The organism is Enterococcus sp. ARL09-542, assembly GCF_005234805.1.
Classification (GTDB): Bacteria; Bacillota; Bacilli; order Lactobacillales; family Enterococcaceae; genus Enterococcus_D; species Enterococcus_D gallinarum.
The window spans coordinates 1-115,343 of the sequence record NZ_QPQX01000010.1 but is presented as its reverse complement, the minus strand read 5'-3'; the positions used below and the strand labels follow the sequence as shown (position 1 = coordinate 115,343).

Below are 115,343 nucleotides of genomic sequence, written 5' to 3'. Positions count from 1 at the left end.
TCTCTTGCTTCTATACTTAACTTCAAACTAAAAATGACTGTCTATTGCTAAGAAAGAGAAATATCCGAACTATGCCGATTCCAAAACGCCGTGCTCCACGGCGAAAGCCTACTACATGGTAGGAGTAATCGGATATAGTTCGGATATTTTTTGAAATACTTATCGTTACGTCACAAATTCTTTTGACAACTTGCTCATCCTGTTTAGTTACGTCGACCGCCACGGCCGCCGCGTTTACCTTCCGTATTACGTCGTAATGAAGATAAACGATCATCACTATCTTTTAGAAAAGAACTCATCAATGAATCGAAGTCTTGTTTATTTACGTTCGTCGGTTGATTGCGTGAAAAAGATTTCTTCGGACTTGACCGATTGAATTCTTTTTTAGGAAAATCACGTTTTTCTTCCGGCTTTGCTTCTGCTTTACGGATCGATAGCCCGATTTTTCCATCATTGCCGATTGCCGTCACAACAACGGTTACTTCATCGCCAATAGACAACACGTCATGAATGTCTTTCACAAACCCATTTGATACTTCGCTGATATGTACCAAACCAGTTTTTCCCTCACCAAGATCAATGAACGCACCAAAATTTGTAATACCAGACACTTTGCCCTTTAGTTTCGCTCCAACTTCGATTGACATATAAAAAATGTTCCTCCTAATTTTTACCCATTTAATCATTTCAACTACTGCGATGAGTAGGTATGACCTTGTTTATTCCGAATCACTTGTCTTTGTATCACTAGCATTTGCCTCATCACCGCTTGTTTCTGTTTTTGAATCAGAAGCATCCGGCAAGACAGGGTAGATCTTTTCATTTTTCTTTGAATAAAAGAATCTACTGCGAGCTAATTTTGCAACGTATTCGTCATCTTGCAACAGTGCTACATCTCGCTTAAGTTGTGTCACTTTTTTGTCCGCTGCTTCTTGTTTTGCTACTGTTTCTGCTTTATACTCTTGTAATTTTTGCAGACGCATTTGATCATTGAACATTTGAATACCTACGATTGCAAAAATCACTAGCGCTGCAACAAAAACAGCTACAAGTCGACGTCGACGAAAGACCACTTGTCGTCGTTCTTTTTCGAACTTGGCAAATTGCTCTTTGGCATACTCGGTCTGCAATAGTTCTATTTGTTTGTTTGGCTCTTTATCCATGCTGACCTCGCTCCTGTCACTGTGATTGTTTTTTCCATTATACCAACATCCACAAAAGTTGTCTAACTGAAAATGGGACAAAAATCAAGCATTTTCTGAGATACGTTCTTCTTTGAGGATCTCGTACATTTTAGCTGCATCTTCTTTTTTAGTTGATTCGTGTAATTCTTGTACTTTTATTTCTAATACTTTATTTCCAAACTGAATACGCACCGTATCGCCGACTTTGATATCACTGCTGGATTTTGCCAATTTGCCATTGATTTGGATACGCCCTTTATCTGCTACTTCTTTTGCAACAGATCTACGTTTGATAATCCGGGATATTTTTAAAAATTTATCTAATCTCATTTTTTCCACCTCTTAATTTCAACAATTTTTTTCCAAACGGAACGAGCAGCCATTCTCGAATCGTTAATAATTTAACTTTGAGAGCCATTATAATGAAAACTGTCCCGCCAAAAAAGACCCCTCCAAGGCAAAAAATCAGCGCTTGCAGTCTTTTCGTCACTGGACCTCCACTCAACAGAGTGATCACACCATAATATAAAAACAGTGCGCAAGCCATGATCCCTAAACAAAGCAGGAGTTTTTTGCCATACCCTTGCTCTATCCAAAAGCTGTTCAATGCTTTTTTCTCAGAAAACACAAAATAGATTAAAGTACCGATCAAACCTAAAAGGGTACTCAAACTCGCACCAGTTGTTCCTAAAAGATAGGTCAAGGGCCACGTCAGCAAACCTTTAAGCAAAAGGCCGCATCCTGCTGCATAAATCCCTACACGGAATTGGTTCCGGCTTTGTTGGATGCTTTGATACGCTTGGATTGCAGCCATCAAAGCGACCGCAAAAACAAATAAGACCAACGCACTGTTGCCGGCACCATCTTTAAAAAGAGCGAAGTTGATATAAGGAAGCAGGATAGCCAAGCCAACTGCAGAAGCACTGGCAATCCCTAAAGTCAACCGCAAGTACATCTTAGCTGATTTTTCAAACAAGTGCTGATTTTTGACTGTCAGATATTTCGTCAATGTTGGCAAGAAAGTCGAACTTAGAGCCATCGCTACCACGAGACCTAACTGAACCAATGGCTGTCCTCGGTCATAGATCCCTTTTGCAATGCGGGCACTTTGTTCCGTCAAACCGCTGGCTTCAAGTGAGTTCGTCATCAAAAAGGAATCTGCCAACTGAAACAAAATCAAAAAACCGCTGTAAATGGTCAACAGTCCCCCTTCAATCAAAAAACGGCGACGCAAGGAAGGAGCATGTGCGGTAGGCATAGTTTTTGTGGGGATCGCTAACGACCGACCGGTGATTTTCCGACTATAATAGCTTAAAATCCCCCACGCCGCAAGTCCGCCAATCAATGCGCCGGACATTGCCAAAGTCCCAGTCTGATAAACATCCCATGAGAAGAGATGAAAAAAACTGGCCGCTACTAAAATCACTCCGACTCGAAGGAGCTGTTCTACTACTTGGGAAACTGCCGTCGGTACCATCTGTAAATTTCCTTGGAAACTCCCACGATAAAAAGTCAGGGGTGGTACAAAGAGGAATGTAAAGGATACCACGCGGATCAAAGATGCCAGTCCTGCGTCTCCCATGACCCGAGCGATAACATCGGCAAAGAAAAACGTCGTTGCCCATAGTCCAATCGCTGTCCAAAAAACATACGGATAGATGACTTGGATCTGGGCACGCTGCTTCTGAGGATCAGGTTGTTCGGCGATCACGCGCGAAATAAATTGCGGCAACCCAGATAAAGCCAATGTCATAGCTAATCCATAGATTGGATAGACTTGCTGATAGACGTAAAACCCTTCGTCACCAACTAAGTTTTGGAAAGGGACGCGGTAAACCGCACTTAACACTTTGGCAATGAAAGAAGCAATCGTTAAAATAAATGCTCCTTCCATCGTCCGTTTTAATTGTGACTTTGGCATCTTCTCCGCCCCTTTATAACTAATTTTCTTGTAACACGTATTTTTGTTCCCGTAGCGCTTTGACATAATCTTGAATCTCTAACAGCCAAGTGCTTTCTTTCATCACAGCAGGAATCTGAAGTTTGATCGTCATCTGCTCGTGATCGACACCCATCGTCGCTTTAAGCTTGGTCGCTTTCAACGCTTCAAACAGCTGTTCGACAGAATAGTTTTTGGTGCCAACTTTACTTAACGTTAGGATCACTGTTTGCTGCTGTTTACGGATCGTATCTAACAATGCCCGATCCCCATTCATTTTGATTTCTCCGACAGTTAATAGGTGAGCCACTTCGACCGGATATTCTCCAAAGCGATCAAGCAGATCATCCTGCAACTCATCCACCGCTTCTTGAGAATCCAATTCACGGATGCGTTTATAAATTTCAATTTTTTGCCGTTCATCTTCTATATAAGAAGTTGGCAGATAAGCATCGATGCCAAGATCGATCTCAACCGTTGTTTTCTCCGCTTGTGTATTTTTCCCTTGTTTACGCGCTACGGATTCTGACAGCATTTGAGAGTACATATCAAACCCAACAGCATCAATAAATCCGTGCTGTTGCGCCCCCAAGAGATTTCCTGCACCTCGAATCGAAAGATCACGCATCGCGATTTTAAATCCGGAACCTAATTCCGTAAAGTCTTTGATTGCCTGGAGCCGCTTTTCACTGACTTCGTTCAAAATTTTTTGCTGTTCGTACATAAAATAAGCATACGCAACACGATTGCTTCGACCGACACGACCTCGCAATTGATAAAGAGTAGACAAGCCCATGTAATCCGCATTTTCTACAAATAATGTATTGGCGTTCGGAATGTCGACCCCAGTTTCGATGATCGTGGTTGTCACCAACACATCGTATTGTCCTTCGATAAAATCAAACAATGTGTTTTCTAGCTGGATTTCTGTCATCTGCCCATGGGCATACCCAATACGCGCATCTGGAACTAACGCTTGGAGCTCTTCGACTTTACGTTCAATCGTATCTACTCGATTATAGAGATAAAAAACTTGTCCTCCCCGTGCCATCTCCCGCAAAATAGCTTCTCGAACTGCACCTGGATTCATTTCCATCACATAAGTTTGAATAGGATAGCGATTTTCCGGTGGCGTTTCAATCACAGAAAGATCCCGCACCCCCAACATGGACATATGCAGTGTCCGGGGAATCGGGGTAGCCGTCAATGTAAGAACATCGACTTGCGAGCGTAATTGTTTCAAGCGCTCTTTGTGTTTGACGCCAAAACGCTGTTCCTCATCGATCACCAATAATCCCAGATCTGCAAACTCTACATCTTTAGACAGCAGGCGATGCGTGCCAACTAAAATATCAATTTGGCCCTTTTTCACTTGCTCGATCGTTTCCGTTTGCTGTTTCTTCGTTCGAAAACGGCTTAACAAACCGACATTGACTGGAAACCCTTCAAAGCGATCCAGCATTGTTTCATAATGCTGTTGTGCTAAAATCGTTGTCGGCACCAGAAAGGCTACTTGCTTACTCTCTTTGATGGCCTTGAAAGCCGCCCGCAATGCCACTTCTGTCTTCCCAAAGCCAACGTCTCCGACTAATAAGCGATCCATTGGTTTTTCTTTTTCCATATCACGTTTGATCTCCGCAGTGCTGCGTAATTGATCATCTGTCTCAGAGTAAGGAAAGGCATCTTCAAATTCTTTTTGATAGCCATCATCAGGCTGAAACGCGTAACCTTTCTCCGATTCGCGTTTTGCGTATAAAAGAATGAGATCATCTGCAATGTCCTCGATTTTTGCTGAAACTTTTCGTTTCGTTTTCGCCCACTCACTGCCGCCTAATTTATTGATCTTTGGCGTTTTAGATTCAGAGGCAACATATTTTTGAATCAGATTCAACTGGGTAACTGGAATAAACAGCTTATCATCATTTTGGTAGAGGATGGTCATATAGTCTTGGTGTACACCATCTACTTCCAGCGTTTCCATACCAATGTATTTACCAATCCCGTGATTCGCATGGACGACATAGTCGCCGGCTTTTAATTCATTGTAACTCTTCAATCGCTCCGCATTGGTCACATTTTGACGCCGCGTACGTTTCTTGTTGATTTTTTGGAAGATTTCCTTTTCTGTGACAATGACCAACTTATCTTGGGGCATTTCAAACCCGCTTTGCAGTGTTTCTACAACGATTTGCGTTCGACCTGTAAAAAGTCGATCTGCTGTGGTTTGTACTGCGTAAATGGAGTGATCACGAAAATCTTGTTCCAATTTTTTTGCTCGTTCTGAATCACTTACTAAAAAGACAACCGTTTGTTGTTGTTTCTCCCAGCGATCTACTTCAACTTTCAGCAAACCCATTTGGCTGAAAAATTGTTGCATTGGTCGATATTGAAAATTGTGGATCGCTTGAAAACGAAGATTTCCCATCCCCTTTTGAAAAAGCGAGAAGAAACTTGTAGAAAATTGTTCTTTTTGAATCAGCTGCTGGACATCTTGCCCGAAAGATTGCTCAGAAAAAACGCGAAGTTCTGCAATTTTTTGTGTATGCCACTCAGCTTCTTCTCGTTCAATCTCGCGGTTTGTCTCCATAATACGAGCATAATCATCGATCATCAGCAGTGCATCTTTTGAAAAATAATCCAAAATGCTCGTCGGTTGCTGATACAAAAGATCCGCATAATAACGAGCATTCTCGTCAGGTATGCCACTTTGCCAAGCCGATGCTAATTGACCAAAATAATCTTCTAAAAAGTTTTTATCTGTGGTCTCTTTCACTACAGCGAGCCGTTTCTTCAGCAACTCTTGCAGAACTTTTTGTCCATGAGCTAAATCAGCTGGCGAAAACACTAATTCTGTTGTGGGAACAATCGTTACTTCTGACAACGTTTCTACTGAACGCTGTGTTTCCACGTCAAAAGAGCGCATCGAGTCGATCTCCACATCGAAAAGCTCGATCCGCACCGGATATTCAGCTTTCAAAGGATAAATATCCAAAATGCTTCCACGAATACTAAATTCACCAGGTTTGCCAATCATTGATTGCCGCTCATACCCCATCAATACCAATTGCTGCGGCAACTGATCTAAATTGATCTCATCCCCCACATGCCAAGAAAATTGGTAGTTCAGCCAAGTATCTTTAGCAGGCAGATATTTCCGCAATGCAGCGATCGGCATGACGTAAATTCCTTTTTTCCCGGTAGCGACAGCATTCAATGCTGTCACTCGCTCCGCTCGAGCTTCTGGTGAAGCAAACGCCATTTCGGCCGACAACACTTCATCCACCGGAAAGACATACACGTCGTCAATAATATTCCGCAAATCTTCGGCAACTTGATTGGTATAATAAAGATTTGGTGTAACAACAATGACTTGCCGATCAAATTTCTGATAAGCTCCGGCAAAAGCTAATGTTTTTGCGGAACCTGCTAAGCCAGTCAATAGCTGTCGAGATGCGTGATCCGTTAATTGTTGGTGCCAGGCAGCGACTTGCGGCACCTTATTTATTAGTTCAATCAGATCCATACAGGTCCTCCTTAATTAAATCGATTCATTGTGGCAAGAAAATCACCGGTGGTCAAGTAATCGATACTTGCTGCTGCTGCTTTATCCAAGCTTTGCAGAATCATCGGCTGGTCTTCTTTAGCAAAAGGACTTAGAACGTGATCGACCACTGTCCGGCCTGGCTGTGGTCGATCGATCCCTACTTTGATGCGATCAAATACAGATGTACCAAGATGGGAAATCAAGCTTTTCATCCCGTTATGCCCCCCCGCACTGCCTTTTTGCCGCAAACGAATTTTGCCTAACGCTAAATCAAGATCATCATAGATAACCACGATCTCTTCAGGATAAACTCCATAATAAGTCATTAAAGGCCCTACTGCCCGGCCCGATTCATTCATGAAAGTCTGAGGTTTGACCAACATGATTTTTTCACCGTTCATAAAAAATTCAGCAATTTCTGCTTCAAAAGCTGATGATTTAAAAGTAGCTTGGTATTTCTCCGCTAACGCATCGACTACCATAAACCCAACATTGTGTTTTGTTTTTTCGTATTTTTTGCCTGGATTTCCCAGACCTATAATCATTTTCATTTTTTGATCCGCTCCATTTTTTCAAAAAAATTACCACCACAAAATACTGGGCACGACAATTCTGCCCAGTAAAAACGTTCACTACGATTATAACACATAACGGACTGTTACCGTGTCTTTCCTTTGCTCAGAATTTCTCTTTCTTAAAAAAATCATTAGAAACCCTGATTTATCCTAATTCCTACAGGATAACAAAGAAAGCATTTACAAATGAAACAGCAAAATTATCTGTAACATTGTTGAGCAAATCACATGACAAAATCGCTTGAAAGTGTTAGGATGTTACCTAGTAAAACAAATATGCGGAAGGAATGATACACAAATGACTGCTAAGACAAATAAAAAAGATCACCAAAAGATAATCCTTGTTGGAGACGGTGCGGTTGGTTCCAGTTATGCATTTGCGTTAGTCACTCAAAATATTGCTCAAGAAGTAGGGATCATTGATATAAATACAGCAAAAACAGAAGGAGATGCTATCGACTTATCTCATGCGTTAGCATTTACCTCACCCAAAAAAATCTATGCTGCCACTTATGCAGATGCACATGACGCCGATGTCGTGGTGATCACAGCTGGTGCGCCACAAAAACCTGGCGAAACTCGCTTGGATCTAGTCCACAAAAACTTAAAAATCAATCGTGAAGTAGTTACACAAATCGTTGATTCAGGATTTAACGGTATCTTCCTTGTCGCTGCAAATCCAGTAGATATTCTTACCTACTCAACATGGAAATTCTCAGGTTTTCCAAAAGAGCGCGTAATCGGTTCAGGAACTTCACTAGATTCTGCTCGTTTCCGTCAAGCATTAGCTGAGTTGATCGATGTTGATGCACGTAATGTCCATGCTTATATTTTAGGGGAACATGGCGATTCAGAATTCCCAGTTTGGTCTCATGCAAATGTTGCCGGATTGCAAATTTATGAATGGGTCAAAAACAACCCCGATATTGATGAAGAAGCAATGGTTAACTTGTTCTTCAGTGTTCGTGATGCAGCTTACACAATCATTGAGAAAAAAGGTGCTACTTTCTATGGTATCGCTGTTGCCTTGGCTCGTATTACTCGTGCCATTTTGGATGATGAAAATGCAGTACTGCCGCTTTCTGTCTTTATGAATGGCGAATACGGCTTAAAAGATATTTATATCGGTGCCCCTGCTATCATTAATGCCCAAGGAATCCAAAAAGTAATCGAAATTCCATTGACGGATGGAGAACAAGATCGAATGACTGCTTCTGCAAAACAATTGAAAGACATTCTAGATGAAGCTTTTGCGAAACTAGATGCGGAAGACAATCAATAAAACGATTGCTATAAGCCACTTACAAGAGTCTGTAACATAAGACCGAACAAGAAAGAGATCCTTTGAATCAAGATGCTTCGTGTACTTTGATCCAAAGAATATTGCGTAAAGCTGCTGTGCTTTTATCACACAGCAGCTTTCGTTGAATCACTTCTTGGTTGCTGTCCTATGAGCAGACTCTTTTTATAATTTAAGAATTCTCTATTTTTTCATGGAACTTTCACTTAATCAATTCGCTTTTCTTGTAGAATATGGTATGATTTAGCCGATCTATCATTTTTAAATCATCATAAAAGGAGCCTTTAAATGACACGATCCAACAAACACACACATACTCAGAGTAAGACGAAAAAGATCGTTCTGATCGCTATCGCTGCCGTTCTAGTCGTGATTGCGGGCGGATACGCTTATCGAAGTACATATTATCAAGACCGTTTCTTGCCAAATACCTCGATCGATGATATTGACATCAGCAATAAAACGGTCGCTGAAGCCAATGATTTGTTGCATGACCGTTACAGCAAACAGTCTTTTACAATCAAAGAAGGCAATACGGATTGGAAAACCATCAATTTGGCTCAATTTGGTTTGCAAACGGATTTTACAAAAGAATTGGAAGATTTGAAAGATGAACAAAACCAGTGGACATGGGGAATGGCCTATGTATCTGCTGCAGAAGATAAAAAACTAGGTACCGTTTCTGTTGATCAACAAAAGTTGACAAGTGAAACAGCCACAATCAAAGAGGCTTTAGAAACCTTAAATGAAGGTCGGACCGCTTCTAAAGATGCCACATTGAAAAAAGGAGATGATGGCTTCTCGATTGAGCCAGAAGTTGTTGGTGATGCCATTGACGTCGAACAAACTGTCACGGATTTACAAAAAGCAATTACTAGCGGCGAAAGTGAATTGGATTTGACTGCGTATCAAAAGAAACCTAGCGTTACTTCTGATGACAAAGAACTAGCAAAAGAAATGGAATCATTGAATAAAATTGCTCAAGTAAATGCTAATTATTCCATCAATGGCTCAACTTTCCAGATTCCGACCGCAACAATCATGGATTGGCTCTCTTATAAAGATGGAAAAACCACGATTGATGAAGAAAAAGTACGGAATTATGTAGCAGATTTAGGGAACCAATACAACACAAGCACCAATGCTTCTACGTTCAAAAGCACGAAACAAGGCGAGGTATCCGTACCAGCTGGGACACTAAGTTGGACGATCCAAACTGATTCTGAAACAAGTGCATTGATCGAAGCCTTAAAGACTGGAGAAGACTTTACTCGTTCTCCAGTGGTCTTGGGTAGTGCAGATCCAAGTGGTCCACTGTTTGGAAACACTTATATCGAAGTTGATTTAAAAAATCAACATATGTGGTATTACAAAGACGGTGCAGTCGCTCTTGAAACAGACATCATTTCTGGAAAACCTAAATCACCCACTCCTACAGGTGTATTTTACGTTTGGAACAAAGAGCGGAATGCTACATTGACCGGCGAAGATTATTCTTCTCCTGTTGACTACTGGATGCCTATTGATTGGACCGGCGTTGGGATTCATGATTCAGATTGGCAACCAGAATATGGTGGTGATTTATGGAAGACCCGCGGGTCTCACGGATGTGTCAATACTCCGCCAGGTGTGATGAAAGAATTATTTGGTATGGTAGAAGTAGGAACGCCTGTTATCGTTATTTAATCTATATAATCCAAAAAGGACGGAGAATTATTTCTCCGTCCTTTTTTATACCCGATTCTGGTTTCTGATCGTAATCGTCAGTACAAAAAGTAATATGCCCGATACGACCCAAATCGTTCGGTGAAAAAGAAACATACCTAATAAACTGCTGCTGACTGCCCCGAAGAAAAATCCTCCGATGATCATCGCGATATACTTGATCTTATAATCTACAGTAGCATCTTTTTTGAAGAAACGCTGATAAAGATAATCCGCCATTGAACGCAAATTTCCGGTCGTCATCGTCGTTGCATAGGGCATTCCAGCTAATCTGCGATAAGAAGCATATTGGATGGCTGCAAAAAAAGAAAGTCCAGAATCCACAAAGACATTTGGCAATGTCTGAGCAAAAAATCCTAAAAGAAAAATACCGAGTGCTTCAAAGAAGAGGGCTACATTTTGCCAAACAATTCTACCACCTGTTGGGAAACGATGCTGCAAGCCATTAGTCACTATGATCCCTATCAAAAACAGCAAAATTGGCGGTAAATATCTGGCAGCCTGTCCAAACTCTCCAGATGCCAAATTGATTCCTAACAAAATGACATTTCCTGATTGCATACTGGCAAACACTTCTCCATGAAAGAGATAAGTATATGCGTCTAAGAATCCCCCTGCCATTGCTAAGGCAACTCCTACTGGTAGACTTTCATGCACCACGATATCCGGTTGTCGTCTATTCGGATCATTTATTTTACTGCTGTGATCTGCTTGCATCTTTTCCGCCTCTATCTTTACTTTACTATTTCTAGCTGATTGATTGCATTTTAGTTATGGTTGCTGTTAAAAAATAATCTTATTTTCTTTTCTTGCCTCGCTTTTGCCAACTAAGAATCCCCCAACTAAGTAAGACAGCTGTCAGTGCTCCAGCTGAATCGAGCATGACATCTTGGAACAAAGGTGTACGGCCACCGGTCAACATTTGATGGTACTCATCCATCCCTGCATACCCTGTTGCTGCCAACCAGCCAAAGAAAGCTGACAGCCAATAGGGAATTTTTCGATAGCTCAATGATAGAAATAAGCTACCTCCTAATACAAAGTAAGTAAAGAAATGAGCCCCTTTACGAATAAAAAATTCCACAAAAGAAAAATAACCTTTTTCGGCAATACTGATTTCAGATCCTGCATAAGAGAAAGCGAATTTGCTCAACCATTCTTTCAATGGCTCTTCTTTTAACAGGCGAGAAAGCAAACCGACTTGTGATTGTTGTTCATAAGTTTGTGACGAACTAATAAATAAAATCACCATCACAGCTACCGCAATCGTGAAATAAAAATTTGGTTCTTTCCACATTTTTTTCATCATCTCAGCCCCTCATTTTCTAATCTTACCATTTTCAGTATTCTCTGCAACTACTTTTCGAAGGGTGTGCTATACTTATTACCATCTGATAAACGAAAGGAGCAACACCCAAGATGACTTATTCTCTCAACTGGGACCTTGATTCGATTTTTTCAGGCGGCAGCACGTCTACCCAACTGCAAGAACGAATGTCCCAACTAGATGCACAAATCAAAACTTATCGCACAAAAGTAGATGCGTGGCAACCCGACAATGCCTCTCAACCAGAGGAATTAGCTGAATTATTATCATTGTCCGAAACAATCAGTAAAGGATTTTCTCAGTGCAGCAGCTTTATCAATGCATTGCTATCTGCCAACGTTAATGACAATCAGGCAAAATTACTTTCGGGCGATCTCTATGCCAAATTACCAATGCTACAAGCAGCCGAAACAGTTTTTTCGAAAAAATTGACAGAAATTTCTGATGAAGACTGGGAGACACTATTGAAAGAAGAACCCTTTGCGACTATCGCCTTTCGTTTGAGCGAAATTCGTCGCGACGGCAAGGAGCTTTTGTCGGAAGCAGAAGAAACGATTATTAACACACTTTCTTTAGACGGACTAAATGCTTGGAGTCAGCATTATGATACGATTGTTGCTTCGATTGCGATTCCATTTACCCGGTCGGATGGAACAACGATTACTCTTTCAGCTGGTCAAGCTTTCAACAAAATGATGGGTGACCCAGATCCTGAAGTTCGTGCTCAACTATTTGCGGAGTGGGAAAAAGCTTGGGGAGAAAAAGAAGATTTATTTGCCGATACATTGAATCATCTGGATGGATTCCGTCTCTCCAATTACAAACTGCACGGTGTAGATGACTATCTGAAGGAGCCTCTCGAGTATAATCGACTGCAAAAAGCGACATTAGACGCAATGTGGGGAACGATCCAGAAGAACAAACAACCGATCGTGGACTTTTTGACACGAAAAGCCCAATTATTCGGAAAAGAAAAAATGGAGTGGCAGGATCAAGATGCTCCGATCATTTTAGGTGAAATGAAGGAACGTACCTATACATTCGATGAAGCAGCTGCTTTCATTTTAGAAAACTTTAAAAAATTCAGTCCCAAAATGGCTGATTTTGCGCAAGAAGCCTTTGAAAAAAGTTGGATCGAAGCAGAAGATCGTCCTGGCAAACGTCCTGGCGGTTATTGTACAAGTCTGCCTGAAACAAGAGAATCACGTATTTTCATGACTTATAGTAATTCCGTCAATGAGGTAGCCACTTTGGCGCATGAGTTAGGTCATGCTTTCCATAGTAGTGTTCTTTGGGACTTGCCGCAGCTTAATCAGGATTATGCGATGAATGTGGCTGAAACTGCAAGTACCTTTGCCGAACTAATCGTTGCTGATGCAACATTGAAAGAAGCAAAAACAAAAGAAGAAAAAATCAATTTGTTAGATGCCAAAATGCAAAATGCCATTGCCATGTTCATGAATATCCATGCCCGCTTTATTTTTGAAAACAGTTTTTACCAAGCACGGCAAAAAGGGCTGGTTTCTGCTGAACAAATCACAGAAATGATGGTGGCTGCACAAAAAGAAAGTTACGCCGATGGATTAGCTAGCTATCACCCACATTTCTGGGCGGCAAAACTACATTTCTTTATTGATGATGTTCCTTTCTATAACTTTCCTTACACATTTGGCTATCTTTTCAGCATGGGAATCTATGCTTATGCCAACCAAAAAGGGACGAGTTTTGAAGAAGAATATATTGCTTTGTTACAAGACACAGCTTCTATGCCGACGGAAGAATTGGCCCAAAAACATTTAGGCGTTGATCTGACAAAACCTGATTTCTGGCAAGCCGGAATCGATCGGGTCTTACAAGATATCGATACCTTCATGGAGTTGACAGAAGAATATTTATAACAAAAAACAAGCGCAGAAATCTGCGCTTGTTTTTTGTTACTATCAACTATTTAATAGTGTTAATCCGATAGTTAAATACCCCGCATAGAGACACCAAATCAGATAAGGTACAAAAAGATAGGTGGATCTTTTATCGATTCGGGCAAATAAAAACATACAGACGATGACTGTCAAAACCAATAAGACGATAACCACTGTTCCTACCCAATAAAGATTCCAGCCAAAAAAGACAATACTCCACAAAAAGTTCAACACTTGCTGGATACCAAAGAAGATATAGGCTTGTTTCTTAAATGCTGGATTTACTTTCGCAATGATGAGTAAAAACAAAGCTGTTCCCATAAAGGCATATAAAATCGTCCAAACGATACCAATAATCCCTCCTGGAGGTGCCAAAAACGGTTTGTCCATTTGGGCATACGTCGCAGCAATATCACCCGCGAACAAGCTGGAAATAATCCCAGTAATCTCGATTCCTACCACACAAACAAGCCAAAGCAAAAATTTCATTTCTATCGCTCCCTTTCGTTCTCCACTTTTCTTCCGCTACTCGGTTAAATGAATCTAGCAACGGTTTGCTGCTTTTGCCTTAGTTTCTAATATTATGGTATCATTCCTACCTTCATTTCAAAAAAGTAATGCTCGTCTCAAAGAGATCGTTGGTCGATTTCAGCTCTAGTTGTCTGATAACGACCTGCTATACTTGCTTTGTTGTTGGGCAACATATTTATAAAGCGAACCATAACGGCTCTTGTACCCTTTCTTCCAAGGCTTGTCTTTACCACAAAAATGCAGCAATACAGTATGATCGATGACCCAGTCTAAGTCCCAGTGTCCTAGGCTGATCGTTTCATATGTACGGTTTTTTCTTACATCATAATTATATAGTTGGTCTGGAATTCCCAAGATCCGATCCCCATACAGCCCATTTAGAATATCTTGATCCGGTAAAAATAAATTCAATTGATTCTTCTGAATAAATGCCGCAATCTCTTTTTCTTTTACTTCTTGACGTAACTGAGTCAGATTCATCAGCAAAACGCCCGAATTGAAATATCCTTCAGACTCATAATTTTTGAGACGCACTTTATTGATGACTGTCGTAACCTCTGTTAATTTTGAATGGTTTGCTGCCGCATAAAGATGATCTTCAAGCGGTAATTCATATAGCGGCTGCAAATCGTTGATACACAATATGTCTGCGTCTAAATATAAGACCTTATCTAGATCTTTCGGCAAATAATTTTGGGCCAATAACCGGTAATAGATCGACTCTGGATAACGATCACTGACAGGGGCTTGTTTAAAAATAGATCCTGTACCGATAATGACTGGATGGTAGACAATTCCCAGTCCATGACAAAATTGATTCAATTTCTCTGTCTGAGCAAGTTCCTTCTCTTGTAAAACAAATGCATCCAATCGGCTTGCCGATGTGTGCAACCAAATTGAATAGAGGGTTGTTTTTAATTGTTCTACAAACGTATCGTCAATCGCAAACAGCAGGTTCATACTTTTCTTCACTCCTTAAGCAATCATTGAAAACTGCTTGTATCTATCTTCGTACTATTAGTATACCTGATTCTCAGAATCTATACGAAAACAAACCATTCGGCCATCAAAAACAAAAAAACCAAAGCAGCGAGCACTTTGGTCGTTATGGTTTTCGATGATTTAAAAGATCTGGTTTCATGTCTAACATGGAATACCCGCGAACATCATACCGATTTCGGCTTCTTGAATAATCGATCGGTCTTCCCGATTCTAAATAAATAATCTGCTCTAATTCCAAAACTGGATCATCCGATTGACACTTCAAATATTGACGATCATACTCATCACTTTTCGCTGCTTGAAATGTCCGATAAGCACCGGCAAACTTATAATTCAACTCTTCTAACAAATAATCATATACCGATCGATGCAAGATTTCTTTCGTTAATCCCGTCACTAAATCTACTGGCATAAACGAATGTTCCAAAATATAAGGTTGCCCATCTAATATTCGCAAACGAATCACATGATACACCGGCTCTTCCGCAGCGACTTTCAACATCTCTTGTACTCTGCTATCTGGGAAACAGACTTCGAAGGTAATTACCTGACTTTGTAAATCTCTTTTTTGCATTTTCATCTGGTAACTAAGTCCTTTGTATTCGTTTACAGAAGACGTGTCACGATCCCAAAAAGAATGGTTCAACACTTTCGTCCCAGATCCTCGTTTCGAAAGCAACAGTCCCTCCATGATCAAAATATTGATGGCATTCTTAATGGTCATCCGACTGACACCAAATTCTTTTACTAACTCCGTTTGATGCGGCAGAAAGCTCTCTTTGGGATAAGTTCCATCTTTGATTCTTTTTCGAAGGACATCTGCTATCTCAACATACTTTGGCACAACATTCACCTCACATCCTATTAATTAAAAAAGACTGCGGCATAAGCAACAAAGACGACTACCCATCCTGTTGCTTTAGCCACCAACTAGCAACTAAAGCAACAGGATTGTCATTTTCATTCGTTCGGGTAGTTTCGTCTTGTTCTGACTTATGTCCCAGCCTAATTTTGATCGGTTAGATTTCTTTCAGACGACGATTTTCTTGGATCTGTGCCATCTTCACGAATGGAAGATAGATCACGATCGAGATAATCAAATTAACTGCAGCTAAGATTCCGCCAGCAATGCTTTGTGTTGACAAGATCCCACCAATGATCGGTGGTGTTGTCCAAGGCGCAATAACGGTACATGCTGGTACCAGTCCTGTTGCTGTGGCAAAATATGCAGTTGAAACTAATACAAGTGGTGTCAAAACATAAGGGATGAACAAAATTGGATTCAACACGACTGGCAATCCAAACATCACTGGTTCATTGATCATAAATACCCCTGGAGCCAATGATAATTTCGCTACAGTCATATAGGCTTTATGATGACGAGCAACCAAGAAAATTGCGATCAATAAGCCTAATGTTGCACCGGTACCACCTATATTAACAAATGAATCAAAAAACGGCTTATTTACAATATACGGCAATTTGTCTCCTGCTTCAAGCGCTTTCGTATTCGCTTCGATAGCTGGAATGTTAATCGTTTGCATAAATGGATCGATGATATTTGCACCATGCAAACCAAAGAACCAAAGGAAAGCAGAAATGAACCCTAGTAGCAATGCAGCTGGATAAGAGTTTGCCAATCCCATGAATGGTTGTTGCACAAGCTCATAGAAAGATAGAACCAAACTTGATACGCCGAATGCTTGGAAGATTGCTGTGAACAATGCAAAGATCGAAACAGTGATCATTGCTGGGAACAACGCTGCAAAAGAACGAGAAACTGCAGGTGGTACACCATCAGGCATGTTGATCACTAGACGAGGATTGCCTGCCAAACGACGGAAGATCTCAGTAGAAATAATAGCAACGATCAATGCCAAAAATAATCCTTGTGAACCAAGACCCGCAGCTGTCAGCAAACCATCAGCATCTGTGGCCATTGCACCTAATGCAAAAAAGCTGGCAACTGAAATTGCTCCTGCTCCTAATGCATCTTGGTCATAGCTCTTGGCCAAGTTATAAGAAACTGTGAATGCAATCAATAAAGCTAAAATAGAAAATGTACCTGCAGATAAATTATTGCCAAATGCTTGCCAGGTGCCTTCACCAAAAATACCGTTCATAAAATCAATATAAGCTGGAATAGGCAAATTATTGATCAATACCCCAAAAGATCCCAAGATCATCAATGGCATCGTTACGATAAAACCGTCACGAATCGCAACTAGATGACGTTGTGAACCGATTTTGGAAGCAATAGGAATAAAATGCTTCTCCATAAACGCGATAAACTTATTCATTTTTTTCTCCTTTCAAAAACCATCCTATAATTTAGTGAAACCGATTTCCTCTATAGAATACCACGCTTACATTTATAAGTCTAGTCTTTTTATTTATAAAACTGAGCATGGATTATACAGTCCTATTCTTTTGCTATAGACAGCACCATTTTTTGACAATAAAAAAAACACAGTGAAGCAATCTTCACTGTGTTTTGAATCAAAAGCCGTTATTGTCAGAAACTTCTTTGTACCAACGGCCAGATTTTTTAATAGTGCGCTTGGCATCATTATTCAAGTCAACAGAAATGAAGCCATAACGATTCTTGTAGGCATTCGTCCAAGACCAGTTATCCATACATGTCCACATATGGTAGCCAACACAATTGGTCCCCTCTTGGATTGCTTGGTGGACATATTTCAAATGTTCCTTGACGAATTCGATGCGATAATCGTCCTCAATGATTCCTTCATCATTGACAAAACGTTCTTCTCCTTCTACGCCCATACCATTTTCAGAAATATAGCATTTGATATTGCCATAATTCTCGCGGGTATTGGTCAAAATATCATAAATCCCTTTTTCATAGATTTCCCATCCACGATAAGGGTTCATTTTTTTGTCAGGTTTATCATAATTGTCAAAATAATCATCTGGTAATGGGCCATTCGTGTGGTCGATCGGTGTTTCTTTTGCCATAATACGACGTGGCTGATAGTAATTGATGCCTAATAAGTCAATCGTATTTTCTTGGATGATCACTAAATCTTCTGCTTCATGTTCCGGTATCATGTCTAATTCTTTGATGATCGTGACTAATTCTTCAGGAAATGTCCCTTTAACTGCTGGATCCAGAAAAGAACGGTTGAAGAAGGCATCGGCGATTTGGGCTGCTTTAACATCCTCCGGGTTTGCTTCATCTCTCGGATAGCTAGGTGTCAGATTCAAGATAATCCCTATCTCTCCACCCAATTCTAGCGCATGATATTCCTTGATTGCTTTCGCGCTCGCTAAGGTTTCATGGAAGCCGGCTTGAACAGCATGCTTCATGTTGATTTCGTTTGGATAGTGGAACTGATAGAGATAGCCACCTTCTATCGGAACGATTGGTTCATTATGCGTGAACCACTTTTTGACTTTTGTACCAAACAATTCAAAACAAGTTTTGGCAAAAACGACGTAAGCCTCAACTGTCTCACGACTTAACCAACCGCCTTTTTCCTGCAAGGCCATCGGCATATCAAAATGATACAAGTTGACGAAAGGTTCAATCCCATTTGCAATCAATTCATCGAAATAATCATGATAAAAAGCCACAGCTTCTTGATTAACTTCGCCAGTTCCTGCTGGAATCAAGCGACTCCACTGGATCGATGTCCGAAATGTATTGTGTCCTGTTTCTTTCATCAGTTGAATATCTTCTTTATACCGCTTATAGACTTGGGATGTTTTTTCGGGGCCTACACGGTCAAAGAATTTTCCTGGTTCTTGCTCATACCAGTAATCCCAAATACTGGGTCCTTTTTTGTCTCCTGGAAAAGTTCCTTCTGTCTGAGGACCGCTGGCAGCAGAACCCCACCAGAATCCTTCTGGAAATTGATACGTCATCTTTTTTACACTCCTTATTCATGCTTGATACCGTAATCATAAAGGAAGCACTACCAAAAATCAATCTTTTTATTAGACAATGTATAGACATTTAAAATAAAACATGATACATTATGAATTGTAATCGATTGCAAAAAGTTGTTAGGAGTGATTTTTAATGAACGGTTTTATGGATAAAATATCTGAAAAAATCTTGCCGCTAGCCAATGCGTTAGGGCAAAACCGCTACCTCACTGTATTACGAGATGCGTTCATGCTTTCTTTTCCCATTACGATGTTTGGTTCAATCGTAGTGGTTATCAACAATCTGCCTTTTTTCAATGATGCAACGAAAGGCACTCTAAGTACCCTGTTCGGTAATGGACAAAATGCAACAATGAGCATCATGACAGTTTTTGTTACTTTCGGTATCGGCTATTATTTGTCTAAGTCTTATGATGTTGAAGGGATTTTTGGTGGCGCTGTATCTTTTGCAAGCTTTTTGATTCTAACGCCATTTTTCATGACTACAGAATCAGGCGAAACAGTAACTAGCGTGCTTTCCCTTGACCGATTAGGCGCCAAAGGGATGTTTATCGGAATGATCGCTGCCTTCTTAGCTGCTGAGATTTATTGTCGCGTCACAAAACGCGGTTGGCAAATCAAAATGCCTGATGGGGTGCCACCTGCAGTAACGAAGTCATTTGCTGCTTTGATTCCAGCGATCGTTACGCTAACCATCTTTTTGATGATCAATGCGATCATGACCGGCGTCTTCCATGCGAACCTTCATGATGTAATCTATGAATTGATTCAAAAACCGTTAACAGGTCTTGGCAGCAGCTTACCTGCTACACTATTGGCACTGTTCTTGGTTCAGTTCTTATGGTTCTTTGGTCTTCATGGGCAAATCATTGTCAACTCTGTCATGGATCCTATCTGGAACACATTGATGTTGGATAATTTAGAAGCCTATCAAAATGGCGAAGCATTACCCCATATCGTGACGAAACCATTCATGGAAACTTTCACGGTTGGTTTAGGGGGTTCTGGAATGACACTAGCTGTTGTGATTTTGATGGCTTTTGTCCTTAAGAAAAAGCAATACCGTGATGTTGGCCGCTTGGCTCTTGCTCCTGGTATCTTCAATGTCAATGAACCTGCTATTTTTGGAATGCCGATCGTGTTGAATGCGACGATTTTGATTCCTTGGGTAGTCGCACCCTTAGTTGTAACAACCTTCAATTACTTGGTGATGGCTGCTGGGCTAGTTCCAGCACCAACTGGTGTGTCTGTGCCTTGGACCGTGCCAGTGATTGCTAGCGGTGTATTAGCAACCAATTCTTGGTTAGGGGGCTTGCTGCAAGTCATTGACGTGGTACTTGTCGGTATGATCTGGTATCCATTCTTGCGTATTCTGGATCGTCAACAAGAAGCTTCAATCAGTTAAGACAAAAAGACTGGCAGGCCCATCAACCTGTCAGTCTTTTATTTTGAAAAAAGGCTGCCGATTCGGATTGTCGAAATCGCTTTTTTCAGCTATACTCTTTGCGAGGTGAGGAGATGCCAAAATATCAAGAAATTGCCAATATTTTAAGAACCAGAATCAAGAATAAAACCTATCCTCCAGATAGTTTATTACCCAACCAAATAGATCTCGTTGAAGAGTTTCAAGTAAGCCGTATGACCATCAAAAAGGCGATCGGGATTCTCTCTATGGAAGGGCTCGTCTATTCTCAGCGAGGAGCTGGAACTAAAATATTGAATCATCCTTTTGTGGATCGAGATACGACTACATTAACGGAATATGTCGGCTTATCCACTGAAATGCGCAAAGCAAAGCGGCAATTGACCAGTGAAGTCATTGATTTTCAAGTAGCTTTCCCGGACAAAGAGATTCAAGAAAAACTGATGTTGACAGAAGAACAACCTGTCTATAAGATCATCCGTCTGCGAATTTTAGAAGGCAGACCATTTATTCTAGAGCATACGTACATGCCGGTCCATTTAGTTCCTAATCTAAAACGTTCTCACTTGGAAACTTCTATCTATCAGTATGTAAAAGAAGAACTAGGCATTCAATTTGTCGGTGCTTATCGGACGATTTCTGCGGATAAAAGCTCGTTATATGATCAGAAATATCTGGCTTGCGATCCAACCGATCCAGTATTAGAAATTCAACAAATCGTTTACCAAAAAAATGGCTCACCGATCGAATACTCCCGCAGTCGCAACCGTTATGATACGCGGGTATATTCCTATTTAGACGTTCAACGGTAATAAACAGCCAAAGCGGCGCAGTAAAACTAGACAAAAGAACAACCAAAAGATAGAAAGGAGATTTTTCGGTTTTTGGGTGTATTAGTCTTGCTTACTGCTCGCTTTGACTGTTTTTATTTATTGGTCTATTGTTTTTATATCTCTCTTCTCGACGTTCATCAGATAGAAAGTAAACGATAAGAAGTGTCTTTTAACGCAGCTGTCAATGCTTGCTCTGGGGCATCGCTTATGACGGTCGCAGTTTTCTTGTTCAAATCAACTGTAACTTCGGTAACGCCGGCAACTCGAGCAAGTGTTTCTCGTACCGTTTTTGCACAGCCTTCGCATTTCATGCCCTCGACTTGATATGTTTTTTTCATAATGATCCTTCTTTCTTCTCTATTTTATTATTAGTTTCTTGCTGCTCGTTTACTGACTGGAGTGAACCGTTTTAAACGTAGCGCATTCAATAAGACGGAAACAGAACTAAAACTCATGGCTGCCCCTGCAATCATCGGATTCAAAAGCGGTCCGCCAAAAAGATGCAATAACCCCATAGCAACAGGAATCCCCAAAACATTATAAGCAAATGCCCAGAAAAGATTTTCTTTGATATTCTTGATGGTTGCTCGACTCAATTCCACTGCAGTCGGCACATCCATCAAGTCACTACGCATCAACACGATATCTGCAGATTCAATGGCGACATCCGTTCCTGAGCCAATGGCGATACCGACGTCTGCTTTGGCTAAAGCTGGTGCATCATTGATTCCATCACCTACCATGGCAACTTTTTGTCCAGTTTGCTGCAGTTCTGCCACTTTAGCCGCCTTATCTTCTGGCAACACATCACTAATGACTTCATCGATCCCTACTTGATCAGCAATGGCTTGTGCTGTTCGCGCATTATCTCCTGTGATCATCGCCACTTTGATGCCCATTTGATGCAGACGTTCAATGGCTTGTGCGCTGCTTGTTTTCACCGTATCGGCCACAGCAATCAACCCAATCAATGCGCCGTCCATGGCAACATACATTGGTGTTTTCCCTTGTTTTGCTAAGCCTTCGGCAGAAGCAATTACAGATGAGACATCTATTTGTTTTTGATCCATCAACTTTTTGTTTCCTAACAGCACGTCTTTTCCATCCAATCTTCCCGTGATTCCATGACCAGGGACGGCTTGGAAATGACTAACTGAAGAAAATGTTAATTTCTGTTGTTTGGCAGCGGCTACGATAGCTTCTCCCAGTGGATGCTCCGATCCATCTTCTGCAGAAGCTGCTAGCTGCAAGACCGTTTCTTTCGTATGTTCGCCATAAGGTAAAAGATCTGTCACAACTGGTTTCCCTTCTGTGATCGTCCCGGTTTTGTCAAAAACGATCGTTGTGATGTTGCGAGTCGTTTCTAATGCATCACCGCTTTTGATCAATACACCATTCTCGGCGCCTTTCCCAGTTCCCACCATGATTGCCGTTGGTGTTGCTAATCCTAAGGCACAGGGGCAGGCAATGACTAATACCGAAATAGTGATCGTCAGTGCAAAGATCCACGACTCTTGTCCGAAGAAAAACCATGCCAGTCCTGCTAGTAACGCTAAGCCAATCACGATCGGAACAAAAACACCCGAAACTTTGTCAGCTAATCGTGCAATTGGGGCTTTCGAACCTTGGGCATCTTCCACTAGCTGGATGATCTGTGCTAAAGTGGTATCCTTGCCAACTTTTGTCGCCTGATAGCGAAACGTACCCGTTTTATTGATACTCGCTCCAACAACTGAATCACCAGGTTGTTTCTCCACCGGAAGGCTCTCTCCAGTGATCATTGACTCATCCACTGCTGAATGTCCTACTATCAGTTGTCCGTCCACAGGAATTTTTTCACCGGGACGAACAATCACAATATCGCCAGCCACGACTTGCTCGACTGGCACTTCGATCTCTGAATCATTTTTTAAGATCCGAGCAGTTTTTGGTGCTAAATCCAATAATTTCTTGATGGCTTCAGAGGTCTTGCCTTTTGATACCGATTCAAGGTATTTCCCTAGTGTGATTAATGTTAGGATCACTGCAGCCGACTCATAGTATAAATGCATCGCGAAATGCGTCTCTCCTAAATAAACCATGACCGTTCCATACAAACTATATAAAAAAGCCGCACTGGTGCCTAAAGCAACCAGAGAGTCCATATTAGGATGCCCTTTGAACAATGCTTTGAAGCCATTGCTAAAAAAAGCGTGGCCAAAGATCATGACAGGAAGCACAAGGATCAATTGTGTACTAACAAATGCTACAGGCTGTGTCATAGGGTTCAAAAAGGAAGGGAGCGGCAGACCGATCATTTCGCCCATTGCTAAATAAAATAATGGCACGGTAAAAATGGCAGACAACCAAAATCGTTGCCATAACTTTTGAATGGGGTCTTTCTTTGCCGATTGCATCTCAACAGTTTTTTCGGTGAAAGCTTGATAGCCTGCTTTCGTCACCGCTGCTTCGATGGCAGCCGTGTTTAGTTGCTCCTTGTCATAATGAACTGTCAATTTTTCTGTGGCTAAATTGACAGTAGCCGCTTGAACGCCTGCAAGTTTGTTCACGGCTTTTTCAACCGTCTGGGCACAAGAAGCACAGGTCATTCCTTCAATCTGGAATGTTGCTTGCAGCTGATTTCCTATAAGAGAGTAGCCGGCATCGGCTACTGTTTTTGCTAAGAGTTGTTCATCTACCTGCGTTTCATCGTAGCGAACGTGAAGTTTTTCCGTTGCCAAATTGACGGAGGCTTCTTCGATACCTGTGACTTTGCTGACAGCCTTCTCGACCGTCTGGGCACAAGAGGCACAGGTCATTCCTTCGATTGCATAGTTCCCTTCAGCCATTGTTTATTCCTCCTTAATGAAATATCGTACTGGGTTCCCCAAATAAGCGAGAGAGGCTACCTTTTGATTACAACTGTAATCTCTACTCTTCTACTTTACCTCCATCGTTTACATTCGTCAACGATTTTCATTCTACAAAAAAAGTACGCTTTCTTTTAGAAACGTACTTTTTGTTTTGCTATGATTTAACTATTTTGTCCATTGGTCTTGATCACTTCTTGATACCAATAGAAGCTGTCTTTTTTATAACGGGTCAAACTACCGTCTTGATTTTCGTCTTGATCGATATAAACGAAACCATAACGTTTTTGGTAGCCATTCAACCAGCTTAATAAATCAGTAAACGACCAAGTACAGTAACCTAGCACCTCTGCACCATCACTGATTGCTTCTTTGATTGCGTGAACATGGCTTGACAGATAATCGATGCGGTATTGATCATGAATCTGATGATTGTCTGTCAACTTGTCATATTCGCCAAGTCCATTTTCAGTGATCATCACCGGGATCCGATAGCGGCTGGTGATACGGCGTAACGCCACTCGCAACCCTTGAGGATCAATTTCCCAATCCCAATTGGTGCGATCAACAAATGGATTTTCGACTTTTTTGAACATACCGGGTGTTCCTGTTTCTTCTGAACTGCCTTTTTCTCCAGTTGTATTCATTTTACCAGCGCCTACACCATCTAACGGATTTGCTGCGTTAGTGGCGGTTTGATAGTAATTGATCCCTAAGAAATCCGGTTTTGCCGAACGCAACAGTTCCATGTCTCCTGGCTCAATCGTTGGCGCGATCCCCTGTTCTTTCAAGAAATTCATGGCTGCGATCGGATATTCGCCCCATAGGTAGACATCCATCCAATAATGTGCCATCAAATCTTCGGCATTTTCTGCTGCCAAAATATTTTTGGGATCACTGTTGATCGGATAGTTTGGTGTGTAAGCAAAGCTAGGTCCGATTTTACCCGGAATCTCCATCTCATGAAATGTATTGATTACAGAAGCATTAGCTAAGTTGGCAATATGATTCACTTCATACATTCGTTTAGGATCAGTGACACCTGGCGGATGAGCAGCTAATAAATAGCCTAGTGAGGTAAACACATTTTGTTCATTCAGACTGACCCAGTATTTGACTTTGCCGCGAAATGCTTCGAAAAGTGTCGCAGCATAATTAGTAAAATCTTCAATGATTTGGCGAGATTCCCAACCACCGTAAGCTTCTTGTAACGCTTTAGGCAAGTCCCAATGATAGAGCGTAACCATTGGTTCGATCCCTGCAGCAAGCAGTTCATCGATCAAAGCCAAGTAGAAATCTAGTCCCGCTTGATTGACTTCTCCTCGGCCTTCTGGAAAAATTCGTGTCCAAGCAACAGAAAAGCGGTAGGTTTTCAGCCCTTGTTCTTTCATCAATGCCACATCTTCTTTGAATCGATGATAGTGATCGACTGCGACATCACCGTTGGTTCCTTTAAATGTTTTTCCAGGAATGCGCACAAAATCATCCCATACAGAGGCGCCTTTCCCATCTTCTTGCCAAGCCCCTTCGACTTGGTACGCTGCAGACGCAGAGCCCCATAAGAAATCTTTGGGGAAATCTTTTAATTGTTTATGAAACACACAGGTTCCCTTCTTTCTTTCAATAATTCAGAATGTTTCCTTTCTAAGTATACCGATAAAAAAGCGGTTTGTCATGGAAACGCTGCATAATTTTGTCACTGCTTGATTGAAAAAGAAGAGGCGGCGACAAAAGGCCTGCTACAAACTGCGAACCGTGTCATTGTGTACTTCTGCGATTCAGCAAGTTTTCGGCGCACATAGACGCAACTATCTGTTGGATGCCCCAATTCTGCTACTATGCGTGGGTCTTTAGTCCAACTGCTAAGCTGCTTCTTCTGAGTCAAGCTATTCGTTGCTTATTCATCAAACTGTGCTTGGTAAAGGGCTGCATACGCACCTGCTCTAGCTAATAATTCATCATGAGTCCCTTGTTCGACGATATTACCGTTTTGGACCACTAAAATCACATCTGCGTGACGGATAGTGGAGAGACGATGAGCGATCACAAAGGACGTTTTGCCCTTCATCAGCTCAGTCATTGCCGTTTGGATCAACCCCTCGGTCTGGGTATCGACATTTGATGTGGCTTCATCTAAAATCAAGAGATCCGCATCCAAAAGCATCGCACGAGCAATGGTCAAAAGCTGCTTTTGTCCTTGCGAAATCCCGCCACCATCTTCTGTGATCAGTGTGTCATACCCTTTTGGCAATTGTTGAATGAACTCATGGACATGGGCTGCTTTAGCCGCTGCCTCTACCTCAGCAAGAGTCGCGGATGCTTTACCGTAAGCCAGGTTTTCAAAGACAGTTCCAGTAAATAACCAAGTATCCTGCAGCACCATCGCATAGCTTTTGCGCAAGCTGCTGCGCGTCGCTTTTTTGATGTCCTGTCCATCTAAACGAATCACTCCTTGATCCGGATCATAAAAACGCATTAAGAGATTCACGATCGTGGTCTTACCTGCCCCGGTTGGACCAACGATAGCGACTAAACTGCCTGGGGCAACGTCCAGCGATAGGTCCTTAATGATCATGCGATCCTTTTGATACCCAAAGGAGACATGATCCAATTGGATACGCCCGGTTACTTCTGTAAACTCATAGGCATCAGGAACATCGGAGACTTCCGGTTCTTCATCCAACAAGCGAAAGATCCGTTCTGCTGCTGCCAACGCGGATTGCAAATCGCTAAAGATATTGGCCAGCTCATTGATCGGTCCAGAAAATTTACGAGAGTACAACACGAAGGAGGAGACGCTTCCTAAAGAGAGACGACCGAATAAAAATAGCAGTGCGCCAAAGACACTGATCAGTGACAACGAAACATTGTTGATAAAGTTGATGGACGGTCCCGTCATGCTGCCATAATATTCTGCATTGTAATAAGAGGAAACTGCGGCCTGATTTTTTTCATCAAATCGTTCAATGATCGGTTCTTCTTGGTTATAGATCTTAATCGTTTGCTGACCCGAAAGAATTTCTTCTACAAATCCGTTCAATTCCCCTAGCTTTCGCGAACGACGCCGAAATAATGGCTGAAATTTCTTCATTAAATAACGAGTCAATAGAACCGAGGCAGGCACTGTCACTACAAAAATCAAAACGAGCACTGGAGAGATCAGCAACATCATAATAAACGAACCAATAATGGTGACTAAGCTACTCAGCACTTGGATGGCATCACTAGCTAATGATGTATTGATCGTATCGACATCATAACTGATTCGACTAATGATATCGCCTGTTTGGATACGATCAAAGTAGCCGATCGGCAATTCAGAAATTTTGTTGAAAATCGCTTTGCGCATGGACTGGACGACACGTTGACTCAGACGGATCATCAATAATGAGATCAGATAACTTAACACCGCTGAACAAAGATAAAAAGCAATCATCCATCCGCAATAAAAGAATACTCGGTGAAAAACAACTTTTCCTGGACCTGGCTGGATGGCATCAATGGCATAACCGGAAAGCAGTGGACCTACTAAGGAAAACAGATTGCTAGCCATCATTAAAACTGCTGATAATAGAAGAAGCCATTTCGCTTCATACAAATAGTGCCAGAGACGCTTCACAGTTTTTTTCGTCTCTTTTGGTTTTTCGGCGACTGTCTTGCTAGGCATTGATTCTTCCTCCTGTCTGTCCATGATAGATTTCCTGATAGATGGTATTCGTCGCCAGTAATGTGGCATGATCGCCGAATCCACTCATGCGGCCATTTTCCAACACAAGAATCTTATCTGCATGCTGGATCGAACCGATTCGTTGTGCAATCAAAATCGTCGTTGTGTCCGCAAATTGTTGTTTAAGTACTTGGCGTAGTTTGGCGTCTGTCTGATAATCCAATGCACTGGCTGAATCATCCAGGACTAAAATTTGTGGTTCACCAGCTAATGCACGGGATAGGAGGACTCGTTGCTTTTGACCACCGCTTAGATTACTTCCTCGCGCATGAAGTTCATAGGCCAATTGTTGCGGCAACTGCTGGATAAATTCCTTTGCTTGCGCTCTAGCAGCAGCTTCTTCGATTTGTTCTTTTGAAAAGCGGCGCCCAAAATCAATATTTTTTTCGATCGTATCTGCGAAAAGGACATCTTTTTGCAAAACAATGCCAAAATATTGGTGCAGCTCTGCAGGATCCAGTGAGCGGATATCACGGCCATTAATGCGGATCTGACCATTGGTCGGATCGTACAAGCGCAGCAGTAAACGTACAATCGTCGATTTGCCACTGCCGGTAGCTCCGATGATCCCTAACGTCTGTCCTTTGTCTAGAGAAAAATCGATTTCCTTCAGGACGGTCGTACCATCAGGATAAGTAAAGGAAACGTGGTCAAATACAATGTGTGCCTCATCTTCTCTTGCCAGAAGGGGAACGACCTTCATGTCTTCTGGTAGTCGCAGTACCGCTTGAATACGGTCTGCGGAAGCTAATCCTTTCGAAACGATCACGAAAATCCGCGTGATGCTTAACATTGCATTGAGAATGATCGTAAAGTAGGTGAGAAAAGCAATAATCACCCCTGGCTGTGTCAGCCCCGCATTCACTCGATAGGCACTCACTAAAATCACCAATGTCAAACCCGCATTCAGGAAAAAATCCATTAAAGGTGGTGTGGCAGCCATCGTTCGGTTCGCCTTTGTTTCTGCCGCAACAACTGACTGATTGACTCGCTGAAATCGTTGTTTTTCATATTCTGCTTTCGACAATGCTTTGATCACACGAGCGCCTGTCACATTTTCCCAGACGGTGCGAACTAGTGTGTCTACTCGCTTTTGCAATTGCGCAAACAATGGGATTCCTCGCTTCGAAATGATAACAGCGGCAACTAATGTGAAGGGCAAAACTCCAACTAATACGACTGTTAGCACTGGATCTAAAGTAGCTGTGATCAATACGCCTCCTAGTAAGAGGATCGGTGCTCGAATGCCAAGCCGCTGGATCATGCCTACCGTTTGATGAATATTGTAAGTATCCGTAGTCAACCGTGAAACCAGTGAAGGGATACCGACTTGTTCGATCTGAGGAATCGATAAATAGGCTACTTTGGCAAAAAGATCATGACGTATGCTGCCAGTAGCATCTCTGGCAACACTGGAAGCCATACGATTGGCCAAAATATTGGTTACAACAGCAATCACCGAACACAGCAGCATCACACCGCCCCACAAGAATATGGCGGAAACATTTTTTGTAGGAATGATCGTATCAATGATATAGGCTAGGATCCATGGCAACAGCAGATCCATCAAAGACCCAAAAAACTTGATACTGATTCCGAGAGACATACGCCCAATATATGGGCGCAAGTATTTTTTTAGTAGCTTCACTGGACCTCATCTTCTTTCTTTAAAGCACGCTGCGAGTTTTCTTTTACTACTTGCAGATCTGCCAGCAATTTTTGCTGTTCCGTTTCAGAAAACCCTGCTAAGGCTTGCTCATTCCACTGCTTCAACAATTGTTGGAGGATAGGTTGCATCGCCAAGGCTTTTTCAGTTGGATAAATAAGCTGTCGCCGCCCATCCAAACTGCTCGTTTGCCGACGAACATACCCTTTTTCTTCTAAGACTGCTAATTGGCGAGCAACGTTGCTTTTATTGACAAAAATCAACTGACCTAAAGCTTCTTGACTGATCCCAGGGTTGCGACAGACATTTAGAATGTACGTATGATGCATGGGACCTAACCCATATTTTTTTAGCTCTCTTTCTCGGTACAATGAGGCTAAACGGGCAATATGATTGATTGAACGAATGATCGACTCCATAATTTTTCTCCTTTAAATGCCGTAAGGTAAATACAGTAGGTTCAGTATAAAGATAATTAGTTGCGGGCGCAACTAATTCCAAAAAAATTTTTCTTAAAAAAACTTAGACGCCAGAGAAGTGCTGGAGTGTTGCCCACTACAGTTGCTTCTCTGGCCTCTAAGCCAATTCATTATTCTTTGCTGTCGGAAAGCGGCCGTCGGCATTTGTTCCCTTGATTATTTTTGGCGTCTAACTGCAGCAAACAGCTGCCGCTTTTTCCAAAGAAAACCAAGAGCCAATAAAACCCATGCAGCCATTGTCACCCACAGTCCCCAGTCAAAATACCAAGGCGCGTCATAATCCACGATCAGCTCATTGAGACCTGCCTGCTGCTTAACAGTCACTGCCCCTATCGTACTCACTCTGATGTCGGAACGCGTCAATGGCTGGCCGTTAAGCTGTAAGGTCGTTCGCTGGTAATTGATGACCGGTAATGCCTTCCAGCTAGAATCGTCCCCTTGCCAGCGCAAAATCAACTGTCCATTAACCACTGCTTTTTGCACTGTCGTGTTTTGCTTGATGATTTGTTCCCCATAGGCATCGTATTTATTTTCCTTTGTGTCACGATAGATGGGAACATAATCGGGGGTTGACCGCTGGAACAGCACCAGTGCCTTGGCCTTGTCTGGACTGAAATAAGCCGCTTTCAGCGTCTGCTGATCAGAAACAAACAGATAGGAGTGATTTCTGATTTTCACCGCGGAATCGCTGGACTGCCACTCACTCATCTTGGTACTGGTTTGGAACATGATCTGACCCACACTGACAACTAAAAGTAAAATCAGCCAAATCGGCCGATTCAGGCGGCTATCCGCTAAATAGGGCCGCAAAATACACAATCCCGCAAGAATCAGCACTGTCGCAGGGACAAAAAAGCGAAAAGGAAATTGAATCAATTCTATCAATGGGTTTTCGAGACTAGATAACCATTGCCATGGCAAATAGTTAGACGATAATAGGAAAAAAATGCCCGCAACGACAGTCATCAGCTTCAAGCCATTGGATATCTCTTGCCATTTCTTCAAAGAGCCGGCAAAAAACAACCCACAGACCAATGGGAAAAGGTAGGGGGATGTCCACCAATAACTGCTGGTGCCCGTAATCGTATTTCGTTCCATATGGTGATTCACAAAAGGTGGTAACAATTGATTGCTTTGATAAAGATCAAGCATTGCCAGCCAAATATTGGCAGTCAGCAGAAGAAAAATGCCAATTGCAGTAGTTAAATGGAGCAAGAGCCGCTTTTTATCTTGGCTTTTCAAAAAAGTGCGCAAAAAGAACGGAATATAGATCAAAACCAATAAAATACTAGAAAAAACATGGATTTGAAACAGCGCAGCCACTGATACCCCTACAGCAAAGGGACGAATCCGTTGAAAGCGCGTCATATCGATCAATGGAATGAAACAAAAAGGCAATATTGCTGCCCCCCAAGCCGAAAAGCCTTGTCGTTCGACCCAATATTGGATCGAATACGTCGTCATAAAAAGAATGCCCATCCCCACAGACAACCAGCCTGAGACTTTTAATTTTCGCAGCAACGTGTACATGGACGTTCCTGCCAAAAGGTATAGCAACCCATTCGATAAAAGTTGGTACTGGAACCAGGAACGGCTGATCAAAACCAATATCCCTTGAAAATACGCAAAAAATGGACCATACAATGCATTGACGATCCGTCCAGATTGCTGAAACCCATAAATGGAAAGAAAGTATTGATAGTTCCCCTCTTTGATTTGCTGGCTCGTCTCATAAAAACGATTAAAATGAAAGACGGCATCCGAACCTAAAATCAAGCCACGGCCAAACAATTGCGGCAACAATAGCAGCAGGCTTACACAGAAAATAACGAGCAATTGCAGAACTGTCGGCTTGAATAAAACTGCTTTTTTCACTAAATGACCTCCTTGCAAAACAGTTCTTATTTTTTAGAATAACAGAATTGTCGTATAAGGTAAAAAATAAGCCTTTTTGAAAAGGGTATCATTGTAAAAATTTAATGAAGCGCCCCCTTATTGAAGCGTCCCCTAATGAAAGCTAAATTCAGCTTCAAAAAAAATACACCTTCTATAACTTTTTACAAAGTACAATTACGAAGTGCATCAACGCAATAAAAAAGCCGCAAACGCGAGGTTTACGACTTTGAGCGGCTAAAAACAGCACTTCGTTGTTTTTTTCTCTATATATGCTTAATACATACTTGCTTTTCGTCTATCAGCAAGCAAACGGTAGATTTGATCAAGCTGATTGGGTAATGGCCTGCCAACTTTCTAATAACTCGCTCAGCAGTTCTGCAACCGCTTGGGCAGGAACCACTTCTTTTTTGATGTTGGCTTCAATCAGCTGCTGATACATGTATTCATACAATGCTGCAAGACCTTCAGCAATTTCGCCGCCTTGTTTTTCGTCTAACGACGTACGCAACTCCAACAAAATATTTTGCGTTTTTATGAAGTGTTCATGGGCTTTTGCTAGTTCTTGTTTTTCAATCGCTAACTGAGCCAATTTGATATTCTTGATTGCTGCCTGCAAAAGCATTTCAATCAATTTGTTAGGTGACGCGCTCATCACTTGATTCTTTAAGTAGTTGTTTTGCATTTTCTGATAATTCATCTTTTTATCCTCACTATAAATCAAATTCGACGAAGGCGGCATTGTCTTCTTGCTGCAAATACGTTTTGACAAGATTATTTTTGCGGTTCAAACGTCCTAATTCTTGTTTGATCTCTTGCTGCTGGGCTTTGACCTGGTCTAAGAACACTTGATACGCTTGGATCACTTGTTGCGCCAATACACTGGTTTGGGGACTATGGCTCTGTTCTTCTGCCTGCATGGCTTCTATGACCACTGCATTGGCTGCCATCAAACGACCGGCTTCTTCGCTGTCGCCATGCCATTTTGCAAAACTAGTTAAGATCTGATTCAAACGTTCATCTAATGATACGTGTGGCTCCATAGATTGTTTCCTTTCTTGTTGACGAGGGTTTCTTATGCGAATGAAAAAATGACTGCTTTAATCGTATATCTTGCCTAGTTTGACGTATTGGCAAACTGATTGCTTAGGTAACTCAGCTGATTTTCAGCCTCCATCATCACGGAGTCTAATTTGGTGAACATTGTGATGTAACGCTCTTTTTTCATTGCTAATATATCATCAAACCGTGTGATCTGCTTGTTTAAATCCTTGATGGTACTGTCATAGGTCGCAGATTTGGTGGCAATGATCCCTTTATTGGCTGAAGTATTGACGACATAGCTGTTGGCTAATTCTTTTAGCGCTAGTGTATAGCCGGTCTCTTTCGTACTCGCAGTGCCATCGGCTTCTTTGATTTTCGTACTTGCATAAAAGAAGGACTTCACAGCAGCGGGATCTTCCGCTAGGGCTTCTTTTAACTTTGTCGTATCCAGTCCCAATGTACCATCATTATCGACGGTGGAGATGCCTAGCTTACTAGCGGTCAGCTTTGAGCCGCTGACGGCTGGAATGGTGATCAAATTTCGCAATTGAGTCTGTAGACGGGTCAACGCACTGTCTCCCACCAAGGTCCCCGTCTTGTTGTTTTCACTACTAGGATCTCCCACGGTCAAATTATCATCGATAAAACTCATCAAGCTATTGTATTGATCCACTAATCCTTGCACTGCATCAACGACTTTCGAGGTATCATTGGCTAAAGAAAGCGTCACATGCTCCTCGCTTTTTTTAGCTAATGTCAGAGTGACACCATCGATAACATCCGTCACACTGTTACTGTCGCGAGTGATCTTCATGCCGTCTAGCTCAAAAATAGCCGGTTGGCCTTGCGTCGTTGTCGCAGTTGAACCGATCCCTAACCCTTCGGCGGCATTGCCGTCGATCAAGAAATTTTTGTCGCCCATTTTGGTATTCGTTAAAATCAAGCGGTTATCCACGATACTCGCCGCAACGAAGGTCGTCTTGCTTTGGCTATTAATCTTAGCTGCCACATCTTTTAAGCTGTCTTCAGCAGTGATCTCGATCGAAGCGGTGATCGGTTTGCCATTTTCATCTACTTCCGAACTGGTCAATGACAGCTGACCACTGACATTTAGAGCTGTTTTGCTGCTTTGAGCTACTTGACTCCCCGTCACCTTCGTGGCTGTTGCTAGTTGGTTGATTTTTAAATCATAGGTACCTTCTGGGGCTTCCGTTGTTCCTGCAATTGAAGCGATACTGCTATTGGTGGTCGTCGCTTTTTTCGTTTGATAAGCATCATCTTTTTGTAATGCATCGACTTTTGACAAAAAGTTCGTCAGGCGAGTGCTGATATCACTCCACGCCGTTTTTTGTGCTTTAAGCGACGTGATTTTGTTCTCAGCGCGGGTCTTATTGATCGCATCTGCCGCCAATAATTTTTCAATATCTTCTGAAGTCACGCCAGAATAACTCCCTAGCGTTGTACTGATTCCTGAACTGCTGGTTACACTTGCCATATTTTCATCCCTTTCGATCGACCGCGATCCCCATGTCATCCCATATTTTTCCAATCACATCTAGCATGTTGGCGGGTGGGATCTCTTTGATGACTTCGTTGGTCTGCATATCCACCAAACGCACCATCGTCCGCCCCGTGCGCTCATGCACTTCATAAGCCAATTTCATATCTTTGCCCAGTAGCAGCTGATTCACTTCATCCACGGAGACTCCGATCTTGTGCTGATCGGCTGCTGAAAAATAGTGGATCGGCGGTTCAGTTGCCACTGTCCGTTCCTTTTCCTCTGTTAATCCACGCCCTTTGCTTTGCGAGCGAAGGTTGGTGGCCTCTTGATCTACGGCTTCAATCGGCCGTGTCTTAGCGACCGACGCAACGGCTTCGATCGGGTGTATTCCTGAAATTGGCTGAATATCCATCAGAGCTTCCTCATTTCTAAGCGTTTTTGTGCTGCTATGTAAAACACAAGAACTGTGCTTCCCCTAGGCAGTCCTTGTGTCAGTAGTTCCTCTGATCAAAAAATTATCCTTGTAACAAGCTTAATACACTATTAGGCATTGAGTTTGCTTGTGCCAACATTGAAGTTGCTGCTTGAGAAAGGATGTTGCTCTTCGTAAAGCTCATCATTTCTTGCGCCATATCAACGTCACGGATACGTGAGTTTGCTTCAGATAGGTTTTCTTGCGTTGTACCTAAGTTGTTGATTGTGTGTTCTAGACGGTTTTGCGCCGCACCAAGATCCGCACGTTGTGCAGAAACTGCTTTGATCGCTTTATCGATTTTTGTGATTGGGTTGTTTTCAACGATGGCAGTTTCCGCTGCTGCTGCTGCTGCTTTGCCTTCATCAGAAGCGGTAAATGTTGCTAAAGCATCATCGTATGTTTTTTGAGCTGTTGCTTTTGCTGCATCATCCGCTGCTGTATCGATGGCTGTTTGTAAATCGGCAACTGTTTTACCAGCTGCCGCATCAACTTTGCCGTCCGCTGCATATTTTGTTGTTGTATCTGCTTTGAAGGCAGCCGCTACTGCTTTATCTTTTGCTGCAGCAATATCGCTTGTGGCAAATGCTTGTGTTAAATCTAAGCCTTTTACTTTCAAGGCAGTTGAGCTCATGTTTGTGATTGAAACGCTCATTGTTTGGTTTGCGTTGGCACCGATTTGGAAAGTGAATGATTTCGCATCATCGCCTTCACCAGTTAACAAGCTTTTTGTATTGAATTCAGTGGTATCCCTGATACGGTCGATTTCATCAGACAATGCGGTGTATTCTTTGTTGATCGCACTGCGGTCGTCATCACTTAACGTACCGTTTGAACTTTGTACCGCAAGATCACGCATACGCCCTAAGATGCTGTGGGTTTCATTTAATGCACCTTCTGCTGTTTGGATCAATGAGATACCATCTTGTGCGTTGCTTTTTGCTTGTGACAAACCGCCGATTTGGCCTTTCATTTTTTCAGAAATTGCTAAGCCAGCTGCATCGTCCCCAGCTTTGTTGATGCGTAAGCCTGAAGATAATTTAGACAAAGAATTGCTTTTAGAAGCGTTGGCTGCCGTTAGGCGTGAGTAAGTATTCAATGCTGAAACGTTTGTATTGATTCTCATGTGTAGTTCCTCCTAATTTTTATTCGCTAAGGTTTCCCTCTGCTACTATTTATCGGAAGAAACCATTCAGGATTAAGCCTTTTTTCTAAAAAAAAATAAAAAACTTTTGCTCTCAGCAAAGAACAAAAGTTTTCGGGTTAATTTAAGTAATCTAGAATGGACATCTGCATGATTTTTGTTCCCATCGCTAGTGTTGAACGATAGGCAGTCATTTGATTTTGATATTCCATATACTTTTCCGCAATATCGACGTCTTGTTTGTTGGACAGTGTTTCGGTCAAGTTCAGCTTTTCCGTCTCGTTTCGATCAGCTGCTGCCTCCAAGCGATTGTAGAGAGTGCCGATCTGCGCCCGTACATTCACCACATTAGTGGCATGCTGGTCATGAGCGGTTAAAAGCTCGCCCCCTAATGCATCTTTATCATCACTGCGCAACGCAGACAATAAATCATTGAAGTAGGTGCTTAAATTTTGGGGATCCGCAGCTGTACCCGTCTCGTTCATCAGACGATCACCGCTGGCTAACAGATCCACCGAGACCCCGTTTGCGATTTCTCGGGGCAAGTCTTCGCTAGAGCCATTGTATTTGATACCGACGATGGCGTCATTTTTTTTGACGATCTCAAAAGGCGCCGTCGTCGTATTCGTTCCGCTAAATAGATAGCGACCATCAAAGTTGGTATTTAATGATTCCACGATGCCTTCGATCTCTTGCTCGATCTCTGAACGATTTGCGCCTAATTCCTCACTGCCGGCTGTTGCATTGGCAGAAGATTGAACCAACGAGCGAATCCGCAGCATCGAGGTACTAACACTTTCTAAAGCAGAATCTTGAGCTTTTGTCCAAGAAATACTGTCTTTGATCGTATTGTTGTAAGTTTTGTTTTGATTTAACGACACATTAAGATCCATGATTTTTGAAACCAGCAGTGGATTATCCGAGGACTTGCTGACTTCTTTCAAGCTCGATAGCTGATTCAACGTGGATTGGACTTTGGAGGCGTTGGTTCCTAGATTTCGTAAAAAATCATTGTAGGTGATTGAATTGGAAATACGCATGGTCTACACTCCTGTTCGATTGATCAATGTGTCTAACATTTCAGAAACGACCGATAATATGCGGGCATTGGCCTGAAATCCTTGTTGGAAACGAATCACATCTGACATTTCTTCATTTAATGAAACCCCGGACACCGATTGATTTTTGTATTCTAGTTGATTCAGCAGTGACAATTGAGCACTGACCGTATTGTCGGCTTGCTGTTTTGAGATCCCGTTTTTGGTAACGATACTGTTAAAATAGCTGCTGACACTCATTCCGGATGCTGCATTAGCAAACGTCAATGTCTCAGGATCAAAAGAAGCGATCGTCTTTTCTGACAATGGGAAATCCAATTTGGCACTGCTGAGTTTCGCCATTGCAGCGGCTCTTGAACCATCTCCTGCTGCATTGCTCGTTCCGCCGGCCACCAGACTTGGGTTATCTAACAGTGCTTGGCTGACCCGAATCGTCGTGGCTGTACCAGTATCATCTTGGCCGATCTCAAATAGACCGCTAGTACGAGAAGCGCCGCTGGTAAAGACCATGTTCATGGCTTGCGCGATCGTCGTCGTAAAGTTGTTCAATTCCGTCAAGCGGCTGCCGATCTCACCAGATGATGCTTGCAGGCCGCCGATCGCGCCTTCTTTGATCGGCAATTCTGTATAGGCGGTGTCGCCATTGTCGGTGGTTTTCGTCAACAAGATGGTTCCAGCTGGATAAGATCCTGTAATGGTTTCAGCAGGATTCAAGGCGTTGCCGTCTTTGGAAACCAAGGCGCCTGTGTCGCTTTGTCCCACCACCACACTAAGGGTATTGCGTTCCTCAGCACTTAAAATCGTCTGTCCGCTCATGGATACAAACCCACGGCCATATTGATCGGTCTTGGTTTCGATCCCTGCTAGACCCGAGAGATCTTTCAACAGACTGTCTCGACGATCTAAGAGATCATTGGGTGTTTCACCACTCGTCGTCAACCCATAGATCTGTTCATTCAAGGATTGCAGCTGTTTGACCTTCTCATTGAAGTCCAGCGCGGATTTTTCGATGGTATCCAGCGTATCGCTTTGCAACTGCGTCATTTGTTTGCCCATTTGGTTGATGGTATCGGCAAACGTACTGCTGTTTTCCAGCACGAGGGTCTTAGACGTATCCAGTTCAGGATTGTTGGCTAATGCGGTCCAAGAATCAAACATCGTTGCCAGCTGTTTGGACAGTCCATTGTCAGAAGGCTCATTCATTAAACTTTCCAGCTGTCCTAATATGTCTGCTTTTTGTTCGTAATATGTATAGGTAGAATTGGCATTGCGTACTTGTCCAATGACAAAATCATCGACGATCCGTTCGACACTGCCGACTTTCACACCCATACCGATGCTGCCGACGCCCGCTAAATGATAAGACGCTTCGGCTTGCAAGTTGACTCGTTGTCTTGAGTAGCCGTCTGTATTGGTATTTGCAATGTTGTGGCTGCTGGTTTGCAACGCTGCTTGATTGGCGGTCATGCCCCGGGTTGCGGTGCCTAATGAACCAAATAGTCCTGTCATAGAAGTACTCCTTACATTTTTTGATCGATGATCGCTGTTGAGACAGCTTGTTTTTCTTGGTATTTCGAATACGTATTTGCTGGTGTCTTGATATTTTCTTTGACTGCATCCATCAAAACGGTTTGGAAACTAATGGCTTGTTCCGTCAGCAGGAGATTCTCGGCTTGCTGCACTTGGATCTGGCGGATGAGTTCTTTGATCGCCGCTGAAAGAGTTCCTTCATACATGGAAAAAACGGGTACGAAGGCGGTTTTTTTCTCGACGAGTTCTGGTAATTTTTCTGCTTGATTTTTGATCAAGCAGGTCTTTTCTTTTTGCAGCAACCGCAAGAACTGCTGAAGCTGACGCTCAAATTCCCGCTCTGTCATCTAGTCGACCTGCTTTTCATCTTGCTGCAGCATTTTATCGGCGATCGTTTCGGCAGATACTTGGTAGGTGCCTTCTTTGATCGCTCGTTTCAATTCTGCCACTCGCTCACTGCGACTGGCTGTTTGATTGGCACTCTTTTGAATGGCTTGAGCTGTTTCGGACAATTGAACATCGACGGTTTTTTCTGTCTGAGGAGCAGTTGGCTTTTCTTGTTTGACCGCATCGCGTTTGATGGCCTTGTCGCTGTATTCTGCGTAACCTCTTTCGATTTTCATAGGTTCTCCTCCGTTCTCATTCTTCTACCCTCTACTATCGGTCAAATCACAAAAAAGTTAAACCCATATGTTTAACTTTTTGCGATTTCTTCAAGTTAATGCAAATTGTGAATGCGTTGTTTTTGCGAAAGAATGTTGGTGATCCGTACGCCGAAGTTTTCATTGATGACCACGACTTCCCCAGTGGCGATCAGTTTGCCGTTCAACAAAATCTCTAGCGGTTCATCCGTCAGTTTTTCCAGCTCGATGACGGAGCCCGTATTGAAAGATAAAATGTCCTTAATGGTTTTTTTGCTGCGGCCTAACACGACACTTAGATCCAATGGCACATCAAGGATCAAGTCCAAATTATCCCCATCGTTCACTCCGCTGGAGGCCAATGTTTGAAATGCCGGTTTGCTGACCTCCACGGGCTTTGATGCAGCCTCTGGTTCTGGCTTAGGTGCAGCAACGGGTGCTGTTGGCTGCGGTGTTGGTGTTTCCCGAGTAACGACAGTCGCTTCATCGGACAGCATCGCACTGGCGATATCGTTGACCACAGGATCCGTAAAGATCTGCATGATTTTGCTTTCGATCAGACCTTCGACGCGCAAAGAAAATGAGATACAGTAAATCTCTTCCTCTGCCTCGATCCCGCTATACTCAATGTTTTCTGGTGTCTCCCATAGTTTGACGATCGGCGGCAAGATATCCACTTTGCGGCTGATCATCGTCGCCATCGAAGTCGAGGCAGTCCCAATCATTTGGTTCATGGCTTCTGCCACGGCGCTTAGCTCTAATTCCGTAAATTGGGTGTTGGTGGGTTCACCAGTTCCCCCCATCATCAGATCAGCGATCACGATGGCATCTTTGACTTCTAACAGCATCAAATTACTGCCTAAAAGGCCTTCTTTAAATTCAACTGTCGTTGCTACTTTTGGTGCAACGAGGTCGTTTAAGATCTCACCAAATTTGATTTTAGACACCCGGGGAGTCGTGATACTGACCCGAAGATCAAGAATGGAAGACAACGTCGTCGCCGCTTGCGACATGGAGATATTTCCAACTTCGCCAATAATGTCGACTTTGACTTGCTCTTCTAATCCTTGCGGCTGGGCTGGGGCACTTTGATTCAGCAATGCATCGATTTCTGCTTGGGATAAACGTTCACTCATAGTTTTTGCTCCTCTTCTAACTTGTCTAATAACTCAATGGCTAAACGGTCCTCTTGCTTCCCAGGTTTTGCCCGGAAGTAAGGTTTTCCATCGATGAAGGTCTCTAATGGTTCAGTAATTTTTTTGTCTAGTTTGATGACATCGCCTTCTTCTAGGTGGAGAAACTCAGAAAGACTCATTTGAGCATGGCCCAGCAGAACTTCTAAATTCAAGCCGACCCCATTCAAACTTTTTTGCAACTCGCGGCTATCGTCTTGGTTGACTGGCTGATTGCTATCAAACCAATTGCGGAAACTTAATTTATCAATGATCCCTTCAAAGAAGACGTACGGGATACATAGATTGATGAAATGTTTCACTTCAAAAATTTTGATAGTAAAGGTCACTAATACGACGGGTTCGTTCGGCGACATGTTTTGCATCAATTGCGGATTCGTATCGATTCCATCCAAAACCGAATCCAAGGCAACGATGTCCTTCCAAACATTTTGGTAGACCCGTACAAATTGTGCCACCACTTCTTCCAAGATCGCTGTTTCAATATCAGTAAAACTTTTTTTCTCGCTAAAATCCATTTCGATCGGCTTGTTTTGATAAACATCTAAACCGCCGCACAACAATTCTACCAACATCATGCACAGTTGTGGGTTCATCTCGATCATCTGGATCCCGCTCAAAGGCTGCGAATGAAAGAGCCCCAATAAAGTAAATTTTGGTATCGAATGGATAAATTCGTCATAACTGACTTGTTCGATAGCTGCCAACTGCAAAGAAACATTGGTCCGCAGTTGGGTAGAAAGCATGCTGCTGCTCATCTTCGAGAAATCCTCGAAGATCATGTGCAGGGTATTGACGTACTCTTTCGACAGCTTTGTTGGTCGGCGAAAATCGTAGGCTTTCACTTTGGCTTGTTTGTCTTCTATCTCAATAATTTCTTGATCGATCTCTCCGCTGCTCATCGCATTCAACAATAAATCAATCTCTTGCTGCGTCAATACCTGATCCACACTAATCCCCCATTTTTTTAAAAAATCATGTGATCGATTTGAATCACACTGGCTACTTTTTCACCGATCGTCACGACTCCAACGGCATGTTCTGTCTCTTGATTGTCTAGTTGGATATCCTCTTCGGTGATATCAAGAACTTCAATTACTTCTTCTACGAGGACCCCTTTGGTTTCCTCTTGCTTCTTCATGATCAATATATTTTTTTCGTAGGCTGGTTCCATAATCGGAATCAGTTTTGCCAAACGAATCACCGTTACGACAGACCCCCGCAGGTTGATCAACCCTTCTACCCACTCAGGTGCTAAGGGCACCTTCGTAAAGGAAGGAGCATCAATGACCTCGTCCACCGAGTCCGCCGAAATCAAATAGTACTGCTGGGCCATTTTGAAAAGTATCATCTGCATGTCGCTATCCTCCTAGGCATTAGGCAAAGGCTTTATCAATGGCAGTGATTACGCGGTCCGTGTCAAAGGGCTTCACGATAAAGTCCACCGCACCGGCGCGAATTGCATCCATCACCATTCCTTGTTGTCCCATGGCACTGCACATCACGACTTTCGCCTGCGCATCAAACGTGCGGATCATTTTTAACGCCTCTAAGCCGTCCACTTCCGGCATCGTGATATCCATGGTCACTAAGTCCGGTGTCGTTGCTTGGTATTTTTCAAAAGCCTCTTGGCCATTTTGGGCTTCCCCCACGACTTCATAGCCGTTTTTTTCTAAAATATCCTTTAATTTCATGCGCATAAATACCGCATCATCCACGATCAATACTTTTTTTGACATTGTATTTGCCCCTTTCAAATTCCTAATGAATCAAATATGTTTTCTAGTACACCGATTTCTGGAATCAAAAATAACGATGCCTCTAATGTTTCTTTGGCATAGACGAACTCATTACGGATTACCATCACCTGCTCATCATACTGGGCCATTGCCAAATAGATGGAACTGATCGCTGCGCCAAAGAAATCATAGCTGGCACTTGGTAAAGACGCACTCAGCTGTGTTTCCAACAGTTGCCCGATCGCGATCAAAAAAGAATTGGTGAGGATGTTGGTCAACTCATTGATGACTGATTGCTTCAACTCTTCTGACGGATCGCTTTCTTGGATCATCAACTGACGCAATTTTGCGGCGGATTCATCCGTTAAGACAAACAAGAAGATCCCCCGAAACGCCCCTTCGATTTGACTTATCACCACATGTACTTCTTTGTCTTCCGCCATGATCTGCTGATACAAATCCTCATAAGCTAGAATCTCGACTTCCGGTACCCGCATATCGATCGGTTGTTGGAGAAGCTTTGATAAACTAGTCGCAGCGTGGCCACCGCCGATATTGATCAGTTCTTTTAGTCCATCGATCTGCAGCGCTGTATAACTCATAAGCGGTCATCCTTTTTTTTCTGACAGATCGCATGAATGTCTAAGATCAGTGCGATCGAGCCGTTACCCATAATCGTTGCTCCTTGATAGCGATTCAGCTTTTGCAGCAGCGGATCGATTTTCTTGATGACGATCTCTTGTTGGCCGATCAATTCATCTGCCAAAATACCGTGAAATTGTTGGTCATTGTTGACGATAATTGCGAATTTTTTCTCAGATAGGTCGCCTTCGATCGCTAAGAGTTGATCGGTCCGAATCAACGGAATCAACTCTTCTTGAAAACGATAGACCTCATCTGAGACCGTCTGAATGATCTCTTCTTCTTTGATCATCACCACGCGTTCGACTAGATTTAATGGGATCGCAAAGGTTTCTTCGCCGACGCGAACCATCAATGCTTGAATGATCGACAGGGTCAATGGCAATTTGATCACAAACTGCGTGCCTTTATTCGGCTGACTCTTCATCTCGATAGTTCCCCCTAGTTGGGTAATCTTCGATTGCACGGCATCCATCCCGACACCGCGCCCAGAAATATTGGTCACTTCTTGGGCTGTTGAAAAACCGGGGTGGAAGATCAGCTGCTGCAACGCTTCATCGGAAAGGCCTGCCGTGGCTAAGCCTTTCTTTTCAGCACTTGCTTTGATTACTTGTGGATCAAGGCCTTTGCCATCATCCTCTAATGTAATGATCACGCGATTACCTTCTTGGTAGGCCGCCAAACGAATCGTGCCCTTGCGAGGTTTGCCCAGTTTTTCCCGAACGTTGGGTGCTTCGATGCCGTGATCGGCAGAATTACGCAACAGATGGACCAGGGGTTCGCTCAACTCAGAAACCACTGTTTTATCCAATTCCGTTTCTTCCCCAAAAATGACAAGTTCCATTTCTTTTTGCAGTTCATTGGATAAGTCCCTAACCATTCTTGGAAAGCGGCTGAAGACGACATTGACTTGCTGCATGCGGATCCGCAAGACCAAATCTTGCAGCTCAGAAGTCAATCGTGAAACTTGTTCTAAGGGGTCTTTGACTGCTTCGATGTTTTCCCGCTCACTGACATCTTCTAATTGATTGCGATAGACCACCAATTCGGATACGAGATCCAAGAATGAATCTAAGCGATTCAAGTCGACTCGGATTGATTGATTTTGGGCAGACGCATGATGTGCTAGCGCCGGTGATTTTTCTTTCGTTTCTGTTTTCGCTTGTTGGAGAGCAGGAGTTTCTGACTCTTGGGCCGACGCTGGCTGAAGCAGCTCTTCTGCCTCTTCCAACACAGCGGCTGATGGATCAAAAGGTGCCACCACGAAGGCTTCGATCTCACTATTGCTGGCGATGTTTTGCTCAACATCAGCTAGTGTCTGCTGTGTCAAATACAGCAGCGAGAAATCCGATTCAAAGGTGCCTTCTTCGAGTGTTTGGGCATCTGGTTCTGCATAGAGAACATCCCCTGTTTGACCAAGCTTTTCCATGATCAAAAAGGCACGAGCGCCTTTTAACATGGATTGGGCATCTAAGCGAACAGCAATTTGAACGGCTTGATAGCCATCTCCAGCCGCTTGCTCGATCACGTACAGATCAGAAGGATCGATCTGTTGAAACTGTGGGTTTAATGCGCCCGCTGCTGTAGGTTTTTGACTTGCTTCTGTCTCGGTTGGTAGGCCGCCAGAATGTTCCGTTTGGTCAAGTTCGGCCAATAAATCGGCAATTTGAGCTGGCTGCAGGTCACGTTCTTCCCGCAGATCCTCCACAAGTTCTGACAAGCGATCCAAACATTTGAAAATCAATGAGATCGATTGCTGGGTCACTTGCAAGGTCCCTGTTTTAAACAACTCAAAAATATTTTCCATTTTATGGGTCAGCTGCGTCATGACGTCATAGCCCATCGTTGCCGCCATCCCTTTAAGGGTATGGGCAGAACGGAAAATATCATTCAGCAAGGCGCTGTCTTGTGGATCGTTTTCCAATTGCAAGACATGATCATTCAACTGTGCTAAATGATCGTCTGTTTCTTCAAAGAAAAGGGTACGATAGACACTATTGTCATCCAAATGGGTCCCTCCTTTACAAAATTATACTTTTTGATAGATAAACGAATCGATTTTCTTGAGACCGAATTGTTCCGCGAAATTGATCGTTTCTGTCGCTCCCGTAAACAAAATGCCCCCTGGGACCAATGCATCACTGAATTTTTGATAGACGGCATCCCGAGCGTCACTTTTGAAATAGATCGTCACATTGCGACAAACGATCACATCAAAAGGTCCATTGTACGGGTCTTTCAAAAGATCGTGTTGCTTAAAATGAACCCGCCGTTTGATTTCTGTCTTGATCTGAAACTGGTTCTTTTCTATTGCATCAAAAAAACGGGTACGTTCTGCCGCTGAGACATTCCGCAATTCGTGCTCTCGATAGAGTCCTTGCTTGGCTTTTGCCAAAATTTGCATATCGATATCGGTGGCCAAGACATTGGCTGCAGCAATTTGGTTTTTTTCTAGCAGCATAGCGATCGTATAGGGTTCTGCCCCAATCGAACATGCGGCACTCCAAATTTTTGGCAGCGTGGTTTTCGGGAGAACAATGGTTTTCAAGATGCGTTCAAAGGCGTCAAATAGTTCTTTGTTGCGGTAAAATTCCGTTACGTTAATGGTGATATGGGCTAAAAAAGCTGCCCGCACCCCTTCATCTCCTTCGATCAATTGCTGGTATTCCCTCAACGTTTTTGCCCCGCTGTTTTCCATGATCGTAAGGATGCGGCGCTGCATTTGATTTTCTTTGTATGCGGCTAATGGAATCCCTAACCGGCGATCCACCCATGCATTAAATAAGGCAAATTCTTCTTCCATCTTCTTCACCCGACCATCTGTGCAATTTTTGCTTCAATATCCTGCAATGGCAGGACTTCATCAACGACTCCTTGTTCAATGGCATACCGCGGCATCCCAAAAACTGTACACGTTTCTTTGTCTTGAACGATCGTATAGCCCCCAGCCGTTTGGATCTGTCGTAAACCAGCGGTGCCGTCTTTCCCCATCCCCGTTAAAACGACCGCCGCTAGTTGCGCACCATAGTAATCGGCTGCTGAGGAAAAAAGATAATCGACGGTTGGGCGCGTCCCATGCCGTTTTTCTCGCTGGTCCAGTTGCAAATGTCCTTGTTGGATCGTCATGTGGTAATCCCCCGGGCAAAGATACACTTGATTTTCAATCCGCATGCCGTCGATTGCTTCTTGTACTCGGACGGTTGTCTCTGTGTCTAATCGCTTCGCAAAGGAAGCCGTAAATCCCGCTGGCATATGTTGAACGATCAAAATTGGGCAGCGCAGATGCGCGGGCAAGCGACGGATAATGCCCAGTAAGGCACGCGGGCCGCCTGTTGAAGCGCCAATGACCAGAGCGTCAAGATGAGACGACAAGCTGTTTTGCGTCAGCTTAGTGGGTTGGGCAGCCGTTGGCACCAGTGCTTGAGCTGTGCCGGCTTCATGATCCATCGCTAAAATCTTTTGATGAAATTCAGCGATCCATTCTTTTTCGATCATCGATAGACTGACTGGTTTTTCGACAAAATCTCGTGCGCCAAGCGCTAACGCCTCAATCGTGGTTTCTTGGTTGGTTAATGAGCTAAGCATGATGACCGGAATGGCTGATTGCTGTTTCATCTTCCGCAAGGTCTCTAATCCGTTCATCACTGGCATCTCCACATCCATTACCACCAAATCGATCGCTTCTTTGGTCAAATAATCCAATGCTTGTTTGCCATTGCGGGCAGCGACAGTCACCTCGATATCCGGCAACTGATTCAATAAATCTGTCACTACTTTCCGCATGAATGCCGAATCATCGACGATCATTACTTTTTTCATATCCCTGTACTCCTTTTACAAATAAACGATTTCTTGTTTGACTTGCCGAACCATGGTTTTGAAATCCTGAAGGTCTACGACCATGGTTCGACCAGCGCTGCCGCCCACATGTTTGGCCACGATCGGAATGTTTAGCTGATCCAAGACTTCCTCGACGGCTTCAATGTTACGCTGACCAATATTGCTGGCAGCATTAAGGGTCTGGAACTGAAACATATTGGCGCCGCCAACGATTTTCGCTTGAAAGCGAGGCCGGCGGATCTTTAGTTTCAACTCGGCGACCATCGCCGGCAATGCCAAGTCCGCAAACTTCTCGGGCTTGATTTCCCGCTTGTGCAAAAAAGGCTGACTATCTGGCAGCATAATATGACTCAAGCCGCCAATATGACTGGCTTCGTCGTAAATGATCGTGCCGATGCAAGAACCTAAGCCCACCGTGATCAAACGAGTTGGCGCTTGGGCGATCTTATACTCCGAGATCCCCACATGCAGTTCCTCATTCACGGTCATCATTGTCATCGTCATTGGCGGCTGCCAATTTCTCTGTCTGATAGGCGCCTAACTCATCCTTCATCTCTGCCGCTTGTTCATAGCTGAAGAGAAACGGCAGCTCCAATGCCAGTACAAGTTCATCATCTTTTTTCAGAAAGGCTTCGATATAGTTTTGCTTAAGTCCTGACGTATTTAATTCCGCATTGCTGGGACTTTCGGCTAAGGGTAGAATGCCGACGATCTCTTCCACGTAAAGACCGATCGCCTGTTCTTGCCAGTGACACAACAAGACCACATTTTGTCCGGTTTCCGGCGTAAATTCATCAAACAGCTTTTTGCGGATGTCAATGATCGGAACCATCGCCTCTTCAATGGGTTGAATACCCAGAACAAAATCCGCCACTTCTGGCAGCTGTGTGAAAGAGGCAGCCTCAATGACCCTTACCACATAATCGATCCGCAAGGCAAAGTGTTGTTGATGACTTTTAAATACAACGTATTGTTCCATTAGCGTCACCGCTCCTTTTTAGAATTTGAAACTATCCACTTGGAATTTAAGAATATTAGCGATTGTCTCAATTTCTTGTACATTCTGTTCAAAATTTTCGATGACCAAGTAGAAGTCCTCTAGGTTTGCGGTTACTTCTTGCGTCCCAGCAGAGGTCTCAGAAACGGCAGCAGAAATATTGCTGACAGAAACATGAACCATGTCTTTTTTTTCAACGATCCCGATAATATGGGATTCAACTGTTTGGATACTTGAAACCAATTTTTCGACAATGTCAGAGATCTCATTAGCGGACTCGATGGCTTTGTTAATATTGTTGGTCTGTCTTTCGCCGCTTTCAAAGGAATCCGTCACTGCAGAGACCACTTTTTCCGATTTTTTGCGGATCGTTTCAATGATCGAACGAATGCTCTTCGTTGATTGACTGCTTTGTTCCGCTAAACTGCGGACTTCTTCTGCAACAATGGCAAACCCCCGGCCCGCTTCCCCGGCCCGAGCTGCTTCGATGGATGCATTCAATGCCAGTAAGTTGGTCTGGTCAGAAATATCATTGATCAGCTGAACAATTTTTCCGATACTTTGGACATCTTCATTCATGTCGTTCATGCTTTCCACTAATTCTGCTTGGTTTTGCCGTTCGATCTCCCAACTTTCAAACACATGGAACATCATTTCTGAATTGTGGACATTACTGCTTTGGGATTGACCGACATACCCGTTCATCAATTCGATCTCTTTGTGGATCTCTTCGATACTTAAGGCTAATTCGTCCATATCAAAGGAGGTTTGTTCCGCTTCGGAGGCTTGTGAACTAGTAGCATCTGCGATGGCGTTCATCGTCTGACGCACATTTTCAATTGAATTTTTGGCATTTTTTGAGGTTGTCGTTAGACCGCCTACCATTTTTTCCATCCGGCTACTTTCTTCATGCATGCCAACGATCACCGCTTTGAAGGTGTTTAAAACCCCTTGAAAACGATTTTGAACTTGCCCAAAAAGGGAGATTTGGTCGCTGCTGCCGATCTCATCGATATGGGATAGATCGCCAGAACCGACTGCTTCTAGTTCTGCCAACAACGTATCCATGTCTGAATGGGTCTCTTTTTTTGCTAGATAGGTCATTCCTACTAACACTGCAATTTCTAGTAGCAGTACGATCACTGAAAAAATAAAGAAACTTTTTGCTGCTTGTCCGTCTCCGTTGGTGCGGATCACGAAGAAATAGCATCCTAATAATACGATCAGGGTAAATCCTAGCGGAATCAACACCGCCAAGCGGATTTTTTTGATGATAGCTTGTACCTTCTTCTTCATAACAGTATCCTTTCTTATGCAAAATGATCAGTCGTGCTGTTTATCAAGATTCGCTCTTCACTTGATAATCGTTGGGTCACTCCTTCTTTATCCGATTATGAAAACAATCTTCTAGTTCTTTAATCGGATCTTTTGCTAGAAAAGTTAAGCATCTTCACCAGACATATGTATCTTTTGGATCAGCAAAGCGAGTATAGCCGCCTTGGTATTCATCACGAACCAAACGACCGTTTTGCAGCTCGACTACCCGATTACGGACCGTATTGACCATCGTACTGTCATGGGTCGCCAATAGGATCGTGGCACCGACTTGATTGATCCGCAAGAGCAGTTTCATAACTTCGACGGCTGATTTCGCATCCAGATTGGCGGTGGGCTCATCGGCAATCAAGACTGCTGGATCTGTGACGATCGCTCGCGCGATTGCTACTTTTTTGCGCTGTCCCACTGAAAGCTCTTCGGGATAATGATCCTTTTGAGGAAACATGCCAACCAGTTGCAGCGCTTTGGCGGTTTTTTCCTGGCGCAGCTTGCGGGGAGTGCCTAGTACTTGCAGCGCATAGTCGACGTTTTTGGCAACCGTCAGATAAGGAAGCAAAAGGTCTTCTTGTCCGACGATACCGACTTGTCGCCGAATCATATAGAGATGACGGTCTTTGAGTTGTTCCAACAAGACATTGCCGACTTGGATAGAACCGGCCGAAAGTTCTTCTTCTTTCAAGAGCAATTTGAATAACGTTGATTTGCCGGCACCGCTGGGACCCACCACATAGATAAATTCTCCTTGAGGGATCGCAACAGAAATATCGGCCAATGCCAACGTGCCATTGCTGAATTTTTTACTGACCTTGGTTAAGCGAATCATGTTCTTTCTCCTCTAATCTGTAAAACGATTGATCACGGACCACATCTCATCGGCTGTCTGCATGGCTTTCGTATTCAGTCCATACGCACGCTGGGTCGTTAACAAGTCTGTCATGGAAGTCGCTAGATCCACCGTCGACTGTACTAACTGTCCTTGCAAGACGCTGCCAAAGGCTGCCGGATTGGTTTGCGAAGTAAGCAACGCTTGATCACCGGCACTGTACAGTTGGTTGCCCACTGGCGTGATGTTTTCTGTATTCGTCGGCTGATAAAGGGTCAGCTGTCCCAACACTCGAGTCTGACCATTTTCTTCCGTCGTCAACTGACCGCTGGCATCTATTGCGATTTGCTGCGCATCCGGCCACTGAGGGGTCGGTACGTTTGTGGTCATTGCCACAGGGTACCCTTCACTATTGACTAATTGCTTGTTCTCACTTAAATGAAAATTGCCTGCTCGACTCAGCAGCAATTGACCGGTTTGGTCCCGAACCCCGAAAAAGCCATTGCCTTGGATTGCGAGATCTAATGGCTGAGCAGTGCCCGCCAGATTGCCTTGGGCAAAACTTGTGGTCGTGGTTGCCTTCGCCCCCATTGACGCACCATATTGGGCGGTGTTGCCATTAAACAGCGTTTCTTCTGCACCGATGGCATTTTCCATCAATGCTTGAAAGTGCGTCGTTTGTGCTTGGTAGCCATTGGTATTGACGTTGGCGATATTGTTGGCTGTCGTGTCTAAGTTTGTCTGCAAATGATTCAACCCAGAACGGCTGATTCCTAGTAATCCACTGATATTCATTGACTCATCCTCAAATCTTTCCTAATTCGTTGACCGCTTTTTGCAATGTCTGATTCGTTGAACTCAAGACTTTCTGATTGGCTTCAAATTCCCGAGAAGTCTGGATCATCGCCACCATTTCATCGGCAACGGATACATTGGCTTGTTCTAAGGCACCTTGCTGGATTACTGGTGCATTCACATTGGTTCCTGCTGCGTTGCTAGTCACGTAGTTTTGACCATCTGTAGTCAGTGCTTCTGGGGGAAATGATTGGATCTGAAAGTTCGCTGGTCCCAAGGCGCTGACTGCTTGTCCATTGGCACCCAAGACAAGATAGCCTTCTTGTGTTACGTATTGATTCTGCTGATTGACGGTAAAGTCGCCATTTCTCGTATACAACCGCTGACCCGCATTGTTTTGAACGACAAAGTAGCCTTCGGAAAGCAGTGCAAAATCGCTGGCTTGTCCCGTCTGTTTGACGGCGCCTTGGTCTTGGCTGATCGTACTACCTGCCAGTTGCGTCCCTAAAGACAACCCACCGATATCGCGGCGAGTATCCGCATTGGGCCCGCTTTGATAATTATGCAGCGCCACTTCATCTAGTGCCGACTGAAACAAGGCTTTTGCTTGATACCCTGTTGTATTGACATTGGCAATATTGCCGCTCGTCGTCTCTTGTCGCTTTTGTAATAATGAAATGTTCCGTGATAAGACATCCAATCCTCGAATCATGCCAGTTCCTCCTCAATCAATGTGCGCAATTTGGCAATCGTTTTGCCGTGAATTTGTGAGACCCGCGGAATTGAAATTTCTAAGATTTCAGCGATTTCTTTTAACGTCAGTTCTTCGGTATAGTACAGACTTAAAATTATTTGTTCACGTTCCCCTAATTTTTTGATGCACGCAACCAAAGCGGTGCGTTTTTCTTCAGCGACTAAGGTATCTTCGACATTCTCGGCAGGATCCCGAACCATATCCTTTATCGTCATGCCTTCTTCTTGGTAAGCAAACAAGGTATCTTCCAAAGAGACGCTGGCTAAGTAGTGCAAACTCTCATAAATATCCGCTAGTTGACTTTGGTTGATTCCCAGCTGTTTGCAGATCTCAGTATCGGTCGCTTCTCTTTTGAGGCTTTGCTCCAACTCTTGCCGTGCTTGATAAAACTGATTGACTGCCGCCATTTTGTAACGGGAGATTTTGGCGTGCTTGCGTACTTCATCAATAATTGCCCCTTTGATGCGAATCACTGCATAGCTTTCAAAAGGAACTTTTTTTGAGGGATCGAATTTCCGCAAGGCATCCATCAGCCCAATCACCCCAATATTGTAGAGATCACCTGATTCATAATCGGCGGTTTTGATAGACAGGCGCTGAACCACCCGTTCCACTAGCGGCAGATACTTGATGATCTCCGCTTCTCGATCGACTTCATACATCGGCGATGCCCCTTCCTAAGAAAATTCTGCTTAAATGTCAATACTGCCCACCGTTTCGATCGCAATTTCATTGGGAATCTCATTTAGAGAAAGAACGGCGATATCTGGGAAATTAAAAACAATCATTTTTTTGAATGCTAACCGGATCTTAGGCGATGCCAGAATGACGAAATTGATATTTTGAGCAATCGCCGCATGTTGGATCCCACTGATGGAATCCAACAGCTTGGTCACGGTATCTGGTTTTAAGACCGGGTACGAGCCAGTTGCAGTTTTTTGGATACTTTGAGCGATGATTTCTTCTAGTTTCGGCTGGATCACCGCCACTTGCAGCTCGTGTCGTTCATTGGCATACTTGGCAGCGATCGTCCGTTTCAATGCTTGGCGGACATATTCTGTCAAAACTTCTACGTCTTTCGTGACAACGCCGTAATCGGCTAAGGTTTCTAAGATCGTTGCTAAGTCATTGATAGGAATTTGTTCATCCAATAAATTTTGTAAAACTTTTTGGACCTCGCCGAGCCGCAAAATATCGGGGATCAATTCATCGATCACGACATTGTACTGCTCTTTGATGCCCTCCAATAATTTCTTGACTTCTTGGCGACCTAACAGCTCTGGTGCATGGGCATAGATGATTTCTTTTAAGTGTGTTGCGATCACAGTCAAAGGCTCGATAATCGTAAACCCTTGCAGATCCGCCATCTCCTTATCGGATTCATCGATCCACATTGCATCCAGATGAAAGGCTGGTTCTTTTGTTGCGATTCCTTGAAAAGGAAACGGCTCTTCTTTCGGGCTGATCACCATGACTTTGTTCGGGTAAATATCGCCGCGGCCGACTTCGTTGCCACGAATCTTGATCACGTAATCATTGGCATCCAAATAGAGGTTGTCGCGAATACGAACGGGACTGACTAAGATCCCTAATTCTCTGGCACTCTGTTTACGGATCGCCACAATGCGGTTCATTAAGCTGTTGTCGACCGAACTATCCACGATAGGGATTAGACCATAACCGATTTCCACTGAGATTGGTTCCACTTGGAAAGAAGCCACGGAATCATCTTCTTCCTGCGCTTCTTTTTTGCGTTCTAGTGCCAATTTTTGTTCCCATTGTTTTTGTTCCACTCGCTGCTTTTCTTCTTTTTGCGTAACCAGAAAGCTGGCTGCGAAAAGGCCTAAACCAATCAACACAAAAGGAACAAAAGGAAACCCAGGAACTAAGGCTAAGACGAAGAGAATCGCCCCCACGATCCGAAACAGTTGGGGATTACGCATCACATCTGCCGCAATATCCAAACCAAAGGAACTATCGTTATCGGAACGAGTCACGATTACCCCGGAAGCAATCGAAATCAGTAAAGAGGGAATCGAGCTGACCAAGCCATCCCCGATCGCCAGTTTCCCGAATTGGGCGAAGGCTTCCATGACGGTCATTTGTCCCCCCATGGAGAAAATGATCGCTCCGCCGACTAAATTGATGACAGTGATTAAGATCCCTGCGATCGCATCCCCTTTGACAAACTTGCTGGCACCATCCATCGAACCAAAGAAATCAGCTTCTCGCTGCAGATCTTTTCGTCGTTTGCGGGCATCCGCTTCCGTGATCAAACCAGCATTTAGGTCGGAATCGATCGCCATTTGCTTGCCGGGCATCGCATCCAATGTGAATCGAGCAGTCACTTCGGAGACACGCCCTGCACCATTGGTCACGACGACTAGCTGAACCACCATGATGATTACGAACAAAATGATCCCCACGATGTAATTGCTGCCGGCAACGACATTGGCGAAGGCATCGATCACGTGTCCGCCATTTCCTTGGGTCAAGATCAAACGAGTGGAAGATAGATTCAAGCCTAAACGAAACATCGTTGTGATCAGTAGCAAGGTTGGAAACGTAGTGAATTCCAACACTGATTTGGTAAACAGGGTGATCAGTAAAATGTTGATCGCGATCGTCAAATTGATAATGATCAGAATATCTAATAATGCACTCGGTAATGGAATAATAATCAAACCAATAATAGCTAGGACGATCACCGAGATTAAGATATCCGCCAGACCAATGCCTTTTTTCGGTTTTGAGGCAGCCTCATTCATTTTAGTTCCTCCTGTTTCCTTAAATCTTGCCGCGTTGGCTTTCTTCTAGCTGATAGACCAAAGCGATGATTTCAGCAATGGCTTCATACATTTCAACAGGGATGAGATCCCCGGGTTCTACTTGACGGTAAAGGGCCCGTGCTACTTCACGGTTTTCGATTTGTGGGATATTTTCTTTCAGTGCTTCTGCTTTCATCCGCTGCGCCAGCTGATCTGCCCCTTTGGCCAAGACCCGTGGCACCCCTTCACTGCTGGCATCGTAACGAATCGCAATGGCGAAATGGGTCGGATTGGTGATCAAAACCGTCGCTTCTTTGACGTTGGCGATGGCATTTTGGGTCATCGCACGGTATTTCGCTTTGCGCTGTGCTTTGACTTGCGGATCACCTTCCATTTGCTTGAACTCTTCTTTGACTTCCTGTTTGCTCATCATCAAGTTCTTGCGATGGCTATAGCGTTGGTAGCCGTAGTCGACTACGGCCAAAATGATCAAGAAAATCGAGATCTGTAAGAACAATTCTTTGGCCCGCAGCAGCATGAACAGGATCGTTTTTTCCAACCCCACTTCACTCAAACCCAGTAAAACAGGGACGGCGGCTAAAAATTGTTGATAGCACAAGTAGACGATCACGCCGAATTTTGCCAATGTTTTGCCTAAATTCATCAACGAGCGCAAACTGAATTGCTGCTTGATCCCGCTGATAGGGTTCAGCTTTTTAAAGTCTGGTTTGACGGCCTTTCCTGAAAACAACAGACCGACTTGGGCATAATTCGTAATAAGCCCGACTCCGAGCGCGACCAGAAAGACGGGCGCACACAACAAAAGCAGCAGCAAGATACTCTGCACCCCCAGTTTCGGCAGATCCGCCAAACTGGATTGATAATCAGCCAGCTGCGCCAAACTTCGGGAAAAATAAGGCAAAAAAGAAGCGGCGAAAAACTGCCATAAAGACAGAGTCAAAAACGAGAAGACCAGTAGCGAAACAGCAGCTGCTAATTCCTGGGTCTTAGGTACCTCCCCGCGTTTGCGGGCATCCCGCAGCCGCTTGGCACTGGGTAGTTCGGTTTTGCCATCTTTTTCTGCCATCTTCTCACCTCCTGCTGGCTGCCTGTTACTTTATTGAAAAGACTTGATAAACTCCTGCAAGTAGCGGACCGTATCTGGCAAGTGTTTGCCTAAGTACGAAAGGACATTGGGTAATAGCAAGAGAAACACCACAAAACTGATGGCGGTTTTCATCGAAAGACTCATCATCAAAATATTGATCTGGGGAATCGACCGAGAAATCACACCTAGCACGAGGTCCACCAACAGCAGCGCAATGATCATTGGTGCTGCAAGATTGACTGCCATCACCATCATTTGGCTGAAAAGTTTGACGATGCCTTCAACCGTCGTGCCTTGGATCACCACAGAGCCTAAGGGCACGATCCGAAAAGACAACAGCAGTGCTGTAATCAGTCGATGATGCAGATCAAGTCCAAAAAACACAGCGATCGTCAGCCAATAGTACGTTTTGCCATACTGGGAAGAGGCGATTTGCAACGTCGGATCATAGGCTTGCGCCATCGAAAAACCCACTTGAAAGTCGATCAATTGGCCCGCAATTTCCACACCGGTAAAGACCAGCTGACTCAAATAGCCCATCGCCATTCCAAACAGTACTTCTTTGATGACGAAAACCGTCATCATAAAGAGGGAAAGCTCGGGAATCGCAGGTGCCGTCGGCAGACATAGGACCGTCAACGCCATGCCGATCACGATTTTTGCCAGTGACGGAAAATTTTGCTGTGAGAAGATCGGACAAAGGACGACAAACGCCAATATTCGACAAAAAATCAACACCGTCGCTTGAATCGGCGCCATCAGGTTTCCTCCTTACATTGCTGAAATCATCTTGAAGATCATTTTGGTAAAATTCAACAAGAGATTCAGCATAAAATTCCCGGCCAAAATCAAGGTCAAAAAAATCGCTAATAGTTTCGGCACAAAGCTCAACGTTTGTTCTTGGATTTGGGTAGTGGCTTGAAAAATACTGATCACCAATCCAACGAGCATGCCGACCAATAAGGCAGGGCCAGATATCGCTAAAATTCGAAGAAAGGCTTCCCTTAGCACATCAAGTACCATTTCTACTGTCATTTCCTCTTGGCTCCTTTCTTAGCGGCTATTGAAAACTCTTGATCAGCGACTCCACGATCAGATACCAGCCATCCACTAAAACAAATAGTAAGATCTTGAAGGGGAGTGAGATCATGATCGGCGACAGCATCATCATCCCCATCGACATCAAGATACTGGAGACGACCAGATCAATGATCAAAAAGGGGATAAAAATCAAAAAGCCAATACTGAAAGCCGTTCGTAATTCACTGATAATAAAAGCCGGTACCATAACGGTCAGAGGAACATCGTCAGAAGAATGATACTTTTCGGTCTCCCCATCAGCTTCCGCAAACAAGGCAATGTCTTTTTCCCGTGTCTGTACCATCATAAAGGCCTTGATTCGTTTTTCTGAGCGGTCAAAAGCTTCGGCTTGGCTGATCTCTTGTCGATCAAACGGTTCGATCGCTTGCTGGTAGACGTCGGTATACACAGGTTTCATAATAAAAAATGTCAAGAATAAGGCCAACCCGATCAATACTTGATTGGGCGGGTTTTGCTGTGTACCTAACGAACTGCGCACAAAGGACAAGACCATGATGATACGAGTAAAAGAGGTCATCATGATCAGCAAGACCGGTAAGAGGGAAAGCAGCGTCAGCAACAAGAAGGTATTGATCGTATCACTTGAGCCATTCCCATTCGACAATAAATTGTTGATGGTGGAGCTGACGTCTTCCGTGTCGAGCGCAAACGCCGTCTGCGGAAGCATCAAACTGCTGAAAAGGACCGCAGCCATGATCTTGATATCTCTGCCTTTGATCTTCATTTTTGCTTGCCTCGTTTTCCAGCAATTTCCGCCTTGGCTTTGTTGAGCCATTCAGAAAAATCTTTGCCAGCTTGCACTTGGGTGTTTTCTAGGCTTTGCTGTAAAAAAGCGGCCGTTTCTTCTGGCGTCAACTCTTTGATGATCTGATTTTGCTGTTCAGAAAAGCTCATGACATAACATTTGTCCATGATTTGGACGATCCCGATCGAAGACGACTTGCTGACGGCGATTTTTTGTAAAATACGCAACTGGTGATTGTGCTGGTTCGTGTAACGATTTAAATATTTCAAACTGATGTTGATCAAATAAAGAATAAGCAGCAAAAACCCAATCATTTTGACCAGCGATAAAAATGTTTCCATCAACACGCCTCTTTCTATTGGATCACTAAATCCGTCACATAAACATCCTTGGCGATTTCTGATCCGTATTCCTGATTAATTGTTTCTTTCAATGCTTTTTTTAAATTCGGTACACTTTCGGCGGAGCTCAAAATACCGCTGGCCTTTTGTTGGCGCAATAAGTTTACGACGCTGTCACGAATGACGGCCACATTTTTCGTAGCTTCCGCGCTTTTTTCCTCATCGGCGACTAAAATCGATAAATTGACCTTCATGTATTGCTGCTCTTGGTTGTCTTCTTTTGCCAGATTGACTAAAAATTCATCCAGTGCCACGATCGCTTCGTCTGAGGAGATTTTGCTGCTGTCTTTTGCTGTTTCAGCAGCTGCTGTTTTTTCCCCCGTCAAAAAGTGATTCGTCACTAAGGTACCGCCGATACTGCCGCCGACTACCACAATCAAAAGGATCGGCAGTAAAACAACCATACTCAAGCCTTTTTTCTCTTTTTCTGCTTTTGGTGCTTTTTCTTCTTTTGCCATCTTTCCCACCCTTACGTTTTCACTTGGTTCGAATGGATCACCATATGATACTCGATTACCCGCTGCGCAACTTCTTGCGCAGCTTCCGTCACCACTAAGGTTTTGCCGTCTGTCAGTGTAATCAATGTATCCGGCATTTCTTCGATCCGATAAATCAATGTTGGATTTAAATAGAATGGCTTGCCATTCAATGCTGTCACTAGAATCATGGTCAAACTCCTCTCAATGATGAAGCGTCACGTTCTTAACGTTTTAGATTCAATAATTCTTGCAGCATTTCATCAGAAGTCGTAATACTTCTTGAATTTGCTTGATAGGCACGGCTAGCAATGATCATTTCGGTAAATTCTGTCGAAAGATCGACATTCGACATTTCCAAGGCACCCGCCTGTAGCGTTCCTGCTCCGTTGTTGCCAGGGCCTGCGACGATTGGATTCCCTGAGTTGCTAGTTTGGACATAGTTGTTGCCGCCGACTTTTTCTAAGCCTTCTGGGTTATTAAAGGTTGCGACACCAACTTTCCCCATCACAAAGGTTTGATTGCCGTATTTTGCCAACACTAAGCCATTGGCATCGATTGCCATGGAGTTATAGGTCAAGGTTTCCCCATTGACGGTCAGTGTACTTGGAATTGATAAGGGAGATACCGTTTCTTGTCCGCTCAATGCTGTGTTTTCATCAAAGTTGTCATCATAGACAACCGGTTGACCGCCGGTGACTGAACGACCTAAGACTTGCATCCCATCACTATTGGTCAAGGTTCCGTTGCTGTCACGAACGAATGCGCCATCTCGTGTGTAATAGGTTTCGCCATTTGCTCCTGGTCCTTGTACCATAAAGTAGCCCTGTCCGCTGATATAAAAATCCATGCTGCGGCCAGTCGATTGCGGGGCACCGACTGTATTGATGGTATCGATGGAGCCCGTCTGAACCCCTAAACCGATCTGCGTTGCGTTGATTCCACCTAACCCGTTGCCTGGCGCAGTTGCGTTTGACATCGTTTGGCTCATCATGTCTTGGAAAAGTACACGACTTGACTTGAACCCAACCGTATTGACGTTGGCGATATTATTGGAAACCACGTCCATTTTCGTTTGAAGATTTTTCATTCCACTGACACCTGAATATAATGATCGTAACATGCTTGTTTTCCTCCTTATGGTTGGCGTATTTTCCTCTGTCGTTCAGAAAATACTTGCAGCCCCTTTTCAGTCCAGCTGCTATTTGATAAATGTGGCGCTGTCAATATTGGTGACTGTGTGAAGTTCATTCATCCCCATCGCCGTAATGATGGTTCGTGAATGGACATCGGCGATCAAGCCCATATCTTTGTAAACGAGCAGTGATTCTTTGCTGCCTTTTTCCGCTAGCTCACTAAGCGCCGTTGAAAGGGATTGATAATCATCATCTTGTAAGGTCAATTCCCTTGCAGTCAAACGCTTTTGCGCATGATTCGAGACTTTGATGTCGTTTTGTTTTTGTTCAAGTATTGAAGAAAAGGCTTGTTTGTCCACGACTTTGCGGGGATTTTGATAAGGCTCCCCGGCAACTTTTTGCAGCCCCTGTTGAATCGTCAAACTCATTTTGCTTCGCCACCAATCTCTTGGATCGCACTCATACTGTATTCTTTGCCATTTACGACGATCGTGGCGTAGCCATTGGCAAAGCGGACCTTTTCGATGGTTCCTGACAATGTTTCTGTGCCGTCCATCAGGGTGACTTGTTTATTGATCAAGCTAAAAGCTTGCTGCTGTTGCTGTAAAATCACCGAGGTCGTCAACGTTTCGCTCAATTCATTCAAGCTCTCTAAGGTCGTAAATTGAACCAGTTGCGAGATATAGTCGGTGCTACCACCACCAGAAGAATCGCTGCCTCCCATCGATGGGTTGCTCATAGATGCTGCTAAGATCTTCAAAAAATCATCCATGGAGATATCTGAAGATTTTTTTGTTTGCGTTAATGCCGATGTATTGGCAATACCGGCCGCAGCTGCTGTAATTTCATCTGCCATAGTTCTCCTCCTTTACACTAAAATACTGATCGCATGATCGATCGGTGCTAATTGCTGCTCTTCTTCAGCCGTATTGCTTTGATGAAACGGCTTTTTGCTTTGTCCTTTTTGAGCCTGTAAAAAACGCTGTTGGCTTAACTGACTGTCACTTGCCATCATACTGCCGGCAAAGGATTGATTTGACAGCGGACCAGCCTGCTGGACAGAAGCTAACGTAGGTTCTTTGATCACTAGGATCGGCTGCTCTTGCTTTTGCAAAACTTGCTCTAGCTCATGCTTGATGGACAGCAATAATTCTTTGGCTTGCGGCTGCTGAACAGTCAGTTCTAAGCGACTGCCTTGGGCATTCGTTTCTAGAGAAAGCTGGATCGTGCCTAATTTCTCAGGAACGAATTGCAGCGTGATTTTTTTCTCGCTTGCCGTGCTGCTCGTTTGGACGAGTTGGGCAGCCGCTTTTGCTAAGGGTAGGACCGCTTGTTCCATATTCGCTTTTGTTGGTGTGGGTCCTTGCTTGGTCAAAAGGGGAGAAACATCAAGCAGTTGCAGCGCTGGTGCCACCATTTCATTGTCAGTTGCTGTTGAAGAAGCAATGGCTTGTGCAGAAACAGCTTCCGCTTTTTTGGCGACTGTTTCATTCGTGCTTTGCAAGGTACTAGTCGTATCCGTCGCTTGGTGGGTCACTGGCGACGCTTGATCCAATGGTCCCCTTTGGCCCAATTGAGCGGTCCCTTCGGTGGACTGTTTCAGCTGTGCTTCTGTCGTCTCCGCAATCGCAGTTTTTGTTACTGAATCGATTTCCTTGATTTCCTTGAAAGGAGCGATCCCTTTTGCCGTGGACTGCTCTTCGCCTACTAAGTCTTCTGGCAAAGGCGTTTCAAGCGTTGTTGCTGCGGCTTCACTTCTGTCATTTGTCATCAAATCTAGACCTTCAAGCGTAGACTCGGAGGGGTTGATGACTGTGGTGGCTACGTCTATTGGTGCTAAAGCTGCTGAAACACTGTCGGGAGAAGCTGCTGTGCCGGCGCTCGTTTGGTTCTGCTCCGCCGTTACCATCGATGCCTGTGGCGCTTCATGAACCAAGTCTGCAAAAGGTGCCTGGCTGATCTGGCTCATTCCTGGCGCTTGTGTCGTTGCAAGCTGTTCGGGTGCTGAAGTGATTTCTGGCTCCTGCGGCAGATGTTCCATACTGCTGGCAACCCACATTTCTGGTGCAACGGCGTTTTGCTCCGTCATACCTGATGTTTCAAAGGGTGCTGACAGATTGCTTGCGGTCTGTTCCGTCAGCTGTTGCATCAGCAAACTGAAGGCTTCTGGTGACGCCTCCGTCTTTTTTGATTTGCTGCCGACAGGTACAGGGGATACGGCACTTGTTGTGATCTCTTTCATTGTTCACCTCCTCTCAGCTGATGCTTTGAAACCAAGGTCGTCTTATCACTAAAACCATTAGTTCTTTAAGAAAATAAGGCGCGATTGCCGAACTCATCCAATTGCTTTTGCTCTTCCAATTGCTCTTCATAGATGTATTCAGCAAATTGTTTTTCTCGCAGCTTTTCCACGATCTTGCGTTCCTGCTGCGCTTCTACCACCACCGATAACGACTCTGCCAATTCTTGCTTCACGTGAAACATTTTGTTTTGAACCTCATCGATGGTGGCATTCAACGCAAGCAAATAACGTTGCTGCACTTGCATCCGCCCAATGGTCATCTCATTGACATCAAAAAGCTGGGCTTTTTCCTGTGTCAGCGTATTCAGGCGCTGTTCTTGCTGAATCAATAGTTGTTGTTTTTGGGCGTAAGTTCGTTTGGCTTCTTGCTCAATAGTTTTTCGATGATCCAATACTTTTTCTAAGGAAAAGTGAAATGCTTGCATAGCTGCTCCTTTATGATCTCTTTTACATAGTTGAACGCTGGCGCTCGATCAGCGCTTCTTCACTGAACAAATGCGCCAGTTCAAAAATCGTTTGTTCAAATGGGATCCGCTCATCCACTTTTTGCTGTAAAAACCGTAGGATGGGGTGATGCAGCGCGATCGCTTGGTCGGTCAACGCATTACTGCCGCTTTTGTAGGCACCGATATCGATCAAATCCTTGGCTTCTGCATAAACGGCCATGTTTTCTTTTAGTTCCCCCGCATGTTTATGCTGCTTCTCAGAAACGAGGGTCTTCATCAAGCGGCTGAGGCTATTTTGAATATCGATGGCAGGATAATGATTTTGAGCGGCGATTTTTCGGGACAACAGAATATGTCCGTCAAGAATCCCCCGAACCGCATCAGCGATCGGTTCATTCATGTCATCACCTTCTACCAAGACGGTATAAAAAGCAGTGATCGAGCCTTTGTCCGACATCCCACTGCGTTCTAACAACTTCGGTAAAGCTGTAAACACAGAAGGGGTATAGCCTTTGGTCGTCGGCGGCTCGCCTGTCGATAGACCGATCTCCCGCTGTGCCATCGCAAAACGCGTCACCGAGTCCATCATCAATACGACTTTCTTGCCTTGATCGCGGTAATACTCAGCGATCGCCGTTGCTACATGAGCCCCTTTTAGTCGTACGAGGGGCGGCATATCGGAGGTAGCACAGACAACGACCGACTTGCGGTAGCCTTCTGGGCCTAGATCATTTTCAATAAATTCTTTGACTTCTCTTCCTCGCTCGCCGATCAAGCCGATCACGATGACATCGGCTTCGCAATAACGAGCCAGCATCCCCAATAAGGTACTCTTACCGACCCCGCTGCCGGCAAAAATGCCGATCCGTTGGCCAAGGCCAACAGTCAAGAGACCATCGATCGCCCGGACACCTGTCGGCATGATCTCAGCGATTTTTTGACGACGAAAGGGGTCAGGAGAATCTTGACTAACTGGATATTCTGGCGCACTTTCCAGATCCAGCGCCATATCTAACGGTCGTCCTAGTCCATCTAAGGTGTGCCCTAGCAGCGTATCATCGATTTTTACCGTCAATGATTTGCCAGTTGGCCGCACCAAACAGCCGGGTCCGATGCCTTCTAGCTGATCAAGGGGCATCAGGAGCACGGTTTTTTTCACAAAGCCCACGACTTCGGCTAAAGCTGTATGTGTCTTGTTTTGCAGTGCGACTTCACAGATTTCTCCTATGAAAACCGCCAACCCTTCGACTTTGATCAGCAGACCTACGACTTCGCTGACTTTGCCGTAGGTGGTAAAAAACGGCTGTGATTGCGCCGTTTTGCGCATCTCTGTGATCGGTAATTCAAACGTCATTCCTTCACACTGCTTTCTAGAAATTGGCTCAAAAAGCGATCGATTTCTTTCCTCAGTTCAAAAACCACCAAGGCATTTTCAGTTTCGATACAAAAATCGTGTTCCGCCAAGCTGTCATCTGCCATGAGTAAATAGCGAAACCCGCTGATCGCCTGCTTTTTGGTTTCCATCAATTCTCGCAACGCTGCAAGATGCTGCTCTTGGCTGCGAACAGTCACAAATTGATCGGGTTGTTCAAATTGCCATAGCACAGACTCCACAAAAGGCAGGAAGCCTGCTTGCTCGTCTGTAAAACGTTGATTGATTAAGGCTTCGGCGATTGCCGTGCCGTAAGCGATCATTTCTTGCTTTTTTTCTGAGCGAAAGGTGTTGATCTCAGAAACGGCTTCAGCGACATTGGCTTGGGCTTGTGACATCAATGCTTGCGCGGCTTCTTTGCTGGCATTGAGTCCTTCTTGATAGCCTTGTTGAAAGCCGTCTGCTTGTCCTGCTTGAAAGCCTTCCGCTCTCGCTTCTGCTAGAATTTGCGCTGCTTGTGCTTGTGCATCGGTCAAAATCTGCTGCTTCAAGGCTTCCATTTGCTGCAAATGCCGTTCCTGCTCCAACTGGCGTGCACGTCTAGCCGCTTGCAGTTCTGGGTCTAAGCTTGCTTTCTCAATCGGCACTTTGATGGTCGTATCCGTCAAAATACTGCGAGCAGCTTCGGTCGTTTTGACCGCCTGCTGCTTCAATAAACTGCTATTTGACCACTGCATCTTGGTCGCCCCTTCCGATGTAGATCTCACCGGTTTCATCTAGCCGTCGAATTACAGCCACCACACTTTGTTGGGCTTCTTCTACAGCAGACAAGCGGGTAGGACCCATAAATTGAATTTCTTCTTGTAGATTTTCCACCGCCCGTGATGAGAGGTTGGAGAAAATAAAGTTCTTGATGTCATCGGTCGTGCCTTTAAGCGCTAAGACTAAGACATCGTTTTGAACATCTCGTAAGACTTTTTGAACATCCAAGCGTTCGAGGGTCACGATATCCTCGAAAGTAAACAAGCTGGATTTCACTTCGTTGGATAGTTCTGGTTGCCGCTTTTCTAAGTCGTTCAAAATGTTCTTTTCGGTGCTGCGGCTGACTGAGTTCAAGATTTCTACCAGTGTGTGCACACCACCGACATTTTCCGTATCGTTCTCAATGTAATTCGAGAATTTGTTCTCGATCACTTTTTCGATCCGTTCGATCACCAAAGGCGACGTACTGGAGATCGTCCCGATCCGTTCAGCGATCTCCACTTGCAAATGATCAGGAAACTGCGACAAGACGCTGGCCGCTTTGTCCGGCTGCATGTAGCATAAAATCAACGCTACTGTTTGTGGATGTTCACCGATCAACAGATTGGTCAACTGTTGAACATCGGCTTTGCGAGCGATATTAAAGGGCCGTTCCCGCAGCTGAATCTGAGTCAATACGTCAATGACTTCTTTGGCTTTTTGAGGGCCTAATGCTTGGTTCAGCAAATTTTTGGCATAATCGATCCCGCCGTCTAAGACATATTTGCGGGCCGTTGCGGTATGAGAAAATTCCTCCAACACTTGATCCCGCTCTTCGGGACTGACAAAGTCGATGTTGGCGATCTCATAGCTCACTTTTTGTATAAATGATTCTGGCAGCAGCTTCATGATCCTTGCAGAGGTATCTGATCCTAGAGAGATCAGAAGAATCGCTGCTTTTTTTACCCCATCTATTGTATCCATGGCTGCCCCCTTATTTTTCTTTCATCCAAGCTTTGATTAATTCCGCCGCTACTTCAGGATTGCTTTCGGCATAATTTCTAGCCGTTTGATCCAATGTTGGTTCTCCTGAATGTTCTGCTGCGGTTTCTTGTGTGGATGCTTCTGGCGCCGCTGGTTTCGTTTCAGCAGACCGATTGCCGACACCACCAAAAACGACTTCTTGTGCAACTGTCGGACTTGCTCCAGTGCTAACTGCGGACGGTTGTGCAAAAGTGACCATTTCCTCCGTCACATCGACTTCCAGCTCGTCTTCTTTACGACGACGTCGGATCACGCCAACGATCATTAAGATCACTAAGAACAAGGTCAACACGATGCCGCCGATGATGGCATACTTGAGATAACCTTTGGCAGCTGCAATCGGTTCATTCCCTTGCGGATCAGCGGCTGGATCAACCTCTGCTTGGGCAAAGTCAAATCCTTGGATCGCGATTTGATCACCACGGTCATTGTCATAGCCGACAGCACTAGCAATCAACTGCTGCAATTCTGCTTGATCCGCTTGCGAAAGGTTCGCATTGATCACGATCGAGCTGGTCATTCGTTCGATCATGCCAGGGGCCGTAATGGTCGTGGTGGTCTCGGTATCCAATTCGTTTTCAACGGAACGGCTGTAGGAATTGTTTCCCTCTCCATCTGTGCCCGTCACATTGGAGACATTGTCATCCACCGTGCCTGTTTGGGCTTCTTGGACGGTCCCTTGCGAACCAGCAGCCTGCACTGTCTCACTCTTGATCTCTGGGTCATCATAAGTGACTTTCTTTCGCTCGATCGAATCAAAATTCAAGTCTAAATTGATCGACACTTGGAATTTGTCTGCACCATAGATCGGTGTCAGCAACTTCGCTACTTTTTCTTCTAGCGTTTTTTCATAGGAATCTTTGATGGCAATGTATTTATTGTTCAGGCCACTTAATTGACTGGCTTCATCTTCGGTTCTAGTCAAGGTATTGCCCGCGCTATCAACGACTTTTACATTTTCTGGCTTCAGCTTTTCCACTGCGCCGGAAGTCAAGGTAACGATCCCTTGCACGGACTCGTCTGAGATCTGCTGATTTTTCAAGGTCAACACGATGGAGGCGGTTGGCGCACTTTCCTCAGAAGAAAAGACACTTTCTTCTGGCATCACGAGTAAAACTTTGGCGGATTTGACTGCATCGATCGACTCGATCGCTCGCTGTAGTTCGCCCGTTACTGCCCGCTGATACATGATTTTGCGGTCTTCGTCCGTTGTCATCATGTTGGCATCATCAAATAATTCAAAGCCTGTACTGGTATTTGGTAACTTATTGTCCACGGCAAGATTGATGCGGTATTCATCGACTTGGTCCTTATCGATCAAAATCGTCGTTCCATTGTCAGCTAATTTGTAGGCGATCTGCTGTTCCTCCAAATCCTTGCTGATCGTTCCCGCATCGGCATCGCTCAGATCCGTAAACAAGATACCGTATTCAATTCGCGTATTTAAATAATAAACAGCTGCTGTGATTCCGAGAACGCTGATAACGGAAAGAACAACGATCATTTTCTTTAAAGAGCTTTGCATTTGCCAACGGTCTTTGAGTTGTTCTGTCCATTCTTTCACTTTATCCATCATTTATCCTTATTCCCTCACCCACTGCTAAAACTGCATATTTTTCACGTCATTGTAAGCTTCTAAACACTTGTTTCTTACTTGAACGGCTGTTTGTAGCGCCAGTTGCGCCTCCGTCATACGAATCATCACATTGCCTAGATCGCTTTCATCGCCGGTGATCAAATTTACAGTATCTTGATCCATGACCGTCGTTTTTTGATTCAACTGATCGACCGCATGGGTCAAGTAGGAAGAAAACTGATTTTCCTTGGCGCCTGCAACACTGGTCTCGTTTGAAGCAGCCCCCGTGCCTAGTGTCCGCAAAACGTTTTGGTAGTCTGTTAATCCTGTCGTTAAAAGTCCATCCATTTTCTCGTTACCCCTTTGATATTTCTAATGCTTTTTTCAAGATCGTTTTATTCATTTCTGATGCAGAAACATTGGCTTCGTACGTTCGAACCGCTTGCAACATTGCCACCATTTCATCGGCAATATCCACATTTGATTGACCGACATATCCCTCATCGTTGGCAGCGGGATTGGTAGGATCATAGGTCAGCTTTTCTGTCTCATCGGCAGCGATCCCCGTCACTTTGACACCATATGTAGCCGGTGTTCCTTCGCGACTATTTTTTAAATTTTCTGAAAAAAGAATACTCTTTTTTTGATAAGCAGCTGTTGTTTGTGTTTGATTCGTATTTACATTTGCGATATTGCTGGAGATCGTATCTAGTTTTAACCGTTCCAATGCTAGACCGCTCGCATTGATCGTTAGTCCGTTAAACATACCCATTTGTTTTTCCTGCGCTTTCTATCAATTACTCAATACAAGGTTCATCATTTGCAAGCGTCCGTTGACTTGTGCGGTCAATGCACTGTAATATAACCCATTGGCTGCTTGATCCAACATCTCCACTTCAAGATCCACGTTATTGCCGTTGTCTTTGATGCTGGTAGTTGCATTTTCAGTGATTTTCGGTTTTACTTGAGAAACTGACGCTTCTGTTGCAGCGTCCGTCCCTGATGAAGCGAGTGCCTGCTTTAATTCGCCTTCAAACACGATGCGTTTTGCTTTGTACCCATCCGTGTTGACATTGGCGATATTAGACGAAATCAATTCTGCGCGTTGTGCAGAAACGTTCATGGCTGTTTTTAATAAATTATAGGTATCCAACAGTAATTGCTCCTTCCATATTCTGTACCAAATGCTTTTTTTATGGGCCAGAGAAAAATATATTTATTTTTTTCAATATTTTTTTATATTATAGATTAAAAAAACAAGAACACGTGATGTCATTATATTAGAATTGCTTTTATTTTACAATTTGATTTTACAACTTTACAGATATGTCAGTTAAGTTACAATCATGTTATGTTATTTATTAAATTAGGTTTCATCACAAACTGATCAGCAAATTTAAAAAGAAGTCTCTCTCGATTAAACGCTTTATATGGCTATCTTTAGTTTTCTATAAAAGGATGCATTTTGATAAAAAAACGTTCATTATGTATATAAATGATTAACTTTTTTTTTACTGAACGCCTGTATAAATGGTAAAAAAACGAGACATACTTCACCAAAAAAACGATACCATCTGAAAATTTCCACAGGATATACAAACTATACCATTCATAAAAAAGCTTGGACTTTTTATCCAAAAAAACAAAAATTAAAAGAATCAGTAATTTTATCTCAGTTATTTTTAGGATTATTTTTTTTGCTATTAAGAATAATTTTAATTCACCGATAAAAATAGAAAAGGGTTAAAACCCGGAATAAAGAATTTGGGAGGACGCAACAAATGGATTTTTTCTTGCTGATCGGTATTATTTTAGGATTGATATCTGTGGTGGTTGGAATGATTGTAAAAGGGGCCAATGTGGCTGTCCTAATCAACCCCGCAGCCGCAATCATTATTTTCGTCGGTGTGATCGCAGCCGTTATCAATTCATTTCCCAGCAGTGATATCAAAAAAATCCCGAAAATCTTCGGCGTTCTGCTGAAAAATAAAGAATACGACTTAAAAACAACGATCAATACGATTGTTGAATTGGCCAACCAAGCACGTCGTGATGGTTTATTATCTCTTGAAGGCGCCATCCAAAACTTGGAAGATCCATTTTTAAGAAAAGGTTTAGAAATGGTGGTTGATGGCATTGCTGCCGAACAGATACAAGAAATCATGGAGAATGAGATCTATGGGATAGAAGAACGCCATCGTATTGGCTCGTCTATCTTCAAAACCGCTGGAACTAGCTCTCCAACTTTAGGGGTCTTGGGTGCCGTGATCGGGCTGATTGGGGCGCTAGGCAATCTAGAAGATGTAGAAGCTTTAGGACACATGATCTCAGCTGCCTTCGTGGCAACTCTTTATGGTATTTTCTTCGGTTATGTTCTGTTCATTCCCTTTAGCTCAAGGCTATCCTTGAAATCTGAGCAAGAAGTCCAAATGATGTCGATCATCGTTGAAGGGGTCTTAGCAATCCAAGCCGGACAATCGCCAAAAAGCATTGAGAAGAAATTATATAGCTTGATCGATCCTAAAAAACGGGAAGAACAATTATAAAGGATGAACCGATATGAAGCGAAAAAAGAAACATGAAGAACACGTAGACGAAGCGTGGCTTTTGCCTTACTCAGATATGTTGACCTTACTGCTGGCTTTATTCATTGTCATGTTTGCTATGGCGAAAGTCGATGATGAGAAATTTCAAGAAATCAGAAGTGAATTTGGCACCATCCTTTCTAGTCACCATAGCAGCTCCTCTGTGATCGGATCCGTGATCGATATGGGGGAGACTAATACGGGAAAAAAAGCACCCACATCTACGGAAGCACAAGCACAGGAAGCCTCTGTACGGACTCAACTGGAAAATCAACAATTGCAAAAAATCAGCGATCAGCTATCACAAGAATTAGCTTCTTCAGGCCTAAAAGATCAAACAGAAGTTCGCTTAGAATCTGATGGGCTCCATATCACTTTGGCTAGCAGTATCCTGTTTACATCGGGCAGTGCTGAGATCACAGCCACCACTCGGCAGTCACTGGATTTGCTCTCTGACTCACTGAAAAAACTAAAAACCAACAAAATAGTGATTGCAGGTCATACCGATAACGTACCGGAAAAAGGCAATGGCCGATACCAATCCAACTGGGATCTCAGTTCGGCCCGTGCCATTAACGTTATGGAGTATTTCATCAGTAAAGGGGCCGTCTTAGAAAAGAATGCCGCAATTCAAGCCTTTGCTGATACGGAACCCAAAGCTGATAATAACACCCCGCAAGGCCGCTCGGAAAATCGTCGTGTAGAGATGATCATCCAGCGGACAGAAATGGCTCACTAACCAGCAATAATTGTTTATAAACATCTTCATGAAAAGCCAAGACTGCTGACATCAGTCTTGGCTTTTTTTGTAGCATCTTCTTTGATAGTAAAAAAACATTCGCCAGCTATGCTTTCGAATAGCTGATGAATGTTTTCTTCTTGTTCTATTTTTCCACTTCAAATCGATTAGTCAATCGCTTCAATTCTTCCGCGATGTCTCTTAGGTCTGCCACATGGTTGGTGAATTCATCCATGGTAGCTAAAACTTCTTCCGCGTTTGCGGAAACCTCTTGTGTACCAGCGGCATTTTCTTCCGTTGATGCAGAAATATTTTCTAAGTTTTCCAACACACTATTTTGAATGTTTTCAATACGTGCACTTGCTTCTTCAATATGATGAATACCTTCAATCATATAACTGCTGCGTTGAAATACTTCTTTTGAAGACGAAATTGCTTCTTTAATTAAGTTGGTTTGTCGTACGCCACCTTTTACAGAAGCTGACGTCTGTTTGACCATTTGACTAGATTGCTCACGAATTTCTTCAATAATCGCTTCGATTTCTTTGGTAGAAGCTTTACTTTGCTCCGCCAATTTACGGATTTCAGCAGCAACAACTGCAAACCCTTTACCGGACTCTCCCGCGCTGGCTGCCTCAATTGAAGCATTCAAAGCTAACAAGTTTGTTTGGTAAGAAATATCGTTGATGACCCCAATGATTGAATTGATGTTTTGGATACTATCATTCATTCCCGTCATGTTTGACATTAAGCGTTCCATCTGTGCCAATTCTTGACGCCAGCTGTCATCGACTTGATCCATGATCGTTAAGTTTTCTTGATTAATCTTCGTGGATTCTTGCGACTTGCTGCTCATTCCGCCAACGTTATCTCGTAATTCTTTAATTACTTGCGTAAGATTTTGCATTTGCGACACACTATATTCTGTTTCCTGAGCTTGTGCACCGGTAACTTCTGCAATACCCGTGATGGTTTGAGAGACTTCTTCTGTCGCAATATTGGTTTGTTTTGAAAGTTCCAATAAAGAATCGGACATTTCTGCGACACTACTACTTTCTTTTTGCACTTTTTGGATCAATGCGCCAGTGCCTTCGATCATCACATTATAATTGTCTGCCATTTGCTGAATCTCATTCCCAGTTTTATCTGGATAAACGACTCGACGGGCTAACTGGTCCCAAGTCCATTTTTCGCCTTTAACTCTTTTAGACTGGCTCATCTTCTCTAGTTTGCCTTCACCGACTTTTCTAAAGTAGTGATTGAAACAATCGATGATCGCTGCTACTATTTTAATGGCCGCATAGGAAACAAGTCCTACAAATAGCAACATCAGGATTGTGACGATGATCGTCGTGCGGACTAACGCTCCTAACTCTTTATCTAAATCACTGGCTTTGACTTCGGAATAAGCCCAAACATTGGAATCAGCAGATTTGTCGTACAACACATCGTTGACTTTATTTGAGTCGCCCAAACCGACCTTACCATTAGGATCTTTTGCTTCTTTGATCTTTTGGAATACTTCTTCTTCTTTGATATTCTTACCGATTTGTTTCGTGTTCTTTGAAGTGACAATGATCCCAGATTCTGAAACTAATGTAATATTTCCTGTTCGTCCAACGGTAAAGTCAGACAAAATGTCTTGAATGCTTTCATATGAAACATCTACACTCAAAACCCCTACTTGATTATGGGAATTCTTAATCATAATGGAGGCTGATGTCACAAATTGGTTCGTTACCGTATCCAAATATGGGTCTGTCCAATATACTTCTCCTTCGGCTTTAACGGCCCCCTTGTACCAAGGACGAGTCGTTGGTTTGTAATCATCTGGCAAAGGGTTGAAGGTCACATACTCATCATCTTCCGTTCCAAATGTCACTTCTAGAAAGCTATTGGTTCCAGCAATTGCTAAAGAAAGATCTGAGCGGATACGTGCCATACTAAATTCTGTTTTCATGGATGGCAGTTCAGCCATTGACTTCAATTTTCTTTCCGTCGATTGACGTAAGCTTTTTTCTTCCGCCAAAATCAAATTAACGGCACTTTCTTTATTCAAATCATTTCGTTGAATCAATAAATCCTTTGTGGTCAAATAAGAACTTGTCAGCATGACAATGATCGGGATCCCCGCAACCAAAATCAAGGTGACCATCACATAAATTCCTATCGTTTTTTTCCTTTTTTTCACAAATGTGCCACTCCTTCATTTACAATTTCACACTATCCAATGAAGACTCGTCTGAAGACGACCCTCAGTAAAGATAATCGGTCATTTCACCGAACTATTAAGAGCGTTCATTAGTAGAAAATGCAGCCATTGCTTTTCCACCATACAAATAACACTGAACCGAAATCGTCCTGTAGGAGAAACCACTCAAAACAATAGCTAAAAACCTTGTAGAATCGACTAAAAAACCATACGGTGATACCGCATGGTTTAGTTAAACGAGCACAATAAGAATTTCCATAGAATCAAAAAACAACGATATATTTTTTCAACAGCCAAAGGTGGGCTTTTAGAACGATAGTAATAGACTCTTTTAGAAAACCGGTATACTGAAGATCAAATTACTTGAGAATGTTCGAGCTATTCATAAATTAACAGTTTAGAAAAACAGACAATTCGTTGATAATGACCGCATGTTAACAACTTCATTGCAGACTCCACTCAAGTAGCAATATAGATGGTCAGAGTATAAGCAATTATGATGCAGACTGAGCAATTGCTAACCATGCCGCTGGAATCCGATATGGAGAGCATGAAACATAATCAACACCAATAGCCCGCAAGAATGCAATAGATTGTGGATCACCGCCTACTTCACCGCAAACACCAATCGCTTTTCCCTTCGTTTGCTGACGAATCGAAGCCACCGCTTGTTCCATTAGTTGTCCTACTCCCGATTTATCAAGATGTTGATACGGATCCTCAGACAGGATTCCTTTATCTAAATAGCGTTGAATAAAACCAGCAGCATCGTCCCGTGAAAATCCAAAAGTCATTTGCGTCAGGTCATTGGTCCCAAAACTGAAAAAATCAGCTAGCGGAGCTAATTCTTTTGTTAATAAACATGCTCTTGGTGTTTCTAGCATCATCCCAATCTTGAAAGGTACTTCTTTCTGATAGTGGGCAAAAATTTGCCGAATGTACGTTTCAAGACGTTCTCTCAAAACGCGCATTTCTTCCGGAATACTGATCAAAGGCAGCATAATCTCAGGATAAACAACACTTCCTGCTTCAAAAGCTTGTAGTGCCGCTTCGATAATTGCAGCTGTCTGCATCTCATAAATCTCAGGATAAGTAATTCCTAGACGGCTTCCTCGATGCCCCATCATCGGATTTACTTCTTGTAGATCATGGATTCGTTGCTTGATTTTTTCTAGAGAATAGCCGCTGCGCTTGGCCATTTCTTCATATTCTTGTGGTCGCGGTAAAAATTCATGCAACGGCGGATCCAACAAACGAATGACGCATTTCTGTTCTTTTGTCTGCAGTAATAACTCCTTGAAGTCATTTAACTGAAACGTTTTCAGCTGAGACAAAGCTACTTGTCTTTCTTCGGTCGTTTCAGCTAAAATCACTTGCCGCATCGGCCAGATTCGAGCTTCACCAAAAAACATATGCTCCGTTCGCGCTAGCCCGATACCTGCTGCTCCAAAAGAAGCTGCTGTCTTGATTTCTTCGATAGTTTCCGCATTTGCACGTACCACTAAGTCTGCTCTCTCTTTAGACCAGTCTAAAATCGTCTGCAGCAAACCAAAATCTTGCGAGGCAACCAGTGATAGCGCCCCTTGATACAGATTGCCTGTCGTCCCATCCACTGATAGATAGTCTCCTTCTTGAATGATTACTTCACCACATCGAGCTTGTTTCAAAAATGAATCGACAGCTAACTGATCACAACCTGCCACACAACATACTCCTAGTCCTCGGGCAACGACTGCCGCATGAGAAGTCATGCCGCCTCGAGAAGTCACGATGGCTTCACTAACGACCATCCCGTCAATGTCTTCCGGTGAAGTCTCTTGTCGCAATAATATGACTTTTTCTCCCGCTTGGTGTGCACTAACCGCTGCTTCTGCCGAAAAGTAAACACGACCTACCGCTGCACCGGGACTAGCAGGCAATCCTTGACCAAGAGGAGAAGCTTTCGCAAGAGATTCCGGAGAAAAGATAGGATGCAGCAACTGATCCAGCATGTCTGGTGTCAACCGATGCAGTGCTGTTTTCTTCGTGATCTTTCCTTCAGAAACTAGATCGATAGCAATCTGTACAGCTGCTTTGGCCGTCCGCTTCCCATTACGAGTCTGTAAAACAAATAATCGCCCTTCTTCAATGGTAAATTCGATATCTTGCATATCTTTGTAATGATTTTCCAGTAACTCGGCAATCGCCGAAAACTGCGCGTGGATTTCTGGTTGTGTTTTGGCTAAATCACTAATCGGTCTTGGCGTACGAACCCCCGCGACAACATCTTCTCCTTGTGCACAAGCGAGAAATTCACCAAATAATCCTCTGTGTCCTGTCGTCGGATCGCGAGTAAAAGTAACGCCAGTTCCACTTGCAGCACCACTATTGCCAAAAACCATTTCCTGAACAGTCACGGCTGTTCCTAGATCATGAGCAATTTTGTGGATTTTACGGTAAGTGATAGCCCGGGGATTATTCCACGAACGAAACACAGCTTGAACGGCTGATAATAATTGTTCCAGCGGATCTTGAGGGAATCGTTCTTGCGTATGTTCCATATAAATACTTTTGAAAACCTCGCAAATCTCTTGCCAGTCTGGAGCGACCATTGATTGGTCAGAAGGATATCCCTTTTTATGTTTATAGGTCGTTAAATAGGATTCAAAATGACTCTTATCGATCCCTTTAACAACATCCCCATACATTTGGATAAGGCGACGGTAGCAATCATAGGCAAATGTAGGATTCTTTGTATTCGCTGCCAGCGCCTGTACCGTTTGATCAGTTAACCCCAAGTTGAGAATCGTATCCATCATCCCCGGCATGGAATACTTTGCCCCACTGCGAACAGAAACCAGTAATGGCTGCTGGTTTCCGCCAAAAGACTTGTGGGTTCGTTCTTCCAATGTAGCTACTGCTCGAATAATTTCTTCTACCAACGGCTGTGTAAGTTGCTGGTTTTCTAAAAATTGTCGGCAAACATCTGTTGTAACAATAAATCCCGCAGGAACAGGCAACCCGATACTGGTCATTTCAGCTAAATTTGCTCCTTTCCCCCCTAGTAATTCTTTTTGATCTTTCGTACCTTCTGAGAACCAAACGATATTCTTCATTTTTTTCCGCCTTCCTAATGTGATATACTATTAAGCTTAAAACGAAGTATATAGCGTACACTATTGATTCGTCAAGAAGAAATTTTTAAGAAAAATTCGCGCCAAAATCCTTTATTGCATTTTCCACGCGGAAAATATATAATAAATAGCATATCACATTTATTTAAAGAAGGTGACACATTGGAATTGACAAAGCGACAACTTAAAATCATTGAAATCGTAAAAGACAATCAACCTATCAGTGGTGAAACCATCGCAAAAAAACTAGGATTCAGCCGTGCTACTTTGCGCAATGATCTCTCTATCCTGACAATGACTGGATTACTCGATGCCCGGCCCAAGGTCGGTTATTTTTATACCGGACAGACCGTAGAACCGCTGTTGTTTGATAAGCTATACCATGCAAAAGTAGCAGAGATTATGATCCCACCGTTAATGATTGAGCAATCCGTTTCGGTATATGATGCTGTGACAACCCTATTCATGTATGATGTCGGGTCTCTTTATGTGAAAAATGCAGAAGAGGAACTAATTGGTGTTCTATCCCGCAAAGACCTTCTGCGCTTCGCTATCAGCAATTCAGCAGCAGAAAAAACACCGGTGGCAATGATCATGACGCGAATGCCGAATATCGTCACGATTACTGCCGACCAAACTATTTTGACTGCAGGTACCTTATTAGCTAGGCATGAAATAGATACACTCCCTGTTGTTGATGCTGAGAATCCAAAAAAAGTCATTGGTAAAATAACCAAGTCTAAAATTATGAACTACTATATCCAAGCAGGCAATGCGATCGAAAACAATCAATTCTAAGGAGCGAAAAAAATGAAGAATGTTCGACTATATTTGATTTCAGATTCCGTTGGTGAAACAGCACAAAAATTGATTAGTGCCGTTTCCGCACAATTTCCTACGATCGATCTATCCGATATTCAACTGTATCCTTTTACAAATGATGAAGAGAGCTTATTGGAAATCTTACAAGATGCTTTACTGGATAAATCGATTGTTGTGACGACGCTTGTTAACAAAGATTTAGTGAAATTTGTCGAAGCCTTTGCTAAACGCACCGGTCTTCAACATGTCGATTTCATGACGCCATTGATCTCAGTAATCGAAGCAACCGTCGGGCTACAAGCAGTTCAGGAACCTGGCGCAATCCATCGTTTAAATCAAGAATACTTCAGTCGTGTTGCTGCAATGGAGTTTGCAGTGAAGTATGATGACGGCAAGGATCCTCGTGGTTTTCTCGATGCTGACATCGTATTGCTCGGTGTTTCCCGTACTTCCAAGACACCGTTAAGTCTATATATGGCTAATCGTGGTTACAAAGTGGCTAATCTGCCTTTAATACCTGAGGTCGCTTTACCCAAAGAGATCAATCAAATCGATCCCAAAAAAATGATCGGGCTCACTACAAATTCTGACTCACTCGTCGAAATACGCCGTTCTCGACTGGCTTCATTAGGGTTGAAAGAAACTACTAACTACACAGAACCAAGCCGGATCGATGATGAACTAGCCTATGCGAATCAATTATTCCAACAGCTAGGAATCAATGTAATCGATGTCAGCAAACGGTCGATCGAAGAAAGTTCGATGTTGATCGAAGAATTTTACAAAAATAATGCCTATGCACACTGAAGATCAATTAAATGATTTCATTGAGATTATCAATTTAGAGGCGATCCAGCAGTTACCTAAAGCAACCGAACACTTTGTCAGTGATCTGCACGGTGAATATGAAGCTTTTGATCATATCTTGCGCAATGGTTCAGGCAGCATTCGGGAAAAAGTCGAAACATTGTTTCAATACTCACTGACAGCTGCTGAGAAGACCGAGCTATGTTTTTTGATTTACTATCCAAAAGAAGTATTGCAAGAAAAAGACTATCCGCATGAGGATTGGATCCAATTAATGACTCAACTGGTCAAAGTGGCTCGTTTTACTTCCAGCAAATATACGCGGTCCAAAGTTCGAAAAGCTTTACCAAAACAATTTGCTTATATTTTAGAAGAATTGCTGTATCAATATGACTCGGACTTCAACAAAGAAGCCTATTATAAAGCGATTTTTGATAAGATCATCGACTTATCCTTAGCGCCTCTATTTTGTGAACAGCTAGCATTTTTGATTCAGCGTTTTGTCGTTGATCACCTACATGTTATTGGGGATATTTATGACCGGGGACCCGCACCTGATAAAATCATCGACCGGCTCATGGCGCTTCCTTCTTTGGATATCCAATTAGGGAACCATGATATTTTGTGGATCGGGAGTTACTGCGGTTCTTTCCCTTGTTTGGCAAGTACCATACGGATCGCTGCACGGTATGGAAATTTAGCATTGTTGAAAGAAGGCTATGGCATCGACCTCTCTAAAGCCATAGCATTTAGTCGTAAACATTATCAAGAAAATAAGGGGTTTTATCCTAAGAAAACTGTTGATGATCTTTCCGAAGAGGAAATTCACGACGCCATGCTTCTCCAGCAAGCCTTTGCAATCATTCAATTCAAGGTAGAGGCCGCTGTGATCAAACGACGCCCCGAATTTCAATTAGCGGATCGTTTGCTATTGGGTAAAATCACAAAGGATTTGCAGATTCAGCTAGAGGATCACTTTGAGCCTCTGATCCATGCTTGCTTTCAATTGGTTGATCCCGAAGCACCCTATCTTTTGACTGATGAAGAGCAAAAAGTACTGGAGGATCTTCTCAAACAATTTCAATCCTCCGAAAGGTTAGCAACCCATGTACGTTTTCTAGTAGAAAAAGGCACGATCTATCAAATTTATAATGGCAATCTACTGTACCACGGTTGCATCCCCTGTCATCCTGATGGTCGCTTCCTTTCAGTGTCCTTTGGAAAAACCTCTTATCAGGGCAAAGCATTGATGGATTTCTTTCAAGAATGTGTAAAACAGAGTTTCGCAACACCAGAAAGGACCGACGATCTGGCGACCGATGTCCTTTGGTATCTCTGGTGCGGAGAAGGGTCTTCTCTTTTCGGTAAAAAATCCATGAAAACCTTCGAGCGCTATTTCATCAGTAATAAACACACGCATATTGAAGAAAAAAACGCCTACTATACCCTAAGAGAAAAAGAAGCATTTTGCCGTCGCTTATTCGCTGCGTTTGGATTAGACTCGACAGGACACATCATTAACGGCCACACACCAGTAAAAGTGAAAAAAGGAGAGACGCCAATCAAAGCCAATGGGCACCTACTGGTAATTGACGGTGGCTTATCCCGCTCCTATCAGGAAGTTACCGGTATCGCCGGTTACACATTGTTATCCAATTCTTTTGGGATGACACTTGCTGCTCACCAACCATTTACAGATCGTCAGACAGCAATCAAGGAGCGGAAGGATCTAATGACGCAAAAGAAAATCATCCTCCGCCAAACCAAACGAATCACTGTACGGCAAACGGATATTGGGAAGCAACTACAAGCAGAAAGTGCTAGTTTGTTCGCAAAAAATAATCCTATCAATAACTGAGACATTCAGTTTACTGATAGGATTATTTTTGATTTCTAAGTAACTTTCTGATTTATTTTTCAGATATCTTTGGAGCTATGAAAAGATTTCAACTTCTCTAATGCTTGTAAAACAAAAATCAGCACTAAAATCGCCAGCGCCAAAAACAACGTCTCCAGTCCTTTTCCTTGTGCCAACAATAACTCACGTAAAATCGCCGTGATACTGATTAGAATCAGATAACGAACAGGAATATGATGTCCTTCTTTTACATACCGCAATAACATCAAAATGATTTCAAGTAAAATAAATAGTGTAGCAATCTCTTCAATCAAAAAGGATAGATCACTGACTTTTGTCAAAGGAATGACATAAGTAACGATTTTATAAATTGCTTCTGCCATCACAACCAATACCAATACAACTAAAATTGCTAACATAATATCGACAACAGCACTGATCAGCTTTTCAAAGTTTTTAAAATATTTGCCCATAGCGCGCCCCCTTTTCACCTCATTATAAGCGAATTTAATGAAATTACTTTGTGATATGCTTGAAAAAGATGCTTTTTTATTGCACAAAATAATCACTCAATACTTCAGCAAATAGATGAATAGTCGTAAGGGATTCGCTGGTTTAAAACTCTGACTATCTTAGCCGAAGCGCTTATCTAAAAAAGGCATCAAATGGTTCTTCTAAAAGAAGTTTTAATGGTTCTGATCCATCCGCAGCATTGGCCGGATCATTACTATCAATCGGTGTATCACCAGCTTCTGTGCTCTCTTCACTTTCGTCAGAAGTAGTTGTGCCTGTACTGCTTGAACTGCTAGATGAAGAGGTTGAACTACTCGTACTTGAGCTGCTGCTAGAGGAGCTCGTCGTTTCGGATGTACTAGTCGTAGTATCAGAATTTGCTGATCCATTATTGGAAGTGCTAGATGCTGTATCTGTCTCCTTCACTACTGCTTCACTACTGTCAGCTATACTTTCTGATTCTGTAGACGGAATGGCCGATGAATCTTCATTTGATTTTGTTCCACTGGTCTGTGCAGTTGTTTCGGAGTAGGAACTGACCCGTGCTTCATAAAAAGTTTCACTGGTTGTTTCCGTTTCAGACGTACTTGTTTCGGCAACCTGCACTGGTGCTTCAGAAGATGGCTCCGAAGAATTGCGCTGGAACGGGGCCGCAACAAAAGCATTTACGTCTTGATCAATTGCCATACTCAACATAATCGTGACAAAACAACTAACGAGTGCTGACTGCAAATTAAATTTCAACTTCATTGCTATCCCTCACCTTCTCTTTATATGAAGTACCGTGCATTTTTTTGAAGAAATGGTTTTCTCCATCTATTATACAAAAAAAAGAAACGAGCAACAAATTAAGAATTCGTTGCAGCAATTGTCCCGTATTTTACAAGCTTAACATCTGAAATACAAAGAAATAACAGCCATTGCAGGGCTGCTATTTCTTTGATTATAAGCCGACCATTTACTGGATGGGATCTTTTTTATAAATTACGCAAGTGATTTGGGTCATTAATTGGTGTTTCGATATCACTATCTCCCATTCGAGGGGTCGGATGAACCGATTCATCAGGCATTGCTGTCTCACCTGTAACAGGCTGATCAATGATCGCTGTATCTGTTTCTTCGATTCGATCGGTTGCGTGATAATCGTAGACTCCTACCACTAAACGATCCTGCTCAAGGTCGTCACGATAGGCAAATAAAGGATCACTCTCATCATCAATCGTCCGATGGTCATAGTCGCCAAATGAGAAAGCATCTTTGATTTTTTCCCACATTGAACGATCATCATCTGATCCTCCAGTCGCTTCTACTTCTGCACTACTTAACGTATCTAAGCCAAACTGCTCGATGATCGTTGCATTCGCAAACAAAACAATGTCGTCTTTGTTGTACCCTTCGTTTCGCAATTGATCAATTGCTGTCAATGCTTCAGCCCGAGTGTCGTAACTGCCAATAATCGTCAGGTTTCTTTTATCCATTTGAAAGCCTCCTTATTTTGTGTACGCGTGAAATCGGTCTATCTTTCAGCACTTGCCTTTTCATTGAAGGAAGTTGCCTACCATTTCATTGTATCTTACTCTGCGAAGGAGACCAAATGGTTTGTTTGCGCTTACGAAAATGATAAGAATCACTGTCTTTATTGGTTCTGCAGTTGCAACCATTCACTGTAAGCATAAACGAACGGACCGATGCCTTTAGCATCATCGTTGACAACTGGCTCTGAAATATAATACTCATAGGAGCCATCTCTGATTTTGTAGTTGCCTTTTCCAGGCATCCCCCCTAAGCCAGCAACTAAACAGATATCTTTCAATGTAAATTCTCCGTTTTTAATAACCAATTTGTGCTTTACAAGAGCGCGTAGGATCGTCTCGCCGATTATTTTATATTGTGAAGGAAGAATAGCTAATCGACTGGCTTTTAGCATCACATAACTCAAAGCAGCAGATCCACTCGTCTCTAAATAATTGTCTTCACCGTCTGGTCTATCTGTTACTTGAAAAAAGAGACTCGTTTTTGGATCTTGATAAGCCATTACTGCACCTACAAGTTCTGTTAAATAGCGCTGCAACTGCTGCTTTTCTTGGAGATAGCCTTCATGGGACAGTAAAACTTCAAGTGTGTCAACTAATGCCATAGCATACCATCCAAGAGAACGAGTCCAAAAGTTTGCGCTACAACCTGTCTTTGGATGCGCCCAAAATGCAGTTCTCGTACAGTCGTATCCGTGATACAGCAATCCTGTTCGCGGATCTTTCATTGACTCCATGACATTTTTGAATTGCCCAATCACATCACTAACATCTGCGGAGTTGCCAAACGTTAGTTGGTATTGGATCGCAAATGGTTGAACCATGTATAAACCATCTAGCCAAACTTGTTGCGGGTAGACCAGCTTATGCCACATGCTTCCTTCCTTAGTGCGCGGTTGCAACAAAACTTGCCGATACAGATTATCTAGAGCCTTGCGGTATTTGCTTTTCTTAGTGATTGCATATAACTGAAACAATAGTTTTCCTTCATTGATTGCGTCACAGTTATATTCTTTTTCATCGTACCCCAATGGATTCCCTGCCTCATCAATATAGTGATCAATAAAGGTTTCAACAAACGCAAGATAATTCTCGTCTTGTGTTGCATTAAACATGTATTGGATCGCCAGAATCATGCAGCCATCGATATAACTCCAACGGATTGGATGATTGGCTAATCGAGCCTCTTGATTCCAAATAGGTGCTTCTGGCGAAGAATGTGCGATTACTTGATCCAAAAATTGTCTTATTTCTTCCAACTATTTTCTCCTTTACCAATTCTTAACTTTGTATGTGTAGATGCCTCATGCCCTCCTTCTTTGCCAAACAGTAGCGGCAGGCAAATGAAGAAACAGCTGGCTAGTTTGCATAAAATCTCTCGTTGAAAAATGACTGCCACTGGAACATTTTTGCGATATTTATCTGTTGAAACGATCTGCAGCTGAAAGAATGCTTTTCCAATCGTCTGCTGATTTTGCATGAATGGATATTGCAGTGCAAAATACATAACACACATCAAACAAATCGCAATCAAAACAGCAACAAAGTCATTATTGATGACCCGACCGATTAGCGGAATTCCTCCTACAAAGATAAGAAATATGGTTAAAATCCCTAAAACAAAATCAACGATTTGTGCGAGAATTCTTCTGATCAACATATGACTACTCTTTACTTCCTGTAGAAGCAACGCCATCAATAAAGTACCGTGATCCCATAAAGAAAATTGCGATCATAGGTAACAGCCCCAAACAAGAAGCAGCGAATACTCTCCCATAGGAGACCATTGCTTCACCGTCTAATAATTGTTTCAATGCTACTGATAGAACCGTTTTATCTGAACTATTCAAATAAATCAATGGTCCTTGGAAATCATTCATGCCCCACATAAAGCTTAGCAAGGCAACGGTAATCAGAATTGGTTTGATTACGGGAATGATGATTTTGAACAAAATCTGAAATTCATTACACCCGTCCATCACTGCCGCTTCATCTAACTCTCTAGGAATTGTTCGCATAAATTGAATGATCATAAATACAAAAAACGAAGAACTAGCAAAAATATCCGCTACATAAAGGCTGGCAAAACTATCCAAAAGTCCCACCTCACGGTACAACAGATACAGTGGAATGCGAAAAGCCAGTTCTGGCATCAATAATGTAACGATCACGGCACCAAAGACAAATTTTTTCCCTTTAAACGATTTTCGTGCAATCACATAGGCGGTAATCACACAAGATAAAACTGTAAAAATCGTTTTTGGAATCAAAAATTTCAGTGTATTCCCAAAGAAAAACCAGATAGAATGGTCTCGCGTCAACTGCCAAGCATCGGAAAAATTCGTTGTAACCACACGGTCACTTGGCGGGAAAATACTCAAGCTACCAAAAATGTCCCGGTTCTCTTTAAACGCAGAACCAATCATCCAAAACAACGGATAAATCAAGATAATCCCCACACCAATCAATAATCCATAACGAATGATTTCATTCATCCGTCTTCGAGATTTACTCATTTCCATTATTCAGCCCCCTTAATCATTATAAAATACCCACCGATCAGATGACTTGAAAATAATAACCGTAAATATACCGATGATCACCAACAAAATCCATGTTAGTGCACTCGCATAGCCATAATTCCCATTTTGAAAGGCTTGATCATAAATATAAAGATTCAAGAAATAAGTCGTCTTATTTGGTCCACCTTTAGTGATTAAATACGCGGAGTTAAACTCTTGAAACGCTTTGACTAATACATTTACGGCGTTGAACAAAATTACGGGGGTAATAATCGGTACAGTGATATTGAACAGTTGTCTTATTTTTGAAGCCCCATCCATTTCTGCCGCTTCATAAACTGTTTTAGAAACACCTTGCAATGCCGATAAGAAAATCAACATGGTCGAACCGAATTGCCAAGTTTTTAAAATAATCAGGGTAAAAATCGCGAACTTTGGATCTTTTGTCCAGTTAATGGCGACATCGTTTCCGAGTGTAAAAACACTCAACACCATATTCACAGGTCCGTTGACATCAAAAAGCATGGTCCATAAAATTGAAACAGCTACATTTCCTCCTAAAATAGAAGGAATATAATAAGCGGTACGAAAGAAATTGACTCCCTTAAGCTTAAAATTCAAGATGGCTGCTACTGCAAAAGAGACAATGATAACTGCTGGGGTACCAATCAACACATATTTGATTGTTGCAAAGAAACTCGCAGTAAACGTATCGTCTTTTGTAAAAATCTCTAGATAATTTTGTAATCCGACAAACTCCGGATCACCTAAAATCGGATATTCTAACAAACTGTAGTAAAAAGAAATAATGATTGGGTAAACTTTAAAGACTAGGAAGCCAATGATCCATGGCATGAGCATGCAGTAGATCACCCAATTTGTTCTTTTCATTTTTTTCAACATCGCATTTGACTCCTTTACCTTCTAAATGAACGCCCAGATACTAATGGGTTACTTCCAGACATTCTCACTCATGTCCAATTTTATTTCGGAAAAAGAAGGGTACGGGACGTAGCTAAGTCTCGCATTCCTTCTTGTTGCTTCCTATTCTTGGTAATACTTATCAAGTGCTGCTTGCTGTTTCTCAATGAATTGCTTCGCAGCTTCCTCCGACGTGAACTTTCCTGTCCGAAATGCCTCGTAAACCGTATATCTTTCTCCCCGCACATTTTCGTCTTCAAAGTATGGATCTAACACCGTTTGTTCATAGTCATCCAATTTGGCGTACCCTTCAGCCACAGCACCTTCGACTAGTTGATTCGCTACTTGCAGATCGTAACAAACTGTGTTGCTTGAAATACCCAAAGAATCTCCGGCAGCCTTCACCGCTTGCTCATTGGTAAACAAGAACTCAATAAAAGTGGCTGCTGCTTCAGGATGTTTCGAATTTTTTGAAATTGCGTAGCCAAAATTTGGTTTCACATAGATACTTGGTTTAGAGTCAGCATCGACTTGCAAGAAATCTCCTACAACTAACTCATCTAACCCGTCGCCGCCTTTGTATGAGTTTGTCCATTTCGCCAGTGAGTTTGCCCACTCATAAACAGAGCCTGCATTGCCTTCTACCCATTGAGGATTTGATTCCGTATCGATTGGGCTTGTTTGCTCAAAAGTCGGCAGTGCACCAGCATCTTCCAATTCTTTATATCTTTCAAGCACTTCTTTCACTTCAGCCACACTATAGTTGACTGTCCCAGCGGTCTGCATGATCTTCCCTGTATAGTTGTAAAGCATCTGAGCAATAAATAGATCTAATGAGAACTCTCCCACATTGAGATATGCGTACTGATTGTCTTCACCAGTTGGCGTATTCCCTTTCGCAATGACTTCTCCCGCTGCCAAAAGATCATCATAGGTCGTTGGCAGTTCCAACCCATTGGCTTCATAAAGTGCTTGGTTCATCAAAGGAACCCGACCGGTCATTCCGTGGGGAACCGCGGCTTGTTCACCACCCACTTGCATCGCTTCTAAATAAGAACTTTCCCAATTGTCTAGCGTCAAATAGTCACTGACCTCATTCAAGTCCATAAAGATATTCTTGCCCTTCCCGAATGAAAAGAGCCAATTGTAATTCACTTGCATCACGTCTGCTTCAGTTTTACCGGATAGCTGAGTCAATGTCTTTTCTTGCCATCCATCCCACGCACCATACTCTGTGTTAACCGTGATATGCGGATATTCCTCTTCAAAAAGAGCCACCACATCTTGCATCGCATCATGGCGATTATCCGCTCCCCACCAAGCAAACTTAATCGTCACTGCTTCTGCATCTTTTGTTGAACCACTGCTGCCAGAACCAGTAGTGTCAGGCTGAGATCCACACGCTGCTAGAACTAAAGTGCTAAAAAGACTGGCAACCAATATCTTCTTTTTCATCTGATTATTTCCTCCTCCATAAAATGCACACGTTTACAATTTTTCATTTATGTATCCGCTTACTGATTTTATCGGACAAAAAATGTCTCAGCAATAGACAAGCAAAACTTGCACAAAAAAGTGACGTAATATCCGCGAACTTGTACAATATTGACTTTTTTAACAGGAAAATAATCCTCCTTTCATGCCTGTGCAAAGATGAGTGACTATTTAGAAATTATTTTTTTCTCGCAGACTTTCTTTGTATGCAATTTGTTTCTTGCGGTATTGCAAAGGGGATGTCTCTGTATATTTTTTGAACACACGGTTGTAGTAGGTAATGTTGCTGTATCCACTTTTTCTCGCTATTTCAGCAATATCCCAATCTGTATCTTCCAGTAATCGCTGAGACTGACGGATTCGTTGAATGTTGGTATATTCAGTGATGGTGTAGCCTGTTGCACGCTTGAAGATACGGCATAAATAGGATTTGTCGAGATAAAAAGACGAAGCGATTTGTTCCAATGAATGAATCGATGCATAGTTCCGACGAATAAAGGCTGCAATTTGATTAACTAGCTCGCTTTGTTTTCCCAAACTTTCTGCCGGTTCATCAGAAAGCCCCCTGAAGTTCTTGATCCGCTGAATAAAAATAAAAAGTTCGATTAATTTTGTTTCGACCATTACCTGGTAATTGTATTCTTTGTGGATCACTTCATCTGCGATTTTCGCTAAGAGCGTTTGTACGTAAGAGCGATCCGCTGGCGGAATCTGAATGATACCATGATGTTTTAAAAAAAAGGTCTCCAGATCTATTCCCATGGATTGAGCGATTCTTGGAAATTTGCTGGCTTCATAGAGAACGAGTACACGATCATGATAAATATACTTTCCTGAGAATGTATTGTGGACACAGTCGGGGTGAATCATAACCAATGTACCAGGTTGGATTTTATAGGTTTTTTCTCCAATCAAAAAATAGCGGTTCCCTTCTATAAAATATTGGATTTCGCATTCAGAATGCCAATGCTTCACCATATTGTAGATACTATCTCGTCGTGAGCGATCAATCGTCAATCCGTTCATCATCCCACTATAAACAATCGTCTTCATACTCTCCACTCCTTTCTTTGTTTTCTATTTTACCTAAAAAATAGGAAACTCCATAGGGGGGACGGAACCAAAATCTGCTTGGATTCTTTGACAGAGGTAAACAGAATGATTCTAAAAGACCATTCAAAAATAAATCTATCTTCAGCGATTTTTATTACGAACAAACCAGCAAAAAAGCATTACCCGATATCACGAATGTGTATCGGGTAATGCTGATTGATTTTCTTTTGAGTTGCATGAAATCAGGTGTCTCACTATTTCACGATCAATTTTTGACCAACATAAATGATATTATTGGACAAGCGATTCCATGAAGTGATTTGGTCAATACTACTACCATACTTTTGCGCAAGAGACCACAGACTGTCCCCAGATTTAACGGTATGATATTTAGTCGAAGAACTATTATTGGCAGAACTATTACTTGAAGAAGCATTTGTCGCGGTCTTCGTAAGATAGGCACCACTGACCCAGCCTTTGCCAGAAACATAGTACCATTTGTTATTCCCATTAACACTAGTACCATTTTTGACGGCTGTTGCTGTCACGGTACTGCCTTGGCTCAATGAACCAACGATGCTGCCACTTGTCGATGCTGTAGAACGAATATTCAATGTCGCGGTCGTTTTCATCTTTTGATTGATCGAATCACCTGTATTCGATGTATTCGACGATGAGCTAGAGTCACTCGTTAAATACGCGCCGCTGACCCAGCCTTTGCCAGAAACATAGTACCATTTCGTATTGCCATTGACACTAGTACCATTTTTGACGGCTGTTACTGTTACGGTGCTGCCTTGGCTCAATGAGCCAACGATGCTGCCATTTGTCGATGCTGTAGAACGAATATTCAATGTCGCAGTCGTCTTCATCTTTTGGTTGATTCCAGTATTGGCAGTATTATCATTTGTATTGCCTGATGTTGAACCAGAATTTACTTCTGTTAAATACGCGCCGCTGACCCAGCCTTTGCCAGAAACATAGTACCATTTCGTATTACCATTGACGCTCGTTCCTGTTTTGACTGCCGTTGCTGTCACAGTGCTGCCTTGACTCAATGAGCCAACGATGCTGCCACTCGTCGATGCTGTAGAACGAATATTCAATGTCGCAGTCGTCTTCATCTTTTGGTTGATTCCAGTATTGACAGTATTATCATTTGCATTGCCTGATGTTGAACCAGAATTTACTTCTGTTAAATACGCACCACTGACCCAGCCTTTGCCAGAAACTTTATACCAATTTGTATTGCCATTGACGCTCGTTCCTGTTTTGACCGCAACTGCCGTAAAGGTTGTATTCGCAGTAAGTGAGCCGGTAACTGCTGCTGTAGTAGACGCATCTGAACGGATATTCATAGATGCAGTCGTTTTCATTTGCTTTTGAATCGCGTTTTCTCCTACAGGGGTCTCAACATTATTCATGTCACCGTTCCCAGCGGAACTGCCGCTATCGTATTGAGTTAAGTTATACGTTGCAATAAGATTGTTCAATTTGCTGGCATAGGAAGTATCAGTCGCATAGCGTCCTTGCAGCCATGCCGTTGCTTCTGTATATGATCTCGTATTGCTCTTCCAAGCACCGCTGTAATAATAGCTACCGGCAGCAAAACTGGTATTTCGTAAGACATACGCATTATCTTGGAAAGATTCTCTTAAAGATGGATATTTGCGGAACTTCGCTATAATTTGATAATAATTGCCCGAACCATTATCTTCCAATGTTGCCATTTCGACATACTGCCCATTATAACTTCCTTTGATTCCAAACATATTGTTCGCTTGGGTCGTCAAAGTCGAAGTACCCCAGCCGGATTCTAGGATAGCTTGTGCAATCATCACTGATGCATAGAGATCATTAGCGGCAGCTACTTCTGTTGCATAACCACTTGCTTTCGCAATAAATCCACTCGTATCAGCACGTGCTGAGAAGATCGAGGTTCTTGCTAACGCAGGTGCAGCAACAATTGGCGTCTCAACGACCGCTGTATCTTCCGTGATAGTTTCCTGTGGCGTTGCCGTTTCCTCTGTCGAAATCGTCTCGTCAGCACTGCTTTGAATGCTGTCTCCAGTTGAATCAGTGGAGCTATTTCCTCCAGATACTTGATTTTCTGTGATCTCTGCTTGGTTTTTTGCATCATCTGAAGTCGCTGTTTCTGCAGCTAAAACCAAATTTGGTGCAATCGTTGAACCGGCTACCACAGTTGTAGCCATCGTCAACCCTTTTTTTGCTAATAATGAACGCTTCAATCGTTTTTCTAAACGGCGTCTTTCTTTACGAATCGTCATTTCATGCCTCCCAACAAACATAGTCTCTTTATTTTAACATTTTTTTAATAAAGGTACAAAAGGGGGTTTTTTCTTACCCTGTTTTCTCTTCAAAACCTGATCATTTATCTAGAGATTCAATAAAGGCCTTACGCCCTATGGTGTTAAAAACTGAAATAGTAGTAAATAGACAGAAACACCCAACATGAATCGGCATCTCTGTCTATTTTACTTATAATTAAACTATCTCCATCGGTACATGTTCTCTTCTTGCTTCTGTTAATGTTAAGTTGAAAAAATAGCGCACGACTCAATGATAAAAATCAAAGCGGCCTTTTGCTAACACTTCTTTAACCCCACCAGTTAGGAACAGGGAGCGGTCCATGATGGCTTTTTTGACAAATGATGCTGGATAACCTTTTACAGGCATTTTACCCACCAAACCAAAGGCATGCGTGTTCCCAATAGAGGCTACAGATCCTAAAGATTCAAAATGAAAGTCTTCCGTTTTTTCACCTTTAATCAAGTGTAGACAGTTTTTGGCAGCTTGATACCCCATTTTCAAAGCAATCTGTGCTGTCGTTGGATAAGGGCGATTTGTTGCAGGATCCATCACAGCTGAAACATCCCCTACTACAAAAACATTACTGTGCTCTGGATCACTTAAATCTTGGTTGACCATCACACGTCCACGGCGAGCCGCATAATTTGAATCTGCCATGACATGGCTTCCACTGACACCTGTTGTCCAAATGATCGTTTTAGCAGACAATTCTTCTGTAGCACCCGTTTCAGCATCCGTTTGATAAACAACTACTCCAGGCTTGATTTCTTTGATTGGTTTTCCTGTTAGAAATTCAACACCCCATTTTACCAAGTTATTGATTCCATAGGCAGACAGATTTTCATCAAACATCGGTAATAATCGCGTAACTGCTTCTACACAAAAGAGTTTGATTTCTTCTGATTGGACACCTGCGATCTCAGCAAATTCCTTCCGATTTTCCACTAAAGAACCTAAGAGTTCTACTCCAGTGAATCCCGCCCCACATACGACGATTTTCAATAAATCTGGATCTTGTGTTTTTTTGTATTCTTTCATTTGTTTCAATAAATGATGATAAATAGTTTCTGCTGAATCAACATCTACCATTTCCAATGCGTTTTCATTAACACCTGGGATCCCAAATGACTCAGATTCAAATCCTAATGCTACGATCAAATAATCATAGGAAAGAGATGTTTGATCCGTAAACATGATCCGTTGACTTTGACGGTCAATCGTTGCAACTTCATTTTGTAGGAAAGTTGTTTTTTGTGGTCGTACCACATCAGCGATATCGTAACTAATTCGCTCTCTTGGCTGCGTTCCAGCAGCCACTTCATGCAAATCTGTCGCTTCATAATGGTAGTCATTCTTATCTACTAATGTAATATGAAAATCACCTTTTGATCCTTGTAATACATGCAATGCTCGCAACCCTGCGTAGCCTGCTCCTAAAATGACAACTTCCTTCATTTCCTATTACTTCCTTTCTTCCTTCAAAAAATTATAAAATCAAACCGATCGCAAAACTAATGACCTGCGCACATGCTCCGACCGCAAGGATCTTTACAGCGCAGACAAAGGTTTCGCGTTTGATTTGTTTATGCATAAATAGTTTTGTCTGTTTCCAGACAAATGGTAAGACGAGAAACGTCAACAACATCGTCCATGGTGCTAAATGCAGAACCACTGCTGTCAAGATCGCTACAAATGCAATAATGTTCAAAAGAACAAATAGCCGTAATCCTTGACTCTTTCCTAAATAATGCACCAATGTATAACGATTGTTGTTTTCATCTTCCTCCAAATCACAAATGTTGTTGGCCAGCATCAAGTTAGCGATCCACAGTGTATTGGGTAGTGCGATTAGAAATATTCCACCCAAGGTCGCGCTATTCCATTGAAAGGTTTCATAAGTATTCAAATATACACAAATCAACGAAATCATGAAGCCCATCGTAAATCCTGAAAAAAACTCACCTAGCGGTAAACTCGATAAAGGCCGCGGACCTGATGAGTAAAAGATACCAATCAAGTAACAATAAAGTCCCATCCAAAACAAGGGCCAACCGACGAAATAGGCCAATACGATACCCATCACCGCCGAAACGACGATCATACCGATCATTAAGCGAAAAACGAATGGAAGCGAGAGCTGCTCGCGTCCGATAATATTTGTTTTTTCTTTGTAATCATGAACTTCTGTTGCGTGATGGTAATCGTTATAATTATCTAAAATATCTACTGCCATGTTGAAGATCAGCATAGCAATAAAGTATAACACCACATAACCTAAATGAATTGAGCCGTAGTTATACCAGCTGTAACAAATTCCGATAAAAAATGGGAGGACACTGGCTGTTTTCGCTTTAAATTCCACAAGCTCCAGAAATACTGGGAGTGTCAAATACTCATCTCCTTTTGATAAATGCACTTAACTAGTCAATAGACTCCCTTTAAGTTAGAATAAGGGCTGAATGACTGGTAGAAAGGGTTTTAATATGTTGAATTTTTGGATCGATTATCCTTCGATCGAGCAAAGACTAAAAACTGTCTGTTCGATCATTGAAGAACGCGTAACTGTTCGTAACAAAGAAATACAAGATGTATTAGTTGATTTTACTTATTCTGGAGGAAAAATGCTGCGTCCAGCATTATTTTTCTTATTCGCTGATCTAGGCGAACCCATTGATGAAAGAAATGATCAATTAACCAAAATTGCTGCTTCATTAGAAATCTTACATATGGCAACCTTGATTCACGATGACATCATTGATGATTCGCCGTTGCGTCGCGGACGCATCACTGTCCAAGCAAAATATGGCAAAGATATCGCTGTTTACACAGGTGACCTGCTCTTCACCCAATTCTTTGAGTTATTGATCGAGAGCATGAATGGCTCTCATTTTTTGGCTACAAATGCCCAAGCAATGAAACGCCTTTTGCTGGGAGAATTAGATCAAATGCACACACGCTACAATATAGATGAATCAATTGCTGATTACTTACAAAGCATCAATGGTAAAACTGCCGAATTATTCTGGCTGGCCTGTATCGAAGGTGCTCATTTTGGCGGTCTCGACTTAGAAAACCAAGAACGGGCTGGTGAGATCGGACGAAACATCGGCATCGCTTTTCAAGTTTTTGATGATATTTTGGACTATACAGCAGATTCTGGAACGTTGAAAAAACCCGTTCTTGAAGACTTGGCACAAGGTGTCTATACATTACCTCTGCTCTTTGCTAAAGAACAAAATCCTGCCGCATTTGAGAGCTATCTGTCCAAAAAAAGCGAGTTGACCACCGAGGAGGCCACAGAGGTTGCTGAATTAGTGCGCCGTTATCATGGCGTCGAAAAAGCCACCGATTTTGCTGTTTCTTATACCGAAAAAGCACTAGCCGACATCGAACTGCTGCCGAACACCCCTAGCAAAGAAAAAATTCGCGAGCTAACGCAACTGCTTTTGCAACGAAATTATTGATCATTCTTTATTCTATCCTCCGCAACTGAAAGCTATTCTGAAAATAAACGAACCAATCGGGTAAACAGTGAAGTGTTTTGAGGAGCGAATGCTCCTCAAAAACTAAGCCGACATTCATGTCGATCACTAGCCGATTTTTTTGTTGTCTTGGCAAAGGTCCCAGTTTGATTACAGTCGCCCTTGATCAATAGCTAATAACTGTTGAAAGTGTTGGTTTTCGACAGCTAACTCAGCAGGCGTACCGCTCATCGTTAATTCTCCATCCTCAATAAAAATGACCTGATCCATCAGTGAGATTCCTTGCAGGTGGTGGGTGATCCAAATAATCGTCTTGTCTTCCAACTCATTGAAAAAAGTTTCCAAAACAGCTTGCTCAGTGATTGGATCTAGCCCAACAGTTGGCTCGTCTAATAAAATAATCGGTGTTTTCTTCAAAAGAATTCGCGCTAATGCCAACCGATGGCGTTCACCGCCGGAAAAACGTAACCCTGCTTCATCAACCATGGTTCGCAAACCTTCTGGCAGAGCTGTCACCATCTCTGATAAGCCTACTCGTTTCAGTACGTCCCAAACTTCTTCTTCTGACGCTTCTTCATTACCAATCCGCAAATTATTTAAAATCGTTGTATGGAACAAATAAGGACTCTGGTTGATGACTCCAATCCATTCGCTAATATCTTCACCAAAACTTGCTACCGGCTCACCATTTAAGGTAATACTACCTTGGGTCGGCAATAAATCTCCCCTGAGCAAAGAAGCAAAGGTACTTTTCCCAGAACCGCTACGTCCCAATATTGCCAGTTTTTGATGCGCAGGAATCGTTAAGCTAAGATTCTTTAGTACCTCTTTTTCAGATGGATAATGGAAACTAACCTGATTCACTTCTAAATTGAACGGTGCACTTATAGCTGATGCTGTCCGTTTTTGTTCCTCTTTTTCTGGTAATGCATTAAAACGATCAATCGAATCTTTGTATATATTGGTTTCTTGTGCCGCTGAAGGTAATGGTGCGAAAGCATCTACCAAAGGAAAGACACAAAGGACAAATGCTGCTATCCAATTAGCTAAGCCACCGTGCTCGCCAGGAAATCGCTGACTTGTCCAGACAATCAACGCAACCGTAATCACCCCGAAGATCACTTGTAAAAGGAAATCTCTTTTTCGATCAAAACGATTGATTTTCTCATCAACGCTTCGTAGATTTGCCGCCAATTGCTTGTGTTCATCGACGTATTCTGCTCCTCGCTGTGAAAATACCCAGTCAGAAACTCCTAGCACATTATCAGTCAATGTTGTATATAATTGATTCTTCATTTGTTTTTGCTTTTCTTGACGAGCGCCATTGATCACAACGGACCAGAGCGGCAGCACAAACACATTTATTCCCAACAACAGCAACATTACCAATGCAAATCCTAACGAAAAGTACCCTAATCCGATAATCAGAAAAGTATACAATAACCAAGCAATCACCGTAGGGAAAATCGTTCGCAGATATAAGTTTTGGATATGGTTGATATCTTCTGCTAATAATCCTAAAATATCGCCAGTTCGATGGGTCTGCTTAAAGAAAACGGCATCTTTTTCGACAACATTGTATAGTTTTAGGCGTAGGTTCGATGTCATTCGCAACACCCAATTATGACTTGTCAGTCGTTCAACATAACGAAAAACTGGTCGGCCGATCCCGAATGCTCGGGTCAGAACGATTGGAATGTATACTAACAAAATATTCTCTGGAATTGAGGCAGAGCGGCTAATCAGATAGCCAGAATTAAACATTAACGCGCCTCCGCAAAAGAATGTCATAAATCCTAAAAACAGCGCTGCTGCAAGAACCTTTTTGTACTTTGAAAGAAAGGGTTTGACCCAGGTATCTGTTTTTAGCGAACGCCAGAGACCGATTTTATTCAAGTTGTTCCCTCCTCATCCCATTGACTAACGCAACGAAAGCGCCATTCTTTGCTTGCAGTTCTGCCAATGTCCCCCGCTCAACAATTCTGCCTTGATCCATTACTAGGATTTGATCCATCTCTTCCATCCAGTGCAAGCGATGTGTCGCAAAGAAGACTAGATGGTTCTCCATCAACGGAAGCATCCGTTCTTTCAATTCTACTTCTGTTTCAATATCTAAATGGGCAGTTGGCTCATCAAATAATAAAATTTTTCGATGCTGGTCTAAGAAAGCACGAGCCAACGCAATTCGTTGCGCCTGTCCACCGCTTAGATGGCGTTCTCCTTCACCTAGCATTGTATCGATTCCTTGCGGCAATTCTTGAACTAATTTCGTTAAACCTGCAACTTCGATTGCTTGCCACACTTGTTCTTCAGTAGCATTTGGCTGATAGAAAGCCACATTTTCTCGCAAAGTCATCCGATAGATATAGGGGTTTTGGGGAATATAAACTAGTTGCTGCTGCCAATCCGACTGTCTTAATGCAGTCATTTTTTGGCCATCAAAAGTAATTTCGCCTTCTTTCGGAATCAAAAAGCCGCTTAAGTTATTGATCAGCGTTGATTTTCCAGAGCCACTCATCCCAATGATCCCAATTTTTTGAAATCCTTGGACCTCCAATGCAATATCTTTCAAAACAGACTTTTCTCCATAATCAAAAGATAACGAATGAATCGATAGTTGCGAATCAGCTTGCCATTGAGGTAAACTTACTGGATCAATGGCTGCTTCTGGCTCAGATAAAATCGTAGATACAGCGGTCATTGCATTTTTCCCATCTAAAGTCGCATGGTAATCACTTGAAAAATCGCGAATTGGTAAAAAATACTCCGGAGATAAAATCAAAATCGTTAGTGCTGGAAATAACAAGATTTCTTCATTGATCAAACGCAGCCCCAGTAAAACCGCAACCACAGCGATGGACAATGTTGTGAAAAAATCCAATGCAAAAGTGGAAAGAATTCCGACTCTCAACGACCCCATCGTTGCTTTACGAAAACGTTCGCTAGAAGCGAAGATACTTTTTCCATATTTTTTGCTGATCCCAAAAAGTTTCAAGGTGTCGATTCCACGTAATGAATCAATAAAGTGGTTGGACAATAATTGAAATGTGCGGTATTGTTTTTCAGCTTTACTTTGGGCGGCATAGCCTAGGATGATCATAAAAATAATGATCAGTGGAAAAACCAGCAATAAAACCAGACCTGAGATCCAATCCAAGTAAAATACTAAAGCCAAAATCACCCAAGGAATGATCGACATGTTCATAATTTTTGCCAAAATAAGTTGTAAATAGTTTTCTACCTGACTAATGCCTTCCAATACCATCGTTGTAATGTTTCCGGTACCTTGTTGCTGAACGATTTGTGGTCCTACACGAAAAATCTTTTCTAGCAGTTGATTACGTAATTCAGTAGCTTGCTGGTAACTATAGCTGTCTAATTTCTTTGTCCGAAAATAAACAATGGCCTGGCGACCTAAAAACGAACAAAAGAACAGTAGAATCCAGCCCCACTGCTCTTCTAACGATTGTCCTTCCCATAATCCAGTGATCCCACTAGCAAGACCATAGGCTTGTCCAATGATGAAGAGAGCTTGCAGGAAAGAAAGTCCTGCAAGCAATCCCATTAACCGTTTCATTCCGGGAAGCTCTATGATTTGTTTGTCGATCATTAATAACCCTCCGTCAGCTCAGTATGACTAATTCGTTTACGGAAAATATAGTAGGTCCATGCTGTATAAGCCAAAACAAACGGCAAGATTGTCAGTGATAAATAACTCATGATCTTCAATGTGTAGTGACTAGAGGAAGCTTCTGCAATCAACAAATCATAACTAGGGTCGATTGAGCTGATCAATACTCGTGGGAACAAACCAGAGAACAACAATCCGACTAGCGCCACCATGGTCAAACCACTAGCAATAAATGCCACCATTTCTTTCCCTTTAAATACAGAGATATTCGCTATCAGCGTCAAAGCCACAATCACAATCAGCAAAAGAAGCGTCGAAGCAAAATGTTTTTCAAAGAAATCTGTTTTGAAATAAAGTAGCGCGGCAAACGCCACCAAACCAAAATATAGCACACCATAAAAGGCACTCGCATAATTTCGGGCACGGTCACGGATCGGACCAGTAGTTTTTAGTGCAATATAATTCAATCCATGTAAGTAGCAAAGCAAAGTTAAGGCAATCCCGCCAACTACAGAGAAGAGATTGACGTAGTCACCGAAGTGCGCAGACATATTTCCCTCTGCATCAATTGGCATGCCTTGGACCATACTTGTAAACAAGAGTCCGAACATAAAAGGCACCAATGTACTGCCAATGGTTAATGTCCAATTCCACATATTTTTACGGTCTTCAGGCATTTTTGCCCGAAACTCAAAGGAGACACCGCGTATAATCAATCCGACTAGTATCAATAACAAAATCAAATAATAACCACTGAACAAAGAGGCATACCAGTAAGGGAAAGAAGCAAACATCGCGCCACCTGCGGTAATCAACCAAACTTCATTCCCGTCCCACACTGGTCCGATCGTATGCACGATCTGATCTTTTTCCTGTTCATTATGGGTCAATGTCTGGACAGACATCCCCACACCAAAGTCAAATCCTTCTAAAAAGAAGAAGCCGGCAAACAAAATGCCAATCAATACATACCACATTAGTTGCAATCCGGTCATCCTTCAAACGCCTCCTTATCAAATGGATCTTCTTCTGCTTCGTGCAGCGTTCCTTCCATCTGGTTGTTTTCAGGACCATGTCCTAACTCTCGCCGAATCAAATAAACCATTGTTAATGCCAAACCAGAGAAAAGAACAAAGTAAACAATATTTGAGATAACAAGCGAAGTTGCCGATACATTTGGCGAAACACTATCTTCAATCGTAAATAAACCATAGACTGTCCATGGATAGCGACCCAATTCCGTAATCAGCCACCCTGCTGTATTTGCAATGAATGGGGTAAATAATGTTATAGCCACTACCCAAAGCATCCAACGTTTCTCAAATAGCGAAGGCTTCTTCTTACGCGTAAAGAATAACCCCAATGAAGAAACCAACAACATCAATGCACCGAAACCTGCCATGATCCGGAAGCTCCAAAACAATGTGTTGACCGGAGGAAAATAGTTCCGATCTCCGTAACGTTCGATCAAATCTTGATTCACTGTGTTCATTCCGTCAATCGAACCAGATGGTTCGTTAAATGCAAGGATACTCAACATATAAGGAATCTCAACACCAAAAACCCGTTTGTGTTCTCGTTCATTTGCCCATGCAACTACAGTCCATGCCGCAGGATCTCCGGTATCTTCATACGTACCTTCCATTGCTGCAAATTTCATTGGTTGTTCTTCAACCAAATACTTCATTTGTTCGTCACCTGCGATCAACACCGTAATTGAACCAAACAAAGCTACTGCAAAACCGATCCGCATTGATTTTTTGAAAAAATCACGGTCAACTTTCTTGTCTTTTTTCAACAATTGGAAAGCTGACATTCCTGCAATCAGAATTCCTCCCATGGCAATTGCTGCAGTAATAACATGAAGGAACTCATACCAGACTTGTGGGTTAGCTAACAGGGCTCCGAAGTCAGTCATCTCAGCACGACCATTGTTCAATGTGTATCCAACTGGATGTTGCATAAAACTATTGGCAGCTAAAATCCAGAAAGCAGAGAGCATCGAGCCAATAGTAACTAACCAAAAGAACGTCATATGCAGTTTAGGGCTGACTTTATCCCATGTGAAAATCCACAACCCTAAGAAAGTTGATTCCAAAAAGAAGGCTAGCAATGCTTCTAACGCCAAAGGAGCACCAAAAATATCCCCAACAAAACGAGAATAATCAGACCAGTTCATTCCAAATTGAAATTCTTGAATGATCCCAGTTACCACTCCTACCACAAAACTTAATAGAAAAATATTTCCCCAGAACTTTGTCATTCGGCGATATTTTTCATCTTTTTTGATCACATAAAGTGTCTCCATGATTGCAACAACGACACCAGTTCCGATCGAAAATGGTACAAAGAAAAAGTGAAAAATCGTCGTCATCGCGAACTGGATTCGTGCTAATGTTACAATATCCATTTTACATCCCCCTATTTCTAAAAAAATACATTAAAATCATTCTAAATAAAGAAAAATTCCAAATACGAATATACTCCTCTCTTAAGTAAAAAAGAAGTAACTTGCCTACTATTTTTATTTTTTAATCGCTTACTCTCCATTCTTTAAAATTGAAACGTTTTCACAAACAAAATGCTCTACATTTCTATGTTTTAATCTTATCACCATCATATGGTAAAGACCAATTATTCGAATAGATGAGGGGAAACAATTTTTCCTACTCCGTTCTCTTACTTCTTTAATCGGCTCGAAATAATTTTTATTAATCCAAACGTTCTAAGAGAAACTCATCCGCTTCACAAAATAGAGTCGCTATTTTCGAAAATATTGCATTTGATGTAACTATCTTCTGTAAAAATGCTTCACGTGAAACATTTCAGAAGAAAACCACAACGCCCTTCTAAATTTGCAAAATTTTCCATATCATCAAAAATATGTTGGTCCCCTTTTAGTTGGAAAGAAAGAGTCAGCCATTCTTAGAAAATTTAGTTTTATTCCGCTTACCAAGTGCAATTATTAAAGTTTTTCTGATTAAAATTTTTATGATGTGTTATCTATTATTTTTAGATTTTTTACTCTATTCAGACAATCTATTTTTTCAGCAAAATAACCGCACAACGATAATCCGTGTTGTGCGGCTATAAAAAAACGAGTATTAATCTTACGCTAAATCTTCTCCATTTGAAGCAATCACTTGTTTATACCAATCGAAGGATTTTTTCTTTGATCGATCCATTGTGCCATTGCCTTCATCATCAAAGTCCACGTAGATAAAGCCATAGCGTTTGCTCATTTCTCCGGTTGACGCGCTAACGAGGTCAATACATCCCCATGGTGTATATCCCATCAGGTCAACACCATCTTCAATCGCTTCACCCATTGCTTCGATATGACGACGTAAGTAATCAATGCGGTAATCGTCTTCGATTTTGCCATCTTCACTAATAGTATCGATAGCTCCTAAACCATTTTCCACGATAAATAATGGTTTCTGGTACCGATCATACAATTCATTCAACGCAATGCGCAGTCCTTCTGGATCGATTTGCCAGCCCCATTCACTTGCTTCCAAGAATGGATTGCGGACACCACCCAACAAGTTACCTTGTACTTCATCAGCTTCTTCTGTTGTGATATCCACTGCAGAAGACATGTAATAGCTAAATCCAATATAATCGACGGTATACTTAGCAATCAATACTAAATCTTCTTCGGTAATATCAAGATCTTCCTTCTTGACCCCATGCTCTTTATACAAGCGATCAGTAAATGCTGGATATTTCCCACGTACTTGCACGTCGGCACAGTAGTAGTTGAAGGCTTGGTTATGGGTCATTGTTGCTACTTGGTTGACTGGGTTTGCATCAATGCTATAGGTCGTTGCATAAATGATCATGCAACCAATTTGTAACTCAGGATTCAATTCATGCCCAATTTTTACTGCTTTACTGCTGGCAACAAATTGGTTGTGCCACGCTTGGATCACGTTTGTAAAGTCGCTAGCACCCGTACTGTTGACCATTCCTTGGCTCAATGCGGAGAAATGGAAAGCTGAATTGATTTCATTGAAAGTCATCCAGTATCTGACTTTACTATGGAAACGTTCCAAAACGACTTTTGCAAAACGCTCATAGAAATCGATCAATGCTCGATTTTTCCAGCCACCGTATTCTTTGGCTAAATGCAAGGGCATTTCATAGTGGGAGATCGTAACCACTGGCTCGATCCCGTATTTCAAACATTCATCAATCAACGCATCGTAAAATGCTAACCCAGCTTCGTTCGGTGTCGTTTCATCACCTTTTGGAAAAATACGTGTCCAAGCGATTGAAAAACGATAGCTCTTGAAGCCCATTTCCGCAAACAACGCAATGTCTTCTTTGAAACGGTCATAATGGTCGATCCCGCGATGATTTGGATAGGTGTATTTGTCCTCATCGATCGTCCAATCAAACGTATCACTGCCTAAAATCGCTAAACGCTGTTTGCCACCAGGCATTGCATCCGCCACTGACAAGCCTTTGCCATCGCGATCGAACGCCCCTTCTAATTGATTCGCTGCGGTCGCGCCGCCCCATAAGAAATTTTCTGGAAATTTTGCCATTTGCTCGTTCTCCTTTGCCTAATTTATTTTAACAAAGTCATATGTTTGCAAGTAACTGAAACAATAACTTTGCTGCTTAACATTCTAAGAAATACCCGAAAAAAATAAAAAACCTAAATAAGAGCCGCTACAAAGAGCGTTTTCTCATTTAGGTTTTGCCTGATCGAGTCAGTAACAATCCAACTTGGGTTTTTCTGTTTTTACTATAGCATTAAGCAGTCAGATTGTCATCATAAAATCGGTTTCTTTTAAACTGTTCATGTTATGGTCCACCTGTACTTCTCTCATAACAGAAAATTATTCCTATCACTTTATAAACATTCGTAATGGTTGTATTAAAATCCATTAAATATGGATTTTAATACAATTTAACTTTCTTCTTAATTTAAAAATTTTAAAAATAAAATAACTATTTAGCTAAAAGTAAAAGACTTTTGGCAGCGATGTTGATTTCCTTCACGATCTCTCCACGTGGCTCTATACCTGCTCCAAAATTATCTGCAACGATCCACCATTTCTCTTGCTTGAATTCTTCCCTATTTACCAAAATGTCTTTATTGCTGCTGTTCACCAAAACAGCTAATGATTGCCATGTATCATTGTAACCATTATTCGGAATAATATATGCAAGGAAATTTTCATTGTTACTCTCAATAAACTGAATACTTTCAGCTGTTCGAATCGTGGCATCTCTCAATGGAGGATAGAATTTACGGATCTGCCACATACCTTGATAAAATGACCGCAACTCATTAAAAGTTTGTGCGCGTTTCCAGTCTAGCTGATTAATTTCTATCGGTGAACGGAAAGAATTTTCGTCTCCTTGTTTGGTACGGCCAAACTCTTCGCCTGCTTGGGTCAATACTGCTCCTTGGCTAGTAAACAAAATGGCTGCTGCTAGTTTGTTGCGGGCTAAAAGCTCAGGATCAAAATCATAATTTCTTTCCTTCGCTGAAGCCTGCATGGTTGCCACCAGTTTGTCCCATAAGGTCAAATTATCATGGACTGAAGCATAGGCGATCACTTGGCGGGGAGATTTTGCCCAGCGCTCGGCGCCTTCTTGTTCAGCAACTTTCGTATTTCCTTGAATCGCCGTTGCCAAATTTGCCGCATAAAAGGTTTGCTTGACTTGCGGTTGACCATTCATTCCTTGAATAAAAGCTCCGTCTGTTTCTTCAAAGACATCACCTTTGATACTGTCTCTTAAATCATTGCTAAAAACCGCAACGCCTTCTGACAGTGCCCAGACATTACTTTTATTCGCTGGGATGTTTGGCTGGATGATACGATTGCTGCCGGCATCCCATGGTTCTCCGTATAGAATAACATGAGAGAAACCTTCCGAATCCAGGCTTGCACGCAGTTGATTCATCGTCTCCACATCGATCAGTCCCATCAAATCAAAACGAAATCCATCAATTTTGTACTCCTTAGCCCAATAAAGGATTGAATCAATAATAAACTTGCGCATCATTTTACGTTCTGAGGCAATTTCGTTGCCACAGGCAGAGCCATCAGCGAAATTTCCTTCTTCATCCTGACGGTAGTAATAGTTTGGCACAGTCTTATTAAACCAAGAAGATTCTGTGACTGCAGTATGATTAAAAACGACGTCCATTACTACACCAATAGATTCCTCATGGAGAGACTGAATCATTTGTTTGCATTCCCGAATGCGGGCTTTGGGATCCTTCGGGTCTGAAGAATACTTTCCTTCCGGAACGTTATAATTCTTAGGATCATATCCCCAGTTGTAGGCTGTAGACAGCTCGTCATTATCAAAATCAAAGATTGGCAACAGATGAACATAGTTAATCCCCTGCTCTTTCAAATAGGCGAGCCCTGTTGGCTGCCTTTCATCTCCTTCAAGATGCGTATTCTTTTCAGTAAACGCTAGATATTTTCCACGATTTTTTTCTGAGATGCCGCTAGTTTTAGAACTACTGAAATCTTCCACATGTAATTCCCAAATGTAAGCGTCTGTAATCGTATCTTGGCCAACACATTCTGTCTGCGACCATCCCTCAGGATCCGTTTCTTTTAAATCAACGATAGCCCCACGATCCCCATTGAGACCGACAGCTTTCGCATAAAGATCAACCACTTCAACCTTCTCTTGTCCTCGCTGGATTTCAAACGTATAGAACATTTCTTTGACTTCATCCGTAACTGTGACCTTCCAACAATTATTTTCTTGCTTCATTGGAACTGTCATCACACGATCCTTGTCTTTAACCTCTCCGCTTTGATAAATAATGACTGAAACTGCATCAGCCTCTGGCGTCCAGCATTTAAAGGTTATCGCATGCTCTTGAAAGGTTACGCCAAGGTCGTTTCCTTGGTAAGTATGCTCTTCCAAAAAACAGATTCGCTGATCGATTTGAGCTTTTTTATCTGAATAATTATCTGTTTGACCCATCAAGATTCCTCCATCACTTGTTTCTTTTTAGTCATAAAACACCTTACTTTTTGCTAATTCTACCTTCTCATATTTCTTGAAAATTGCCAACAATAAACCCATACTATTCGTTTACAAGAAAATGAATGAGCCAAGAATTTTTATAAAGCAAGAAGCCTATCAAGTAATGAAAAAAATTAAAAAACAGTTTATCGTTATTTTAAAAACCAGCTTCGATGACTGATTGTGGTAATATTTCTCGATAAATATACATAGGATCAATCAGTGTACGATAAAAATAGTCTTTAATATCTTGTAAAAATTCTTCTATTGCTTGCATATTCTCTCCCCGTACATAAGTAAGAACGAGACCAGAAAAGAAAATCAAACTTTCATTATGCAATTTTTCAATGTCTTCGCAATTTGCTTTTTGATATACTTCGGATTCAGCCATTGTCTCTATAAACAATGACAATGATTGATCTCTTAAATAGGAACCACACCCTATATCATTCAAAAATAACGCAAAAAATAAGTTCCTATTTTGGCTGGCAAACAAATAATAGTTAAGCCAAAACGTATACAATGGATCATCCTCTATCTCCTTTTTCAAAGAAAGCTCGTGAATCTCTGCCAAAACATCATCAATCATTGCCTGTTTATAATTTTGCATATTCGAAAATTGCAAATAGATCGGTTGTGTAGAAATCTTTGCATATTTCGCAATTTTTCTAACAGTGATGGGAGTATACAAATATTCTTCTAAATGACTGCGTAACCTATTGATTAAATATTTCTTTGTGATTGTTTGTTTTCTCATTATTAACTCCTTTCCTGATAAACACACACTCTCTTACTAACTTCTTTCGTAGCTGGACTGAGTATCGTGTGTCTTTTATCAAGCAACTTTTCCAACAGCAATTACCTAACACAACAACTATGCGTTTGTCTAAAATCCTAACAACTTTTTATTAGTAATACTTTACCAAAAGAATCTAATATAAAATAATCAATATTTTCACCGTACGATGAATTTTAAGTAAGGAAAAATGACTGGAAGCAAAAAAAATAGGCGCAACCTGGAAGTTACTACGTCTTGAGACTGATTTCCACAAATCGACTTGCAAAACTATACTATGTTTTATATAGTATTATGTATAAGGTGGTGTAGTCATTGGATAGTCAACTGAAAAAAGGGATTATCGAATTCTGTGTGTTAGCTTTTTTACAAAGAGGAGACTCTTATGGATATGAAATCGTTAAAAATATTGCTCCTCTATTGCCAATCTCTGAATCAACTTTATACCCTATCTTGAAACGCTTAGAGGCAAATAAAAAAGTTTCGACTTATTCAAAAGAACATAATGGCCGGCTGAGAAAATATTATCAAATCACTGCTCATGGTCAAAATAGTATCCATGAATTTTTGACTATTGATTGGCCTCATTTAGAAAAAATTCATCATTATATTAAAGGAGACAACTGACATGGATCGCATAACATTTATTAAAAGTTTAGCAGCTGAATTAGCCTATAAGACCAAACCAAGTGAGATTCATCATCTTATTGATTATTATGATGAAATGATCCAAGATTTGATGGAAGAGGGACTCTCTGAAGTTGAAGCTGTAGCCAGATTAGGGACTCCTCAAAGTATTGCTCAAAGTGCATTAGGTGCCGAAGAAATTGTCGTAAAAGTTCCTCGGCGTTTTCATCCATTCTTATTAGTGATAATTTTTCTAGGATTTCCTCTGTGGGGAAGCTTACTGTTAACCGTTCTATTGTTGATGCTTAGTGGTTTGATAGTTATTTGGTGCCTTCCATTCAGTACAAGTGTTATTGGCATAACTTCACTGATTGGCGGCATTGCAAGTGTTGTTTTAAGCCCTTTACTACTATCTCAAGGTCTTCACTTTTCTATCACCCAGCTAGGTCTAGGCGTCACGATGTTCGGAATAGGGTTAGTATGTATGATTTTTACTTATATGCTTAGTAAACCCATCTTAGGTTGGACGCAACAGTTTATTCATTTGCCTAAAGCGTTATACAAAAACTTTCAAAAGCAGGTGGTAAGATGATCAAAATAAATAAACGTTTGCTGCTAATGATAGGCGGGGCATTCATTTTTCTAGGGCTATTCATTTGTTTTTTAGGGTATGCATCATCAGGGTTTTCTCCTGAAGCATACATCGTATCTGACCGTCCTTGGTACCAACTTTTCAATTTTTTTACAGATTAAAATATGTTCAAAGCAATGATTTCACCGAGCAATGAAATTGTTGAACTATACTTTTCTTCCTATGCATACTATTATGTAAGTACATCCTGTATCCTATTTTATAGGGTAAACAAGAAACGCCATACCATCCTATGGTGTTTTTTGTTTGTTATTTAACAAATATATTTAGATAAAAAGCCACTTCTGAGTTCAACCTCAGAAGTGGCCCTTTGTATAAATTCTATTGAATTTCTTGTACCGTACCTATGGGAAATAATTTTCTAAATAATCGTCGTACAATTGGTCCGGCAATCAATAATTGTAACGGTAAAGCAACAACTACATTCTTACCAATATTAGATAACCATGTCATTAATAGTCCTTGATTTACATTCGGATGCATTACAGCACCAAAAAGTGACATAAAGAAAACCATGCCAGCAATCATCATTGATGAGATTAGACCAATCTTTTTCCAAGCTGGGGTATCTTTTTCAATAAAACGGAAAGCAAATGCTTTCGCAGGACCTGAGACAATAAACCAATCTAAAATAAACGCAATACATATAGCAAATGGCAGTTCATTCCAAGCCAATTGAAAAGCTATTGCAGTAATTCCCACCTCATACATTAAATTGTAGACACTCATGAAGTACACCATAAAAAAACACATAAATGTCGTATAGATCAAACTTTCTTTTTTGTTAATCGGCATTTAAAACTTCCTTTCTTTTTTACATACTTGATTATTCTAACAAAATAAAAATTTTGGTGTAAGGATTTTTTTGAAAAGTTTCAAATAAAATTCAGTTTTATTTTTCAAACATTTCTATTGACTCTTCAAAAAGAAGTCAGTACAATAGCTTTTAGATTAAATCGTACAGATAACAAGCAGTAATGCTTGTCGAGAGAGAGGCGGTTTCTATTTATTTAGAAACTGGCTCTTTTTTTATGAATTTTTTTAGAGGTGATAATATGGAGAAAAAAATAAAATTGTTAGGCGCTATTATAGCAACCGGTATTATGTCATTTGCTGGGGTATTGATCGAAACAGCTATGAATGTAACATTTCCGACTTTGATTAATCAATTCAATCTTTCTACTTCAAATGTGCAATGGGTTACAACAATCTATTTGCTGGTGATATCGATCATCGTACCAATTTCTACTTTTCTGTTGAAACAATTTCAAATTCGAACATTATTTTTGGCTGCTAACGGGTTGTTTTTAGCAGGATTACTGATTGATTTCCTCTCCCCTTCCTTTGCTATCCTATTACTTGGTCGTTTACTTCAAGGGGCAAGTACAGGAATTGCTTTACCGTTGATGTTTCATATCATCCTTACGTACTCTCCTTTGGAAAAAAGAGGAACTATGATTGGAATCGGAAATTTAACTACTTCAATTGCACCGGCGATTGGTCCTACTTACGGAGGTTTATTGACTTCTCTCTTGAATTGGAACTACATTTTCCTCTTCTTAATACCCGTCTTATTGGTCTCATTGGTTTTAGGTCTTTATTCAATACCTAAAATTGCAATTGAAAAAACTGGTCGTCTGGATTTGTGGAGTGTTTTGGGTATCACTTTTATGTTTAGTGGCTTTTTGCTTTTCTTAAACCAAATTGGTTCTCTTACGAGCATATTTCCATTAGCACTTGGTATTTTAGGTGCAGCTCTTTTCTATAAACGTTCCTTGCAATCTGAGCCTTTGATTCGCTTATCTGTATTCAAAAATCGTTCTTTCCGATTATTCTTATTCGGATTTCTTGTCTGTCAGTTTCTTTTACTTGGAATCTCATTTGTCTTGCCAAACTTTGTTCAAATAGTCCTTGGTCAGGACGCATTCACTGCTGGATTGGTTATGTTGCCTGGTGCGATTGTAGGTGCTGTTCTAGCTCCTCTTTCAGGCCGTATGTTGGATAGCATCGGACCTAAAAAACCGATTATGATTGGTCTTGTATTGATTACTTTTGGCTGGTTAGCGTTGGCCTTGCTATTGCACCTGACGTTTTTGTGGGCGTTTATTGCTGCCCATGTCTTTTATATGATCGGAATCGGTTGTTCGTATAGCAATATGATGACTATGGGGTTAAGTAAAATTGACCAACATTTGGCCGCCGATGGAAATGCCGTCTTCAACACACTGCAACAATTTTCTGGCGCTGTCGCAACAGCTTTAGTTGCGACAATGATCGACCTTGCTCAAAAAGTAAGTCCCGATTATATTTCCGGAACAATTTTAGGGTCACAAATCGCTTTATTCTTCCTATGGGTGCTAGTATTGCTAGTCGTATTTCTAACTTTGCGCTACTTTTATAAAGAACGTGTACGCCAAACAAAATAACCCTTTAAGAAAAATAAAACAAAAAAATACGGCTCATGAATGGAATGATAGCTTCCTTTCATGAGCCTACTCTTTTTTATTTAGCGGACTTCAGCAGCCCCTACTCGATCATGCGCGTGTACACTGCCGGTTTTGTTGATTGTCAGCTGATTGATCTTTTCAGCGTTCGTAAGAACCGTAACAACATCTGTTTTCTTTCCAGCTTTGGTAACAGCTTCTAGATCCATCTCAGCAATCAATGTATCTACTGTGACAGCATCACCTTCCGACACTTTGACAGTGAATGGTGCGCCTTTTAATTCAACGGTATCTAATCCCATATGAACTAAGACCTCTGCCCCACCAGGAGTCAAAATTCCAATTGCATGTTTTGTTTCAAAAATACTTGAAACCGTCCCTGCAACAGGAGCATAGATTTTTCCGTTACTTGGACGAACTGCATAGCCATCACCCATCATTTTTTGTGAAAAAACAGGGTCTTCCACTTCACCGATTGCAATGATTTGACCATCTGCCGGTGCATAAAGCATTTCCTCAGTTACAGTAGTCTCTTTTGAAATAGTTTGAGATGGAGTGTTTGCTACACCAGCACTTGCACCTGCTGTTGCCAGTCCTTCTGCATACGCATTGTCTTCAACACTATTGACTGAATCAATTTTATTAAAGATTCCTTGACGGCGAAAAACTATGGTTAAAATAAACGGTACAACTATTGCAATCAGCATTGCCATCCCAAAAGCTAACAAACCTCCGCCTTCTGTTGCGTTGATGGCTAAAATACCAGGTAATCCACCGACTCCTATTGCATTTGCTCGCACACCCATTAAATTATTAAACATACTTGCAATACCTGAACCAATCATTGCAGCTACAAATGGATAAACATATTTTAAGTTGATCCCAAACATTGCAGGTTCTGTCACTCCCAAGTAACAAGAGATTGTTGCTGGAATTGAAACTTGTTCTTCTTTTTCATTCCCTCGATGTAAAAATACAATCGCTAATACAGCAGAACCTTGTGCAATATTAGATAGCGCAATCATCGGCCATAAATTTGTCGTACCAAATGATGAAATCAACTGCATATCGATTGCATTTGTCATATGATGAAGTCCAGTAATAACTAATGGTGCATACAGGGCTCCAAAAATCAGACTAAACAACCAGCTGACGGAAGAAGTCAAGCCTGTATTAACAACGTTAGAAATAATGTCTCCTAACCACCAGCCAATCGGTCCTAAAACAACATGTGCAGCTAAAATTGTTGGTAATAAAGAGAATAACGGAACAAAAATCATTGAAATCGCTTCTGGTATATGCTTCCTAAAAAAGATTTCTAAATATGCTAACATAAAACCAGCCAACATCGCTGGTATAACTTGTGCTTGGTAACCAATTTTATCAATTTGTGCAAATCCAAAATCCCAAAATGGAATATCAGCAGCTGCTGTACTAGCAACAGAATAAGCATTTAACAACTGTGGAGAGACTAATGTAATCCCTAAAATAATACCAAGAATTTGAGTTGTTCCCATCTTACGAGTAATACTCCATGTGATACCTACTGGAAGAAAATGGAAAATTGCTTCCCCAGGTAGCCATAAGAAATCATTAACTCCACTCCAAAATACAGATTGGGAAACAATTGTTCCACTACCAAAATCAATTCCTTCCAAAACATTACGGAACCCCAGAATAAGTCCTCCAACAATAATAGCTGGTATAATTGGTGTAAAAATCTCTGCCAAAACTGCAATAGCCCGTTGAAACGGATTTTGATTCTTTTTTGCAATCGCTTTACTTTGTTCTTTAGAAACTCCTTCAATCCCAGATACCGCTGTAAAATCATTGTAAAACGTTGGAACATCATTTCCGATAATCACTTGAAACTGCCCAGCATTTGTAAACATCCCTTTAACACTTGGAATATCTTCAATGGCTTTCTCGTTTGCTTTCGACTGATCATTCAGTACAAATCGCATCCGCGTCGCACAGTGAGTCACAGCTGCAATATTTTCTTTACCGCCTACATACTCCAGCAATTTCTCAGCATCATCCCGATACTTCCCCATAATAATAAACCCCTTCCATTTAAACTTGTATATATATGTTTTTATTTCATGCTAATCATAACTTTATATTTACAATATTGCAAGCGTTTCATTCTATATTTTTTTCACTAAAGACATTTGTGAAAAATAATCATTCAGAACATGCTTTATTTTTGTTGGTACAAAAGGATTTTCATTCAAAAAAATAAACTTTGAGCAAATAAAAAAAACAAATCACTTTCATTTAACTTTACACAATAATTTAAAAAAACAGCCTTATTAAATTGAAAAAGCTTACAATATCGGTTATAATCATTTTGCATGTATAGACAAGTAGAAAGGAGAGAATACTGTGAACAAAATTGAGATCACTAATGATCAATGGCTATTGGCCGACCACATGGGTGCTATATTCACGTTTACAGGGACCACCAATGAACGAATAGCAGCATTAAAGAAACAATTGGAAAAGAATCAAGAGGGAGGAATCCTTTCCGACTCATTCGTCTTTACTAACGAAGAAGGAACCTTTTCATTAGATCAATGGTTAACCGAAAAATTAAATCGAGCGTTTGTATGTGGAACTGAAGAAAGCTTTGAAGAGAAGCGTTTGGAGATTCCTTGGCAATTAGAATATTATGGCTATACTCCTGGCAAAGATGAGTACTCCGTTGAATCACTATTAACAGTAGGAAATGGCTTTATAGGGTTGCGTGGTACTACACCAGAAATGGAGATTTCCGATGCCAATTATCCTGGGCTTTATTTAGCAAGTCTCTATAATACGGCGGAGTCAGAGGTGTCTGATCGTACCATTACAAATGAGGACTTCGTCAATGCACCAAATCTGCAAAAAATTTATTTAGTCATTGATAACGAAAAAATCGATATCGCACAAAATACACTTTTATCTTTTAAGCGTCAATTAAATTTAAAAACTGGATTATTTACCTCCTTCGCTGAAATCGAAACACAAACAAAAAAGCAATTAAGAATTGAAACACAAAAAATTGCTAATATGGGAAATAGTCATCACTACTCCATCCTTTACCGCTTTACTCCACTTAATTTTACCGGAGAAATCGACGTGATAAGTGAAGCAGATGGTTCGGTCTACAATTATAATGTCGCACGCTATCGAAGCTTGACAAACAAGCACTTGACCATTCAAACAACGGAGTATTTTAAGAGCAAAGCTCTACTCATTGCCCGTACAAATCAGTCTGACATTACGGTTTGCCAAGCATCACAATTATTTTCTGATGACTTTTCTCTTGAAACATTAAAATCAGAAAAAACGGCAGAAAAAGTAATTCAAAAATTAACAATTTCTGTGGAGAAAAATAGAACTTATACTTTAGAAAAATCAGTTACTGTTGCTAAATATCAAATGGGAGAACAAACAACTACTAGCAAGCTGGCACTTCTTTCACTACCACGGTTTAAAGAAATGTATGCTGAATCCAAAGAAGCTTGGCGCAAACTATGGGAGAATGCAGCCATTACCATTGATGGGGATCTCATGTCACAAAAAATGCTGAATCTTCACACATACCATCTATTAGTGTCAGCAGCACCCAACGCCTATGAGCAATCTCTTGATGCTAGTATCACAGCCCGTGGTCTCCATGGTGAGGCTTACCGTGGTCATATTTTTTGGGATGAATTATTCATCTTACCTTTTTATATTCTTCATTTTCCTAAAACCGCCAGAGAGATCTTACTTTACCGCTATCAGCGCTTAACGGCAGCCAAGAAAGCAGCCAAAGAAGCCGGATACCAAGGAGCAATGTTTCCATGGCAATCTGGTTTAGATGGAACAGAACAGTCACAAGAACTTCATTTGAATCCTATCAGTGGTGAGTGGAAAGAAGACCATAGCCGATTGCAACGTCACGTTTCTTTAGCGATTGCCTATAATGTATGGCAGTACTGGCATAACGTTCGTGACCGATCTTTTATGGAGCAATACGGTTTAGAATTAATTTTAGAAATTGCTCATTTTTGGCAGAGTGCTGCTACTTTGGATTCTCTCACAGGCCGTTACTCAATCGAAGGTGTCATGGGACCGGATGAATTTCATGAAAGCTATCCCAACAGTCAAAAAGGTGGGTTGAAAAATAATGCATATACTAATATGATGGTAGTGTGGTTGTTTGAAGAAGTGGAAAAATTACGCAACCAACTTTCACCAGAAATCTTTCAAAGTGTAGCAGCTAAAGTGCAGCTTTCAGAGGACAATTTCTCACAAATGACCGATATTCGTAAAAATTTATGTTTAGAAATTAATCCCGAAGGAATTATTGCACAATTTGAAGGCTATTTTGATTTAAAAGACTTAGACTGGGATCATTATAGAGAAAAATATGGGAACATTTATCGTATGGATCGTATTTTAAATGCTGAAGGAAAAAGCGCCGATGCATACAAAGTTGCCAAACAAGCTGACAGCCTAATGATTTTTTACAATTTTTCAACAGCGCAAGTGCATCAAATTTTAGATGATCTTACTTACCGCTTACCCGAAGATTATGTAGAAAAAAACTTGCATTATTATTTGGCAAGAACTTCTCATGGCTCTACACTCTCTCGAGTTGTACATGCTCAATTGGCAGCAATGGTTGACCAGCAAGATCTCGCTTGGTCTTTATATCAAGAGGCTCTCTATTCAGATTACCGCGATATTCAAGGAGGAACCACTGCCGAAGGAATTCATGCGGGTGTAATGGCGGCAACTCTCTATATTCCGCTAACGACATTTGCGGGAATCGATTTTCGGGAAGATGTGATGCGTATTGATCCAAATCTGCCTAAGCAATGGCAAAATATTCAATTTAATATTCAAGTCAGAGGTATTAATTATCACTTTAATGTTACACATGAAACATTGACAGTTGTAGCTGACCAAAATACAACGATCATTCTTTCTGGTGCTACTCATGAATTAAAAGCCAATAAAGAACAATCTATCAACTATTAAAGGAGAGTAACATAATGAAAAAAGGGTTTGTTTTTGATTTAGATGGTGTGATTACAGACACAGCCAAATATCACTATATCGCATGGAAAGAACTAGCCGCTGAAATCGGTATTGAAATCGACTTAAAATTCAACGAACAACTAAAAGGGATTAGTCGTATGGATTCCTTAGAGCGTATTTTAACATTAGGAAATAAAAATGATGCTTATAGTTCAGAAGAAAAAGATGCTTTAGCAAGCAAAAAAAACACTCACTATGTTCAATTACTTCAAAGTCTGACTCCGGATGACCTTCTTCCGGGTGTCAAAACTTTTCTAGAAGAAGCAAAACACAAGGGGATTCCTTGTGCTATCGCATCGGCATCTAAAAATGCGCCATTTATTTTAGATAAATTGGGTGTCATGCAGGATTTTGATGTAATCGTTGACCCAGCCACACTTTCTAAAGGTAAACCAGATCCAGAAATCTTTATCCAAGCTGCAAAAGGGCTGAACATTAAACCTAGTGATGCAGTTGGTTTTGAAGATGCCCAAGCAGGTATTGATGGCATTAAGGCAGCTGGCATGTATGCAGTTGGTGTCTATTCTGGTGAAGAACTGCATGGAGCTGACACAATCGTCGAAAAACTGACGGATCTTTCAATTGATGAATTATTGGCCAAATAGCCGATTGCTTTTCAAAAATGCCCTCGCTATAATAGGCAAGAGGAGGCAATCCCATGAATAAATTCAAAGAGATATTTTTGGATCTTGAACAAAAGATACTGTCAAACGAATACCCGCCACACTCTCTTTTACCTAGTGAGAACCAATTAATCAAAATGTACAGTGTTTCTCGTGAAACGGTTCGAAAAGCCTTGAATCTTTTAAAAAATGCTGGCTACATTCAAAAAAAACAAGGAAAAGGTTCAATCGTTTTAGATCTGAATCGTTTTGACTTTCCTATTTCTGGTCTAACTAGTTTTAAAGAATTACAAGATACTCAACGTATTCCTAGTGAAACAAAAGTAGTTGAAATTCGTAAGATCGCCGTTTCACCAAAATTACATGGTATTACTGATTGGCCAGTTGCTTCTGAAGCTTGGAAATTGGTACGTCAAAGAAAGATTGATGGTGAAGTTGTCATTCTAGATAAAGATTATTTAGATGCTTCGATTATTGAAGAATTGCCTGAACGTCGAGCACAAGACTCGATCTATGATTACTTTGAAAATGATCTTGGACTTGAAATTGCCTATGCACAAAAAGAAATTACCGTGGATCCAGTCAATAAAGAATTAAGAGATTTAATGGACCTTCATCCTGATGATCAACATGTTGTTACTGTACGTAGTTTGGTTTATCTTGAAGACACACGCTGTTTTGAATACACTGAATCGATACATCGCTTAGATAAATTTCGATTTGTAGACTTTGCGCGCAGAAGAAAAATCTAACCTCTCTTAAGTACTAGGCGGCTTTGATTAATTTTAATCCTGCTAACGAGGGCTAAACTATTTGATAAAAAAGAACCTTGGCTTTAAAAGCTGTAGTGACCCCAAAAAGTTAGACTTTTATGGAGTGGAGAAATCCACTCCTTTTTTGTAGGATAAGATTAACTGTTAGACAGCTGTTTTTACAGCTTCTCGAAACTGAACCGGACTTCGCCAATTTAATTTCTTTTTGATGCGTTTATGGTTGTAATAATAGATATATTGGTCAATTTTTGTTTTCAATTCATCTAAACTCCGATAGACTTCTCCGTGAAAAATCTCTTGCTTTAATAAACCAAAGAAGTTTTCCATAGGTGAGTTATCTAAACAATTCCCTTTACGAGACATACTCTGGAAGATTTTATGCTGCTTCAATTTATTCTTATAAGCATTCATTTGATAGGCCCATCCTTGATCTGAATGGAAGGTTCTACGAAATGGACAATCATTTGTCATCTGGATTGCTTCTTCTAATCCTTCCATTATGGCTAGTGCGTTTGGTTTTTCAGAAATCCGATAAGATAGAATTTCACTATTGTAGAAATCCATGAAAGGATCTAAATACAGCTTTTTCTGACGAACGACACCTGTGGTGTCTACTTCATAATACTTAAACTCTGTGGTATCAGTTGTAATTTTTTGGTGACAGATATTTGTATAAAACCGACGATGAATACGATTTTTGGCGACAGTGCCAACCTTCCCACGATAAGAATTGTACCGTCGAGATTTTCGAGTGTAAGACTTTACTTCGATACCTAGTTTTTTTATCAGACGTTGAATCTTCTTTTTATTGACATGAATCCCTTGATTCTCTAATTCTTTTTTTAGTCGCAGACAGCCGTAATCTTTATGATCTTTGCGAATTTCAAGCATTTTTTCTTCAATTTCTTGGTCTGGGTTTGGTCTGTCAAACCGTTTCTGCCAATACATATAGGTTGCTTTAGGAAATTTCAATGTTTCAAGAAGCTCAACTAGTTTGAATGATCCTCGGAGGCTGGCGATGATTCGTGCGATTGATTCTTGCGTCTTTGCTGGGCTTCCTGTTTTCGCAGCTTCCTCAACTCTTTTAAAAAGGCATTCTCAATTTGAAGGGATCGGACTTGCTTTTCTAATGCCTTGATACGATCGCGTTCTTCAGTTGTTGTATTTTCTT

Annotated in this window: 106 protein-coding genes and 1 pseudogene; 18 read left to right on the top strand and 89 right to left on the bottom strand. The window is 42.0% G+C overall.

The features are described from left to right. Positions 1-203 precede the first annotated feature (203 nt). The 6 genes from DVW06_RS11780 to pth all read right to left on the bottom strand — a co-directional run bounded on the left by DVW06_RS11780 (position 204) and on the right by pth (position 7,218). Entirely contained in the window at positions 204-647 is a 444-nt protein-coding gene (locus DVW06_RS11780; protein WP_005472931.1) for a S1 domain-containing RNA-binding protein, read from the bottom strand. A gap of 72 nt (positions 648-719) precedes the next feature. Beyond that, positions 720-1,163 (bottom strand): FtsB family cell division protein, encoded by a 444-nt coding sequence (locus DVW06_RS11775; protein WP_003129129.1) that lies wholly within the window; start codon positions 1,161-1,163, stop codon positions 720-722. A gap of 84 nt (positions 1,164-1,247) precedes the next feature. Next, positions 1,248-1,514, bottom strand: coding sequence for an RNA-binding S4 domain-containing protein (locus DVW06_RS11770; RefSeq protein WP_005472932.1), 267 nt, complete (start codon positions 1,512-1,514; stop codon positions 1,248-1,250). Further along, the gene (locus DVW06_RS11765; RefSeq protein ID WP_003129127.1) at positions 1,501-3,105 is read right to left on the bottom strand and encodes a putative polysaccharide biosynthesis protein; all 1,605 of its coding nucleotides are present in this window, start codon (positions 3,103-3,105) and stop codon (positions 1,501-1,503) included. The genes DVW06_RS11770 and DVW06_RS11765 overlap by 14 nt, the downstream gene beginning before the upstream one ends. Positions 3,106-3,124: 19 nt before the next feature. Continuing rightward, the gene (mfd, locus tag DVW06_RS11760) at positions 3,125-6,646 is read right to left on the bottom strand and encodes a transcription-repair coupling factor (RefSeq protein ID WP_137264690.1); all 3,522 of its coding nucleotides are present in this window, start codon (positions 6,644-6,646) and stop codon (positions 3,125-3,127) included. A gap of 11 nt (positions 6,647-6,657) precedes the next feature. Then, on the bottom strand, positions 6,658-7,218 hold the full coding sequence (gene pth / locus DVW06_RS11755; RefSeq protein ID WP_003129124.1) for an aminoacyl-tRNA hydrolase: 561 nt from the start codon (positions 7,216-7,218) through the stop codon (positions 6,658-6,660). Between the two features lie 322 nt (positions 7,219-7,540). On the opposite strand from pth, the gene DVW06_RS11750 reads away from it, so the two are divergent. Both DVW06_RS11750 and DVW06_RS11745 read left to right on the top strand, forming a co-directional pair. Further along, entirely contained in the window at positions 7,541-8,524 is a 984-nt protein-coding gene (locus DVW06_RS11750; RefSeq protein WP_003129122.1) for an L-lactate dehydrogenase, read from the top strand. 306 nt (positions 8,525-8,830) lie between these two features. Then, complete coding sequence (locus tag DVW06_RS11745; RefSeq protein ID WP_003129121.1) at positions 8,831-10,228, top strand: L,D-transpeptidase family protein; 1,398 nt, start codon at positions 8,831-8,833, stop codon at positions 10,226-10,228. A gap of 45 nt (positions 10,229-10,273) precedes the next feature. Here the strand turns inward: DVW06_RS11745 and DVW06_RS11740 are convergent, their stop codons facing one another. Both DVW06_RS11740 and DVW06_RS11735 read right to left on the bottom strand, forming a co-directional pair. Further along, on the bottom strand, positions 10,274-10,984 hold the full coding sequence (locus DVW06_RS11740) for a YoaK family protein (protein WP_003129120.1): 711 nt from the start codon (positions 10,982-10,984) through the stop codon (positions 10,274-10,276). A gap of 79 nt (positions 10,985-11,063) precedes the next feature. After that, complete coding sequence (locus DVW06_RS11735) at positions 11,064-11,573, bottom strand: VanZ family protein (protein ID WP_003129119.1); 510 nt, start codon at positions 11,571-11,573, stop codon at positions 11,064-11,066. 113 nt (positions 11,574-11,686) lie between these two features. Between DVW06_RS11735 and DVW06_RS11730 the strand changes: the two genes are divergently transcribed. Further along, the gene (locus DVW06_RS11730; protein WP_005472935.1) at positions 11,687-13,492 is read left to right on the top strand and encodes a M3 family oligoendopeptidase; all 1,806 of its coding nucleotides are present in this window, start codon (positions 11,687-11,689) and stop codon (positions 13,490-13,492) included. A gap of 42 nt (positions 13,493-13,534) precedes the next feature. Here DVW06_RS11730 and DVW06_RS11725 read toward each other — a convergent pair whose 3' ends face one another. The 5 genes from DVW06_RS11725 to DVW06_RS11705 all read right to left on the bottom strand — a co-directional run bounded on the left by DVW06_RS11725 (position 13,535) and on the right by DVW06_RS11705 (position 18,934). Continuing rightward, positions 13,535-14,002: a TspO/MBR family protein gene (locus DVW06_RS11725; RefSeq protein WP_003129117.1), complete on the bottom strand. Its 468-nt coding sequence runs from the start codon at positions 14,000-14,002 to the stop codon at positions 13,535-13,537. A 165-nt stretch (positions 14,003-14,167) separates the two neighbouring features. Continuing rightward, a complete protein-coding gene (locus DVW06_RS11720; RefSeq protein ID WP_003129116.1) occupies positions 14,168-15,004 on the bottom strand; it encodes a glycosyltransferase family 8 protein in 837 nt (278 codons plus the stop codon). 145 nt (positions 15,005-15,149) lie between these two features. Continuing rightward, positions 15,150-15,890: a GntR family transcriptional regulator gene (locus DVW06_RS11715; RefSeq protein WP_003129115.1), complete on the bottom strand. Its 741-nt coding sequence runs from the start codon at positions 15,888-15,890 to the stop codon at positions 15,150-15,152. 175 nt (positions 15,891-16,065) lie between these two features. Continuing rightward, entirely contained in the window at positions 16,066-17,346 is a 1,281-nt protein-coding gene (locus DVW06_RS11710; RefSeq protein WP_003129114.1) for a PTS sugar transporter subunit IIC, read from the bottom strand. Between the two features lie 199 nt (positions 17,347-17,545). Further along, complete coding sequence (locus tag DVW06_RS11705; RefSeq protein WP_003129113.1) at positions 17,546-18,934, bottom strand: glycoside hydrolase family 1 protein; 1,389 nt, start codon at positions 18,932-18,934, stop codon at positions 17,546-17,548. 157 nt (positions 18,935-19,091) lie between these two features. Here DVW06_RS11705 and celB point away from each other — a divergent pair, with 157 nt between their 5' ends. After that, entirely contained in the window at positions 19,092-20,363 is a 1,272-nt protein-coding gene (gene celB, locus DVW06_RS11700) for a PTS cellobiose transporter subunit IIC (protein ID WP_003129111.1), read from the top strand. A gap of 113 nt (positions 20,364-20,476) precedes the next feature. After that, the gene (locus DVW06_RS11695; RefSeq protein ID WP_021148996.1) at positions 20,477-21,193 is read left to right on the top strand and encodes a GntR family transcriptional regulator; all 717 of its coding nucleotides are present in this window, start codon (positions 20,477-20,479) and stop codon (positions 21,191-21,193) included. A 158-nt stretch (positions 21,194-21,351) separates the two neighbouring features. On the opposite strand, the gene DVW06_RS11690 is transcribed toward DVW06_RS11695, so the two are convergent. The 51 genes from DVW06_RS11690 to flgB form a co-directional block, all read right to left on the bottom strand. Next, positions 21,352-21,552, bottom strand: a complete 201-nt coding sequence (locus DVW06_RS11690) for a heavy-metal-associated domain-containing protein (protein WP_003129107.1) — start codon at positions 21,550-21,552, stop codon at positions 21,352-21,354. Between the two features lie 30 nt (positions 21,553-21,582). Next, on the bottom strand, positions 21,583-24,042 hold the full coding sequence (locus DVW06_RS11685; protein WP_005472945.1) for a heavy metal translocating P-type ATPase: 2,460 nt from the start codon (positions 24,040-24,042) through the stop codon (positions 21,583-21,585). A 185-nt stretch (positions 24,043-24,227) separates the two neighbouring features. Continuing rightward, entirely contained in the window at positions 24,228-25,664 is a 1,437-nt protein-coding gene (locus tag DVW06_RS11680) for a glycoside hydrolase family 1 protein (protein ID WP_029487334.1), read from the bottom strand. A 296-nt stretch (positions 25,665-25,960) separates the two neighbouring features. Then, positions 25,961-27,730 (bottom strand): ABC transporter ATP-binding protein, encoded by a 1,770-nt coding sequence (locus DVW06_RS11675; RefSeq protein ID WP_005472949.1) that lies wholly within the window; start codon positions 27,728-27,730, stop codon positions 25,961-25,963. After that, positions 27,723-29,438, bottom strand: coding sequence for an ABC transporter ATP-binding protein (locus DVW06_RS11670; RefSeq protein ID WP_137264689.1), 1,716 nt, complete (start codon positions 29,436-29,438; stop codon positions 27,723-27,725). Before DVW06_RS11670 ends, DVW06_RS11675 begins: the two co-directional genes overlap by 8 nt. Next, positions 29,435-29,875, bottom strand: a complete 441-nt coding sequence (locus DVW06_RS11665; protein ID WP_005472952.1) for a MarR family winged helix-turn-helix transcriptional regulator — start codon at positions 29,873-29,875, stop codon at positions 29,435-29,437. Before DVW06_RS11665 ends, DVW06_RS11670 begins: the two co-directional genes overlap by 4 nt. Before the next feature lie 216 nt (positions 29,876-30,091). Next, the gene (locus DVW06_RS11660; protein ID WP_137264688.1) at positions 30,092-31,810 is read right to left on the bottom strand and encodes a hypothetical protein; all 1,719 of its coding nucleotides are present in this window, start codon (positions 31,808-31,810) and stop codon (positions 30,092-30,094) included. 343 nt (positions 31,811-32,153) lie between these two features. Continuing rightward, complete coding sequence (gene fliS, locus DVW06_RS11655) at positions 32,154-32,528, bottom strand: flagellar export chaperone FliS (protein ID WP_005472954.1); 375 nt, start codon at positions 32,526-32,528, stop codon at positions 32,154-32,156. Positions 32,529-32,541: 13 nt separating this feature from the next. Beyond that, a complete protein-coding gene (locus DVW06_RS11650; RefSeq protein ID WP_005472955.1) occupies positions 32,542-32,871 on the bottom strand; it encodes a hypothetical protein in 330 nt (109 codons plus the stop codon). A gap of 74 nt (positions 32,872-32,945) precedes the next feature. Further along, entirely contained in the window at positions 32,946-34,367 is a 1,422-nt protein-coding gene (gene fliD, locus DVW06_RS11645; RefSeq protein ID WP_003129095.1) for a flagellar filament capping protein FliD, read from the bottom strand. A 4-nt stretch (positions 34,368-34,371) separates the two neighbouring features. Further along, positions 34,372-34,785 carry a flagellar protein FlaG gene (locus DVW06_RS11640; protein ID WP_003129094.1) on the bottom strand — a complete coding sequence of 138 codons (414 nt, stop codon included), beginning with the start codon at positions 34,783-34,785 and terminating at the stop codon, positions 34,372-34,374. A gap of 103 nt (positions 34,786-34,888) precedes the next feature. After that, positions 34,889-35,971, bottom strand: a complete 1,083-nt coding sequence (locus DVW06_RS11635) for a flagellin N-terminal helical domain-containing protein (RefSeq protein ID WP_021148989.1) — start codon at positions 35,969-35,971, stop codon at positions 34,889-34,891. A 137-nt stretch (positions 35,972-36,108) separates the two neighbouring features. Continuing rightward, a complete protein-coding gene (flgL, locus tag DVW06_RS11630) occupies positions 36,109-37,029 on the bottom strand; it encodes a flagellar hook-associated protein FlgL (RefSeq protein ID WP_003129092.1) in 921 nt (306 codons plus the stop codon). Between the two features lie 3 nt (positions 37,030-37,032). Beyond that, positions 37,033-38,556: a flagellar hook-associated protein FlgK gene (flgK, locus tag DVW06_RS11625; RefSeq protein WP_086269323.1), complete on the bottom strand. Its 1,524-nt coding sequence runs from the start codon at positions 38,554-38,556 to the stop codon at positions 37,033-37,035. An 11-nt stretch (positions 38,557-38,567) separates the two neighbouring features. Continuing rightward, on the bottom strand, positions 38,568-38,924 hold the full coding sequence (locus DVW06_RS11620) for a hypothetical protein (RefSeq protein WP_003129090.1): 357 nt from the start codon (positions 38,922-38,924) through the stop codon (positions 38,568-38,570). Beyond that, positions 38,925-39,200 (bottom strand): flagellar biosynthesis anti-sigma factor FlgM, encoded by a 276-nt coding sequence (gene flgM, locus DVW06_RS11615; protein ID WP_005472958.1) that lies wholly within the window; start codon positions 39,198-39,200, stop codon positions 38,925-38,927. 95 nt (positions 39,201-39,295) lie between these two features. Continuing rightward, entirely contained in the window at positions 39,296-40,354 is a 1,059-nt protein-coding gene (fliY, locus tag DVW06_RS11610) for a flagellar motor switch phosphatase FliY (RefSeq protein ID WP_003129088.1), read from the bottom strand. After that, a complete protein-coding gene (gene fliM / locus DVW06_RS11605) occupies positions 40,351-41,361 on the bottom strand; it encodes a flagellar motor switch protein FliM (protein WP_005472959.1) in 1,011 nt (336 codons plus the stop codon). Before fliM ends, fliY begins: the two co-directional genes overlap by 4 nt. Positions 41,362-41,378: 17 nt before the next feature. Continuing rightward, a complete protein-coding gene (locus DVW06_RS11600) occupies positions 41,379-41,768 on the bottom strand; it encodes a chemotaxis protein CheW (protein ID WP_005472960.1) in 390 nt (129 codons plus the stop codon). A 19-nt stretch (positions 41,769-41,787) separates the two neighbouring features. Next, positions 41,788-42,150: a response regulator gene (locus DVW06_RS11595; protein ID WP_003129084.1), complete on the bottom strand. Its 363-nt coding sequence runs from the start codon at positions 42,148-42,150 to the stop codon at positions 41,788-41,790. Between the two features lie 14 nt (positions 42,151-42,164). Next, positions 42,165-42,752: a chemotaxis protein CheC gene (locus DVW06_RS11590; RefSeq protein WP_003129083.1), complete on the bottom strand. Its 588-nt coding sequence runs from the start codon at positions 42,750-42,752 to the stop codon at positions 42,165-42,167. Further along, positions 42,749-44,800 carry a chemotaxis protein CheA gene (locus DVW06_RS11585; protein WP_003129082.1) on the bottom strand — a complete coding sequence of 684 codons (2,052 nt, stop codon included), beginning with the start codon at positions 44,798-44,800 and terminating at the stop codon, positions 42,749-42,751. Before DVW06_RS11585 ends, DVW06_RS11590 begins: the two co-directional genes overlap by 4 nt. A 21-nt stretch (positions 44,801-44,821) precedes the next feature. Beyond that, positions 44,822-45,595, bottom strand: a complete 774-nt coding sequence (locus DVW06_RS11580; protein WP_003129081.1) for a CheR family methyltransferase — start codon at positions 45,593-45,595, stop codon at positions 44,822-44,824. A gap of 5 nt (positions 45,596-45,600) precedes the next feature. Continuing rightward, the gene (locus DVW06_RS11575; protein ID WP_003129080.1) at positions 45,601-46,611 is read right to left on the bottom strand and encodes a protein-glutamate methylesterase/protein-glutamine glutaminase; all 1,011 of its coding nucleotides are present in this window, start codon (positions 46,609-46,611) and stop codon (positions 45,601-45,603) included. A gap of 15 nt (positions 46,612-46,626) precedes the next feature. Further along, a complete protein-coding gene (locus DVW06_RS11570) occupies positions 46,627-47,136 on the bottom strand; it encodes a chemotaxis protein CheD (protein ID WP_003129079.1) in 510 nt (169 codons plus the stop codon). After that, on the bottom strand, positions 47,108-47,611 hold the full coding sequence (locus DVW06_RS11565; RefSeq protein WP_005472965.1) for a chemotaxis protein CheW: 504 nt from the start codon (positions 47,609-47,611) through the stop codon (positions 47,108-47,110). Before DVW06_RS11565 ends, DVW06_RS11570 begins: the two co-directional genes overlap by 29 nt. Positions 47,612-47,629: 18 nt before the next feature. Continuing rightward, entirely contained in the window at positions 47,630-48,925 is a 1,296-nt protein-coding gene (locus tag DVW06_RS11560; RefSeq protein WP_137264687.1) for a methyl-accepting chemotaxis protein, read from the bottom strand. A gap of 154 nt (positions 48,926-49,079) precedes the next feature. After that, on the bottom strand, positions 49,080-49,790 hold the full coding sequence (locus DVW06_RS11555; protein WP_003129076.1) for a cell division ATP-binding protein FtsE: 711 nt from the start codon (positions 49,788-49,790) through the stop codon (positions 49,080-49,082). A gap of 12 nt (positions 49,791-49,802) precedes the next feature. Further along, the gene (locus tag DVW06_RS17695; RefSeq protein ID WP_003129075.1) at positions 49,803-50,585 is read right to left on the bottom strand and encodes a flagellar hook-basal body protein; all 783 of its coding nucleotides are present in this window, start codon (positions 50,583-50,585) and stop codon (positions 49,803-49,805) included. A 10-nt stretch (positions 50,586-50,595) separates the two neighbouring features. Further along, on the bottom strand, positions 50,596-51,297 hold the full coding sequence (locus tag DVW06_RS11545; protein WP_003129074.1) for a flagellar hook-basal body protein: 702 nt from the start codon (positions 51,295-51,297) through the stop codon (positions 50,596-50,598). Continuing rightward, positions 51,294-52,001 (bottom strand): sigma-70 family RNA polymerase sigma factor, encoded by a 708-nt coding sequence (locus DVW06_RS11540; RefSeq protein WP_003129072.1) that lies wholly within the window; start codon positions 51,999-52,001, stop codon positions 51,294-51,296. Before DVW06_RS11540 ends, DVW06_RS11545 begins: the two co-directional genes overlap by 4 nt. A gap of 30 nt (positions 52,002-52,031) precedes the next feature. Then, positions 52,032-54,107: a flagellar biosynthesis protein FlhA gene (gene flhA / locus DVW06_RS11535; RefSeq protein ID WP_137264686.1), complete on the bottom strand. Its 2,076-nt coding sequence runs from the start codon at positions 54,105-54,107 to the stop codon at positions 52,032-52,034. Between the two features lie 19 nt (positions 54,108-54,126). Next, positions 54,127-55,194, bottom strand: coding sequence for an EscU/YscU/HrcU family type III secretion system export apparatus switch protein (locus DVW06_RS11530; RefSeq protein WP_005472967.1), 1,068 nt, complete (start codon positions 55,192-55,194; stop codon positions 54,127-54,129). A 30-nt stretch (positions 55,195-55,224) separates the two neighbouring features. Beyond that, positions 55,225-55,974: a flagellar biosynthetic protein FliR gene (gene fliR / locus DVW06_RS11525; protein WP_003129067.1), complete on the bottom strand. Its 750-nt coding sequence runs from the start codon at positions 55,972-55,974 to the stop codon at positions 55,225-55,227. A gap of 12 nt (positions 55,975-55,986) precedes the next feature. Further along, on the bottom strand, positions 55,987-56,250 hold the full coding sequence (fliQ, locus tag DVW06_RS11520) for a flagellar biosynthesis protein FliQ (RefSeq protein WP_003129065.1): 264 nt from the start codon (positions 56,248-56,250) through the stop codon (positions 55,987-55,989). A 25-nt stretch (positions 56,251-56,275) separates the two neighbouring features. Continuing rightward, the gene (gene fliP, locus DVW06_RS11515; RefSeq protein ID WP_005232783.1) at positions 56,276-57,040 is read right to left on the bottom strand and encodes a flagellar type III secretion system pore protein FliP; all 765 of its coding nucleotides are present in this window, start codon (positions 57,038-57,040) and stop codon (positions 56,276-56,278) included. Continuing rightward, entirely contained in the window at positions 57,037-57,402 is a 366-nt protein-coding gene (locus DVW06_RS11510; protein ID WP_003129061.1) for a flagellar biosynthetic protein FliO, read from the bottom strand. The genes fliP and DVW06_RS11510 overlap by 4 nt, the downstream gene beginning before the upstream one ends. 14 nt (positions 57,403-57,416) lie before the next feature. Continuing rightward, on the bottom strand, positions 57,417-57,920 hold the full coding sequence (locus DVW06_RS11505) for a flagellar basal body-associated FliL family protein (RefSeq protein ID WP_005472968.1): 504 nt from the start codon (positions 57,918-57,920) through the stop codon (positions 57,417-57,419). An 11-nt stretch (positions 57,921-57,931) separates the two neighbouring features. Then, a complete protein-coding gene (locus DVW06_RS11500) occupies positions 57,932-58,129 on the bottom strand; it encodes a flagellar FlbD family protein (RefSeq protein ID WP_003129058.1) in 198 nt (65 codons plus the stop codon). 35 nt (positions 58,130-58,164) lie between these two features. Then, positions 58,165-59,061 (bottom strand): flagellar hook-basal body complex protein, encoded by an 897-nt coding sequence (locus tag DVW06_RS11495; RefSeq protein ID WP_021148972.1) that lies wholly within the window; start codon positions 59,059-59,061, stop codon positions 58,165-58,167. Positions 59,062-59,139: 78 nt separating this feature from the next. Then, positions 59,140-59,502: a flagellar protein gene (locus DVW06_RS11490; protein ID WP_096711032.1), complete on the bottom strand. Its 363-nt coding sequence runs from the start codon at positions 59,500-59,502 to the stop codon at positions 59,140-59,142. Then, on the bottom strand, positions 59,499-59,930 hold the full coding sequence (locus DVW06_RS11485; RefSeq protein ID WP_003129052.1) for a flagellar hook capping FlgD N-terminal domain-containing protein: 432 nt from the start codon (positions 59,928-59,930) through the stop codon (positions 59,499-59,501). Before DVW06_RS11485 ends, DVW06_RS11490 begins: the two co-directional genes overlap by 4 nt. Before the next feature lie 12 nt (positions 59,931-59,942). Beyond that, a complete protein-coding gene (locus tag DVW06_RS11480) occupies positions 59,943-61,316 on the bottom strand; it encodes a flagellar hook-length control protein FliK (RefSeq protein ID WP_137264685.1) in 1,374 nt (457 codons plus the stop codon). 65 nt (positions 61,317-61,381) lie between these two features. Beyond that, positions 61,382-61,801, bottom strand: coding sequence for a flagellar export protein FliJ (gene fliJ, locus DVW06_RS11475; RefSeq protein ID WP_003129048.1), 420 nt, complete (start codon positions 61,799-61,801; stop codon positions 61,382-61,384). A gap of 22 nt (positions 61,802-61,823) precedes the next feature. Further along, positions 61,824-63,176 (bottom strand): flagellar protein export ATPase FliI, encoded by a 1,353-nt coding sequence (gene fliI, locus DVW06_RS11470; protein ID WP_003129045.1) that lies wholly within the window; start codon positions 63,174-63,176, stop codon positions 61,824-61,826. Further along, complete coding sequence (locus tag DVW06_RS11465) at positions 63,173-63,931, bottom strand: FliH/SctL family protein (protein WP_005472971.1); 759 nt, start codon at positions 63,929-63,931, stop codon at positions 63,173-63,175. The genes fliI and DVW06_RS11465 overlap by 4 nt, the downstream gene beginning before the upstream one ends. Beyond that, positions 63,915-64,919, bottom strand: coding sequence for a flagellar motor switch protein FliG (gene fliG / locus DVW06_RS11460; protein WP_137264684.1), 1,005 nt, complete (start codon positions 64,917-64,919; stop codon positions 63,915-63,917). The genes DVW06_RS11465 and fliG overlap by 17 nt, the downstream gene beginning before the upstream one ends. 10 nt (positions 64,920-64,929) lie before the next feature. Then, the gene (fliF, locus tag DVW06_RS11455; RefSeq protein ID WP_003129041.1) at positions 64,930-66,552 is read right to left on the bottom strand and encodes a flagellar basal-body MS-ring/collar protein FliF; all 1,623 of its coding nucleotides are present in this window, start codon (positions 66,550-66,552) and stop codon (positions 64,930-64,932) included. Between the two features lie 27 nt (positions 66,553-66,579). Further along, a complete protein-coding gene (fliE, locus tag DVW06_RS11450; RefSeq protein ID WP_003129040.1) occupies positions 66,580-66,903 on the bottom strand; it encodes a flagellar hook-basal body complex protein FliE in 324 nt (107 codons plus the stop codon). A gap of 7 nt (positions 66,904-66,910) precedes the next feature. Continuing rightward, the gene (gene flgC, locus DVW06_RS11445) at positions 66,911-67,327 is read right to left on the bottom strand and encodes a flagellar basal body rod protein FlgC (protein WP_003129038.1); all 417 of its coding nucleotides are present in this window, start codon (positions 67,325-67,327) and stop codon (positions 66,911-66,913) included. A 21-nt stretch (positions 67,328-67,348) separates the two neighbouring features. Continuing rightward, positions 67,349-67,708 carry a flagellar basal body rod protein FlgB gene (gene flgB, locus DVW06_RS11440; RefSeq protein ID WP_165483313.1) on the bottom strand — a complete coding sequence of 120 codons (360 nt, stop codon included), beginning with the start codon at positions 67,706-67,708 and terminating at the stop codon, positions 67,349-67,351. A 628-nt stretch (positions 67,709-68,336) separates the two neighbouring features. On the opposite strand from flgB, the gene motA reads away from it, so the two are divergent. Then, the gene (gene motA, locus DVW06_RS11435; protein ID WP_003129033.1) at positions 68,337-69,101 is read left to right on the top strand and encodes a flagellar motor stator protein MotA; all 765 of its coding nucleotides are present in this window, start codon (positions 68,337-68,339) and stop codon (positions 69,099-69,101) included. 13 nt (positions 69,102-69,114) lie between these two features. After that, positions 69,115-69,879, top strand: coding sequence for an OmpA/MotB family protein (locus DVW06_RS11430; protein ID WP_003129032.1), 765 nt, complete (start codon positions 69,115-69,117; stop codon positions 69,877-69,879). Positions 69,880-70,024: 145 nt separating this feature from the next. On the opposite strand, the gene DVW06_RS11425 is transcribed toward DVW06_RS11430, so the two are convergent. Together DVW06_RS11425 and ppdK are read right to left on the bottom strand one after the other, a co-directional pair. Then, the gene (locus DVW06_RS11425; protein WP_117474748.1) at positions 70,025-72,070 is read right to left on the bottom strand and encodes a methyl-accepting chemotaxis protein; all 2,046 of its coding nucleotides are present in this window, start codon (positions 72,068-72,070) and stop codon (positions 70,025-70,027) included. 515 nt (positions 72,071-72,585) lie between these two features. Next, a complete protein-coding gene (gene ppdK / locus DVW06_RS11420; protein WP_137264683.1) occupies positions 72,586-75,186 on the bottom strand; it encodes a pyruvate, phosphate dikinase in 2,601 nt (866 codons plus the stop codon). A gap of 180 nt (positions 75,187-75,366) precedes the next feature. Between ppdK and DVW06_RS11415 the strand changes: the two genes are divergently transcribed. Genes DVW06_RS11415 through DVW06_RS11405 form a run of 3 tightly spaced genes read left to right on the top strand, consistent with a single transcriptional unit; the run spans position 75,367 to position 78,691 of the window. Beyond that, on the top strand, positions 75,367-76,002 hold the full coding sequence (locus tag DVW06_RS11415) for a helix-turn-helix transcriptional regulator (protein WP_003129027.1): 636 nt from the start codon (positions 75,367-75,369) through the stop codon (positions 76,000-76,002). Between the two features lie 12 nt (positions 76,003-76,014). Beyond that, complete coding sequence (locus DVW06_RS11410) at positions 76,015-76,833, top strand: pyruvate, water dikinase regulatory protein (protein ID WP_003129026.1); 819 nt, start codon at positions 76,015-76,017, stop codon at positions 76,831-76,833. Further along, positions 76,817-78,691 carry a fructose-1,6-bisphosphatase gene (locus DVW06_RS11405; RefSeq protein WP_086269317.1) on the top strand — a complete coding sequence of 625 codons (1,875 nt, stop codon included), beginning with the start codon at positions 76,817-76,819 and terminating at the stop codon, positions 78,689-78,691. The genes DVW06_RS11410 and DVW06_RS11405 overlap by 17 nt, the downstream gene beginning before the upstream one ends. Before the next feature lie 59 nt (positions 78,692-78,750). On the opposite strand, the gene DVW06_RS11400 is transcribed toward DVW06_RS11405, so the two are convergent. The 12 genes from DVW06_RS11400 to DVW06_RS11345 all read right to left on the bottom strand — a co-directional run bounded on the left by DVW06_RS11400 (position 78,751) and on the right by DVW06_RS11345 (position 91,446). Further along, positions 78,751-79,164 (bottom strand): phosphate-starvation-inducible PsiE family protein, encoded by a 414-nt coding sequence (locus DVW06_RS11400; RefSeq protein ID WP_005473005.1) that lies wholly within the window; start codon positions 79,162-79,164, stop codon positions 78,751-78,753. Positions 79,165-79,336: 172 nt separating this feature from the next. Next, complete coding sequence (locus DVW06_RS11395) at positions 79,337-79,954, bottom strand: hypothetical protein (RefSeq protein WP_003129023.1); 618 nt, start codon at positions 79,952-79,954, stop codon at positions 79,337-79,339. Between the two features lie 227 nt (positions 79,955-80,181). After that, positions 80,182-80,682 carry a general stress protein gene (locus DVW06_RS11390; protein ID WP_003129022.1) on the bottom strand — a complete coding sequence of 167 codons (501 nt, stop codon included), beginning with the start codon at positions 80,680-80,682 and terminating at the stop codon, positions 80,182-80,184. 158 nt (positions 80,683-80,840) lie between these two features. Then, on the bottom strand, positions 80,841-81,995 hold the full coding sequence (locus DVW06_RS11385; RefSeq protein ID WP_005473009.1) for a glycoside hydrolase family 88/105 protein: 1,155 nt from the start codon (positions 81,993-81,995) through the stop codon (positions 80,841-80,843). After that, positions 81,983-82,396 carry an RDD family protein gene (locus DVW06_RS11380; protein WP_003129020.1) on the bottom strand — a complete coding sequence of 138 codons (414 nt, stop codon included), beginning with the start codon at positions 82,394-82,396 and terminating at the stop codon, positions 81,983-81,985. Before DVW06_RS11380 ends, DVW06_RS11385 begins: the two co-directional genes overlap by 13 nt. A gap of 4 nt (positions 82,397-82,400) precedes the next feature. Next, on the bottom strand, positions 82,401-83,258 hold the full coding sequence (locus DVW06_RS11375; RefSeq protein ID WP_003129018.1) for a carbohydrate ABC transporter permease: 858 nt from the start codon (positions 83,256-83,258) through the stop codon (positions 82,401-82,403). Between the two features lie 12 nt (positions 83,259-83,270). Further along, on the bottom strand, positions 83,271-84,161 hold the full coding sequence (locus DVW06_RS11370; protein WP_005473010.1) for a carbohydrate ABC transporter permease: 891 nt from the start codon (positions 84,159-84,161) through the stop codon (positions 83,271-83,273). Between the two features lie 141 nt (positions 84,162-84,302). Next, positions 84,303-85,634, bottom strand: coding sequence for an ABC transporter substrate-binding protein (locus DVW06_RS11365; protein WP_003129016.1), 1,332 nt, complete (start codon positions 85,632-85,634; stop codon positions 84,303-84,305). Between the two features lie 210 nt (positions 85,635-85,844). Then, a complete protein-coding gene (locus DVW06_RS11360; protein WP_005473018.1) occupies positions 85,845-86,726 on the bottom strand; it encodes an AraC family transcriptional regulator in 882 nt (293 codons plus the stop codon). Positions 86,727-86,980: 254 nt separating this feature from the next. Beyond that, positions 86,981-89,014: an SH3 domain-containing protein gene (locus tag DVW06_RS11355; RefSeq protein ID WP_137264682.1), complete on the bottom strand. Its 2,034-nt coding sequence runs from the start codon at positions 89,012-89,014 to the stop codon at positions 86,981-86,983. Positions 89,015-89,303: 289 nt separating this feature from the next. Next, positions 89,304-90,512, bottom strand: a complete 1,209-nt coding sequence (locus DVW06_RS11350) for an NAD(P)/FAD-dependent oxidoreductase (RefSeq protein ID WP_003129009.1) — start codon at positions 90,510-90,512, stop codon at positions 89,304-89,306. 31 nt (positions 90,513-90,543) lie between these two features. Further along, positions 90,544-91,446, bottom strand: a complete 903-nt coding sequence (locus tag DVW06_RS11345; protein ID WP_003129007.1) for a prenyltransferase — start codon at positions 91,444-91,446, stop codon at positions 90,544-90,546. A gap of 94 nt (positions 91,447-91,540) precedes the next feature. Here DVW06_RS11345 and DVW06_RS11340 point away from each other — a divergent pair, with 94 nt between their 5' ends. Then, complete coding sequence (locus DVW06_RS11340; RefSeq protein WP_003129005.1) at positions 91,541-92,521, top strand: polyprenyl synthetase family protein; 981 nt, start codon at positions 91,541-91,543, stop codon at positions 92,519-92,521. 168 nt (positions 92,522-92,689) lie between these two features. Here the strand turns inward: DVW06_RS11340 and cydC are convergent, their stop codons facing one another. From cydC to DVW06_RS11305, 7 genes are all read right to left on the bottom strand, one after another. Next, complete coding sequence (cydC, locus tag DVW06_RS11335) at positions 92,690-94,435, bottom strand: thiol reductant ABC exporter subunit CydC (RefSeq protein WP_029487346.1); 1,746 nt, start codon at positions 94,433-94,435, stop codon at positions 92,690-92,692. After that, on the bottom strand, positions 94,428-96,149 hold the full coding sequence (gene cydD / locus DVW06_RS11330) for a thiol reductant ABC exporter subunit CydD (RefSeq protein WP_005473021.1): 1,722 nt from the start codon (positions 96,147-96,149) through the stop codon (positions 94,428-94,430). The genes cydC and cydD overlap by 8 nt, the downstream gene beginning before the upstream one ends. Then, positions 96,149-97,165: a cytochrome d ubiquinol oxidase subunit II gene (gene cydB / locus DVW06_RS11325; protein WP_003129001.1), complete on the bottom strand. Its 1,017-nt coding sequence runs from the start codon at positions 97,163-97,165 to the stop codon at positions 96,149-96,151. The genes cydD and cydB overlap by 1 nt, the downstream gene beginning before the upstream one ends. Then, positions 97,162-98,580 carry a cytochrome ubiquinol oxidase subunit I gene (locus DVW06_RS11320; RefSeq protein ID WP_003129000.1) on the bottom strand — a complete coding sequence of 473 codons (1,419 nt, stop codon included), beginning with the start codon at positions 98,578-98,580 and terminating at the stop codon, positions 97,162-97,164. The genes cydB and DVW06_RS11320 overlap by 4 nt, the downstream gene beginning before the upstream one ends. A gap of 700 nt (positions 98,581-99,280) precedes the next feature. Continuing rightward, complete coding sequence (locus DVW06_RS11315; protein WP_005473025.1) at positions 99,281-100,723, bottom strand: glycoside hydrolase family 1 protein; 1,443 nt, start codon at positions 100,721-100,723, stop codon at positions 99,281-99,283. A gap of 409 nt (positions 100,724-101,132) precedes the next feature. Then, a complete protein-coding gene (gene pulA, locus DVW06_RS11310; RefSeq protein WP_005473027.1) occupies positions 101,133-103,142 on the bottom strand; it encodes a type I pullulanase in 2,010 nt (669 codons plus the stop codon). Between the two features lie 199 nt (positions 103,143-103,341). Next, positions 103,342-103,941, bottom strand: coding sequence for a TetR/AcrR family transcriptional regulator (locus DVW06_RS11305; RefSeq protein ID WP_003128997.1), 600 nt, complete (start codon positions 103,939-103,941; stop codon positions 103,342-103,344). Positions 103,942-104,295: 354 nt separating this feature from the next. Between DVW06_RS11305 and DVW06_RS11300 the strand changes: the two genes are divergently transcribed. From DVW06_RS11300 to DVW06_RS17220, 3 genes are read left to right on the top strand one after another with little or no spacing between them, the layout of a single operon-like run. Beyond that, positions 104,296-104,607, top strand: coding sequence for a PadR family transcriptional regulator (locus DVW06_RS11300; protein ID WP_005473029.1), 312 nt, complete (start codon positions 104,296-104,298; stop codon positions 104,605-104,607). Between the two features lies 1 nt (position 104,608). After that, positions 104,609-105,199: a DUF1700 domain-containing protein gene (locus tag DVW06_RS11295; RefSeq protein ID WP_005473031.1), complete on the top strand. Its 591-nt coding sequence runs from the start codon at positions 104,609-104,611 to the stop codon at positions 105,197-105,199. Further along, the gene (locus DVW06_RS17220) at positions 105,196-105,360 is read left to right on the top strand and encodes a hypothetical protein (RefSeq protein ID WP_005473033.1); all 165 of its coding nucleotides are present in this window, start codon (positions 105,196-105,198) and stop codon (positions 105,358-105,360) included. Before DVW06_RS11295 ends, DVW06_RS17220 begins: the two co-directional genes overlap by 4 nt. 220 nt (positions 105,361-105,580) lie before the next feature. Here the strand turns inward: DVW06_RS17220 and DVW06_RS11290 are convergent, their stop codons facing one another. Next, positions 105,581-106,054 (bottom strand): DUF2798 domain-containing protein, encoded by a 474-nt coding sequence (locus DVW06_RS11290; RefSeq protein WP_005473035.1) that lies wholly within the window; start codon positions 106,052-106,054, stop codon positions 105,581-105,583. A 260-nt stretch (positions 106,055-106,314) separates the two neighbouring features. Here DVW06_RS11290 and DVW06_RS11285 point away from each other — a divergent pair, with 260 nt between their 5' ends. Next, positions 106,315-107,685, top strand: a complete 1,371-nt coding sequence (locus tag DVW06_RS11285; RefSeq protein WP_029487350.1) for an MFS transporter — start codon at positions 106,315-106,317, stop codon at positions 107,683-107,685. Positions 107,686-107,765: 80 nt separating this feature from the next. Here DVW06_RS11285 and treP read toward each other — a convergent pair whose 3' ends face one another. Further along, complete coding sequence (gene treP, locus DVW06_RS11280) at positions 107,766-109,757, bottom strand: PTS system trehalose-specific EIIBC component (RefSeq protein WP_003128990.1); 1,992 nt, start codon at positions 109,755-109,757, stop codon at positions 107,766-107,768. A gap of 331 nt (positions 109,758-110,088) precedes the next feature. Between treP and DVW06_RS11275 the strand changes: the two genes are divergently transcribed. Genes DVW06_RS11275 through treR form a run of 3 tightly spaced genes read left to right on the top strand, consistent with a single transcriptional unit; the run spans position 110,089 to position 114,151 of the window. Further along, positions 110,089-112,716 carry a glycoside hydrolase family 65 protein gene (locus DVW06_RS11275; RefSeq protein WP_005473039.1) on the top strand — a complete coding sequence of 876 codons (2,628 nt, stop codon included), beginning with the start codon at positions 110,089-110,091 and terminating at the stop codon, positions 112,714-112,716. A 14-nt stretch (positions 112,717-112,730) separates the two neighbouring features. Beyond that, a complete protein-coding gene (pgmB, locus tag DVW06_RS11270) occupies positions 112,731-113,381 on the top strand; it encodes a beta-phosphoglucomutase (RefSeq protein WP_003128987.1) in 651 nt (216 codons plus the stop codon). Positions 113,382-113,434: 53 nt separating this feature from the next. Further along, complete coding sequence (gene treR, locus DVW06_RS11265) at positions 113,435-114,151, top strand: trehalose operon repressor (RefSeq protein ID WP_003128986.1); 717 nt, start codon at positions 113,435-113,437, stop codon at positions 114,149-114,151. A gap of 165 nt (positions 114,152-114,316) precedes the next feature. Here treR and DVW06_RS11260 read toward each other — a convergent pair whose 3' ends face one another. Continuing rightward, the gene (locus DVW06_RS11260) at positions 114,317-115,192 is read right to left on the bottom strand and encodes an IS3 family transposase (protein WP_238696183.1); all 876 of its coding nucleotides are present in this window, start codon (positions 115,190-115,192) and stop codon (positions 114,317-114,319) included. Beyond that, positions 115,162-115,343 (bottom strand): annotated as a pseudogene (locus DVW06_RS17530) (hypothetical protein); the annotation flags it as partial. The gene DVW06_RS11260 and the pseudogene DVW06_RS17530, both read right to left, overlap by 31 nt.

Bases quoted from the DNA above. Each gene is read 5' to 3' on its own strand.
- DVW06_RS11765 (WP_003129127.1), bottom strand. From the start codon at position 3,105: ATGCCAAAGTCACAATTAAAACGGACGATGGAAGGAGCATTTATTTTA.
- flgK (WP_086269323.1), bottom strand. From the start codon at position 38,556: ATGACAGGACTATTTGGTTCATTAGGCACCGCAACCCGGGGCATGACC.
- cydD (WP_005473021.1), bottom strand. From the start codon at position 96,149: ATGATCGACAAACAAATCATAGAGCTTCCCGGAATGAAACGGTTAATG.
- pgmB (WP_003128987.1), top strand. From the start codon at position 112,731: ATGAAAAAAGGGTTTGTTTTTGATTTAGATGGTGTGATTACAGACACA.
- DVW06_RS11530 (WP_005472967.1), bottom strand. From the start codon at position 55,194: ATGGCAGAAAAAGATGGCAAAACCGAACTACCCAGTGCCAAGCGGCTG.
- DVW06_RS11375 (WP_003129018.1), bottom strand. From the start codon at position 83,258: ATGGAAATGAGTAAATCTCGAAGACGGATGAATGAAATCATTCGTTAT.
- flhA (WP_137264686.1), bottom strand. From the start codon at position 54,107: ATGAATGAGGCTGCCTCAAAACCGAAAAAAGGCATTGGTCTGGCGGAT.
- DVW06_RS11565 (WP_005472965.1), bottom strand. From the start codon at position 47,611: ATGGAACAATACGTTGTATTTAAAAGTCATCAACAACACTTTGCCTTG.
- DVW06_RS11540 (WP_003129072.1), bottom strand. From the start codon at position 52,001: ATGTATGAAGTCGATCGAGAAGCGGAGATCATCAAGTATCTGCCGCTA.
- DVW06_RS11560 (WP_137264687.1), bottom strand. From the start codon at position 48,925: ATGAAGAAGAAGGTACAAGCTATCATCAAAAAAATCCGCTTGGCGGTG.
- DVW06_RS11285 (WP_029487350.1), top strand. From the start codon at position 106,315: ATGGAGAAAAAAATAAAATTGTTAGGCGCTATTATAGCAACCGGTATT.
- fliG (WP_137264684.1), bottom strand. From the start codon at position 64,919: ATGGATACAATAGATGGGGTAAAAAAAGCAGCGATTCTTCTGATCTCT.
- DVW06_RS11485 (WP_003129052.1), bottom strand. From the start codon at position 59,930: ATGGCAGATGAAATTACAGCAGCTGCGGCCGGTATTGCCAATACATCG.
- DVW06_RS17695 (WP_003129075.1), bottom strand. From the start codon at position 50,585: ATGAATATCAGTGGATTACTAGGAATCAGCCGTTCTGGGTTGAATCAT.
- DVW06_RS11685 (WP_005472945.1), bottom strand. From the start codon at position 24,042: ATGGCTGAAGGGAACTATGCAATCGAAGGAATGACCTGTGCCTCTTGT.
- fliD (WP_003129095.1), bottom strand. From the start codon at position 34,367: ATGGCAAGTGTAACCAGCAGTTCAGGAATCAGTACAACGCTAGGGAGT.
- DVW06_RS11595 (WP_003129084.1), bottom strand. From the start codon at position 42,150: ATGTCAAAAAAAGTATTGATCGTGGATGATGCGGTATTTATGCGCATG.
- DVW06_RS11725 (WP_003129117.1), bottom strand. From the start codon at position 14,002: ATGAAATTTTTGCTTTGGCTTGTTTGTGTGGTAGGAATCGAGATTACT.
- DVW06_RS11480 (WP_137264685.1), bottom strand. From the start codon at position 61,316: ATGAAAGAGATCACAACAAGTGCCGTATCCCCTGTACCTGTCGGCAGC.
- DVW06_RS11380 (WP_003129020.1), bottom strand. From the start codon at position 82,396: ATGTTGATCAGAAGAATTCTCGCACAAATCGTTGATTTTGTTTTAGGG.
- fliI (WP_003129045.1), bottom strand. From the start codon at position 63,176: ATGACGTTTGAATTACCGATCACAGAGATGCGCAAAACGGCGCAATCA.
- flgC (WP_003129038.1), bottom strand. From the start codon at position 67,327: ATGGGTATGTTTAACGGACTAACGATCAATGCGAGCGGTCTAGCATTG.
- DVW06_RS11295 (WP_005473031.1), top strand. From the start codon at position 104,609: ATGGATCGCATAACATTTATTAAAAGTTTAGCAGCTGAATTAGCCTAT.
- treP (WP_003128990.1), bottom strand. From the start codon at position 109,757: ATGGGGAAGTATCGGGATGATGCTGAGAAATTGCTGGAGTATGTAGGC.
- DVW06_RS11690 (WP_003129107.1), bottom strand. From the start codon at position 21,552: ATGAAAAAAACATATCAAGTCGAGGGCATGAAATGCGAAGGCTGTGCA.
- DVW06_RS11580 (WP_003129081.1), bottom strand. From the start codon at position 45,595: ATGGAAGAAGAATTTGCCTTATTTAATGCATGGGTGGATCGCCGGTTA.
- DVW06_RS11505 (WP_005472968.1), bottom strand. From the start codon at position 57,920: ATGGCAAAAGAAGAAAAAGCACCAAAAGCAGAAAAAGAGAAAAAAGGC.
- DVW06_RS11720 (WP_003129116.1), bottom strand. From the start codon at position 15,004: ATGAACCTGCTGTTTGCGATTGACGATACGTTTGTAGAACAATTAAAA.
- fliY (WP_003129088.1), bottom strand. From the start codon at position 40,354: ATGAGTGAACGTTTATCCCAAGCAGAAATCGATGCATTGCTGAATCAA.
- DVW06_RS11640 (WP_003129094.1), bottom strand. From the start codon at position 34,785: ATGGATATTCAGCCAATTTCAGGAATACACCCGATCGAAGCCGTTGCG.
- celB (WP_003129111.1), top strand. From the start codon at position 19,092: ATGAACGGTTTTATGGATAAAATATCTGAAAAAATCTTGCCGCTAGCC.
- DVW06_RS11365 (WP_003129016.1), bottom strand. From the start codon at position 85,634: ATGAAAAAGAAGATATTGGTTGCCAGTCTTTTTAGCACTTTAGTTCTA.
- DVW06_RS11490 (WP_096711032.1), bottom strand. From the start codon at position 59,502: ATGAGTTTGACGATTCAACAGGGGCTGCAAAAAGTTGCCGGGGAGCCT.
- DVW06_RS11600 (WP_005472960.1), bottom strand. From the start codon at position 41,768: ATGCAGATGATACTTTTCAAAATGGCCCAGCAGTACTATTTGATTTCG.
- DVW06_RS11390 (WP_003129022.1), bottom strand. From the start codon at position 80,682: ATGGATAAAAGAAACCTGACGATTATTGGCAGTTACGACACTCGGGCT.
- cydB (WP_003129001.1), bottom strand. From the start codon at position 97,165: ATGACCGGATTGCAACTAATGTGGTATGTATTGATTGGCATTTTGTTT.
- motA (WP_003129033.1), top strand. From the start codon at position 68,337: ATGGATTTTTTCTTGCTGATCGGTATTATTTTAGGATTGATATCTGTG.
- mfd (WP_137264690.1), bottom strand. From the start codon at position 6,646: ATGGATCTGATTGAACTAATAAATAAGGTGCCGCAAGTCGCTGCCTGG.
- DVW06_RS11395 (WP_003129023.1), bottom strand. From the start codon at position 79,954: ATGAAGTTGAAATTTAATTTGCAGTCAGCACTCGTTAGTTGTTTTGTC.
- DVW06_RS11570 (WP_003129079.1), bottom strand. From the start codon at position 47,136: ATGACGATGACAATGATGACCGTGAATGAGGAACTGCATGTGGGGATC.
- DVW06_RS11555 (WP_003129076.1), bottom strand. From the start codon at position 49,790: ATGATTCGCTTAACCAAGGTCAGTAAAAAATTCAGCAATGGCACGTTG.
- flgL (WP_003129092.1), bottom strand. From the start codon at position 37,029: ATGCGTATTTCCAATTCAATCACCTACAATGATTTTTTACGAAATCTA.
- DVW06_RS11510 (WP_003129061.1), bottom strand. From the start codon at position 57,402: ATGGAAACATTTTTATCGCTGGTCAAAATGATTGGGTTTTTGCTGCTT.
- DVW06_RS11340 (WP_003129005.1), top strand. From the start codon at position 91,541: ATGTTGAATTTTTGGATCGATTATCCTTCGATCGAGCAAAGACTAAAA.
- DVW06_RS11750 (WP_003129122.1), top strand. From the start codon at position 7,541: ATGACTGCTAAGACAAATAAAAAAGATCACCAAAAGATAATCCTTGTT.
- DVW06_RS11675 (WP_005472949.1), bottom strand. From the start codon at position 27,730: ATGCCTAGCAAGACAGTCGCCGAAAAACCAAAAGAGACGAAAAAAACT.
- DVW06_RS11360 (WP_005473018.1), bottom strand. From the start codon at position 86,726: ATGAAGACGATTGTTTATAGTGGGATGATGAACGGATTGACGATTGAT.
- DVW06_RS11775 (WP_003129129.1), bottom strand. From the start codon at position 1,163: ATGGATAAAGAGCCAAACAAACAAATAGAACTATTGCAGACCGAGTAT.
- DVW06_RS11745 (WP_003129121.1), top strand. From the start codon at position 8,831: ATGACACGATCCAACAAACACACACATACTCAGAGTAAGACGAAAAAG.
- DVW06_RS11320 (WP_003129000.1), bottom strand. From the start codon at position 98,580: ATGGATATTGTAACATTAGCACGAATCCAGTTCGCGATGACGACGATT.
- DVW06_RS11730 (WP_005472935.1), top strand. From the start codon at position 11,687: ATGACTTATTCTCTCAACTGGGACCTTGATTCGATTTTTTCAGGCGGC.
- DVW06_RS11665 (WP_005472952.1), bottom strand. From the start codon at position 29,875: ATGGAGTCGATCATTCGTTCAATCAATCATATTGCCCGTTTAGCCTCA.
- DVW06_RS11290 (WP_005473035.1), bottom strand. From the start codon at position 106,054: ATGCCGATTAACAAAAAAGAAAGTTTGATCTATACGACATTTATGTGT.
- DVW06_RS11500 (WP_003129058.1), bottom strand. From the start codon at position 58,129: ATGATTCTAGTGACAGCATTGAATGGCAAGCCATTCTATTTAAATCCA.
- DVW06_RS11575 (WP_003129080.1), bottom strand. From the start codon at position 46,611: ATGAAAAAAGTAATGATCGTCGATGATTCGGCATTCATGCGGAAAGTA.
- DVW06_RS17220 (WP_005473033.1), top strand. From the start codon at position 105,196: ATGATCAAAATAAATAAACGTTTGCTGCTAATGATAGGCGGGGCATTC.
- flgM (WP_005472958.1), bottom strand. From the start codon at position 39,200: ATGAAAATCGAAAGAGGTTACGCAGAATACAGCGACAAGGCCATCAAA.
- pulA (WP_005473027.1), bottom strand. From the start codon at position 103,142: ATGGGTCAAACAGATAATTATTCAGATAAAAAAGCTCAAATCGATCAG.
- DVW06_RS11735 (WP_003129119.1), bottom strand. From the start codon at position 11,573: ATGAAAAAAATGTGGAAAGAACCAAATTTTTATTTCACGATTGCGGTA.
- DVW06_RS11740 (WP_003129120.1), bottom strand. From the start codon at position 10,984: ATGCAAGCAGATCACAGCAGTAAAATAAATGATCCGAATAGACGACAA.
- fliS (WP_005472954.1), bottom strand. From the start codon at position 32,528: ATGAATTATCAGAAAATGCAAAACAACTACTTAAAGAATCAAGTGATG.
- DVW06_RS11400 (WP_005473005.1), bottom strand. From the start codon at position 79,164: ATGGGCAAATATTTTAAAAACTTTGAAAAGCTGATCAGTGCTGTTGTC.
- DVW06_RS11545 (WP_003129074.1), bottom strand. From the start codon at position 51,297: ATGATTCGAGGATTGGATGTCTTATCACGGAACATTTCATTATTACAA.
- DVW06_RS11315 (WP_005473025.1), bottom strand. From the start codon at position 100,723: ATGGCAAAATTTCCAGAAAATTTCTTATGGGGCGGCGCGACCGCAGCG.
- DVW06_RS11695 (WP_021148996.1), top strand. From the start codon at position 20,477: ATGCCAAAATATCAAGAAATTGCCAATATTTTAAGAACCAGAATCAAG.
- DVW06_RS11495 (WP_021148972.1), bottom strand. From the start codon at position 59,061: ATGTTACGATCATTATATTCAGGTGTCAGTGGAATGAAAAATCTTCAA.
- DVW06_RS11305 (WP_003128997.1), bottom strand. From the start codon at position 103,941: ATGAGAAAACAAACAATCACAAAGAAATATTTAATCAATAGGTTACGC.
- DVW06_RS11465 (WP_005472971.1), bottom strand. From the start codon at position 63,931: ATGCAGTGGTCAAATAGCAGTTTATTGAAGCAGCAGGCGGTCAAAACG.
- DVW06_RS11635 (WP_021148989.1), bottom strand. From the start codon at position 35,971: ATGAGAATCAATACAAACGTTTCAGCATTGAATACTTACTCACGCCTA.
- DVW06_RS11410 (WP_003129026.1), top strand. From the start codon at position 76,015: ATGAAGAATGTTCGACTATATTTGATTTCAGATTCCGTTGGTGAAACA.
- fliR (WP_003129067.1), bottom strand. From the start codon at position 55,974: ATGGCGCCGATTCAAGCGACGGTGTTGATTTTTTGTCGAATATTGGCG.
- fliP (WP_005232783.1), bottom strand. From the start codon at position 57,040: ATGAAGATCAAAGGCAGAGATATCAAGATCATGGCTGCGGTCCTTTTC.
- fliE (WP_003129040.1), bottom strand. From the start codon at position 66,903: ATGGATGGACTTTTAACGACAGGATTAACAGACTACCAAAACGTTTTG.
- treR (WP_003128986.1), top strand. From the start codon at position 113,435: ATGAATAAATTCAAAGAGATATTTTTGGATCTTGAACAAAAGATACTG.
- DVW06_RS11590 (WP_003129083.1), bottom strand. From the start codon at position 42,752: ATGAGTTATACAGCGCTGCAGATCGATGGACTAAAAGAACTGATCAAT.
- fliJ (WP_003129048.1), bottom strand. From the start codon at position 61,801: ATGCAAGCATTTCACTTTTCCTTAGAAAAAGTATTGGATCATCGAAAA.
- DVW06_RS11710 (WP_003129114.1), bottom strand. From the start codon at position 17,346: ATGAATAAGTTTATCGCGTTTATGGAGAAGCATTTTATTCCTATTGCT.
- DVW06_RS11350 (WP_003129009.1), bottom strand. From the start codon at position 90,512: ATGAAGGAAGTTGTCATTTTAGGAGCAGGCTACGCAGGGTTGCGAGCA.
- DVW06_RS11430 (WP_003129032.1), top strand. From the start codon at position 69,115: ATGAAGCGAAAAAAGAAACATGAAGAACACGTAGACGAAGCGTGGCTT.
- DVW06_RS11355 (WP_137264682.1), bottom strand. From the start codon at position 89,014: ATGACGATTCGTAAAGAAAGACGCCGTTTAGAAAAACGATTGAAGCGT.
- DVW06_RS11705 (WP_003129113.1), bottom strand. From the start codon at position 18,934: ATGACGTATCAATTTCCAGAAGGATTCTGGTGGGGTTCTGCTGCCAGC.
- DVW06_RS11405 (WP_086269317.1), top strand. From the start codon at position 76,817: ATGCCTATGCACACTGAAGATCAATTAAATGATTTCATTGAGATTATC.
- DVW06_RS11370 (WP_005473010.1), bottom strand. From the start codon at position 84,161: ATGTTGAAAAAAATGAAAAGAACAAATTGGGTGATCTACTGCATGCTC.
- fliF (WP_003129041.1), bottom strand. From the start codon at position 66,552: ATGGATAAAGTGAAAGAATGGACAGAACAACTCAAAGACCGTTGGCAA.
- ppdK (WP_137264683.1), bottom strand. From the start codon at position 75,186: ATGAAGAATATCGTTTGGTTCTCAGAAGGTACGAAAGATCAAAAAGAA.
- DVW06_RS11780 (WP_005472931.1), bottom strand. From the start codon at position 647: ATGTCAATCGAAGTTGGAGCGAAACTAAAGGGCAAAGTGTCTGGTATT.
- fliQ (WP_003129065.1), bottom strand. From the start codon at position 56,250: ATGACAGTAGAAATGGTACTTGATGTGCTAAGGGAAGCCTTTCTTCGA.
- DVW06_RS11620 (WP_003129090.1), bottom strand. From the start codon at position 38,924: ATGACAGAGCGGGAATTTGAGCGTCAGCTTCAGCAGTTCTTGCGGTTG.
- DVW06_RS11770 (WP_005472932.1), bottom strand. From the start codon at position 1,514: ATGAGATTAGATAAATTTTTAAAAATATCCCGGATTATCAAACGTAGA.
- DVW06_RS11650 (WP_005472955.1), bottom strand. From the start codon at position 32,871: ATGGAGCCACACGTATCATTAGATGAACGTTTGAATCAGATCTTAACT.
- pth (WP_003129124.1), bottom strand. From the start codon at position 7,218: ATGAAAATGATTATAGGTCTGGGAAATCCAGGCAAAAAATACGAAAAA.